This is a genomic window from Sphingobacterium sp. UBA1498, from assembly GCF_002325125.1.
Taxonomy (GTDB): domain Bacteria; phylum Bacteroidota; class Bacteroidia; order Sphingobacteriales; family Sphingobacteriaceae; genus Sphingobacterium.
This window is the reverse complement of sequence record NZ_DCRG01000005.1, coordinates 1-115,343: the sequence shown is the minus strand read 5'-3', so window position 1 is coordinate 115,343 and position 115,343 is coordinate 1. Positions and strand designations below refer to the sequence as shown.

The 115,343-nt window shown below is 43.5% G+C and carries 94 protein-coding genes and 1 pseudogene (1 of these 95 running past the window's edge); 76 read left to right on the top strand and 19 right to left on the bottom strand.

All coding sequences use genetic code 11. The annotated features are described in order from the left end of the window. Both B3139_RS05390 and B3139_RS05385 read left to right on the top strand, forming a co-directional pair. A protein-coding gene (locus B3139_RS05390) for a beta-L-arabinofuranosidase domain-containing protein (RefSeq protein WP_293880553.1) crosses the window boundary here: on the top strand, positions 1–1,168 show its 3' portion. The gene continues 866 nt to the left of window position 1, outside the view; only the last 1,168 of its 2,034 coding nucleotides appear in the window; its start codon lies beyond the left edge, outside the window; it ends in the stop codon at positions 1,166–1,168. Between the two features lie 149 nt (positions 1,169–1,317). After that, the gene (locus B3139_RS05385) at positions 1,318–2,676 is read left to right on the top strand and encodes a hypothetical protein (RefSeq protein ID WP_293880551.1); all 1,359 of its coding nucleotides are present in this window, start codon (positions 1,318–1,320) and stop codon (positions 2,674–2,676) included. Positions 2,677–2,738: 62 nt separating this feature from the next. Here the strand turns inward: B3139_RS05385 and B3139_RS05380 are convergent, their stop codons facing one another. Beyond that, entirely contained in the window at positions 2,739–3,707 is a 969-nt protein-coding gene (locus B3139_RS05380; protein ID WP_293880549.1) for a hypothetical protein, read from the bottom strand. 139 nt (positions 3,708–3,846) lie between these two features. On the opposite strand from B3139_RS05380, the gene B3139_RS05375 reads away from it, so the two are divergent. Beyond that, a complete protein-coding gene (locus tag B3139_RS05375) occupies positions 3,847–6,369 on the top strand; it encodes a TonB-dependent receptor plug domain-containing protein (protein WP_293880547.1) in 2,523 nt (840 codons plus the stop codon). Here B3139_RS05375 and B3139_RS05370 read toward each other — a convergent pair. Beyond that, a complete protein-coding gene (locus tag B3139_RS05370; protein WP_293880545.1) occupies positions 6,323–6,868 on the bottom strand; it encodes a hypothetical protein in 546 nt (181 codons plus the stop codon). The genes B3139_RS05375 and B3139_RS05370 overlap by 47 nt on opposite strands. 636 nt (positions 6,869–7,504) lie before the next feature. Here B3139_RS05370 and B3139_RS05365 point away from each other — a divergent pair. Both B3139_RS05365 and B3139_RS05360 read left to right on the top strand, forming a co-directional pair. Further along, positions 7,505–8,218: a LytTR family DNA-binding domain-containing protein gene (locus B3139_RS05365; RefSeq protein WP_349676336.1), complete on the top strand. Its 714-nt coding sequence runs from the start codon at positions 7,505–7,507 to the stop codon at positions 8,216–8,218. Positions 8,219–8,264: 46 nt separating this feature from the next. Next, positions 8,265–8,579 carry a MerR family transcriptional regulator gene (locus B3139_RS05360; protein WP_293880543.1) on the top strand — a complete coding sequence of 105 codons (315 nt, stop codon included), beginning with the start codon at positions 8,265–8,267 and terminating at the stop codon, positions 8,577–8,579. Positions 8,580–8,833: 254 nt separating this feature from the next. Here B3139_RS05360 and B3139_RS05355 read toward each other — a convergent pair whose 3' ends face one another. Continuing rightward, a complete protein-coding gene (locus B3139_RS05355) occupies positions 8,834–9,619 on the bottom strand; it encodes an AraC family transcriptional regulator (protein WP_293880541.1) in 786 nt (261 codons plus the stop codon). A 92-nt stretch (positions 9,620–9,711) separates the two neighbouring features. Here B3139_RS05355 and B3139_RS05350 point away from each other — a divergent pair, with 92 nt between their 5' ends. From B3139_RS05350 to B3139_RS05260, 19 genes are all read left to right on the top strand, one after another. After that, the gene (locus B3139_RS05350) at positions 9,712–11,205 is read left to right on the top strand and encodes a TolC family protein (protein ID WP_293880539.1); all 1,494 of its coding nucleotides are present in this window, start codon (positions 9,712–9,714) and stop codon (positions 11,203–11,205) included. 9 nt (positions 11,206–11,214) lie between these two features. Then, complete coding sequence (locus B3139_RS05345; protein WP_293880537.1) at positions 11,215–12,264, top strand: HlyD family secretion protein; 1,050 nt, start codon at positions 11,215–11,217, stop codon at positions 12,262–12,264. After that, positions 12,261–13,850, top strand: coding sequence for an MFS transporter (locus B3139_RS05340; protein ID WP_293880535.1), 1,590 nt, complete (start codon positions 12,261–12,263; stop codon positions 13,848–13,850). Before B3139_RS05345 ends, B3139_RS05340 begins: the two co-directional genes overlap by 4 nt. A gap of 103 nt (positions 13,851–13,953) precedes the next feature. Then, complete coding sequence (locus B3139_RS05335) at positions 13,954–14,826, top strand: helix-turn-helix domain-containing protein (protein ID WP_293880533.1); 873 nt, start codon at positions 13,954–13,956, stop codon at positions 14,824–14,826. Positions 14,827–15,010: 184 nt separating this feature from the next. After that, positions 15,011–18,202: a SusC/RagA family TonB-linked outer membrane protein gene (locus tag B3139_RS05330; RefSeq protein ID WP_293880531.1), complete on the top strand. Its 3,192-nt coding sequence runs from the start codon at positions 15,011–15,013 to the stop codon at positions 18,200–18,202. 21 nt (positions 18,203–18,223) lie between these two features. After that, entirely contained in the window at positions 18,224–19,996 is a 1,773-nt protein-coding gene (locus B3139_RS05325) for a RagB/SusD family nutrient uptake outer membrane protein (RefSeq protein WP_293880529.1), read from the top strand. A 20-nt stretch (positions 19,997–20,016) separates the two neighbouring features. Then, positions 20,017–21,168 (top strand): glycan-binding surface protein, encoded by a 1,152-nt coding sequence (locus B3139_RS05320; protein ID WP_293880527.1) that lies wholly within the window; start codon positions 20,017–20,019, stop codon positions 21,166–21,168. A gap of 8 nt (positions 21,169–21,176) precedes the next feature. Next, positions 21,177–22,163: a glycoside hydrolase family 5 protein gene (locus B3139_RS05315; RefSeq protein WP_293880525.1), complete on the top strand. Its 987-nt coding sequence runs from the start codon at positions 21,177–21,179 to the stop codon at positions 22,161–22,163. Then, positions 22,160–23,941, top strand: a complete 1,782-nt coding sequence (locus B3139_RS05310) for an acetylxylan esterase (protein ID WP_293880523.1) — start codon at positions 22,160–22,162, stop codon at positions 23,939–23,941. Before B3139_RS05315 ends, B3139_RS05310 begins: the two co-directional genes overlap by 4 nt. A 42-nt stretch (positions 23,942–23,983) precedes the next feature. Continuing rightward, positions 23,984–25,153: a glycosidase gene (locus B3139_RS05305; RefSeq protein ID WP_293880521.1), complete on the top strand. Its 1,170-nt coding sequence runs from the start codon at positions 23,984–23,986 to the stop codon at positions 25,151–25,153. A 30-nt stretch (positions 25,154–25,183) separates the two neighbouring features. After that, positions 25,184–26,578: an MFS transporter gene (locus B3139_RS05300; protein WP_293880519.1), complete on the top strand. Its 1,395-nt coding sequence runs from the start codon at positions 25,184–25,186 to the stop codon at positions 26,576–26,578. A 23-nt stretch (positions 26,579–26,601) separates the two neighbouring features. Continuing rightward, a complete protein-coding gene (locus B3139_RS05295; protein WP_293880517.1) occupies positions 26,602–27,768 on the top strand; it encodes an AGE family epimerase/isomerase in 1,167 nt (388 codons plus the stop codon). After that, complete coding sequence (locus B3139_RS05290) at positions 27,765–28,898, top strand: glycoside hydrolase family 26 protein (RefSeq protein WP_293880515.1); 1,134 nt, start codon at positions 27,765–27,767, stop codon at positions 28,896–28,898. The genes B3139_RS05295 and B3139_RS05290 overlap by 4 nt, the downstream gene beginning before the upstream one ends. 251 nt (positions 28,899–29,149) lie before the next feature. Next, positions 29,150–29,794 carry a DUF6266 family protein gene (locus B3139_RS05285; RefSeq protein ID WP_293880513.1) on the top strand — a complete coding sequence of 215 codons (645 nt, stop codon included), beginning with the start codon at positions 29,150–29,152 and terminating at the stop codon, positions 29,792–29,794. Positions 29,795–29,843: 49 nt separating this feature from the next. Then, positions 29,844–30,377: a DUF6266 family protein gene (locus tag B3139_RS05280; RefSeq protein ID WP_293880511.1), complete on the top strand. Its 534-nt coding sequence runs from the start codon at positions 29,844–29,846 to the stop codon at positions 30,375–30,377. After that, positions 30,374–30,778: a DUF5675 family protein gene (locus tag B3139_RS05275; RefSeq protein WP_293880509.1), complete on the top strand. Its 405-nt coding sequence runs from the start codon at positions 30,374–30,376 to the stop codon at positions 30,776–30,778. The genes B3139_RS05280 and B3139_RS05275 overlap by 4 nt, the downstream gene beginning before the upstream one ends. 280 nt (positions 30,779–31,058) lie before the next feature. Continuing rightward, positions 31,059–31,325 (top strand): hypothetical protein, encoded by a 267-nt coding sequence (locus tag B3139_RS05270; RefSeq protein ID WP_293880507.1) that lies wholly within the window; start codon positions 31,059–31,061, stop codon positions 31,323–31,325. Beyond that, on the top strand, positions 31,312–31,485 hold the full coding sequence (locus B3139_RS05265; protein WP_293880505.1) for a hypothetical protein: 174 nt from the start codon (positions 31,312–31,314) through the stop codon (positions 31,483–31,485). The genes B3139_RS05270 and B3139_RS05265 overlap by 14 nt, the downstream gene beginning before the upstream one ends. Positions 31,486–31,707: 222 nt before the next feature. After that, positions 31,708–32,574 (top strand): hypothetical protein, encoded by an 867-nt coding sequence (locus B3139_RS05260; protein ID WP_293880503.1) that lies wholly within the window; start codon positions 31,708–31,710, stop codon positions 32,572–32,574. 90 nt (positions 32,575–32,664) lie between these two features. Here the strand turns inward: B3139_RS05260 and B3139_RS05255 are convergent, their stop codons facing one another. From B3139_RS05255 to B3139_RS05235, 5 genes are all read right to left on the bottom strand, one after another. Then, the gene (locus tag B3139_RS05255; protein ID WP_293880501.1) at positions 32,665–33,183 is read right to left on the bottom strand and encodes a hypothetical protein; all 519 of its coding nucleotides are present in this window, start codon (positions 33,181–33,183) and stop codon (positions 32,665–32,667) included. A gap of 37 nt (positions 33,184–33,220) precedes the next feature. Then, positions 33,221–34,321 (bottom strand): S41 family peptidase, encoded by a 1,101-nt coding sequence (locus B3139_RS05250; RefSeq protein WP_293880499.1) that lies wholly within the window; start codon positions 34,319–34,321, stop codon positions 33,221–33,223. Positions 34,322–34,371: 50 nt separating this feature from the next. Continuing rightward, positions 34,372–36,729, bottom strand: a complete 2,358-nt coding sequence (locus B3139_RS05245) for an ABC transporter permease (protein WP_293880497.1) — start codon at positions 36,727–36,729, stop codon at positions 34,372–34,374. 282 nt (positions 36,730–37,011) lie between these two features. After that, positions 37,012–37,536 (bottom strand): hypothetical protein, encoded by a 525-nt coding sequence (locus B3139_RS05240; RefSeq protein WP_293880495.1) that lies wholly within the window; start codon positions 37,534–37,536, stop codon positions 37,012–37,014. A gap of 11 nt (positions 37,537–37,547) precedes the next feature. Beyond that, complete coding sequence (locus B3139_RS05235) at positions 37,548–38,705, bottom strand: zinc-dependent alcohol dehydrogenase (RefSeq protein ID WP_293880493.1); 1,158 nt, start codon at positions 38,703–38,705, stop codon at positions 37,548–37,550. Positions 38,706–39,036: 331 nt separating this feature from the next. Between B3139_RS05235 and B3139_RS05230 the strand changes: the two genes are divergently transcribed. The 29 genes from B3139_RS05230 (at position 39,037) to B3139_RS05090 (ending at position 73,772) form a co-directional block, all read left to right on the top strand. After that, positions 39,037–39,564, top strand: coding sequence for an RNA polymerase sigma-70 factor (locus B3139_RS05230; protein ID WP_293880491.1), 528 nt, complete (start codon positions 39,037–39,039; stop codon positions 39,562–39,564). Positions 39,565–39,608: 44 nt separating this feature from the next. Further along, positions 39,609–40,661: a FecR family protein gene (locus tag B3139_RS05225; protein WP_293880489.1), complete on the top strand. Its 1,053-nt coding sequence runs from the start codon at positions 39,609–39,611 to the stop codon at positions 40,659–40,661. Positions 40,662–40,700: 39 nt separating this feature from the next. After that, positions 40,701–43,946 (top strand): TonB-dependent receptor, encoded by a 3,246-nt coding sequence (locus B3139_RS05220; protein WP_293880487.1) that lies wholly within the window; start codon positions 40,701–40,703, stop codon positions 43,944–43,946. A gap of 26 nt (positions 43,947–43,972) precedes the next feature. Next, positions 43,973–45,337, top strand: a complete 1,365-nt coding sequence (locus B3139_RS05215; protein ID WP_293880485.1) for a RagB/SusD family nutrient uptake outer membrane protein — start codon at positions 43,973–43,975, stop codon at positions 45,335–45,337. Then, positions 45,330–47,249 (top strand): TlpA disulfide reductase family protein, encoded by a 1,920-nt coding sequence (locus B3139_RS05210; protein WP_293880483.1) that lies wholly within the window; start codon positions 45,330–45,332, stop codon positions 47,247–47,249. The genes B3139_RS05215 and B3139_RS05210 overlap by 8 nt, the downstream gene beginning before the upstream one ends. 382 nt (positions 47,250–47,631) lie before the next feature. Continuing rightward, a complete protein-coding gene (gene tssD / locus B3139_RS05205; RefSeq protein WP_120257239.1) occupies positions 47,632–48,027 on the top strand; it encodes a type VI secretion system tube protein TssD in 396 nt (131 codons plus the stop codon). Between the two features lie 82 nt (positions 48,028–48,109). Next, positions 48,110–48,505: a type VI secretion system tube protein TssD gene (tssD, locus tag B3139_RS05200; protein WP_209579760.1), complete on the top strand. Its 396-nt coding sequence runs from the start codon at positions 48,110–48,112 to the stop codon at positions 48,503–48,505. Between the two features lie 87 nt (positions 48,506–48,592). Then, positions 48,593–50,464: a type VI secretion system Vgr family protein gene (locus tag B3139_RS05195; RefSeq protein ID WP_293880476.1), complete on the top strand. Its 1,872-nt coding sequence runs from the start codon at positions 48,593–48,595 to the stop codon at positions 50,462–50,464. A 3-nt stretch (positions 50,465–50,467) separates the two neighbouring features. Next, positions 50,468–51,514 carry a DUF2931 family protein gene (locus B3139_RS05190; protein ID WP_293880474.1) on the top strand — a complete coding sequence of 349 codons (1,047 nt, stop codon included), beginning with the start codon at positions 50,468–50,470 and terminating at the stop codon, positions 51,512–51,514. A 5-nt stretch (positions 51,515–51,519) separates the two neighbouring features. Then, on the top strand, positions 51,520–52,854 hold the full coding sequence (locus tag B3139_RS05185) for a T6SS phospholipase effector Tle1-like catalytic domain-containing protein (protein ID WP_293880472.1): 1,335 nt from the start codon (positions 51,520–51,522) through the stop codon (positions 52,852–52,854). 41 nt (positions 52,855–52,895) lie between these two features. Then, positions 52,896–53,078 (top strand): hypothetical protein, encoded by a 183-nt coding sequence (locus tag B3139_RS05180; RefSeq protein WP_293880470.1) that lies wholly within the window; start codon positions 52,896–52,898, stop codon positions 53,076–53,078. Next, entirely contained in the window at positions 53,075–54,085 is a 1,011-nt protein-coding gene (locus B3139_RS05175; RefSeq protein WP_293880468.1) for a hypothetical protein, read from the top strand. Before B3139_RS05180 ends, B3139_RS05175 begins: the two co-directional genes overlap by 4 nt. A 2-nt stretch (positions 54,086–54,087) precedes the next feature. Further along, positions 54,088–54,558, top strand: coding sequence for a DUF4280 domain-containing protein (locus B3139_RS05170; protein ID WP_293880466.1), 471 nt, complete (start codon positions 54,088–54,090; stop codon positions 54,556–54,558). A 9-nt stretch (positions 54,559–54,567) separates the two neighbouring features. Further along, on the top strand, positions 54,568–57,549 hold the full coding sequence (locus B3139_RS05165; protein WP_293880464.1) for an OmpA family protein: 2,982 nt from the start codon (positions 54,568–54,570) through the stop codon (positions 57,547–57,549). A 64-nt stretch (positions 57,550–57,613) separates the two neighbouring features. Further along, positions 57,614–58,555: a hypothetical protein gene (locus B3139_RS05160; RefSeq protein WP_293880462.1), complete on the top strand. Its 942-nt coding sequence runs from the start codon at positions 57,614–57,616 to the stop codon at positions 58,553–58,555. A 51-nt stretch (positions 58,556–58,606) separates the two neighbouring features. After that, a complete protein-coding gene (locus tag B3139_RS05155) occupies positions 58,607–59,206 on the top strand; it encodes a hypothetical protein (RefSeq protein ID WP_293880460.1) in 600 nt (199 codons plus the stop codon). A gap of 5 nt (positions 59,207–59,211) precedes the next feature. After that, a complete protein-coding gene (locus tag B3139_RS05150; RefSeq protein WP_293880458.1) occupies positions 59,212–59,475 on the top strand; it encodes a hypothetical protein in 264 nt (87 codons plus the stop codon). 183 nt (positions 59,476–59,658) lie between these two features. Next, positions 59,659–60,687 (top strand): hypothetical protein, encoded by a 1,029-nt coding sequence (locus tag B3139_RS05145; protein ID WP_293880456.1) that lies wholly within the window; start codon positions 59,659–59,661, stop codon positions 60,685–60,687. A gap of 156 nt (positions 60,688–60,843) precedes the next feature. Then, positions 60,844–61,548, top strand: coding sequence for a hypothetical protein (locus tag B3139_RS05140; RefSeq protein ID WP_293880454.1), 705 nt, complete (start codon positions 60,844–60,846; stop codon positions 61,546–61,548). 121 nt (positions 61,549–61,669) lie between these two features. Beyond that, positions 61,670–62,077 (top strand): hypothetical protein, encoded by a 408-nt coding sequence (locus B3139_RS05135; RefSeq protein WP_293880452.1) that lies wholly within the window; start codon positions 61,670–61,672, stop codon positions 62,075–62,077. A gap of 479 nt (positions 62,078–62,556) precedes the next feature. Further along, the gene (locus B3139_RS05130; protein ID WP_293880450.1) at positions 62,557–63,084 is read left to right on the top strand and encodes a hypothetical protein; all 528 of its coding nucleotides are present in this window, start codon (positions 62,557–62,559) and stop codon (positions 63,082–63,084) included. Between the two features lie 3 nt (positions 63,085–63,087). After that, entirely contained in the window at positions 63,088–63,582 is a 495-nt protein-coding gene (tssO, locus tag B3139_RS05125; protein ID WP_293880448.1) for a type VI secretion system TssO, read from the top strand. A 45-nt stretch (positions 63,583–63,627) separates the two neighbouring features. Continuing rightward, positions 63,628–64,584 carry a PKD domain-containing protein gene (locus tag B3139_RS05120; RefSeq protein WP_293880446.1) on the top strand — a complete coding sequence of 319 codons (957 nt, stop codon included), beginning with the start codon at positions 63,628–63,630 and terminating at the stop codon, positions 64,582–64,584. A gap of 13 nt (positions 64,585–64,597) precedes the next feature. After that, on the top strand, positions 64,598–66,991 hold the full coding sequence (tssR, locus tag B3139_RS05115) for a type VI secretion system protein TssR domain-containing protein (protein ID WP_293880444.1): 2,394 nt from the start codon (positions 64,598–64,600) through the stop codon (positions 66,989–66,991). Further along, entirely contained in the window at positions 66,991–69,498 is a 2,508-nt protein-coding gene (locus B3139_RS05110) for an ATP-dependent Clp protease ATP-binding subunit (RefSeq protein WP_293880442.1), read from the top strand. The genes tssR and B3139_RS05110 overlap by 1 nt, the downstream gene beginning before the upstream one ends. A gap of 120 nt (positions 69,499–69,618) precedes the next feature. Then, on the top strand, positions 69,619–70,065 hold the full coding sequence (locus tag B3139_RS05105; protein ID WP_293880440.1) for a hypothetical protein: 447 nt from the start codon (positions 69,619–69,621) through the stop codon (positions 70,063–70,065). Between the two features lie 5 nt (positions 70,066–70,070). Then, entirely contained in the window at positions 70,071–71,456 is a 1,386-nt protein-coding gene (locus B3139_RS05100; protein ID WP_293880438.1) for a DUF5458 family protein, read from the top strand. A 10-nt stretch (positions 71,457–71,466) separates the two neighbouring features. Next, positions 71,467–71,898 carry a GPW/gp25 family protein gene (locus B3139_RS05095; RefSeq protein WP_293880436.1) on the top strand — a complete coding sequence of 144 codons (432 nt, stop codon included), beginning with the start codon at positions 71,467–71,469 and terminating at the stop codon, positions 71,896–71,898. 14 nt (positions 71,899–71,912) lie between these two features. Continuing rightward, a complete protein-coding gene (locus B3139_RS05090) occupies positions 71,913–73,772 on the top strand; it encodes a hypothetical protein (RefSeq protein WP_293880434.1) in 1,860 nt (619 codons plus the stop codon). An 81-nt stretch (positions 73,773–73,853) separates the two neighbouring features. Here the strand turns inward: B3139_RS05090 and B3139_RS05085 are convergent, their stop codons facing one another. Continuing rightward, positions 73,854–74,804: a hypothetical protein gene (locus tag B3139_RS05085; RefSeq protein ID WP_293880432.1), complete on the bottom strand. Its 951-nt coding sequence runs from the start codon at positions 74,802–74,804 to the stop codon at positions 73,854–73,856. A gap of 119 nt (positions 74,805–74,923) precedes the next feature. On the opposite strand from B3139_RS05085, the gene B3139_RS05080 reads away from it, so the two are divergent. From B3139_RS05080 to B3139_RS05060, 5 genes are all read left to right on the top strand, one after another. Then, positions 74,924–75,802, top strand: a complete 879-nt coding sequence (locus tag B3139_RS05080; RefSeq protein ID WP_293880431.1) for a TssN family type VI secretion system protein — start codon at positions 74,924–74,926, stop codon at positions 75,800–75,802. Between the two features lie 10 nt (positions 75,803–75,812). Continuing rightward, positions 75,813–76,958 (top strand): hypothetical protein, encoded by a 1,146-nt coding sequence (locus tag B3139_RS05075; protein WP_293880429.1) that lies wholly within the window; start codon positions 75,813–75,815, stop codon positions 76,956–76,958. A gap of 58 nt (positions 76,959–77,016) precedes the next feature. Continuing rightward, the gene (locus B3139_RS05070) at positions 77,017–77,589 is read left to right on the top strand and encodes an NAD(P)H-dependent oxidoreductase (protein ID WP_293880427.1); all 573 of its coding nucleotides are present in this window, start codon (positions 77,017–77,019) and stop codon (positions 77,587–77,589) included. 46 nt (positions 77,590–77,635) lie between these two features. Further along, positions 77,636–78,091, top strand: coding sequence for a DinB family protein (locus tag B3139_RS05065; protein WP_293880425.1), 456 nt, complete (start codon positions 77,636–77,638; stop codon positions 78,089–78,091). Between the two features lie 183 nt (positions 78,092–78,274). Next, positions 78,275–78,922 carry a hypothetical protein gene (locus tag B3139_RS05060; RefSeq protein ID WP_293880423.1) on the top strand — a complete coding sequence of 216 codons (648 nt, stop codon included), beginning with the start codon at positions 78,275–78,277 and terminating at the stop codon, positions 78,920–78,922. 33 nt (positions 78,923–78,955) lie between these two features. On the opposite strand, the gene B3139_RS05055 is transcribed toward B3139_RS05060, so the two are convergent. From B3139_RS05055 to B3139_RS05045, 3 genes are read right to left on the bottom strand one after another with little or no spacing between them, the layout of a single operon-like run. Further along, a complete protein-coding gene (locus tag B3139_RS05055) occupies positions 78,956–79,579 on the bottom strand; it encodes a response regulator transcription factor (protein WP_293880421.1) in 624 nt (207 codons plus the stop codon). Beyond that, the gene (locus tag B3139_RS05050) at positions 79,572–81,590 is read right to left on the bottom strand and encodes a sensor histidine kinase (RefSeq protein WP_293880419.1); all 2,019 of its coding nucleotides are present in this window, start codon (positions 81,588–81,590) and stop codon (positions 79,572–79,574) included. The genes B3139_RS05055 and B3139_RS05050 overlap by 8 nt, the downstream gene beginning before the upstream one ends. 56 nt (positions 81,591–81,646) lie before the next feature. Then, positions 81,647–82,618 (bottom strand): TolB family protein, encoded by a 972-nt coding sequence (locus B3139_RS05045; RefSeq protein ID WP_293880417.1) that lies wholly within the window; start codon positions 82,616–82,618, stop codon positions 81,647–81,649. Between the two features lie 423 nt (positions 82,619–83,041). Between B3139_RS05045 and B3139_RS05040 the strand changes: the two genes are divergently transcribed. The 6 genes from B3139_RS05040 (at position 83,042) to B3139_RS05015 (ending at position 91,711) form a co-directional block, all read left to right on the top strand. Beyond that, entirely contained in the window at positions 83,042–86,377 is a 3,336-nt protein-coding gene (locus B3139_RS05040) for a SusC/RagA family TonB-linked outer membrane protein (protein ID WP_293880415.1), read from the top strand. Positions 86,378–86,397: 20 nt separating this feature from the next. Continuing rightward, on the top strand, positions 86,398–88,416 hold the full coding sequence (locus B3139_RS05035; RefSeq protein ID WP_293880413.1) for a RagB/SusD family nutrient uptake outer membrane protein: 2,019 nt from the start codon (positions 86,398–86,400) through the stop codon (positions 88,414–88,416). A 108-nt stretch (positions 88,417–88,524) separates the two neighbouring features. Continuing rightward, positions 88,525–89,646: a glycoside hydrolase family 88/105 protein gene (locus tag B3139_RS05030; RefSeq protein WP_293880411.1), complete on the top strand. Its 1,122-nt coding sequence runs from the start codon at positions 88,525–88,527 to the stop codon at positions 89,644–89,646. 108 nt (positions 89,647–89,754) lie between these two features. Next, complete coding sequence (locus B3139_RS05025; RefSeq protein ID WP_209579826.1) at positions 89,755–90,384, top strand: histidine phosphatase family protein; 630 nt, start codon at positions 89,755–89,757, stop codon at positions 90,382–90,384. Next, complete coding sequence (locus B3139_RS05020) at positions 90,381–90,962, top strand: Crp/Fnr family transcriptional regulator (protein ID WP_293880409.1); 582 nt, start codon at positions 90,381–90,383, stop codon at positions 90,960–90,962. The genes B3139_RS05025 and B3139_RS05020 overlap by 4 nt, the downstream gene beginning before the upstream one ends. 68 nt (positions 90,963–91,030) lie before the next feature. After that, the gene (locus B3139_RS05015; protein ID WP_209579830.1) at positions 91,031–91,711 is read left to right on the top strand and encodes a type II CAAX prenyl endopeptidase Rce1 family protein; all 681 of its coding nucleotides are present in this window, start codon (positions 91,031–91,033) and stop codon (positions 91,709–91,711) included. Between the two features lie 55 nt (positions 91,712–91,766). Here the strand turns inward: B3139_RS05015 and B3139_RS05010 are convergent, their stop codons facing one another. Continuing rightward, positions 91,767–92,234: a DUF6265 family protein gene (locus tag B3139_RS05010; RefSeq protein WP_293880405.1), complete on the bottom strand. Its 468-nt coding sequence runs from the start codon at positions 92,232–92,234 to the stop codon at positions 91,767–91,769. Between the two features lie 225 nt (positions 92,235–92,459). Between B3139_RS05010 and B3139_RS05005 the strand changes: the two genes are divergently transcribed. Genes B3139_RS05005 through B3139_RS04995 form a run of 3 tightly spaced genes read left to right on the top strand, consistent with a single transcriptional unit; the run spans position 92,460 to position 95,047 of the window. Next, positions 92,460–93,461 carry a DUF1800 domain-containing protein gene (locus B3139_RS05005; protein ID WP_293880403.1) on the top strand — a complete coding sequence of 334 codons (1,002 nt, stop codon included), beginning with the start codon at positions 92,460–92,462 and terminating at the stop codon, positions 93,459–93,461. Between the two features lie 21 nt (positions 93,462–93,482). Then, on the top strand, positions 93,483–93,836 hold the full coding sequence (locus B3139_RS05000; RefSeq protein ID WP_293880401.1) for a hypothetical protein: 354 nt from the start codon (positions 93,483–93,485) through the stop codon (positions 93,834–93,836). A 17-nt stretch (positions 93,837–93,853) separates the two neighbouring features. Next, on the top strand, positions 93,854–95,047 hold the full coding sequence (locus B3139_RS04995) for a DUF1501 domain-containing protein (RefSeq protein WP_293880399.1): 1,194 nt from the start codon (positions 93,854–93,856) through the stop codon (positions 95,045–95,047). Positions 95,048–95,130: 83 nt separating this feature from the next. On the opposite strand, the gene B3139_RS04990 is transcribed toward B3139_RS04995, so the two are convergent. From B3139_RS04990 to msrA, 4 genes and pseudogenes are all read right to left on the bottom strand, one after another. Then, positions 95,131–95,964 (bottom strand): ferritin-like domain-containing protein, encoded by an 834-nt coding sequence (locus B3139_RS04990; RefSeq protein WP_293880397.1) that lies wholly within the window; start codon positions 95,962–95,964, stop codon positions 95,131–95,133. 21 nt (positions 95,965–95,985) lie between these two features. After that, positions 95,986–96,711, bottom strand: coding sequence for a ferritin-like domain-containing protein (locus tag B3139_RS04985; RefSeq protein ID WP_293880395.1), 726 nt, complete (start codon positions 96,709–96,711; stop codon positions 95,986–95,988). A gap of 163 nt (positions 96,712–96,874) precedes the next feature. Next, positions 96,875–97,378 carry a peptide-methionine (R)-S-oxide reductase MsrB gene (gene msrB, locus B3139_RS21460; RefSeq protein WP_349676338.1) on the bottom strand — a complete coding sequence of 168 codons (504 nt, stop codon included), beginning with the start codon at positions 97,376–97,378 and terminating at the stop codon, positions 96,875–96,877. 24 nt (positions 97,379–97,402) lie between these two features. Beyond that, positions 97,403–97,933, bottom strand: a pseudogene (gene msrA, locus B3139_RS21455) (peptide-methionine (S)-S-oxide reductase MsrA); the annotation flags it as partial. Positions 97,934–98,331: 398 nt separating this feature from the next. Between msrA and B3139_RS04975 the strand changes: the two are divergent. The 3 genes from B3139_RS04975 (at position 98,332) to B3139_RS04965 (ending at position 103,143) form a co-directional block, all read left to right on the top strand. Then, entirely contained in the window at positions 98,332–100,338 is a 2,007-nt protein-coding gene (locus B3139_RS04975; RefSeq protein WP_293880391.1) for a BCCT family transporter, read from the top strand. Positions 100,339–100,450: 112 nt separating this feature from the next. Further along, complete coding sequence (locus B3139_RS04970) at positions 100,451–101,023, top strand: hypothetical protein (protein WP_293880389.1); 573 nt, start codon at positions 100,451–100,453, stop codon at positions 101,021–101,023. Next, positions 101,020–103,143: a cation:proton antiporter gene (locus tag B3139_RS04965; protein ID WP_293880387.1), complete on the top strand. Its 2,124-nt coding sequence runs from the start codon at positions 101,020–101,022 to the stop codon at positions 103,141–103,143. The genes B3139_RS04970 and B3139_RS04965 overlap by 4 nt, the downstream gene beginning before the upstream one ends. Before the next feature lie 64 nt (positions 103,144–103,207). Here B3139_RS04965 and B3139_RS04960 read toward each other — a convergent pair whose 3' ends face one another. Beyond that, positions 103,208–104,527 carry a mechanosensitive ion channel family protein gene (locus B3139_RS04960; protein ID WP_293880386.1) on the bottom strand — a complete coding sequence of 440 codons (1,320 nt, stop codon included), beginning with the start codon at positions 104,525–104,527 and terminating at the stop codon, positions 103,208–103,210. A gap of 169 nt (positions 104,528–104,696) precedes the next feature. Between B3139_RS04960 and B3139_RS04955 the strand changes: the two genes are divergently transcribed. The 3 genes from B3139_RS04955 to B3139_RS04945 all read left to right on the top strand — a co-directional run bounded on the left by B3139_RS04955 (position 104,697) and on the right by B3139_RS04945 (position 110,778). Beyond that, positions 104,697–105,686 carry an NAD(P)H-dependent glycerol-3-phosphate dehydrogenase gene (locus tag B3139_RS04955; protein ID WP_293880385.1) on the top strand — a complete coding sequence of 330 codons (990 nt, stop codon included), beginning with the start codon at positions 104,697–104,699 and terminating at the stop codon, positions 105,684–105,686. Between the two features lies 1 nt (position 105,687). Beyond that, positions 105,688–107,934 (top strand): glucosylglycerol-phosphate synthase, encoded by a 2,247-nt coding sequence (ggpS, locus tag B3139_RS04950; protein ID WP_293880383.1) that lies wholly within the window; start codon positions 105,688–105,690, stop codon positions 107,932–107,934. A 714-nt stretch (positions 107,935–108,648) separates the two neighbouring features. Then, on the top strand, positions 108,649–110,778 hold the full coding sequence (locus B3139_RS04945) for a TonB-dependent siderophore receptor (protein ID WP_293880381.1): 2,130 nt from the start codon (positions 108,649–108,651) through the stop codon (positions 110,776–110,778). A 169-nt stretch (positions 110,779–110,947) separates the two neighbouring features. Here B3139_RS04945 and B3139_RS04940 read toward each other — a convergent pair whose 3' ends face one another. Next, positions 110,948–111,196: a hypothetical protein gene (locus B3139_RS04940; protein WP_293880379.1), complete on the bottom strand. Its 249-nt coding sequence runs from the start codon at positions 111,194–111,196 to the stop codon at positions 110,948–110,950. A gap of 279 nt (positions 111,197–111,475) precedes the next feature. Between B3139_RS04940 and B3139_RS04935 the strand changes: the two genes are divergently transcribed. From B3139_RS04935 to B3139_RS04925, 3 genes are all read left to right on the top strand, one after another. Next, positions 111,476–113,659 carry an ATP-binding protein gene (locus tag B3139_RS04935; protein ID WP_293880377.1) on the top strand — a complete coding sequence of 728 codons (2,184 nt, stop codon included), beginning with the start codon at positions 111,476–111,478 and terminating at the stop codon, positions 113,657–113,659. A gap of 125 nt (positions 113,660–113,784) precedes the next feature. Then, a complete protein-coding gene (locus tag B3139_RS04930) occupies positions 113,785–114,642 on the top strand; it encodes a helix-turn-helix domain-containing protein (RefSeq protein ID WP_293880375.1) in 858 nt (285 codons plus the stop codon). Positions 114,643–114,859: 217 nt separating this feature from the next. Next, positions 114,860–115,231: a response regulator gene (locus B3139_RS04925; protein WP_293880373.1), complete on the top strand. Its 372-nt coding sequence runs from the start codon at positions 114,860–114,862 to the stop codon at positions 115,229–115,231. Positions 115,232–115,343 lie beyond the last annotated feature (112 nt).

Here is a 115,343-nt window from a genome sequence, read left to right as displayed (position 1 = left end):
GGCCGATATTAGGAAGTACAATGGACTGCCGCAGGGTATGTTTGGAGGGGATGAGGGCTTACATGGTAACAATCCGACGCAGGGTTCCGAACTTTGTTCTGCTGTGGAGCTGATGTATTCGTTGGAAAAGATGTTGGAAATTACAGGTGACGTAGGATTTGCTGATCATATTGAACGGATTGCGTTCAATGCTCTCCCTTCACAGGTAAGTGATGATTTTATGGATAAACAGTATTTTCAGCAGGCCAATCAGGTCGCTGTTACCCGCCATACACGTAATTTTTACGAAGATGCGCATCATGAAGGAACTGACGTCTGCTATGGTACACTTTCAGGATATCCATGTTGTTTTTCGAATATGCACCAAGGATGGCCAAAGTTTACGCAAAACCTTTGGTATGCAACTGCCGATAAAGGTATCGCGGCATTGCTATTCTCTCCTTCTGAAGTGGTAGCCACCGTCGGTGACGGAAAATATGCCGTACATATTACGGAAGAAACCTACTATCCTGTTGATGACCTGATCAAATTTTCTGTGAATTTTCCAGATGAAAAAAATAGGGAAGTCGAGTTCCCATTCCATGTGCGTATACCTTCCTGGACTAACCAACCCATACTCAGTGTTAACGGCAAACAAATCGAAGTACACAAGTCCGGAGATATCGCTGTGATCAACAGAAAGTGGAAAAGTGGAGATAGGGTGGAGTTGAAACTCCCTATGGAAGTCGAAACCAGTCGATGGTTCGAAAATTCAATTGCAGTCGAACGTGGACCGCTGGTATATGGCCTGGAAATGGAGGAGAATTGGGTGAAAAAGGAATTTACAAATAATGATAAACCACAGTTTGGTGATCATTATTATGAAGTTACTTCGCCGACAAAGTGGAATTACGGTATCTTAGAATTTAAGAAAGAAAATATTAATGAGCATTTTGAAGTAATCATTGATACCAATAAACAGAAGTCAAAATTTTTCTGGAATAAGGAATATGCCCCCATCAAAATCAGGACAAAAGCCAAAGAAATCTTAAGTTGGAATTTGTATAATGAGATGGCAGGCCCATTACCATTTTCTGTAAGTAAGGGCGCGGGCAATGTTGAAGAAATAAGTTTAATTCCATACGGTTGTACAACGCTAAGAATATCAGAATTTCCTTTAGTTCGTTGAAGTGCCTTGTGAAGACGTGTTTTTACAGCCTGTGTCTGGTGGTTTTTCCAGTAGCAGTAAAAAAAGAGGCCCGCCCATTAAACCATATCGTGATGAAAAAGGTTACCAAATGGTATAATGGGGTATCAATACAAAAGGTAACGTAAATTATGTATGAACGCTTAAGGATTCTCGCTTCGCCACTTTTTATTCTTTTTCTGGTGCTGCTGCTCGTGAACGACTTCTATTTAAAAGGGGCATTTCACAATGTGCTGACAGGAAAGATCTCCGATTTTAGTGGGCTTTTTATATTCCCTATTTTCTGGTCGGCAATCTTTCCCAAACGGAAAGCCCTGATTTTTATAGCCACAGCAGTGCTATTTACCTTTTGGAAAAGTGAGTATTCGACGGGGCTCATCCAATGGATGAATCCTTATTTTGCTGTAGGACGGACAGTCGATCTTTCCGATCTCATGGCATTGCCCATGATCGGTTTGGCCTGGTTGTATACAAAGAGCGAATCCCGGACTGCCATCCCGCCCGCGTTCATGCTGCGCCTAAGTACTTACCTGATCGGTATGGTGGCTATGTTCGCTTTTTGTGCCACCACACAGCCGCGATATATTCAAGTTTTTGAGCAACCGCAGTATGTCTTACTAAAGCATCCGACACTCAAGAATTTTGAACCTTACTATGGCTTTCAATTTTATAAAAAAGATTCGCTGCTTGTTGTTAAAATAGATTATTTATATACCAACAGGCCTGCCCGGAGCGATGATTACAATAAAAATAAAAATATCCAACAGCTCGATCAGGACGTGTTAAGCATTATCGGGGACAGTGCAACGCGTATTCCTGTTGGAACAATCACCCAGCTCACCATCCAAACGGAGGAGGGCACGGATTCGTTGCGATTTAACGGCGGACGCCTCGATGGACCATTGCTAAGAACAAAAGGTAATACGCGGGTCATAGAAGGATTTTATAAAATGGGACTGGAAGATGCTACCTGGACACTCCGCGATAGTAGCAGTAACGATAGGGTGGTACAGACATTTGTCAACGGCGAGAAAACGCAGGTAAAGCAGTATAGCGGGGATAAACTCAAGTCCTCTTCGAAGGTAAACACACGTGCCGACACCATTTTTAATACCTATGTGCAATTGGCGATGCTGACTTTAGCGGTAGGTGCGATGTGCTTCCTGTTGTACAAGAATAAGCGCACAGCAATATCTAAAACCCTAAAGCTCAGTTTGCTCTGGAAACTGCTGATATGCTTTCTGTCCCCACTGGTGGTATGGCTATTTTACGTCGGCATCATGCTCTTGCTGATGAATTACGATGAGGATATTTTTGAAGCTATAGCAACAGCTATGTTTATTTTTATAGCGGTCTGCCCATTCATGTTTATCATTGTTTTTGCGATCAAACTGGCCAAGGAAATCGATGTGCTTTTGTACTGCCTCTTGTTTGCGCTTCTGCTCAGTATCTTTAAAACCTATACCATGCTCGAAGCGCTGTCGAGCTAAACAGCGAGAAATAGCATCCAAGTTACCGCAATGCTTCGGTTACGGTAACTTGGGTATAGCTATTATCCTGCAGACATGGCTAAGGTAAGTTTGGCGTTAAATGTGAGACCGGTAGTGGTCAGCGCCTTTACAGTGATCTGATAACTCCCCGCTTTTAAATTGTCGCTTTTTTTCACGGTAACAGCACCTGTTTGGGCATTGACGCTAAACAGCTTTTCGCTATCGTCAAAGGCAACGCCATCTTTCTGTATCGAAACCAGTTCAAACGTCGATTTATAGTTTTCGGGATACAATGTGGGTGCTGCAGAGACATAGCCATTGGACAGACCGATGTGGATCAGGCTAAAATCGATGGTCAGGTTGAGGTCGGGATAATACTGGCCGAACAAAAATTTAATTTGTGGAATCAGAATCACCCGAAAGGTTGTGGAGGCCACAGGAAAGCCATCTTTCCGCAATTCGGGGCTGAGCTCGTACGCCTTTTCAGCTTTCTTGGCCGGATCGCCTGCATTTTTTGATAATGTGACCTGCGTACCCGTTATCGAAGCGATATTGTCCTGCCCGCCGGCAGAAGACAGCTGAAAACTGGCACCTGTTGTTGGGATGCCTTGGGGATCGATTTCAAAAGCAGCAGATTCGTCGCCGTACAGCACATAGGCGTAGGGTAATTCGCTGCCAGTTTTTAGTCCTTTGATCGCAAGGGTTCCCGCCGTTATCTTCAATGAAAAGTCTTCTTTGGCCACCACGGTTCCATTGGACGCTTTGGCGATTACGGTGACTTTGTACGAGTCGGGGATGCGTGCGCTACCCGATTGAGCACCATTGGGATAGAGTAGGGCACTGTTGACCTGTATGCTGCCCTTTTCGCTATCATACTGAATAGCCTGCTGCATTTTTTCACGCAGCTTGCCGCCGTTGCCCAGATTAACTTCTGCTGTTTGCGAAAAGTCAAAGCTGACGTCTATCCCTGCAGGGAAAGAAGGGGCATTCGGTATGTTAATCTCCTGAGTTTCGCCGTAGCGAAGGCTCACCGCCGCAGGTAACGAAAGCGAGATGTCGGCGGGAGTGGATGCGGTTTCTTTTTTACAGGATGATGCCGTTCCGAGTAGCAGCATCAGCGCTGCTGCCAGCGCGAGTTTTGTGTTGATGTATTTCATGTGGTAAAAAATTTTGACGAAGGTAATCATTGAAAATTATTATTGCAACAATATTGCATTTGATGTTTTCTTTTTTATTTTTGCAACGCAAACAGGAACAGGTTACATCATGTCACACCATCAGAGACAACTTTTTTTAGCAGCGCTGGGGCTATTGGCTACCGCAAATACGGTGCAGGCGCAGCGCAGATCCGCAGTGGACACCTTACGGAACATTACACTCCCCACCGCCGAAGCCATCGGCATAGTGTCGGGAAATGAGCGAAAGACGAGGCTAGACCGCAATCAGTTGGAGCGTGTACAGGCGCAAACGCTCGGCGAAAAATTGAGTCATATATCGGGGGTTCAAAATGCTTCTTTTGGTCCCAATTCAGGTGTGCCCATGATCCGTAGCCTCAGTGGAAGCCGGGTTAGTGTGCTGTCCAATGGTTTATCCATCAATGATCTGTCGGGAATCAGCCCAAACCTCAACCCAAATTTCGATATGGACAATCTACGCGAAATAGAGGTTTACAAGGGGGCCACGAGCGTGCTCTTCGGCGGAAAAGCAATTGGCGGTGCAGTTAATGTCAAAGACAATACGATTCCGGCAGTGCGGGTGCAAGGTGGAATTTCCGCTCAGGCCAAGGCCGAGTTGGGCACCAATAGCGGCAATAGCCAGTCGCTTGCCTTTGATACCAATGTTGGAAAATATGGGGTAGTCCATATCGGTGGCATGCGGCTCGCGCACGGCAACCTCAAGATCCCGGGCAATACCAAGGCCCCGATTGCTTACGATCCGAAGATCGACCATTTGACGGCCGATATGGCGCAGGTCAATGTCGACCGCGAAACAATCCGCAACCTGACGCTGTATCCCTATCTGAGCCAGTTTGTGATCGATAATCTAAACGACCCCAGGTGGGGCTTGTCGGAGGCAGACCTGTATACCTTTGAAGATTATTCTTTTATCAACGGCGAAAAGGTGCCCAATCCCCGAAATAACAAATATGTCGCTGGGCAGGATCCCAATACGCCCCTGTATACGGAAGTCGTGCACGGCATTACAGATTATGCCCCGGTGCAGCGTGGTGTGATGCCCAATAGCCATGCCGCGAAACAGGCCATCAACGCCGGCGCCAGTTACATCAGGGACAACTTTCAGGTAGGCCTCGGACTTTATGCCCTCGAGAGTTATTACGGTATACCCGGTTTCGCGCAGCGCAATAAGCCGGTGCATAGCCATACCCCCACGACATGGACGCCGATCTATGAACCGATAAACACGCGCAGCTATGCCTATGCCTGGCAGTTGGAATCTGCTTATCAACCCAAAACGCGGCTGATACCCGAGGTCAAATTGCAGTATAGAGGTGAGCTATCGGATGATCGGGAGCTTCTGGGCAGGTATCGGGTCAATAAATTTGCCAGTGCCCGTCATGCGGTTCGATCGGAAATAACCCAACAGTTTAGCCGTTTTTGGTCTGCGGTGAGTGGAGTAGATTTTTCCATTGCCGCTATAGAAGGGGAAGGGGAGCGGCGTTATATACCCAACAATTTGAGTCGGGAAGGTGGGGTCTTTACCCTGCAGACCATAGCGTTCAAACCTGTCGCTGTCCATGTAGGCTATCGGCACGATTGGGTGGCCCGGCGTACCCTTTCCGATCCAACTTACCAGCGGAGCAGGGGCTTGGCCGGAGGGAATCTTTCCGACAGGGATTTTAAGTTAAACCATTTTTCGGGAGATATCAACTATTCAATTGCTGGCATGGGCTATGTACAGGCCACCTATACACATGCTGAGCGTGCACCCGGGGTAAATGAACTGTATGCCGGAAATGACCATTTTGCAATCTTAGTGGAAGAAAATGGTGACGATCGCCTCGCTAAAGAAAGCGCCAATGCCTACGAGCTGTCCGGTGGCATAAACTATGGCGGATTAAAATTGTCGGCGACGCATTACCGCAGTTTTTTTACCAACTATCTGTATCTGGCCCATACCGGCCTTTCTCGGGCTGGAGGCTTTTTGGTGAAGGAATGGCGCGCATCAGACACCGAGATTAGGGGATGGGAGCTTATGGGGAGCTATACTTATGCATGGTCGACCGACGGCCACGTGGCATTCAATGCGTTCGCTGATCTGGTCAAAAATAGAAATACCTCGGACGATAGCATGCGCAAGTGGGCGGAAGGAGACTTTATGCCCAACCTCCCCACCAGCAGGTATGGATGGGCTGTGGCGTTTCGCTATAAGAAGTTTGCCGGCAACGCTAATTTTGACCGCTACCTCAAACAACGTTATCTCGGTAAAAATATAAACCTAGAACCTGCTATGCCATCTTATTCCTTACTGGCGGCACAGCTGGGTTACCAGGTGCGTATAAAGCGATATGAAATGCGCTACTTTATTTCAGGCAATAATCTATTGAATGTGGAAGCACGTCCTCAAAATTCCATACTCAAATATCTAGCTCCCCTGCCGGGACGTAATATTTCCATCGGCGTGAAGCTTAGTACGCCCTATCCCGCATCATCCGCCGGAGCAGCTCCATACTGATGCCCATAAATTGAGCGAGCTCCTTCTGCGTAATGTATGCAAGGAGCTCAGGATAATGATTAAAAACAAAATCATATTTGTCCTGATTGTGCAGCGACAGCAGTTTGTGCCGATAGTCAAGATAGCCGAGCTGCTTATCCTTGAGGTGGGCGTACAGGTAAAAAACCTTTGGGTTGTATGCATTGATCGCTTCCAGTTGACGGAATGAGGTGCGAAATGTGTGGCAGTCGCTCAGCGCAACAAAGCGATAATTGTGCTTCTGATTAGGGATCATCAGCGATTCGCCGGCAAGGGCATAGCGTACCGGGCAGGTCTTTTCATATTTGCCAAAAATCCCCTCGGTAATCAGATACAGATCGCCCCAGTCGTTCACCAGGTGCTCGCCCTTAACGAATTTTTCCGCTTCCAAGAGTGACGATAGCTCGGGGATATCTTCTCGCCAATGGGGAAGGATATCCTTAAAAAAAAGGTCGAGCTGCGCATGTTTATTTCTCCTCATATGTAAGCATTTGGTCGTTTTGCCTGTCTAACATGGAGCAGCAATTTATCAAACTTATAACGAGATAGCAATTTTTGGGAAATATAGGTTTTCAATAGGGTTAAAAAGGGTATATACAGGGATAAGTAGGAATGATGCAATTGAACTTGTATGCAATAAACCTATTCGTCCCTATAAATTACTTTATTTCCCATTACTTCTATAGATAAAATGTAATGCACATATTTGTAGCGTTGACACGCAATGGTCCAAAGCAATGCCTAGTAAATGGGCACGAAAATAAGTTAAATGATAAATTTTTCGTTGCTAAAGAAAAGTGGATAATAGACGGCGAAAAGGGGACTTAAATGACCAAATAAGGGTGGTAAAATTTATTGTTAATCAGGTTGTTATCATGTAATGTCGCTGGCCATACGTTGTAGTATCGTTGCGGCTTAAATGTTAATTAATAATATCGGTAAAAAAATTGTTTTAAAATTATAACTTGACATGTTTATGTTTAATTATTATCTTAGCTTAAAATTTCAGTGATATGATGATCCTAGCAACAGTTTTAATACGAATGAAGACAACGAATGGAAGTGACCGACAGTTCACCCTATTTTAATGTTAAACTAACTTTTATAAACCCAGGTAATGGCAAAATACGATGTAATGATTATTGACGACGATCCCTACGATAACCGTATCGCAGCGAGCGCATTCCGACAAATCAATGAGGTCGGTGAAGTGCGGTGTTTTACAAAACCGATTGATGGTTTCAACAGCATCATGGACAATCCCCCGGATGTATTGCTTTTGGATGTGGAGATGCCCGAGATGTCGGGGATGGATCTGTACCAGACACTGCCGCAGGCAAAGAGACCGCCGGTTATTCTATGTACCCATTCAGATCAATATGCTTACAAGGCCATCAAAATCGCGGTGGCCGACTACCTCATCAAACCGGTGCGGTTTCCCGATCTCTTTGTCGCTTTCGAGCGCGCGCTCTATCAGAAAAATGTAAACATCAACATGCCTTTCCAGATTGAGCCCATCGGGAAATGGTTTACCTTCAAAAAGATGGATCGATTTGTACTGTTCACTGATATCCTGGCGGTATCGTCCAGTAAAAATTATGCAATCTTTCACCTGCGGCAGGCAGAGGACGATTTTAACTACCGCATCACGATGGACGAGGTGCAAACGATGCTACCAAAAAGTACTTTCGTGCGCGTACACCGCGGTTTTATTGTGAGTGTCAACTTTGCCAAGAAAGTTGTCAATCGTAAGATTTTATTCCCTGAACGTACCGATCTAGATATTAGCGTGAGTATGATGGGGCTGCTAAGATTACGCCAATACGCCTGATGGGTGTATGGGTTATACACTTTTTATAAACCTTAAATTAATAACAATGCCCAAAAAACAATACCTCCGGGGCTTACTATTAAGTCCAGGGCAGGCCTATGCCCAAAAATTAATCTTACTGGAACTCCTGGCCGTCAAGCGTCAGCTCGCAACATACCTCGACCTACAGGAGCAGCTGGAACAGGAAAATGTGCTGCTGCGAGATGCCGAATATGTCAAATCGCATGTCGGCATCTCCACCGAAACCCTCTATCGGCTGCAGCGCGATGGGCATATCTGCATTGCCAAGCGCGTACACAACAAACGCTACTACCGCGATGTGGATGTGGAGCGGCTGCGCCAACATTACCGCGGCCTGTAGTACGGTCTTCCCTACATTTTTACCTATTGAAATGGAGCTGATTGGAGCGCCGCCCCGCCTGGGGCGGCGTTTTTAGGCAATTGGCCACTTTCTCCCGACCTTTTCCCAACCAATTCCTGCCTTTACAGCAATTTTCATCGTACGGGCATCGGGTGCCCCTCGGCCCAAATTCGAACAAGACCCGAGGCGAACCCGATAAAATTCCGATCAATGCTGGGAGTTGGTAACATGTAAATAGGGAGTTAACAGTAGAATTAGCGCTTTTTTAGTCTAAATTCTGTCGGCCTCATATTGGTGAGTTGCTGAAAGTTGTTGCTAAATGCAGCGATATTTGAATAGCCAATGGCATAGGCAATCTGGGTCATGTTCAAATCGCTATCTTTGATCAGTTCCATGGCCCGAATAATCCGCAGCATTTTTAAATACTGAACAAAAGTGATATGCAGCTTGGTCTGGAATAATCGGGTCAGGCTGCGTACACTCATGCCCGATTGCTGCGCAATGGTATCCAGGCTGAGATCTTCATGTAACCGATTTCTAATGTTGTCCGTAATAGCATTGAGCCGTTGATCGTCTGTTGTCGGCAGTTGGATGGAGAATTTTTTGAGCTTTTCTTGTGATAGTACGCCTTTAAGTGTGGTCAAAAACTCAAATTCCCATGAGCCGGCACAGTAATCACCCTGCCATTTTTCGCTAAACAGGAGCATTTCTGCAAGCAGCTTACTCACCGGATAAATACCCAGCTCGTCATAAAAAGCACTCGATTTCTGTGCAGGAAAGTAAATATTGATAATGTACAGATCCTGCGTATTAAACATCAGGTTGTGCGGGTAGTGCGCTGGAATCCAGATATAATGATTGGAAGGAATATAGAAATCCTTTTCGTCGGTCTGCAGATAAGCAATGCCCCCATACACCATCAGCAACTGCGCCTTGTCGTGCTGGTGCGCAGGCAGGCGCTGTTCGGTCTGCTGTCGCATGACAAGGATGGAATCGGGATGTTGATCCACACGGTTGATTAATTCGCTAAGCCTATCCATGTGGCCAAATTTAGTAAATAATAGGCTAATTATATAAAAACTTGGTCTGCGGTGTTGGATAATTTTGCGGTGTTAATCTTCATAAAATCAACATGGAACAAAAAATCATAAAACCCGATAAACGAATATCGCCGCTTCCATCGGAAGAAACGGACAAATCGTATCGGTATTGGCTGGCTTGCGCCTATGCCAGTCCGCTGATGCCCCTATGCGATTTAACATTCGTTTTTGATGCAATGAAAAAGATGCTCAAAAACTGCTTAAAAGCCAAGCCTATTTTCGGCATACTGTTGCTGCTGGTTGCGCCCGCTATTTACGCGCAGCAGACCGAAAAAATCGAACCCTTAAGTTTGGAAGAAATGTGGACCGTGGCCGAGAAAAATAACCGGCAGCTCAAACTATCCGACCTCGATCTGCAGCAAAGTAAACTAGCAATTTTGGAAGCCAAAGACCGCCTGCTGCCCGAACTATCGGTGGGCGGCGATGTAAAACTCAATTCCAAATTTCTGATCTATGACGATGGATTGTTTGCTGCACCGCAGGATGTGCCTGTAAAAGGCTACGGCTATGGGGTGGGCTACAACCTGAATTTTAATCTGTACAACGGCGGGAAGGATAAAAGGAATATCGCCCTGAAAAAGGAAGAGACGACGCGAAAGCAGTATGAAGCAGAGCAGCAAAAGCATCACGTAAAATATGATGTCGCTGTTGCTTATTTCGATCTCTACAAGTTTTTGCATTTCTACGATTTTCTTGACGCAGAGATCCAAGCAGAGAAAAAGCAAAAGCGATTAATAGAAAGTCTGCACAACAACGGTACTGTGCTTAAGAGTGATGTGCTGAGAACCTCGGTGAAATTGTCGCAATTGGAACTCAATCTTTCCGATCTGACAAAAAAGATTGAAATCGCCAAACAACGGCTCAATATACTGATGGGGCGTGCAAACGACGCCGCATTGGCAATCACCCATACAGACAGTGCTGCATTAAATGTCTTTGAAGATGATCGCTACACCGCGTATGTAGACCTGGCGTTTAACCAATCCCCGGCATACAAAATAGCCCATAGTGACATCACATGGAGCGAACTGAACGTCAAGCAGATGAAAGCGATGGTATTGCCCAAAGTTTCTTTGTACGCGAACTATAATTACACCTATCCACAGATTTCCTTTTATCCGTATTCAAATGACCTGTGGGGATTTGGCCAGACAGGGATCAAAGTGCAGTACGCCATTGACAACCTGTTCAAAAGTAAACATGCAATCGCGCATGCCCAGGTGGTTAGTAGGGAGGCGCAAGAAAAAGCAGACATTCAAAAAGATGAAATCTATCTGCAGGTTAAAGATGCTTATTTGCAACAGCAGCAGGCTTTGGAGCGTGTCAAAACGGCCGAACAGCAAATCATCCAAACGACGGAAACCGTCCGTGTGATCAGGAGCAGTTATTTAAATCAGGAATCATTGCTGAGCGATCTTATGGAGGCTGAAAATGCGCTATTGGAAGCAAAATTTAACCGCACAACCGCACAGACAGACGTAAAAGTAAGCCATATCAGACTATTGGCTATTGTAGGAATTCTTTAATCAACGATCATGAACAAAAATAAAACAGACAAAATTGTGGTCAGCCTAACCCAAGGATTGGGCATTGCATTATTCGTAGGCATAATGGTTTGGGCAGCTACCTATTTTTTAAAGGGGTATCGCTATGAGCAGACCAACGATGCCCAGGTAGATGCTTATCTCTCGCCCATAAACGCCAAAGTGGGCGGATACATCAGCAGGATAGCGTATAAAGACAACCAGCTGGTTAAAAAAGGGGATACCCTTGTCGTCATTGAACTGGACGAGTACGGACTGAAAAAAGATGCTGCATCCGCAGAACTGCAGAGTTCACAGGCCAAGTTACCCATATTGGCCGCAAGCGAAGAGACGCAACGTAAAAGTATTGCGGTAATCAAAGCGCAATTGGCCGGCGCTAAAGCCAGATTGCAGCAGCAGCAGAGAGAATTTGGGCGCTATAAAAATCTACTGGCAGATGAATCGACCACACAGCAAAAATTTGACAATGTCACTACCGCTTTATCCATTGCACAAGCTGATTATGATCAGGCGAATGCAGCTTTGCAGGTAGCCGAATCCAAATTGACTGATTTTAGCGCACAGCAGCAGGCGATACAGGCAGAGATAAAAATCAAGCAAACCCTGCTACAAAGGCAGCAGCTCGATATTCGATATACAGTTATTACGGCACCTTTTGACGGGCAGATCGGTAAAAAGACGATTCAGGAAGGTCAACTGATACAGCCCGGGCAAACCTTGGCTTTTTTGGTGAACAAGGCTGAGGAAAAGTGGGTGATGGCCAATTTTAAGGAAACACAGATCGGCAAATTCACCATCGGACAAGCCGTAGCTATTGAGGTGGATGCCTTTCCGAATGAGCGCTTCAAGGGTACCATCGAGTCGCTTTCGCCAACAACGGGTTCACGCTACTCGCTGCTTCCACCGGATAACGCTACCGGCAATTTTGTGAAAATCACGCAACGTATTCCGGTTCGGATTAAATTAACCGATACGCCTGAAAAGTTAGGAAAACTTTCTGCCGGAATGAATGCCAATGTATATGTTTTAAAAGCGGAATGATGCAAGCACATAACCTACCGATTTTCAGATCCTGGGTAGCTGAGTGGGTGGCGCGATCCGTCATATTTGCCATTCTGATGACCTGTTTATTTAGTTTCGCTTTCTACGGCAGTCCGGTTGCGGCAATGGGATTTTACGGCATACAGCCCACCGATGTACAATATGGCATGGTCGTTATCTATGGTTCTACCGTAGCATTCCTGGCACTCGACTTCCGGATAGTCAAATATTTTGCGCCGAGAAAATATTTGCTGATTGCCTTGGCCATAAATGCATTATGTTCGGTGGTCTGCTTTCATTTTAAAGATTGGACCGTGTTTGTTATCTGCCAGTTTTTGCAGGGGATTACCTGCGCATTGATGTCGGGAATTGTGTTGCAGCTTATCTTTCCAAGATTGCATGCTGTGCGCGCCCGGGTAATTGCGTATAGTCTTCTTTACGGCTGCATACAAATTGCTGTGCCGTTCTATGCCATCTACAACAGTGTGATGCTGTATTTCTTTGATTTTAACTGGCTATTTTACGGATTTATTGTCCTGCTCATGATCCTGGCAGGGGTGGTGTTGTTAACCATGAACAGTAAAGCCCGGTTTAGCAAAAAGATTCCACTGTATCAGGTGGATTGGATCGGCTATCTGTTTTATGTATCCTTCATTCTGCTGTTGGGATACATCCTGGTCTATGGGCGCCAATTGGGATGGTTGGATAGTTCGCTCATTTTGATGCTTAGTATCGGTGATTTACTTATTCTTTCGCTCTTGATCGTCAGAGCATCAAAACTCAAAAGACCCTTGATCAATTTACAGATCTTTAAGGCCAAGAATTTTGTGTTGGGGATATTCCTACTTGTTACATTCTACCTGTTCAAAGGAAGCACTGGGCTTGCTTATGGCTACCTGGAGGTAATTTTAGGCAATGATCCATTGAGCACCATTCCGATATGGACAGCTGTCATTGTGGGGACCACGCTGAGTATGTTTATTACTTCCCGATTTGTGCTGATGGGGTATAATCTGATCCGTCTGATTGTTGTTGGATTTGGAATCATGGCGATTTATTATGCCTATATGATCCTATTTGTGTCGGTACAGGGAGAGACGGTCGATTTTATGCTCCCCCTATTGATCTATGGTGTAGCCACAGGGGTGTTATTTGTACCGATTGTTTCCTTTACCACTTCATCAGCACCGCCGAAAATTGCGATCAATGCCTCACTTGTTGGGATATTGGCCAGGTTTACAGGTTTTACCCTAAGCCTGGCATTAAACAACGAACTACAATTAGTTGCAAAATCTGGGGTTCGGGAGAAGGTGCGGGAGGCACTGACAGAAACCAACCCGCAATTGCCGCTAACGATATTGGATATTCAAAGTCAATATATGCATGCCGGCAGCGATATGTCTACCGCAAAAGCAGTAGCTACAGGCTATTTTAATCAACTGATAGGGCATCAAATATTGGCCCGTGCTACCCGCGATTATTACGATTGGATGCTAACGGGCGTACTGGTGGTCATTGTTATTTTGCTGCTTTTACCACGAATTCAACGTGTTGTGTTGCGGTTAACAAAAGGAAATGTGCCTTAAAGCGGCCTATAAAATCGCAACGGCACTGGCTATTTTTTTATTCGAAAAAATAAACGACATTTATAATTGACGACGATAACCTTATAGACTAACAAGTAGACCAATGATATTACGCGAAGTTACACCACTTTCTGATAAAGACTGTTTCATGGTATTTGCCCGAGAGAAGTCTCGTTTTGATTTTCCAATTCATGTCCATTCAGAATTTGAGCTCAATTTCATTGAAAATGCGGCTGGCGCACAACGTATCGTAGGAGATAGTATAGAGGAAATCGGAGACCTCGAACTTACACTGATCGCCAATGCCAACCTCGAGCACGGTTGGTTTGACCATAAATGTCAGTCCACACATATTTCCGAAATCACCATACAGTTTCAGCCGGATTTATTGGGTGAAACGCTACTCAACAAAAATCAATTCCGTTCCATCAAACAGTTGGTAGAAAAGGCAGTGTATGGTGTGACGTTCAGTCTGCAAACCATTCGAGCGGTACAGGAATCGATCAAAAAGCTCGCCTATGAAAAAGATGGCTTCCATTCTGTGGTACGTTTGTATGATATCCTGTTTATTTTATCACAAGATGTACACATGCGCGAACTCTGCAGTCGTTCTTTTCACAGCAGTATCGGGCAGCACGATAGCCGACGTGTTGAAAAAGTATTACGCTACCTCTCCAAAAATTATCAGCAGGAAGTGTCGCTAGGTGAAGCCGCCGATCTGATCGGGATGACCGCTGTTTCTTTAAGTAGATTTCTAAAACAACGGACCGGCAGAACTTTTGTCGATACCTTAAACGATATTCGGCTGGGCCACGCCAGCCGGATGCTGGTGGATACAACACACAGCATTGCCGAAATTGCATTATTGTCGGGTTTTAACAACCTATCCAATTTCAACCGCACCTTTATGAAAAAGAAAGGAGCAACCCCTACAGATTTCCGGACTAAATACCGCAATTCTAAATTCTATTGGTGAGCCGAATGTATACATACGGCTAAAAAAATATAGGTTATACACTACTTTAAAAAGTTGTAAATGCTGTTATTGGTTTAAATAGCATGAGAAGAAGATAAAAAAGTATTAGCCTTGAGTGCCCATTGTTGTTAGTTTTGGAAGTAGTTAAAGCAATTTAAATAACCAATTTTAAGGGAACTCAAAAATGATCAAAAAAATCTTTTATGCCTGTATGGTTGCTGGCCTTACTCCGATGCTTACTTTTGCCCAAAAACTGCAGCTATCGGGACAGGTAATAAACCAACAGACCAATTTACCGATAGCCGGAGCAACGGTGCGCAACGGTGCAGGAAAAACTGCGCTGACAGACGAAAAGGGCAATTACCAAATTGAGGTCAGTTTAGGAGACAATCTGTATATATCGTTTCTGGGTATGGAGACACGCACGGTAAAAGTCACCGCGCGGCAGTCAATCAAGGTATACCTAAATCCAAAATCTGATGTGTTGGACGAGGTGGTCGTTATTGGCTATGGAACGATAAAAAAGAGGGACATGTCGGGATCGGTTGGCCAGGTAAAAGCCGATGATATCCTGGCCGGAAACCCGGCGCCAAGTATCAATCAGGCACTACAAGGACGGATGGCGGGTGTCACAGTCAACCAGAACGATGGGGCTCCAGGTGCTGGTGTATCCATTACCATCCGGGGGACCAACTCCTTTACGACCAGTTCGCAGCCACTTTACATTGTGGATGGCATTCCTTTTGAAACAGGGTCTACACCAGCTAGCTCGGCCAATAGCAATAATATGCAGACTTCAAATGCATTAGCCGCCATTAACCCCAATGATATCGCATCGATTGAGGTGCTTAAAGATGCCTCAGCTACCGCCATCTATGGGTCTAGAGGCGCGAACGGCGTGGTGATCATCACCACCAAAAGAGGCGAAAATGGCGTCGACAAGGTCGAGTTTACGTCAAATTTAAGTGTTTCGAAGTTGGGCAAAAAGATCAAAATGCTCGATCCCTACACCTATGCCAACTACATCAACGAACAGGCCATCAATAGTAAGAAATATGAAGGGCTGAATTATTCCACACTTCCTTATGCTGGAATATGGTCTTATCCGCAACAGGGCAGCTTTGACCACGGTACGTATAATCCATCCCCTGAAGATTTTTTGTCACCGGGATTGCGCACAGACGAACATGGAAACACCTCTATGGTGGAAGGTGCCGACTGGCAGGACGAAATCTATCAAAATGGCTTGCAACAAGAATATAATTTGAGCCTTTCGGGTGGAAGTGATAAAGGATGGCATATGATATCGGGTAACTACCTCAATCAGCGGGGCATCATCAAACGGTCAGACTATAAGCGTATTGCGTTTCGCGCTAATGTGGGACGAAAGGTGCGCAGCTGGCTCGAACTCGGATCAAATATAAACTATACCAACGGTACAAATAACTTCGCAAAATCGAATGCCTACGATTACGGGATTATACGTTCGGCATTGCTATTCCCGGTAACGTACGGTCCCAACATGTCTACGATCGAGTCCGATCAGCTCAATTGGCTGGCCTCTAATCCTGGGGTGTATGTCAATACGGCAAAAGATCAGCTCAAATCAAATATGATATTCACCTCTTCTTATGCCAGTGTAAAGATTTTACCCAATTTGACTTTTCGCCAGAATTTTGGTTTTGGCTATACCAACAACAACCGCAATACCTATTATAACCGAAATACCCAGGAAGGGCGTACACCACGCAATGGAATGGGCGGGCAGAGCGATAACTGGTATCAAAATTTGACGGCCGAATCGATCTTAACCTACGATAAAACGTTCAAACAGGACCATAATCTAAACGCTGTCGCCGGTTTTACCTATGAACGGGCAGACTATGGCGGCAAATCCATGAGCGCCACCAATTTTCCGAACGATATTACAGGAGAATTTAATATGCAAACAGCATTGAATCCGGAGGCGCTCATCAGTAATCGTGGACAGACAGCAATGGTTTCATTATTGGGACGCGCAAATTATTCGTATAAGGGTAAGTATATCGCTACAGCTTCCATAAGACGGGATGGCTCCAGCCGCCTAACTGTAGGGCAGCAATTTTCAAACTTTCTGTCTGGAGCATTGGCATGGCGTATGTCCGACGAACAGTTTATAAAAGACCTGAATTTTTTCAATGACCTCAAATTGCGGGTAAGCTATGGGCAGACCGGTAATCAAGGCGTAAATGCGTATCAAACAAAAGCGGTGTTGGGAGTGGCCAATTACCCCATCAATGGAAGTCTCAACAGTGGTTTTGCTGAGGTGGACTGGCGCGGTGCGCTCAATCCCAACCTGAAGTGGGAAGTAACGGATCAATTTAATGCTGGGGTAGACATGGCTTTTTTAAATAACCGGATTCAATTAACAGTGGATGCTTACTACAAAAAGACAAACGGTCTGCTGCAGAATATTCCAATCGGCAGCGATGTTGGTTTTAAGAATATGTGGATAAATTCAACTGGCAATGTCACCAATAAAGGGCTCGAAATAACAGGTAAATTTGCAGCGATAAATCGTGATCACTTCAAATGGAATATTGATGCCAATATTTCCTTCAATCGCAATGAAGTACAGGGGTTAAATGCAGACGCCTTTTCAGACAGGCTGTGGTACAATGCAGACAACATCTTCTTGCAGCGCAATGGCTATCCGATCGGAACAATATTTGGCTATGTGGAAGACGGATTTTATGATAATGAGGCAGAGGTGCGAGCAGAAAAAGTGTATGCCAATGAAAGTAACGGTCTGGTAACGTCCAAAATTGGAGAAATCAAATACCGCGACCTGAATGGCGACGGCGAAATTACGACTGCAGACCGCACGGTCATTGGCAATGTCAATCCCGATTTTGTCTTTGGTGTGACCAATAACTTGAAATATAAGAATTTTACGCTGGGCTTCTTCGTGCAGGGATCTGTAGGGAACGATATTTTGAATGCCAATCTGATGGATATGAAAATGGGAAACATTGGCAATATTCCCCAAAAGCTATACGATAGCCGATGGACAGCTGAAAACCCACAGGATGCGCGCTGGCCAAAGGCGGTGGCGGGTTATACACGGACCATGTTGACCTCCAACAGGTACGTCGAAAATGGTTCTTACTTGCGCCTCAAAAATGTCAATGTCGGATACACGTTCAATAATCCTTTCAAAGGTCTCAACGCGCTTTATATCTATGCGAGTGCGACCAATCTCTTTACGATTACAAAATACAGCTGGTTTGATCCGGATGTGAACGCTTTCGCAGGCGACCCTTCACGAAAAGGGGTAGATATCTATTCGTATCCGACGAGTAGAAATTTTTCGCTGGGCTTAAAAGCTGATTTTTAATATTCCTAAACGCTGATGATTATGTTGACCAAAAAAAATAAAACCTATATAACGTATGCACTACTGGCCCTATTGGGATTGCCGGTTATCGGGGGCTGCGCAAAAATGATTGAGGAGAAAAAATTTGATTTTATCGAACCCGAAAGTATTCCTGATTCTGAAACAGGGGCGGATCAGTGGGTAGCGGGTACCTACAGCAAGCTCTTAGATGATATGTTTCGCTGGAACGTTTTCCCTCCGGCACTCGAGTTTGATTGTGACTACATGTCGGGACCCGATTGGTCGTTCGGCAATTTGGGCGCGGGCAATTTCCAGAATAATGATTATACCAAAATGACCTGGGAAGGACCCTATAATCTCATTCACCGCGCCAACCTGGCGATCGAAAATATTACCCCGATGAAGACGCTGTCGGAGCCGGTAAAAAACAATGCAATCGGACAATTGAATTTCCTAAAAGCATATGCCTATTTTCTGTTGGTACGTGCATTTGGAGAAGTGCCCATTCACACGATCACCGTCAACGCTGGTGGGGATATCAATCAGCCGCGTCAGCCAATACCGACTGTGTATGCACATATCATTGACCTGCTTACCCAGGCCGAGACCATGATGTACAAAAATACAGATGCCGGTTTTCAGCCAGGGAGAGCCTCTGCGGGCGCTGCAGCATCGTTATTGGCAAAGGTATATGTGACAATGGGATCGGGTGCCTTGGCGACAGGTAATGTAAATGTCCGGGGCGGAGTTCCCTTTACGATGAACGGAACTGAAAAAGTGTTTACCAGTCCGGCGACATTTACAGTGAGCAAGAAACAGCTCGCTGGGTATGCGAGTTTGAATGCACAAGAATATTTTACCAAAGCGCGTGATAAAGCCCTTGAAGTCATCAACGGAAAGTATGGTGCTTATGCATTATTGCCTTATGACCAGGTGTTTTTGAGAGCCAACCGCAACAGCAGCGAAAATATCTGGACGCTGCAGTCGGTGGCTGGCAATGCAAACTACGGAGTACAATTCTCTGCTGGCTATACCGGCACTTATAATGCCAAAGGCAACATTGAAACCGGACTATGGTGGGGAATGCGGGACCATTGGTATAAACTCTTTGAAAGCAAAGATTATCGGATTGTGCGCGGAGTGATGCATCGATGGATCAGACAGGGCGGCGATGCCAGCTGGGGCGGGGGCTCTTATTACCCCAACAATGAAGAATGGACCCGTAAAGCAAAGGGATATACCAATTCGAGCGGTACTTTTGTGCCCCCCGAGGCTCCGTTCAACGATGGCGCAAATTATAGAAGTGAAAAATCAGCAGACTTCCTAGCCTATTTAACAAAATATGCGGATGTAAGTGACAATAAAATAGAACGAACAGATGCCGCCTGGTATTTCTTACGTTTTGCCGATGTCCTGCTAATCTATGCCGAGGCAGCCAATGAGGTCGAAAACAGTGGAGCAGCACGCGCCGCAGCGTTGGCCAAACTGAATCAGGTGCGCGAACGTAGTAATGCCACGCCACATCGCCTCACCGGAGATGGCAACATCGATAATCAGGTTGCATTCCGATCGGCAGTATTGGAAGAGCGTGCGATGGAACTTGCCCTCGAGGGAGACCGCCGGTGGGATTTGATTCGATGGGGCATTTATCTCGACGTCATGAACAGGATCGGCGGGGTAGATGAAGTTGGCGTACTAAAAAGCAGAACGGATAAACACTTGTTGTACCCGATCCCAAATACAGCGGTAGGGGTCAATACGAATATTACAACCAATAACCCAGGATGGAATTAATCCACTAGTCTTAGTAAATTATGAAAATAAATAAATCTACATATTTTAGCTTATCGTTGTTGGCACTGCTGACAGCGGGAGCTTCTTGTCAGAAAGATATTGTGAAATACGACGATAACTACGACAATCAGCTCACTTCAAACGGGGCACCTTCGGTACAGAAGATTTCTACGGCAGCGGATCTCCAAACGGCCATTACAGCTGGCGAACTGACCCAGATGATTGTCTTGCAGGGAGATAATCTGGCGCAGGTAAAATCAATCCGCTTTAACGATGTGGAAGTCGACTTAAAAACAATCTATGCCGTCCGCTCGCGCATCACATTGGCAGTACCCCGGGCCGTACCAGCGGTTGTCACGAATAAAATTACGGTAGTAACAGAAAAGGGATCAACCGAATTCCCCTTCGAGGTTAAGATTCCCAACGTCGTAATTGATGGCTTTTTTAATGAATTTGCCAGCCCGGGAGATACCACTATTGTGTTGGGTAAATATATGGATCTCTACAAATTGAATGAGACGGATGGGGAGTTTATGTTTAATAGCACGAGTATCAAACCAGTTAGGGCCACCAGTGATTCGCTGTATTTCGTTGTGCCGGCAGGCGCACCGGAAGGGGCTGTGATGACGCTGTCCAGCGATTTGATGGAAACACCCAAAAGTATTCGTTACCGCGACAGGGGACTTCAAATTGTCGATATGAATAGTTTATCGGACTTCATAACAGATGGCACCGCTACGGGTGATCCCAAACCGTTACCTGGTTTTGCCAAATTTATACGTTTCCATCAAAGCTCAGGCGCATGGTCCTGGAATCAATTCTTTTGGTCGGGTTTTGATATGCAGGATGCGCAGATAGTTGCCAATCCCAAAGATTATGAAGTACATTTTGAAATCAATACAAAAACGACGGCTCCAATTAGCGTGGGTAATTTTATTATGGATGGCGGACGCAGCCAAATGCGGTGGAATTTAGCAGCAAACGGCTCTTTCAATACCTATGGAAAATGGAAAACGGTACGGCATCCGCTGATCGAATTTTTTAAAGATGATGGCCAGCCAAATGGATCGTATTTGCAAATGGGCTGGAACAACTTTGTCTTTGTTTTTCAGCCAACTGCTGAAACTAACGACGACTTTAGTATCGTTAATATTCGTATTGTTAAAAAATAGGAGGCCGGTTGAAAAGATATGTTTACCCCATGCTGCTGGTAACTATGTTGCTGGCACTGGCTTGCCGATCGGCATGGAACAGTCCACAAGCAGATGATAAAACAGTCGTTGCCCAACACGGTCAGCTCCGGGTGTCGGGTACAGCACTACTCGATGCACACGGCGATACCCTGGCGCTCCATGGCGTAAGCTTGGGCTGGCACAACTGGTGGCCCCGCTTTTATCAGGCGCAGACCATTGACTGGCTTCAAAGAGACTGGAATATACAGGTTGTCCGCGCGGCTATTGGTGTAGAGCCTGATCAGGCGTACTTACAAAATCCCGAGGCAGCGCTGAAGCATCTATATACCGTGATCGATGCAGCAATAGCCGCGGGCATATACGTCATTATTGATTGGCATGCACATCAGCTACATCCGCAAGAGGCCAAGGCCTTCTTTCGCACCGTAGCGCAAAAATATGGAAGTTATCCAAATGTCATTTATGAAATATTTAACGAACCCACGGAGACAAGCTGGGACGAAATCCAAGCCTATGCAAAGGAAGTAATACCTGTTATTCGGGCCATAGATCCAGACAATATCATTTTGGTGGGCTGCCCAAACTGGGATCAGGATATCCATCTTGTCGCCGATAACCCCATCCAAGGATTTACTAACCTGATGTATACGGTACACTTCTATGCAGGTACACATCAGCAGTTTCTTCGCGACCGTGCCGACTATGCGCTGGCCAAAGGTATTCCAATTTTTGTGTCGGAATGTGCGGGGATGAATGCCGACGGTAACGGACCGATAGACCAAGAGGAATGGGCAATCTGGAGGGAATGGATGCATCGCCATAAACTCAGCTGGATAGCCTGGTCTATCGCGGACAAAAATGAAAGCTGCTCCATGATTGCGGATGAACAGGTGCCAGCATATGGCTGGTCGGAAAGCCAGCTCAAACCCTGGGGAAAAATGGTGCGACAAGATTTAAAAAGAAACAATAAATGAGCAACGTTGTAAAAACTGCACTGCTAATGCTGCTGTATGGTACGGCAGCATTAAAAGGTCACGCGCAGCAGCAGGCTAAGAATAGTATGGCCCATAATGTTGGTGCCAATTGGAAGTTTCATGCAGGTGAAGGCAAGGACAGCAGCTGGAACGCAAAAAACTATCGGGATCAACATTGGGCAAGCGTGGTTTCTGATAAACCGCTCAAAGAGCAGGGGCAACTGTTACAACTGGGTTTTGGCTGGTACCGCAAGCAACTGGTCTTTCCGGCGCCGATGCAGCAAAAAATTGCCGAGGCAGAAGGCGTGCAAATCGACCTCGGTCAATTTGCAGCCTGTGAAGAAGTGTATGTCAATGGAATATTAGTCGGTAAAACGGGGGAGTTTCCGCCTAATTTTGCCGGCTACTTTGATCAGCAACGTCGGTATTTTGTTCCCCTGGAAGCACTTGATCTTACCGGTGACAATGTGATTGCCATCAAATTTTTTGATGGGTGGAGCCCCAATGGCGGCTTCTTGAATGCAGCTGTAATGACGGTAGAGCCCGCTTCAACAGTCGATAAACTTAAGCTGAAAGTTAACGTACAGGATGACGATTATATTTTTCTGGGTGAGGATAGTATCGCCATAGCACCGACCATAGAAAACAAAGGTAAAAAATCACTGCGTGCAACCGTCAGGATTGTAGTGACCACGGATGCGTATAAACCGGTCAAATCGCAAGAGTTGAAGATCGATATTCCCGCACATGCGACAGCTACCATGGGTACCTTTGGGTTAAAAAATGCCGAGCCGGGATTTTACCGCTACAAGGTGTCTGTGGAGATGGATGGGGGCCAAAAGCTGGAAGAGCAGGTGAACGTAGGTTATGAGCCCGAAAAGATTGCTTCGCCGAACGATGAAGCAGCAGATTTTGATACATTCTGGAAGGCCAATAAAGCGCAGCTCGCTAGCGTACAGCCAGATTATCAACTGATGCTGATTCCAGAGCAGTCCAAGCTCGATTATGAGATGTACCACGTATCCATGCGCTCGCTGGATAATGAACTGATCATGGGCTACTACGCTAAACCTAAAAAAGCAGGAAAGCACCCCGTCATTGTGGAGTATATGGGCTATGGGTCAAAACCCTATTTTCCGAATCAAAGCTGGGATGGGTTTGCCTATTTTGTACTTTCCATCCGCGGACAGGCATTGAATGAGAAGTCCAATCATTTCGGTACCTGGTTTACCTACGGGATAGACAATAAAAATACGTATTACTATCGCGGGGCATTTATGGATGTGCTGCGTGCGCTGGATTTTGTCAGCTCAAGGGATGAAATCGATGGGGAGCGTATTGCTGTGCGCGGATCAAGTCAGGGAGGCGCATTGTCGGTCGTAGCCGCATCGCTGGATACTCGTGTAAAGGCATTGGCCATTGGTATTCCTTTTTTATCCGATTTTCAGGATTATTTCAAAATCGCACCCTGGCCAAAATCGGATGTGGATCATTACCGGGCACAACATCCGGAGGTAAGCTGGAAAAAGGTGTACCAGACGCTTTCCTATTTCGATATTAAAAATCTGGCCAGCCGAATCCGTGTACCATTGGTCATGGGCATTGGCGTGCAGGACAACGTTTGTCCGCCACACATCAATTTTGCCGCTTACAATCAGGTGAAAAGTGAAAAATCATGGATGGCTTTTCCGCAGCATGGACATAGCACCGGGAATGCATTTTACGAGGCTGGATTGGACCTGTTTAGACGCACCCTCCAAGTTGGAAAAGAAAGATAAATCAAACATACAGAAGAACTTACTTTATATTTAATTCGAATCATGAGTACATTATTTGAACAACGTCTTAAAGACGTTGAAGCAGATTACTTTGCCCTATTGGAAAGAAAAAACTACCCAGTGAAGGACAGCAACGGCATTTATCAACGCTATCAGAATCCGGTCATTACGGCGGCGCATACACCGCTGTTCTGGCGATACGACTTAAACGAACAGCGCAATCCATTTTTGATGGAACGATTTGGTATCAATGGAACCTTTAATGCCGGTGCGATCAAATGGAACGATAAATACCTGTTGGTCGTACGGGTCGAAGGAAATGACCGCAAGTCTTTCTTTGCCATAGCAGAAAGCCCAAATGGAATCGACAATTTTAAGTTCTGGGATTTTCCGGTCGATCTTCCCGAGACGGACAATCCTGATACCAATGTCTACGACATGCGTTTGACGCTGCACGAAGACGGCTGGATTTATGGTATTTTCTGTTCGGAACGGAAAGATCCGGCAGCACCTTCCGGCGATTTATCTTCGGCCGTGGCGGCAGCGGGAATTGTACGGACAAAAGATCTAAAGCACTGGCAAAGGCTACCCGATTTGATCGCCAAGAGCCAGCAGCGCAATGTGGTGCTGCACCCCGAATTTGTCGACGGAAAATATGCCTTATATACCCGCCCTCAGGATGGGTTTATCGATACTGGAAGTGGTGGTGGAATCGGATGGGCACTGGTGGATACGATGGAGAATGCGATTGTAAGCGAAGAAAAAATTATAAATCATCGGTATTATCACACCATCAAGGAGTTAAAAAATGGCGAAGGGCCCGCACCCATAAAAACGCCGAAAGGCTGGTTGCACCTCGCGCATGGCGTCCGCGCATGTGCTGCTGGTCTTCGCTATGTCCTGTATGTTTATCTGACAGATCTCGCTGCTCCGGACAAACTCATTGCTGAACCTGCCGGCCATCTGATGGCACCAATGGGCGAGGAACGCGTCGGTGATGTTTCAAATGTACTTTTTAGCAATGGCTGGATAGCCGATGACGATGGAACAGTTTATCTTTATTATGCCTCTAGTGATACCCGCATGCACGTGGCCGTATCTTCAATCGAAAAACTAGTGGATTATTGCTTGTCTACAACAGCGGATGGCATGCGGTCAAAAACATCTGTCGAGACGCTGGTAAAGATTATTTCGAAAAACTTAAACCAATAAAATGTTTAAATTTATCGCAAAACGAGAATAATGAGTAAAACGGAACATATTACATTAAAGGAAAAAATCGGTTATGGGCTAGGGGATGCCGCTTCGTCCATGTTCTGGAAATTGTTTAGCATGTACCTGATGTTTTTCTATACCGATATCTTCGGGATGGAAGCAAAAGTGGTGGGCACCATGTTTCTGGTTACACGTGTCTGGGATTCTTTGTTTGACCCTGTTATTGGTGTGCTGGCAGATCGTACGCAGTCTAAATGGGGAAAATTCAGACCCTACCTGCTGTATGTAGCGGTACCCTTTGGCGTCATTGGGGTGTTTACGTTCTACACGCCAGCACTGGCGGAAAGCGGCAAGCTGCTGTATGCATATGTGACATATTCGATCATGATGATGGTCTATTCAGCCATCAATGTACCTTATGCTTCTTTGTTAGGGGTAATGAGTGCGTCGCCCAAAACCAGAAGTGTATTGGCCACTTTCCGAATGACTTTTGCCTATCTCGGAAGTTTCGTGACGCTATTGCTCTTCAATCCAATGGTCAATTTTTTTAGTGGCTACAACACGCACATAGAAGCGCAGCAGCAGGGATGGGTGATGGCTGCAGCGGTTATTGCGCTCTGCGCCGTCGTTCTATTTCTGCTCTGCTTTGCTTGGACGCGTGAACGGGTTCAGCCGGTAACGGATACCAAAAGTAGTCTCAAGCAGGATATCAAAGATTTATTGAACAACAGTCCCTGGTGGATTTTATTGGGAGCAGGAGTTTCAACATTGGTATTCAATTCGGTTCGCGATGGGGCAGCACTTTATTATTTCAAGTATTATGTCCACGAAGCGCATTATGGTAAAATTGTGTTGCTGAATATTCCCTTTGTGTTGAGTGGCCTTTACCTGGCATTGGGTCAGATCGCCAATATCATAGGCGTAGTTTTGGCGGCTCCATTGAGCAATAAAATCGGGAAGAAAAATACATTTATGTTAGCTATGCTCGTGGCAACAGGAGGTAGTATCGTATTCTATTGGCTCGATGAGAGCCAGATTTGGGGAATTTTTGGCCTGCAGATCGTGATCAGTAGCTGCGCTGGAACAGTGTTTCCATTACTGTGGTCTATGTATGCCGACTGTGCGGATTATTCGGAGTTGAAGACAGGCAATAGGGCAACAGGTCTAATCTTTAGTTCGTCGTCGATGAGCCAAAAATTGGGCTGGGCGCTCGGGACAGCAGTAACCGGCTGGTTGCTTGGCTATTTTGGCTTTCAGGCCAACCAGCTGCAGTCGGAGGAGACGCTGAGTGGAATAAAAATGTTTTTGAGCCTATTTCCAGCCATAGGAACAGTATTGTCCATTGTGTTTATCAGTCTTTATCCGCTGACAGAGAAAAGGATGCAAGGGATTGCTGCACAGCTTGCAGCGCGTCGCACGTGATCCAAAGAGAAAAGTTCGAAACAATGAGAGGTTTTAAAGAAGAAATTGAAAATAATATCCTTCCCTATTGGATGGACAAAATGGTGGACTCGGAGAATGGTGGCTTTTTTGGCCGCATTGACGGGAACAATGTATTGCATAGGTATGCCAACAAAGGAGTGGTGATGCATGCGAGAATCCTGTGGACATTTTCCGCTGCTTACCGTGTTCTACGGCGCGATGCCTACCGGCAGATTGCAGAAAGAGCGTACTGCTATCTTAGGGACTACTTTCTGGATAAACAGTATGGTGGCGTGTATTGGGAACTTGATTTCCGAGGGCATCCAGTGAACCGTAAAAAACAAACTTACGCCCAGGGATTTGCACTCTATGCGTTTTCCGAATATTACCGTGCAACGGGCTATCCGGAGGCACTGGACTATGCAAAAAAACAATTTTATCAGATCGAACGCTGCAAAGATGATGAATTAGGCGGGTACAGGGAAGCTTTTACTGAAGACTGGCAACCCATTGCCGATATGCGTCTCAGCGCGAAAGATGAAAACGAAGCAAAGACCATGAATACGCACCTGCATATTTTGGAACCTTATACCAACCTACTCCGTGTATGGATGGATGAAGACCTGATGAAGGCACAGGCTGATTTGATAACCTTATTCCTGGAAAGGATATATAGCGAAGCTACGGGACATCTCCAGCTCTTTTTTGATGAAACATGGCAGGTAAAAGGCGAAGCGCAATCATTTGGACACGATATTGAAGCGGTTTGGCTATTGTTGGAAGCAGCCAAGGTTCTCGGTGATCCGGATCTGCTGGAGAAAGTGAAAGCTGTGGTTATCCATATCGGTCGTGCGGCAGTGGAGGGTATTTTGCCAGATAATAGCTTAGCTTATGAAAGAAATAACGGACATTGGGACCGTGAGCGCCACTGGTGGGTACAGGCGGAAGCTGTAGTCGGTTTTTCATATTTAGGACGGCTATTGGATGACTTGTCCTACACCGAAAAAGCGAAAAATATATGGTCCTATATCAAGTCAAATTTAATCGATAAGGAGAGGGGCGAATGGTATTGGAGTAGGCTTGAAAATGCAAAGGTAAATGATAAAGAAGATAAAGCTGGGTTCTGGAAGTGCCCTTACCACAATGGGCGCATGTGTTTGGAAATGATCGAAAATTTTAGAATGATATGATGAAAAGAAAAGTTACTTTCTACTTGATCCTGTTCGCAATGCTCTTCAATAATCTTTTGGCGCAATCCAATGGACCTATTGATCGTATGGCCACAAGTGAAACCGTAGCGTTGTACAACTACTTAAAAGCAGTTCAATCAAAAGGAAAAGTCCTTCTGGGCCAACAGGATGCACTTTGTTATGGCCGATATTGGAGGGGAGACTCCAACCGGAGTGATATAAAAGAAATAACAGGCAGTCACCCAGCACTGCTGGGGCTCGATTTTCAACAACTCACACATGAGGATAAGGGCTATCGGGAAAGTGAAACCAAAAGGCTTGTAAAGGTGGTGAAGGATATGTATCGAAGAGGAGGGATTATTACCTTTTCATGGCACATGTCAAATCCTGTAAACGGTGGATCCTACGAATGGAAAAGTAATCCGCAGCTTGCCGTGAGCCAAATTTTGCCAGGGGGCACTTCGAATGCTGTTTATCAATCTTATCTTGATCGGATAGCTGATTTCTTGGCGCAGTGTAAGGGGCCGAATGGAGAAGCTATTCCGATTATTTTCAGACCTTTTCATGAGTTTGATGGCGATTGGTTTTGGTGGGGAAAGGGGCATGCTACTAAGGAAGAATTTGTTCAGTTATGGCGCTATACCGTTCACTATCTGCGAGAAGAGCTGGGCGTTCACCAATTGCTCTATGCGTTTTCCCCCGACTGTAAGTTTTACACCCGGGCGGAATATCTTACCCAATTTCCAGGTGATGAATATGTGGATATTCTAGGCATGGACAATTATTGGGATTTTCGACCTGATGGTGCCAATGATCCAGCAGCAGCCGGAATGAAGATGGAAATTGTTTCGGCTTTAGCAGTGGAAAAAGGTAAGATTGCGGCATTGACCGAAACGGGTCTCGAACGGATTACCGATCCAAACTGGTTTACTACGATTTTGCAACCCATCTTAACGAAATGGCCAATGGCATACTGTATGCTCTGGCGGAATGCAGACGATATTGCGACCCATTATTATGTACCTACCAAAGATCATCCGGCAGCAGGAGATTTCAACAAATTTTGTCAATCAGAACATATCCTTCTTCTAAACAACAGCAGAACATTTTACCATGCAGTACTAAAATGACATAGACTATCCTGCTTACCCGCACCATGCGCTTCATTTTGATTGCCGGATTCCTCCGGCACAATACATTTCTAGTGTGCAGCCAGTTGTGCAGCCGATTGTGCAGCCAGTCTATGATCAGTCAAAAATACGAAGCCTATCGGTCAGTGTTCGGTCATTCATTTTTATGGTATTTGTTATTGATTTAAAGTGTTTTATGTTTGTTATGTCAATCAGAAATACCGGTATGAAAAAAGGGTTGACGATAACACATGGGAACTATTGTACATGGAGCAAATGGAGGCTTTAAGGGTAAAGCCGGCTCAGTAATCGGAAGTAGCTGGAAGAGTATCAACTACATTAAAGGGCTTTACAAAAAAAGAACGAAGCCCGCATCGGAAGCACAGATGATGCAGCAGGAAAAATTCAAAACGCTGATGCGTTTCCTACTGCCCATCAACTTCTTTTTAAAAATTGGCTTCGGCCTTAAAAACACAGAAAAATTGACACCGATCAATGCGGCATTTCAATTTAATCTGAACAGGGCCATTACGGGCGTTTATCCAAACTATGCGCTCGACTATGGCAACATCAGCATTGCAGACGGGGGCCTGTACGGTGGTGGAACGGTAGCAGTTGCCTACGATTCGGGCGAATTGACCTACAGCTGGTCCACGGGCGGTAGCGACGTTTTCGAAACCTTTGGTGACGATCTCGTCTATGTGCTCGCTTACCACCCCGAAAAGGATGAGTTTATCTCTTCCACCAAGCCAAGTACGCGGGAGACGGGGGTGGTATCCTTTATGGTGCCTGACCATCTCACGACTGGTTCGGTACACACCTGGTTATTTTTGTCCAACCGTTCAAAAACGAAGGTGTCTAAAAGCGTATATCTAGGCGAGCTACAGTTGATCTAATGTTAACGGGCTGAGTCGATCTGGCTCAGCCTTTTTATCTCTTTTTATTATGGTAAAAAAAGCGCCGACTCCTGCGCAGCTGCGCGTTCGGGAAACATTTAAAATTGCGTGTGCCTTTTTGGCTCCGCTCAATGGATTGATCAAAAAAGGCTTTGCTGAACAGGCCAAGCGAAAAAGGTCGCTTCCATTCGGGCAGGCCTTGAGTCACACGTTGCGTATCGCAATCAGGCATGAGGCCGAAGGGCCTGTGGTAGACCCAGCACTGGTTCTTTTGAGCGACGGTTCCATTGCACCAGCAAATATGCCTATACTAACACGCGAAAAAGATCGCATAATAGTCACGTATACAGTTCCTAGCGATAACCTATATCCATTGGACGATCAGATTATCCTTTGTGCTTATCAGGTTGAAAAGGGATATGCTTTTATAAACGAAAAGGTCTGGAGACGATACGATGGGCAGGTCATCTTGCTCCTCCCTGCAGGCTTCGAAGCCGACAGTTTTCACGTTTACTTGCTGTTCTGCGACAGAAAAGGTAAAAAGTATTCACGGTCACGTTATCTAGGGTACTCCACGAAATGAAAAACAAACATGTCCTGCTGCTCCAACGGAAATATGGCGCACAGGGAACCAACGGTACCATCACCTATCAGGGCGAGGTGATCTGCCATACGATTGAGCTGCCCGACCGAAATAACATTCCACGGATCAGTTGCATCCCCATAGGCCAGTACAAACTCGAAAAGCGGCGCTACCCCAAGCATGGGGAACAGATTGGCATTCCAATCGTGCTCGGACGGGAAGCTATTCTGATCCATGCCGCTAACAATGCATGGAAAGAATTGCAGGGCTGCATCGCGCCTGTGACGACTTTAACTGGTGAAGGCCGAGGAGATTATAGTGGAAAAGCTTTAGCAAAGCTTAAAGCGTTGGTGTATAGCCTGTGGGATCAAGGTGATGAAGTGTATTTGAATATTCGGTAGAAATTTGGAGGACATGAATTTGCGCTGCATTCTTTCTTTTGTGTCATCTTTTTAGTTCTCTGGCTATATGAATCAAACTCGCTGTGCTCAGACAGTGATTCATATGTACGCCAGATCCCGTCAGATCTTGACAGTCAGAACGCTATATTTTCTATTCCTTTACCTGCTGATTTATCGAAGTTGGTATTGGTGGATTGGTAGTTGTAATGCCATGCTTTCAATTCTTTGTCCTCCTATAGTGCTCGAATAAATAAGGGAATGATTTTAAAAAGCTGTAAGTATGAAAAAAATCTTAAACAAAATAGGACTGGTGCTGCAGGTGGTTCTTGCGGCGCCTGTTAAATTGCCTGCAAAGGCTGGAAATATATTGAAATATATTGCGTTAGGTCTGGGTATTGTGAAGACCGTCATGGAGGAGGATAAGGATGCGGATGACGGACGGAATAAATCGAGTGGCACATTTCAGGGCGCTCCAAGGCCCCCGGCTGACGAATCGAAACACGCCATGTTACCCAAAGAAAGGAGTGGAGCGGATGAGGTGGAATGATATGCGCATCTCAGCACTCGGTGGAACGATCTGTTCCATCTGGGCCAGTATTTCGCTGGGCGACGTGCTGCAGACGGCATTGACGGCTGCGGTAGGCACACTGGTCAGTTTTGTGACGAGCCGATTGATCGGCCGATGGACTGACAGGCAGCGAAAATAAAAAGCTCTATTTTGGAAGACTAAAGCGCATTCGAAAGGTGCGCTTTAGCTACAAATAGCAAACCTGGGTAAACGTGTTTATGCCTTGCAAAGTGTCTTTGAACGATATACAGTGGGTAATTAAAGGAAATAGAAAATTGTTGTGCTTTTTATTTAATTAATTAAATATTTTGTATATTTGCGTGTTTACAACCACATAATTTATCTCTTTAACTCGTTTACAATGTTCAACTATTTAAGTTTACTTGCTTTTTCCCTTCTGCTCATGGCCAGCTGTTCTGATAAATACAACGAATTGGATACGGACGAAGAAATTCCCAAAGAATCGTTAACAATGATGCCACTGCGCCTCGAAACGGATGTTAAAACAGCCAATATATTTAATATGGTGGTCTTTACCATGAAAGACAGCACCATTGATGAGCTAAAAGAATGGATTGGCCTTCCGGTTAAGTATAGTGAACTTGATTCTCTTTTTTGGGAAGTAGAGGGAAGTCCCAGTCGAGTCAATCTTTTAGCGAAGGGCACAGGTTCGCTTTCTTTGAAATCAGCATGGGGACACTACTTTTATTTGCCCGGTACCTATAAAACTTATCTGTCAGGTTATAAAGACAACAAGAGGGTTGTAAAGGATTCTACCTATATCAAGATAAATGCGAATGCAGATTTCTTGAATGTGGACTGGAACAGAATAGACAATATCAATCAAAATACAGGCTATACAACCAATGGTACACTAGGCTATCAATTTCGCATTCTGAATAGAAAATCAGGAAATACGGTTTATTCAGGACTGACAGTTGCTTTTGATTCGATCGATTATAGACAAAACATAATTAATCTGGGAAAGAAAGAAAGGGATGCGCTGTCTGCATATATGACAAAATTATATGGAAATGCGAATTTTGAAGGCGATAAAGAGCTGTTGAATGAACAGTTTAAGCAACTTTTTAAGGCCGATGTGGCAAAAGATGAGGTGCTCAAAATCTGGAAAACCCCCAAGTCAAATATTGCATTATTGCACCTTAAAAACGATGAAGATGAGGCTTTTAGCTATTGGGTGCATGCCGAGCCCGCAGCACAGAAATAGCAATTTGATGAAGTTTAGGGCCCTGTAACCATCGCAGGTACAGTGTTTCATACGACCTGCTAGGGTTACACAGGGCTTGCTTAAAAGGCTTTAAAAATACTGAAATGGGTATAGCGTATAAAGACCGGGTTGAATGGAATTGATTCGCTCTTCAAAATCCGTCTGAGCACTTTCCTCGATTTCATCATCGTTTTGGTTTAGGAGCTCTTCGAGATCGCGATACAAAAGAGCCATTTGAAGGAAGTTGAAAAAAGATATTTTCAGATCTTGAAAATATATAGTGCTCGAATATTCACCGCCATCATGATTGTAAAATAGAATATTTCCTTCTTCCTTATGGATAAACCATTCGTCTCCCTGTCCTGTTCTCCCGATTTTCCACAGCGCTGCGGCAATATCTGAATTGATTTCTGATAAATAACGATTTTCTTTTAGGGCTTCTTCGTAACCAAAAATTTCAAGATCAGCTGTGAGCCCGATTCCTTCATAGTGAGCTAAAAAGTCAAGATAGATGGCATCTGAAATTGCTAACTTATCCAGTCGCATAAGCGACCTTTCTTTCCGTTCCAAGCTATCAAAAATTTCGTTTTCTGTGCGTAACTTAAACATGTCGAATACACATTATTTTTTTAAATTGCTCATCCGTTTAAAATTTGCCATTAAGATGATCGCTCACAAAATTTATCCATTCGTTGGCATCGATGGTCTTATCAATAAATACGTCGGGCTGTAATCCAATGTCGTCTACAGGGAATTCTGGAATACGGAAACTTTTAGATAAGCCATAGTACAGTTCAATATCCCCACAGGGTGATGTCACAATATTGACATTAGAGATATCGAGCATTCCTTTGGTTGTTCGACCATACAATTTTACCTTTTTACTTTGCATGGCGGACAATAAAAACTGCTCCGTTGTGCTCCCGTTATTTTCATTGATGAGGATCCCGATGTTTTTGGGATAAGGGTAGGCCGTATCCTGCTTGGTGATGTTAACTTTTTTATCGAACAAATCAATATACTCGCCTTTATGTGCCGCCAACTTCTCGTAGTATTTTTTGAATGTCTGCTTCGATTCTTCATCAAAATCTGGGTTTTGGCTCAGCTCCAGCATACGTTGATTGTTTAAGTCGGTCGAATAAAACAAGGCACCTACTGTTCTTATTGGTTGCGTGTACAGCAACGGAATCAAGCTGCTATAGCTCGCATCGCTTCCCCCTGGATTATTTCTAACGTCAATAATAAAATTTTCTGTCGATAAGATGATCTTCCGGTTGGCTAATATCACGCTGTCGATCGCATCCTTTTCGGTTATTTCAAAATCTGGAACCCGAATGTAAGCAGTGCTTTCATTGATTTTTTCGAAAAATGGCTTTTTGGCGTTCAATGGATTTTGGACCTTTTCAATAGGCTGCTCGCTTTGTTTTTTAGCCTGATTATTAACTTCCGTTGTTTTTCCAACATAATTTACGCCAATATGTCCATTACGAAAGAAACGGACCCACTGATTGAGCAGTCGGGCACATTCCTGATTGTTGGACAATTTTTTAACTTTTTCAAGATACAGGGCATTGTGTATAGCATAGGCATCCAGTCCCTTTTTGCTAATGATGTATTGAAAGCCAGCATCATTCTCTTCAAACGTTTTTTTTACCCACAAAAAATTGGATTCACAATTGCAGTTTTGAGCAAAGTTCAAAATCGGCAAACTTAAGAGTATCCATAAAAATAGCACGCTTCTTTTCATTGTTTTAGCAGAAATATTAATAATTGTTCGTCACACAAATATAAATGATTTTACTCGTCTCTCAAACTGACAACCGGATTGATGAGGGCTGCTTTGATCGCGTGATAACTGATGGTGAGCAATGCTATTAGCAGCGCGCCCATTCCTGCAGTAACAAATATGTCCCAGGTGATAGCAATGCGATACGTGTATTCGCTGAGGAGGTGATCGGCAATATAATAGGCGATCGGAAAGGCTACCAAGCAGGACAGAACAACCAGCAGTACAAAATCCTGCGACAGCATCCGCATGATCTTAAAAATTGAAGCCCCCAGTACTTTATGGATGCCGATCTCTTTCGTTCTGTTCTCTGCCATGTAAGCTGTCAGCCCATATAAACCGAGACAGGAAATAAAAATGGTCAACAGTGCGAAAAGGCTGGAAAGTGTGCCCAACTGTTGAAAGTCTTTGAATTTTTCTGCATAATTGCGGTCTACAAAAGAGTATTCAAAGGGATAGTCGGGATTATAAGCTTTAAAGATCTTCTCCATAGCCGTAAGTGCCTCGGAAGTGCTTACATGATCGTTTAGGCGTATGTTGGTGACCTGAGTGCCTGAGAAAGCGCCCTGAATGACGAGTGGAGAAATGGCGCTGAAAGGCGATTCTTGAATAAAATCTTTCACGACGCCTACAATATGCCATTTTCTGCCATCAACAACCGTTTTGCCGATCGGATCGTCGAAATTAAATACTTTAGCCGCCGATTCGTTAATAATCATTGCCCCAGAGTCGGTTGGAAATTGAGTTAGGTCAAAATCCCTCCCTGCAACGAGTTCGAGCTCGGCGGTCTTGACCAAATTTTCATCGGCTCCCATTCGGGCAAAAATAGTGTTGTCGTCTTTGGGCTTACCATCCCATTCCATGTAGTTGAAACTCATCGTTTTCGTCAGTGGTGCGGATGTCCTTGAAACCTGCTTGGCAATACCGGATGACAGCAATTCATTTTTTATCAGTAAGCTATTTTTGCGGATGTCTCCTTGATCGATAATACTGACCAGGCTTTCCTTGTTATAGCCGATTGCTCTATTTTGAGCATATTTTATTTGGCGCTGAATTGATAACGTTGTGACGATCAGTATGATTGCAATACAGAATTGGGAAACAACAAGGATTTTGCGCGGGTTGAATGTCTGTTGAATATGGAGGTATTTACCTTTGAGTACTTTTGTTGGGAGGAAGGAAGACAAATAAAATGCGGGATAGCTTCCTGAAAGAATTCCGGAAACGAAAATAAAACCTGCAAAAGCGGCCCAGAAAAGAAGATCGTCAAAAGGAATAACGAGTTCTCTCGAAACCAATTCATTAAAATAGGGAAGTGTGATTAGCGTAATCAATAGCGATAATAGGCCCGAAATAAAGGAAATCACCATTGATTCTGTAAGGAACTGTCCGATCAGCAGTTTCTTACTTGCACCCACAACTTTTCGGACACCTACTTCCTTCGCCCTTTTTTCGCTCTGCGCCGTGCTCAGATTCATGAAATTAATGCTGGCAATAAGAAGGATCAAAAAGGCAATAGCAATGAAAGAGCGGACCATGATAATGCGTGGTGAAGTCGGCTTTCCTTGCGCTGTAAATTTGCTATACAGCCACTGGTCGCCAATGGGTTGAATAAAATTGGCAACTTTGGTGTCTGTGTGCTTTCTTAAATAATATTGTATAGTTTTTTGGAATTGATCGATATTGACGTTTTGATGTAACTTGATGTACGTCTGTATAGAATTATTTCCCCAATAATCATCCGAATAACCTATTTTTTCCATTAATGTCCAAGGCACCAGATAGGTGCTTCCTTTCATAAACGAATGATCTGGAATGTCTTCGATAATTGCAGACACCGTTGACACTTGCGTGCTGTCCAATCGGATCGTCTGATTGATAGGGTTTGAATGCCCAAATAATCGTTCCGCCAAAGATTTTGTCAAGACAATCTGATTGGGGTTTTTTAATGCCTCCTGTGGATTGCCCGCAATCACTTTATAATCAAATATGTTTAGGAAGGTACTATCTACGAAGACACCGGGTTCTTTTGCAAGCTTTATATCCTGACAGGTTAATAAAAATCCGGTCCCCTTATCCACGCGTGTAATGGTATGTATTGCTGGAAAGTCAGTTTTTAAAGCCCGAGCCATCGGTTTAGGGGTATAAAAATGCTCCACGGCTTCATCTTCCCACACATCGTTCATCCCGACAGCATAGATCTGATCGTTGTCGGTATAAAATCGGTCAAAGCTAAATTCGCTCTTTACCCATAGCATGATCAGCAGGGCAGCTGTCATTCCTGAAGCTAGTCCGATACTATTTATTGCGGTAAAACCACTATTCTTTGAAAGATGGCGAAAGGCAATTTTGAGATAATTTGAAAGCATAATAACGTGTTGTGCATTTATGCTAACCAATTTATTTGCCAATAATAGAAAATGCTGTAAATGAGGTGTTCATATTGGTTTTGAATAGAGGGCTTGTTCGGACGCGAACGGTATTTGTTCGAAAACGGACAGTTCGAATACAAATCTCAGGGCGGTACGAGCAGTAGGGTAGCTAGGAGATTGCACAATTATTGATTAAAAAGCTAAATGGATGTGAAAAGTGTATTCGTTAAACTTTAAAAACGCCGAATAAACGGTGAGGGGTTTATTCGGCGCATCATATTACTTTTTTTCCCTTTTCGAACAAAGCTGAAAAGCTACTAATCCAATCAATAGCCCAGCGACAACAGTTTTCCCTATGAAAGCTTTTTTATTATACTTCCATTCGGCACCTAGTCCAAGTTCTTTGGCGATATTGGGAAGATGGCCTTTCGCGATGTCTTCAACAACACCTTCCAGCATATCGACACGGTCTGCCAGTACCAGCGGGAGCCAGCGGCCGTAGCTGGATTCGCTATATTTAAAGGCAATCCGTCGAATGGCGCCACTCAGTCCTTTGGGCGGATTGCCCGTTCCGTAAACTGCTGTTAGGTTGGGGCGTTCAACAGAATGCAGTATCTCAACCGTTTCTTCCTGCAATGGGGGGCGCTGCCACGAATAGCCCTGATGTTCTTGGTTGTTTCGTTTTTTGATGGGATAGGTGGGGTCGTTTTTGGGGTCAAAATCGATTCCCCAGCCCTTGATATGCCCATATTCCGATTGTCTATCGTTGATAAAATCTTCGGGTGTAGTTTGATCTGTTATCATAGTAAAATATCTTAAATCGAAGCCGATGGTGGAATTAACACAGTTTTGATACAATGATCCAATTTGGAAGAGAAGAGGTGATATGCATCACCGACTTCTTCGAGCGGAACCCGATGTGTAATCAGCTCTTTGGGATTGATAACGCCATCCTTTACATGTTGGATCAATTTGGGCAGCAGCCGCTTCACCGAAGCTTGATTAGCCCGTATGGTGATTCCTTTATTTAACACATTACCAATAGGCACCAAACTATTTGTAGGGCCATAGACGCCTACAATAGACACAATACCCCCTTTTTTTACGCTATTAATCGCCCAATGTAATGCCGTGGTCGATCCACCCTGTAACATTAAGTATCGTCCCAAAAGACTATTCATGGTGTTACCTGCCGCCTCACAGCCTACCGCATCGATGCACACATCAGCGCCGAGTGAATCGGTGACCGTTTTGATAAAAACGACGGGATCGCCGATGGAGCGGAAATTGACTGCCTCACACTGGGCGTAGCGTTCGGCAAATTCGAGCCGATAGTCGACATGGTCGATTATAATCACGCGGGCAGCCCCGAACAGCCAGGAGCACTTGGCAGCCATAATACCAATTGGACCGGCACCAAAGACCACCACCGTATCTCCGGGTTGAATTCCCGCCATTTCGGCCGCCTGATAACCTGTCGGTACAACATCGGTCAGCAAAACCGCATCGTCGGGATCCATCCAGTCGGGAATGACGACCGGACCAACATCTGCGTAGGGCACCCGAACATATTCGGCTTGCCCACCGGCATAACCACCCGCAGTATGGGAATAGCCAAAGATACCGCCTACCGCAGTCGCTTCAGGATTGGATTCATGGCAGTTACCATACAGCTCCTGCCGACAGAAGGCACATTTACCACAGGCAATATTGAAAGGCACCATCACCCGGTCGCCAACGTGTAAATTTTCTATTCCAGCGCCTACCTCAACCACTTCACCGATAAACTCGTGTCCAAAGGTAGAACCCACCCGGGTGTCTGGTACAAGACCATGGTAAAGATGCAAGTCAGACCCGCAGATACAGGAGCGCAATACCCGTACGATGGCATCCTGCGGATGGAGGATCTCTGGCATGGGGGCATTTTTATCGGCACGTACGCGATAGGGCCCCCGGTAATTCATTGCAAGCATAATATTCAATTAATTAATGATCGTAAAAACAGCGCCCGTCCAAAGACACTTACTAAGGGAAGGAATGTGGTGATCCATTCGTTTGCCTATTTTACCGATAGGGGACTTATACGTAGACAACGTATTTAGGACATCTCTGCCTATTAACAAGAGATGCTAACCCATTTAATGACCGATTGTATGGTTAAATGGTGGTGCAGCGGTCACCGCTCCAATAAAGCAATGTTGAAATTGCATTATTTTACAGGTTTTATTAGAAATCCATCATCAATTGACTTTGCTAAAAATAAAGCCTAATTTTGACTTATCAACTATAGCTAAACCATCGAGAATGAACGTAACGCATGTCAGACAATTGTTTACCCAACTTTATGAGGAAAATTGGGGCAAGCTGTATGTGCATGTTTTCCGCATGTTGGACGACCAAGACGAGGCCCGTGATATTGTGCAGGAAATTTTTACCAATCTCTGGGATCGCATGGAGCATCTGGAAATCGTGCACTCGTATCAGGCTTATCTTTATCGCTCTGCACGTAACCTGGTCATTAACCGCATTGCCAGCCAGGATGTGGGTCGGAAATATGAGACTTACCTCGAGCACGCAGCCCCAACATTTGAAGTGATGCCCGACGATCTGTTGCGGGAAAAAGAATTAGCGGAGCAAATTGATCAAGCGATTGAAAAGCTGCCCCGCAAAATGGCTTTGATCTTCAAAAAAAGTCGATTCGAGCAGCGGAGTTATCGGGAGATCGCCGCAGAACTTGAGATCTCTGAGCAGACAGTCAAAAAGCAGATTTACAATGCGTTGACGGTTTTGAGAAAAAAAATACGAACTATTTTCATTTTTTTCTACCACTAAACGCGCACTATCCTGTCTTCTAAACGGTAAACAGGATAGCACCTATGAAACAACGCATATCAAAACAATTACTGCAAAAGTACCAGCAGGGCACGTGCAGCACTGAAGAAAATGCACTTGTCGAAAGTTGGTACAATCAGCTCAGCCGGCAAAATAATGCAAAAGACATTCCCGAACTGGATCTGGCTGCCGAAGACCAGTTTTTCCAACAGCATATTTTTGGTCCCGAATGGCGGGCTAAACGCCATAAAAAAGCCTATTTAAAGGTTGCGGCCAGTATGGTGTTTTTCTTGATGGCCGGTGCGGCGATATACTTCTTTTCCCCACGGCAGCAAGCTCCGAAGCCATTGCCCTTTAGTATTGGTCAATTTCAGGCCGATCTTTTGATCGGAAATGAGGTGGTGAGCCTGAGTAAGGAAAAGCCGTTTAGCCCCGAGTGGCTCGATCGGCATAAGGATAGCAACGTGGCGCTTCAAACCAAAAGGGGACAGGAATTTAAAATGGAACTTCCGGATGGTACGCTGGTGTGGTTAAATGCCGACAGCAAGCTCAAAATTGAACCGGGGTATAATGAACATAAACGTTCGGTATTTCTGGAAGGTGAGGCTTATTTTAAGGTGGCCAAAAATAAAGCGAAACCTTTTATTGTGCACGTGGGGAACACCCGTATCGAAGCACTGGGGACAGCTTTCAACGTGAAGTTGTATCCAAAGGACAACGCACTTTTAACGACCCAGCTTGACGAAGGGAAAATACGGGTCAGCAATGCTGGCCTGGACGAGATTCTGCTGCCCGGACAGCGGATCCAGCTGAATGTGCTGAATGGAGCCTTCCAGCGGCTGGCGGAAAACAGCCAGCCCGATATAGCCAACTGGAAAGACGGGTACTTTGAATTTGACCAGACACCGTTGCCTGAGATTTTAGCGGATCTGGCGCGTTGGTACAATTTCACCTATAGCCTGTCGCCTGCCTATAAAAATAAAGTCCTTAGTGGAAAAATCAGCAAAAAAGAATCCTTTGAAGAAGTGCTGAAGATTTTACGCTTCGCCGGTATCAATTATACCATTGAGAAAAACGAACTCTTGCTTATTCCCTAACTAAAATCGTAACAAACGAATTTTCAATCTAAATACCTTATGAAAAAGTCCGTAAAAACCCTGCTATTGATGCTGATGCATGTGAATGGCTATGCTTTGACCCAGCAGGCAGACAAGTCAATTGACCATGTCCGATTTAAACAGCTCGTCAAATCCATCGAGCAACGCAGTGATTATCGCTTTGTGTATGATCCCAATGAGATCAATCCGGATCTACCAGTAGATGTCAATTTAAACAACGCCAATATTCCTGAACTCCTCAGGCAGGCGTTCTCAGCTAAAGGCATACGCTACCAAATTGTCAAAAATACCATTGTACTCCAGGGGAAGGAGGCTGCAAAGGCGGTCCAGATGACCATTTCCGGTCGGGTCAGCAATGGATCCGGTGCAGCGCTTGAAGGGGTTAGTGTACGCGTTAAAAATAAGGTAGCTAGTACGATGACCGATGCTAACGGTGGTTTTAGTTTAAATGGCCTGCAGCAGGATGATATACTACTTTTGAGTTATGTGGGCTACCGCAGCAAGGAAGTCACGGTTCTGGCTAAGGGTATCATCGACATCAGTCTCGAGGTAGATCCCGGTAACCTGGATGAGGTAGTGGTAATCGGTTACGGGACGTCTTCGATACGCAAAAATACGGGTTCGGTATCTAGCGTCACGAGCAGGGAGATCGAAACACAACCGGTACTAGACCCCTTGGCGGCCTTGCAGGGGCGCGTTGCCGGACTCAATATCGCCTCCAATTCGGGCTTGCCGGGCAGCTCCTTTCAGGTGCAGCTGCGTGGCGTCAACTCTTTGACTAATGGCAGCAGTCCGCTTTACATTATCGACGGAATCCCATTTTCGGACGAAAGCATGAACCAGTTTACCGCAGCCAATGGCAACCAAAGTCCGCTCAGCCTGATCAATCCAAGGGATATTGAACGCATCGATGTGCTGAAGGATGCAGATGCAACAGCCATTTATGGCTCCCGCGGTGGTAATGGAGTGATCCTGATCACAACGAAAAAGGGAAATAAGAGCGGTCTTAAAATAGACTTTAATGCCAATGTGGGCTCCGGTAAAGCCATTCGAAACCTGAAGATGCTCAATACCGAGCAATATTTGGAAATCCGGAAAGAAGGCTTTAAAAACGATAACTTGAAAGCGACAGCAGATAATGCACCGGATCTGCTCACTTGGGATCAGTCCGCCTACAGCGACTGGCAAAAGGAGTTTTATGGTGCATCTTCTCCTTTCTCGACCTATCAGCTGTCATTTTCCGGAGGTAACGAAAATACCCAATACCTGGCCAGTGCCAATTTCAATCGTCAGGGGGATCCCTTGCCGGGCAATAAGAATTATCAGCGCGGTGGTGCGCTGTTGAACTTGTCTACGCAGTCCAAAGATCAGCGATTTAAGCTCAACAGCAGTTTCAACCTTAACCTGGACCGTAATAATACCGTACCGACCGATATTGCGCAGTTTTATAACCTGGCGCCCAACTATCCTTTATATGATGAAAAGGGCGGCTATTATTGGTTCCAACAGAGTTTACAGAATCCCGCCGCCTATATGGAGCGCTCGAGTGTTTCGAAATCAAAATCCCTTTTGGCCAACTTTTCTGCCGAATATGCGATCTTACCCGAACTGGTCGCAAAAGTCAATGTGGGCTACAACCTCAAAAGCATGGACCAGACACGCCTGCTGCCCAATGCGGGATTTAATCCATTGACGAGCACGGGTTCAATGGCCTCTTACGGGAATTCGGATTATCAGTCCTATATCATTGAACCGCAATTAAACTACAGCAAAACCTTTGGTAAACATGATTTTAAACTACTTTTGGGGGGAACCTGGCAGCAAAGGGTCAGCGAAGGGAAATATTTCGATGGCAGCAGTTACCCGAGTGATTCGCAGCTAAACAATATCGGCGCTGCAGGTATCCTTGTGAACCGCAACAATCAGTATGCCGATTACCGTTACCAGTCTGCATTTGGCCGGATCAATTATGCCTATGCCGACAAATATCTGTTGAATTTCAGCTACCGAAGGGATGGCTCTTCCCGCTTTGGGCCCAACAATAAGTACGGTAATTTTGGGTCGATCGGGGCAGCCTGGGTGTTCAGCAGCGAAGAATTTCTCCAGGATCAGTCTATCTTGAGCTTCGGAAAGTTACGTGCCAGCTGGGGAGTGACGGGCAATGACCAGATCGGCGATTACCAGTACCTCGATACCTGGGGAACGGGCTTCGCCTACCAGGGCATCACGGGGCTTTATCCAACCCGGGTGTTTAATCCCAATTTTGGATGGGAAGAAATTAAAAAGAAAGAACTGGGTCTCGACTTGGGTTTCATCAGAGATCGTATATTCCTTACGGCCAATTATTACAACAATAGATCGGATAATCAGCTGATCAATATCGTGCTCGCACCGCAGACCGGCTATAATTCTTATTTTGGTAATACACCCGCACTGATTGAAAATAAGGGCTTTGAGTTAGAGCTGAGCAGCGTGAATATCCAGAAGGAAAAGTTCAGCTGGAAAACCAATTTCAATATCACTTTCCCTTCCAATACCCTGCTAAAATATCCCGGCTTGGAGAGCAGCAGCGATGCACGACGATACGTCATTGGCGAGTCTACGCGTATCGTCCGTGGATTTGAGTTTACAGGGGTCGATCCGCAAACCGGGGTCGCCCAATTCCGGGATGTGGATGGTGACGGGAAAATTACGGATTTCAACGATTATGTGACGCTGGGATCCCTGCTGCCAAGGTACTATGGTGGTATGGGCAATAATCTGACTTATGGCGATGTGAGCCTTGGATTTCTATTTCAATTTGTCAAGCAGGAAGGGCCGTCCATTGGTTATGGGCCTCAGGCAACAACCATTGGCGGATTGGGCAACCTGGATGAATATGTGTTAAACCGTTGGCAGCAGCCCGGAGATGTGACGGATGTACCACGCGCCACAGCCAACAGCGCCAACGAAGCCAATCTGGCTTACCGAAATTACTACCGCTATTCATCGGCAGTATGGGACGATGCGTCGTTCATCCGCTTAAAAAATGTATCGCTCAGTTACGATATCTCCAAATGGGCAAAGAAGATCAATATGAGCCGCGCTGTGGTACAGTTCAATGCACAGAACCTCTTTACCTGGACAAGCTTCAGAGGTATGGATCCCGAGATGCCTGGTTTTGACCGCGCTTATGTTTCGGATGTCAATCCCTTTGGTTCGGTACGGAACAGCGCCACGCCATCCATGCGCACGTATACATTTGCGGTTCAGCTCACTTTTTAATGATCATAAAACTAAAGACTTATCCTATGAACAAATATCTCATCTACAGCCTTTTTGCGACACCACTGCTTAACATCTCCTGCAATAAATTTCTGGCCGTGGACCCACCCAAGACGGAAGTGGCGGCAGCGTCGGCTTTCAGTGACGAAAAGACGGCCACAGCAACCGTGGGCGGACTCTATACCAGTATGAACAACTACAATAACCAGTTTGCCAGTGGACTGATGACCATTGCACTGTCCAGCCTGGCCGACGATTATAACTCAGCCTTTACAAGCTACGATGAATACAAATACAATAAACTAAGTCCGGCCACGTCTTATCTCGACCGACTTTGGTCGCAACCTTATAGCTATATCAATCACAGCAATAAGATTATAGAAGGTGTCGAAGCGTCGGCACTCAGCAGCTCCGTGAAAGCGCAGTTATCGGCAGAGGCCCGTTTTACGCGCGTGTTCAATTACTTTTACCTGAGCAACCTCTTCAATAAAGTGCCCCTCATCACCGATACGAAGGATCTGGAAGCCAACAACCGAAAAGGTCCGGCCTCCAGGGAAGAGCTCTATGCTTTCATGGTGGATGATCTACAGAAAGCTGCTGTTGATATTGCGGATGCCTATCAGGGCAATGAGCGTACCCGCCCTAATAGAAAAGCAGTTGACGCGCTATTGGCCAGGGTCTATCTGTATCATGGCGACTGGGCCAATGCCGAAGCGATGGCCGACCAAGTCATTGCTGATAATCGGTATGAACTGTCGCGGGACCTCAATACGGTTTTTTTGAAAACGAGCAAAGAAGCGATCTGGCAACTGCAGACGGTAAATCTTTCCACTGCCGGGGTCAACACCTGGGAAGGCTTCAGCATCGTTCCGGCAGTAGCTACAGCAAGGAGTTACTATCAGGTGTATGATGCCACGGTAGCGGCCTATGAGGAGAACGATTTACGTAAAGCGATGTGGTTAAAACCTTATGTGGTCAATAATAAGACGCTTTATATGCCGTATAAGTATAAGGTGCGCACAGGCGCACCTGTGACCGAATACAATACCGTGCTGCGCCTTGCCGAGCAGTATCTGATCCGTGCCGAAGCGCGGCTAAACCAGAATAAGTTGCCGGCGGCATTACAGGATATCAATCAAATCCGCGAGCGTGCAGGCCTTGCTGCATTGCCACAAACCCTGGACAAAGCGGGCATCGCCCTGGCACTTGAAAAAGAGCGTCAGCTGGAACTGCTCGGCGAATGGGGACACCGTTGGTTTGACCTGGTGCGAACAAACAGGGCCCTGCCTGTACTTTCGAAGGTCAAAACAGACTTTACTGAAAGCGATACCAAAATACCGATCGCCAGTGCTATTCTAATCACCAATGCTAACCTCCAACAGAATGATTAGACTATATAAACATGCTTTGTGGCTTATTTTACTGCAGGCAACCATCGTCGCGCAGGCACAGGTGACGGTTCTTCCGCAGCAAGCAGCAGCTGGAGATACGGTGACGATAAGCTTTGACCCCAGTCAATCTGCAGCAATTAAGAATGCCGGACCATTTTTCGTGGACTTCAACTATTCCAATTTTTATGAATTTCCGAGCCGTTTGCCGATGCAAAGGGAAAGCGGTAAGTGGCGGGTACGCTTTAAACTGCCGCCCTACGCCAACTTTTCCTGTTTTACCATCGCCGACAAAGAAAAGAAATTTGTACAGCGGCCAAGCGATAGCAGTCAATATGAGATCTATATTTACAAGGATGGTCGGTTGATTTCCGGTAATTACCTGGGTAAATCGTATAGCGTACCGGTCCAAGATAAGACGTCGGATCATATTCTTGCTACACAGGAATATTACCTCAATAAGGAGCTGAGCTTATATCCCGACAATTATGAGGCAAAGCTCCGCCTGATTGTGCTACATATGAAAAACGCTAGTGCCGACCAACAGGCGCAGCTGTTAAAAAAAGGCTTGGCAGTGGTGGAACAAAAATTTAGAAGCAATCCGCTCTTTGAAGGGAACCTCAACAAGGTGACCATGGGTTATCTGATACTCGGCCAAAATCAAAAAGTAGATTCGATCCGCCAGGTGGTGATCGACGAGTTTCCCAACAAGAAGATCGGCATAGCCTATCGGCTCAATAAATTGTTTCGCGAGCAGGATTCCACGGCAGTGGTTGCCAAGATCGGGCAGCTTCTTTCCCGCAAGACGGCCGAAAACGAGGCGGCTTATGGTAGCGCGTACGAGTATCTTTTTAGCTACTATGTACAGCATGCCGACAGCGTACAAGCCAAGAAATACCTGCCCCTGATCACCCGATGGGAACAAGATCCCTACAAATGGCGCGCTTACAACCAGTACGTACAACTGCTATTGGATCATAAGCTGATGCTCCAAGATGCCGCCAAACTCAATTTGTATCTACTCGACAGTGTTGCGGCCTATCCGGTAAGTTTAATACGCTATTTCCCCGAAACGGGCTATCTGGTGGCCCATGATCCGGCCAGGGCGGATAAGATTGCTGCCGTAAAAGCAGAAATTATGGCCAATCAGGGACTTATCCTTGCGCAGTTAAACCAGCCCGAAGCGGCCCGTGACTGGTTTACTAAAAGTATCCCTACACTCAAATCGGCGGCATTGCTCCGCGCAGTGGCCATGCAGTATCAGCAGTGGAATGATCCAAACAGTGCAATACCCGCATTGGAGGCAGCCTATCGTTATGCTCCTTTTGATGCGGCGACGCGTCAGCTTCTCGACAAAGCGATCATTAAAAACGGAACGGACAATGCTGCCGAACGGCAGGCTTATTTTAGCAAGCTTGACAAGCAATGGAAACAAGCATATTACAAGGAGTTTCAGAAAATCATCGGCAGTACGCCATTTCCAGAGGATATCAGCATTGTCGATATGGAAAAGAAACCGTTGCTCAAAACGGAACTGAAGGGCAAGATTGTCATCATTGATTTTTGGGCAACCTGGTGCAAGCCCTGCATCGCCTCATTTCCCTATTTGCATCAGGTATACAAAAAATATGCGGATGATCCGCAGGTGAAGTTCGTTGTCCTCAATTCGGGCAGTGGAAACAGCTGGGACGATGCGTACAAATGGGCAAAGGCCAATCCCGAATTTGACTTTACATTTTATTACAATCAGGATAAAAAGCTCAGTAGCAAGCTGGATATCACATCGATTCCGACAACATTGATCCTGGACAAAAAGGGGAACATCCGCTTTCGGAAAGTGGGATTTGAAGGTGAAAAGCTACTGCAGAGCTTGGATGCCATGATCGAATACCTCAAAGAATTGGAGGATAAATAGAATAAGCCAATCAACCGAATTATTAGGCTGTACGCAGAACTTTTCAATGCATTAAGACCACGCTGCACGGAATGTAGAAGCCGCCAGAAGGATAGCAACTTTTGGCGGTTTTTTTTTAGCGATCTATTTGGGTGTCAGTTTTCAAAGTACATTATCTACTGTGTATTGCTTTTGTTACACTTTGTTTGTTTTGTGTGTAAAAAATAATTTCAGTATTTATACGTTTTTTTTGCTTTTAAAACACTGTTGACGGGATTGTTTTGCGGTATTTAACAATTTATTAATTCGAAACTTTTTCAATTGGTATTTAGTTTGATGTAAATTAGAGACATACGGTCATGGAGAGACCGCAACATTTATTTTAAACTTAAAACCAAAAGTTATGGCTTTCAAAGCAAGACTTCAGTTTTCAGGCAACGAATATGACGTGCTGAATGCTGACTACTCCTTCACCCGCGACGTCGATTCAAAGGGACGTCCTTCATCTTCAGTTTATGGTGGTACAATCAATGTCGAAGTAGAATCTACAGAAGATACTTCCGTCATCGAAGCTATGGTCAACAACCAATACAAGCCTATTGCAGGTACATTGCTGATCAAAAAACCAGACGAAGATGCCAAAATGAAAGAAATCAGATTTGAAGATGGTTACATTATTCGCTACGAGGAAGGAATCAACATAGTAGGATCGCATGCAATGACCTACAAATTTGTGATTTCTGCGCGCTCCATCAGCATTGGTGAAGCGACAAGCGAACAAGACTGGCCAAAAGCGTAACCCTTACAAACATCCGTAGGTGTATTGATAAGGCAAGCTTAGGTAAGTAAAATTAAATTTTAAACCATTAAAAATTACGATTATGTCATTTAAAACAAGATTAACATTAGGAAGTAAAGAATACGATGTGATCCAGTGCAGGTTTTCCCTGCACCGTGATGTGGACTCTAAAGGACGTCCGTCATCGTCTGTATATGGCGGTACAATTACGGTTGAGGTCGAATCGACCGAAGATACCTCGGTCATTGAAGCGATGGTAAACAATCAGTATAAAACTGTAAACGGCAAGATCACGTTTAAAAAGAGTGAGGAAGATGCGACTATGAAAGAACTCAAATTTCAGGACGCCTATATCATCCAATACAACGAAGGAATTTCGGTCACCAACGATAAACCCATGACACTATCCCTGGTACTGTCATCGCGGGTGCTGGAAATGCAAAATGCATCACTGGAAAATGATTGGCCTAAAGCTTAAAAAGCTGCAATAGACCATGAAATTTGGAAAGACGGTCTATCGCAAGAAAGACCGTCTTTTTTTGTAAACTCTATGAACAGCTAATTTATGTATTTTGATAAGCCAAAATTATTGATTGAGATGCATATTGACGGAAAGGAAGTGTCGCATTTCCTTTCGTTCAATATTCGTCAGCGTTTTAATGCCCACCACGAGTTTGAACTCCGAATAGAGCACGGTAAGCTCGGTATTCCGGGATTGATTAATTTACAGGATAGCCGCGCTTATGTAGGGCGTACACTGGCGATTTCTTTTGGCTATGCGCAGGGAAACATGCAAAATTTTTCGGGCATCATTACCGAAGTCTCCTTGACGCAAAACCATGGTTACCAAGGGGTGTTGCAAATTAAAGGCTACAGTCCTACCATATTGATCGATCGTGGCAAAGACCTGGGGTCTTATTATGGGAAATCGCTCGGCGATATTGTCAAGCTGGCAACCCAGGATGTCGTACAGAACGATCTACATATGCATGTTAACCCGAGCCGATCTGAACCGATTGATTACCTGATCCAATACCGTGAAAGCGATTTTGAATTTCTCAACCGCCTATCTGCAGAGTACCTCGAATGGTTTTACTACGATGGTGAGCGCCTTCATTTTGGCAAACCATCGGACTTACCCACTGGAAAGGTGACCTATGGACGTGAGGTGAGCCGGCTTGATTATGGTATACAAATCCGCCCTGTAAACCACCGCCGCTTTAGCTATTTGCCGCAGCATGACCAGTTGTTGGAAAGTACGAGCAACGTCAAATCGGATGGTCATCCGGATCAGGTTTTTGCCATGCAGCGGGCTTCCGAAACCTTTAGTAAAGTGTTTAGTCAACCCCTGGACATCCGTGTGGATACACAAGGTGAACTGCAGCGTATCGTGCAACATCAGGAAGAGGCCAATGTAGGGCAGCTGCTCCAGGTGTCGTGCGACAGTGATTCACCGGCTATCCGTCTTGGTGCGCAGATAGAAATTGAGACAAGCCTGCGTCAGGACCTGAGCTTTGTAACCGATACCCTCGGTAAATTCCTGATTACCGAAGTGGAACACCACTTTGATGATGTGGGCCGCTATACCAATCGGTTTAATGGCATTTTAGCGAGTACAGAACGTATACCGGTGCGCGAATATATACGGCCACAGCCAGATATGCAGATGGCAGATGTCGTGGACAACAACGACCCCAGTGGTCAGGGAAGGATACGGGTGCGTTTCAAGTGGCAGTGTGCCAATAATGACGAAACAGAATGGTTGCGCATCATCACCCCAAATGCAGGTACGGGTGACCGGGGTGTCAATAGGGGGTTCCTTTCGATACCCGAAATTGGTGATCACGTCATCGTGGCTTTTGAAGAGGGCAGCGTAGCGCGGCCCGTGGTAATGGGGAGCTTATACAACCAGAGCACGGCCGATAGTACACCGCAGATTCAGAACCACCTTAAGAGCATCACTACGCGATCGGGTCATCTGATCGAGTTTGACGATAGCCAGTCTACACAGGGTATTAAGATAACGGATATTAAAGGAAATATTGTTCATATCGATAGCCAGGGTAGCAATGTAACGATCACCGCACTGGAAAATATGACGTTGAACTGTAAGAATATGCAGATTAACGTCACTGAAAATATGGATGTGCAGGTAGGTAATGACCAAAGTACGGCTGTTGGCAACAATCAGACCGTATCTGTGTCTAAAGATATCGCAACTACTGCAGGCAATAACTATTCGCTCACCGCTACCGGAGATATTAGTGAAGATTCGGACAATCGCACAGAAATTGCCAGCAAAGATTTTAATCGACAATCCGAAACATCAAACGAGCTGGCATCGGAAATGACGATCTTTAGCAATAAGGAAAACATGACCTTGCAGAGCGGAAAAACAATTGAGATAAACAGTGTCGAGAAATCTAAACTTTTTTAGCACATGCGTAAAAGGAACGACATAGATAAGATCTTTTTACTCCTGTCCATGCTGATGAGTATGATTTCGAGTTGTCAGGAATCAAAAATGAGTGAAAAAAAATACATATGGAGTGGGGCTCTTGTCGCGCCCAAAGAATACCCGGTGGAAATATATGATGGGGCTTTGATTAGTGAAGATTATACCTATCGTTTTGGTCCGATCTATGGAATTATACAGCAAGGCTGGAGCGTACAGTCTAAGGGGATGGGATCGCCGGATGAGCCCGTAGCGCTTCCGGACGAACTGCAGATGACCTGGTATGCTATTCAGGAGGAAAAATTCTATACTGGAAAATGGAAGCTGGATAAACAGCAGCTTACCACCATCTGGGAAGAAGGAGCGATAGACGTCCGCACACAAAAAAAAGATGATTTTAAAACTTTGATTGTTGGCCTTGCTCCAGAAGGGAGACTGGCTCTTTGGGCGGACGGGCAGCGGCAGGTATTGTTAGCCATGTTTCAGGCACATGACACCACCATAACACAGGAAACGGCACATGAGGATTTCGAACACTTCTTCAGGAAGGAATATCGCGACGCAGCCTATAAACCTCAAAAATTATATGGTGATGAACTGTATGCCACTTTGGAAGGCCAGGGTTGGCCAAAGCCACAGCTGTATATGGAATATAATAAAAAATATGCATGGAAATTTGCTGTAGACGGCATTAAAATAGGCCCTAAAGATTATTTTTTTTATCAGTGCTTCAACGGCGAGCGGGATATGCCTTTGAATACAGACAGTGCCAATACGAATCTGCCGAAAGCGATTCCGGAGCATGTATATGTAAAATGGGCAGATGGGGATAAAAAGTATGGGGTTGCTGACGTAAAATTTAAGTATGAGATTGTCAAAAAAGCATTTGAGGAATTTGAGCCGACGGAAAAGATCGACTTGCTCTTTGAAATAGATCCTTCGGCCAATGTGCTGAATACCTATTTGCGCTCATCTTCCAAAAAGATAAAAATTGTGGGCTACGAACCGGCTTTGGTCCGGGTCGATAATTAGATCGTATGGCAAACGTTGAATTTAAGGAATATAATCCACCGCCAAGGAATACGCCTAAGCAATACAGCGTGACGATTGATATATTTTTTGACGGCACAAAAAATAACAAGAACAATACCGATGCGCGCCGGACGGGGCATAGTTCCTTCGCCAAATATGGAAAGTCAGACGATGAGTCCAGCTACCAGAATGACTGGTCTAATGTAGCGCGGCTTTGGGAGAATTGTACCAATGCCAACCGGCTCTACATTGAGGGAATAGGAACCACCGACCGCCAAAAGGATTCGACTATGGGCTATGCGTTTGGTTCGGGTTTTACGGGTATCCGTTTTAAGGTGCGTAAAGGATGTGAACAGTCCGCTGATATTATCAAAAGAGTGTTCGAAGAAAATGCGGGTAAAGTGCTTCGGCAGATTATTTTTAATGTGTACGGCTTTAGCCGCGGTGCGGCGGCAGCCCGCAATTTTGTCTACGAGATCGGCAAGGCAGCCTATAAGGGCCGAAAGGTAGAGGCCGAGGGAATAACGGCTTATTACGACGGTGATAATATGCCTGCCCGCGAGGAAATGCCTGCAGGAGGGCACCTTGGCTATGCCTTGAAGCTTAAAGGGATTAATTTAAACCCTGCTCATGTGATTGTTAATTTCCTCGGCATTTTTGATACCGTTGCTTCCTATTCTGAACTTCCGATACCGCGCTTTTCTAACGATATCGCAGAACTCAATCTCAATACGCTTGGAAAGGCACAACATGTGGTGCATTTTACGGCCCGCGATGAGATGCGGGAGAACTTCTCGCTTACGCGTACGCCGAAAGGAATTGAAAAGGATCTGCCAGGAGTGCACTCCGATATCGGTGGAAGCTACCTCAGTGGGCCAGAAATCAAACAGGAAATTGAGACGGCCATGTTAAGAGGTACATTGGAGCGACTGCGCGATAGATTGATTGCCGACGGTTGGTATAAGCCCGGTGAATTGACTATTACCGATGGCTGGTACTGGGCATTGCGGGGTGAGAAACGTATGGTTCACAAAGAATATAGCTTTATACCGCTACATTTTATGGGACAGTTTGGTAAAGACAACAATGCCGCGTTGGACCGCGGCAAAATGGAGGCTAAATATTCGATCAGCGGACATGCGGTACTGCAGAGCACAAAGTCCAAATTGAGTGCTTATGTCTTTAACGGCGCAGCTTATCCGTACGGTGGCAAACAGTTAACAAGTGCTAATTTGAATGAACTAAAAGCGCTACGTTATGGTTATTTCCATCGATCGGCGCGTAGAGAAGGTATCGGAATGGATCCAAATAACAACTGGCAACGGGTGGAGTTAAAATAGAAACGTTATATCATTTTTTGAAATCCGGGAGAGGAGGTAATATGGCAATTTTAAAACAAGCAACGAATATTAAAATAAATGTGCAAGCAAAATATAACTTACAGGTTACTGGGAAGGTACAGAAGCTTGCTGATAAGCTCAATGCGGAAGCGCGTGAAGGAAATTTGATATTGGCGAGTAATAAAAGGGTGCATGGTCGTGGAAACAAGGAGGGCGAAATATGACAAAGAGATTCAGTTTGTTGGTTGATGATGATTCCCAGGGCGTTGGTTACCAATCGCCTTTGCTGGAAGCTAATAATGAGCAGAACAGTATTCCAATATTGAAGCAAATCAAATTCCAGCAACTGAACCTACAATGGCCGATCAATAGTTGGCGAAAATATGGCGTGCAAATAGATTTCTCGGAGGGAGATGAAAAAAACGAAATTAAATTTGAAACGGTAATTACGCGTTTGGATGACCATTCTACGGGCGATCGTGTTGTTGAGATCAACCGTTCTGAGGATATATGGATCAATGAGAAGGAACCCGATTTGGTGATGGACAAATTGGCACACGAAACCGGAAAGGTGATTTACCCACTTCAGCTAAGGGTGAACGCTCTTGGGGAAGCGATAGCTATAGAAAATCACCCAGCGATAGTTAAACGCTGGACAGAGACGAAAAAGAATCTATCGAGTTATTTTGAAGGTGAATTTTTTGACAAATATATTTTCAAAACTGAAGCTGTCTTATTCGATCTCGACCGTTTTACTTTTGCTGTGCTCTATCGGGACTGGTTTATGCAAAGCTATTTTCTTCCGATTTTTAAAAACTATGGCGAAGATAAAACGCGGCGGGATTATTTGAAATTTCCGTTGCCTGCAAGTTTCGCAAATCCGGGATTTTTTACCCAACAGACTATTGTCGGACACACAACCGATCAAGGAGCAATTGAGTTAATCCACCAGGGCGAGCTAAAAGAAGACGAAGGTTTAACAATTCAGAAATATAAAGGTAATTATGAAGCACTAATCAGATTGAACCCTTTTCACAATCATATAGTGGCTTACAAAGGGCAGTGGAACATTAGAGAGCATGATAAAGATATAGCTGTAGGAATAAAATATTTTGAATTGGACAATCCAGCTCTTTTTTCAAAAAATAATTGGACTATAGCAAATCAATCTCAGGCTGCAGAACCTGAAAAAGAAAGACAAGGGAGTTTTTTAAAGAAATTATTTGATTAACTATGGCAGAAAAACATGTAGTCGTACAGGGTGCCGAATGTATGTGTAAATTCGGTACCAGCCCTGATAAATTAAAAGTATTGAAGAATTCCAAGGAATTTGTAAACGATAAAAATGCCACAAAAAAGAGTATCGCGAGTACGGTAGATCTAGGTGCCACGTTTGAAAAGAATATGTTTGGATCTTGTTCCAAGCTGAATAACAAACCTTGCAATGCAGTGGTATCCGAATGGTCCAATTATTACCAAGATATTATTTTAAAAAATGGAGGAAAGATACTTTTGGAAGATTCCAAAGGGGCTTGCCCTATAGGTGGAAAAGACTGTATATCTATTGTGCAACATGGACAGAAGGCTGAACCGTCTGATGAGAACAAAAAAAATGCAAACGAGAATGTACAGAGCCAGTTAAATCCAATGGAGATACCTGATGAGCTTTCTACAACAAGTCAAGAAGAGGTTATTGATGCTTAATTCGTATTTATGGCAAAGAAAGGTGTAAAGAGAATTGATGTACTCCCCGGAACTCCGCTAATAAGCAAGAACAGTTCGGTCATTGTGATACCCGCCGCTACAGCTATCAAGTTTCAGGTAGCAGAATGGTTTCCGGGAACATCTGAAGCCGAAAAAAAAGGTGAAGTATTCTGGATCAGGCAATCGGAAAATAGAGGTGTGGATTATTTTAAGCAAAAGAAAAAATTCAACGACTATAGTTTATCAATTCCAAAGAGCTTGGCGGGGGGTACGCGGTTTTATTTGGAAGCGAGTTTAACCGGCTTTAAAGATAAGGAAATTACTGGGGTATTTGTTCGCGCTTACGCGCCCTATCGCGTGGTGAAATCCTATTGGAAGGAAAACACACCGAGCAACAATCTACAGATTCATAATGGCAATCCCACACAATTCAACCGTCCGCTACTGCTCAATCTTGTTATGGAAGGTGTCAATGATTATGAATGTATCGTGGAGATTTATAATTGTGAGGCAAACCTGTTTTCAGCCACCGATGATCAGCTCGTAGGTACCTACACACGAACTGTAAAAAATGGCGAGTTAAATCTGGAGATTGCTGCTTCGGAAACCATGCGATGGAAAACAAAAATGGGATTTAAGAAACCCAAAGAACGCTTTTACATTATGATCAGGGTTAAAGGGCAGAAGGGATATATTAAAGATACCACACCTAAAGAAGATATACGGCATGCAGTACATCTGTATATTCTCAACCAGGTCGGCGTTTGGCTAGAACCCGTGATGCCAAAGACCAATAAAGTTGTCACAGTAAATGAGAATGAAGCCAAGCCGCAGAAGAATGACCACTGTAAATTTCAGACAATCAGTGTTCATGATCGCGAAAAGGTGACGATTTTATTTAACGAGAAAGACCCGAAGACTTTCGCTGTAGCGGAAAAGAATTATCGCTTTTCATTTGATCTTTTTTACGGCACGGATCAGTATGAAGTGCCGCAGGAATCAAAAGCTATATTGAATAATATTGTAAAATTCTTAAAAAATAATCCCCAGATATCCGCGAAGGTTGAGTCCTTTGCAGATATACGTAATACCCATGAATATAATCAAAACTTAACCGATAAGCGTGCTAACCGCATCTTGAGCTACCTGTATACCAATGGAGTAAGCAATCGTTTGACAGTAGGTTCGTATGGTGAATCAAAAGCCAAACAGTTCCAGTATTTGACGAATGAAGACCGCCCGATACATAAAATTAACCGTAAGACGGCGATTTCCTTTGATCTGAAAAATCTCAAACGTATTTTTTATAATACTATTCTCCCTAATATGGAGCAGCAGACCGATCTGTCTATTTATATAAAAGGCTTCGATACGGCGGGATGCTTATTTAAGGGCGATAAAAAGCATGATAAGAATAAAGCCAAATACCTTGAATTAGTCAACGTCAATCAAAGCCGCGAAGCGGTTAAGGATATCAGTATTTTAGGTGAAAAGCTGAATATAAAAGTGTTTTCGTTTGAAGCAGGTATGTTTCCTACTCAGATCGCATTGACTCCAAATCGGTATGAATTACGCATCAATTCCTGTGCTTATTTTCCAGACAAATCGCAGACTACTGTTGTCGTAAATGCATTTACGGACGCGGTATGGATTATACACGCAGTATATGATTATACCGGGAAATATCCTTTGAACTGCCGCGGGACTGCAGTGGATACGCCGATTGTTCGCGGTGTAGCGGGGTTGATGGAAAAGGCACAGCCGTATATCGATCTCTATCTTAAGGTGCTGGCGTATTTTCCAATGATGGGACCCCTGCATGGTGAACTTTTGAAATTGGTGATCGAGTACTTTAAGTCCGAGGCTGAGATGTACGGTTTAGGCTATGGAAAAAAATGGAACTTTAGCGGAGGTAAATTTGGGAAAGAAGAAAGCTATGCGCAAGGTAATCAGGATCTGGTTGAAAAAGGGATATTGACGCTCACCATTTTGGTTATGATTGTCGAAATAATTATAGCGGTATTGACAATGGGAGAATCTGCAGCGACAAAACTTCCAAAGCTTAAAAAATTGGCTAAGGGAATTAAGAAGGTGCAAGATGCCGGAAAGAAAGTCACCGACCTCGGATTTGATTTTATATTTCCGAAAGTTGCATTTACCTATGGCTCATACCTCGAAAAAGTGAACAAAATTGTTCATTTTGTCACACAATTTAATATCAAAGCAGACCCTGTGATCGGAATAAAGTTTGCTAAGAAATTGGAATTAAAAGATTTATTGGCAAACTCCTTTATACAAAATGATAAAGATCTAGCCGATTCTTTAGAAAAAGAAAAAATAAATCGCGATGATTTGTTAAAAGATAATTTGAAAAAAACTGCTCGAAATAAATTAGCTGGTAAACTAACGGATGGTATAGGTGAAGGATTTCAGACATTATTAGATGAAGCAGGTGTAGACGCTAAAATCAGTATTTTCTTTTCAGGAGAAATTAAACAGGAATACCAGCTAAAAGTGTCCGCACCTGCTAGCTACGAGCAATATGATGGCAAGGTCGAGGTGAAAAATCAGCTCGTTTCTGGTTTTAATAACAGTGCCGGTAAGTCGATCGGTGAATCTTCCATTAAAATGAAAGGCGAATTAGAAGCAAAAGGTAGAGTTTACTTGGTCGGCTGCGTACCTATAGATCCTTTTTCTGCCCAGCGTTATTTTGGGAATTTCGCTACCCGTATCGATGCTTTTCTTTCTGCAAGTATGGAATCTCATTTTAATCATACACGCACTTGGAGTGCAGGCGATCGCGAGGGGCTTTATTACCAAGATACGATTTATTTTTCGGGTATTAAAGGCAGTGTGCAGTTGGGTGTGGATTCCAATCGTGGAGATGATGACACATGGGATGTTGCCAATAAAAAGGCTAATCTCATCAATACTGAATTTAATTTGTTTGGTGAACACACATTTAAAATGCCAAAAATTCAATTTTTATAACATGAAGAACTTGTTTATATTAATCCTCCTTGTGACTTTGTCATGCCAAAATACAGTTAATAATATGATTACAGCACCCATAACCGAATCCAATCCAACGGTGATTACGGCTGATAATGCCTTGTCCGTAAAAGAAAAATTGATTAAACATTTTCCGAAAGAACCTTTATACTATGTCTACATGGATCATGAGCAGTGTTTTTTCGAGATATTGGTCAATGATATTCCGGCATTTCGTTATTTTCAGGATGGTGGGATTATGTCTCCTGTGATTTTAAACAATTATATCGCTAAATCGGGCAAGCAGAAAATCACTTATCGCCTTTACCCACAGACGTCACGCGAAAATGGGGAAGGATTTGAGACTTTAACACCTTATACCCGATTTAATTTAACACTTTATTCTCGGGATAACGCAGATACCCTGACGAGTTTTGATAAACGGATGAAAATATTGGAACAGCCCAATCTAAAAAAGGAAGACGGCAAAACTTTTATTGGAGCAGGTTTACCATTTTACGAATACACCTTAGAATTTGATGCCAACGTACCGTACGAACAATCGCCATCGCTCGAAACAGCTGTTGACTTAAAATCTATGGATAAAGAACTATTGGAAAAGAAGACAGTGGAGGCCTACCGCTATTTGGGAAAATTAATAAGCGATAAAAACAAGGATCAGTACTTTTCACTGGTGTTCAATAGTGATATGCGGCAATTACAATCAGAGTACTATACATCCGAGCATTTGAAAGAAAATGGTAATGATGATTTATTTTATTTTAATACTCCATCTTTTAAGATCGAGCCATTAGCGGATTATGCGATGAAAATCTATGGAAATGGAAAGCTTGTATGTTTGGAGCATACTTCAATGGATACAAGACTTCAGGGAAGGTCTTCCATCTGGGGAAAATATAATGCGGAAGAGGGTGGGGTACGTGTGCGCTTTCTGCGGATATTACTTTACCTACCGAAAGGAAAAGATACATTTGAAATTTGGTAAAGAAAATAGGTAGGCATAATGGTTATGATAATGAATCACAATAATGCAACTATGAAAATAAATTTATTAATGCTATTATGTGTTATTGGTGTTACATCATGTAATTCTCAAAACAGAAATGATTTATTGTCCATGCATTTTGATCAACCTATAACTGTATTGATCGGCGAACATAAATTAGAACAGTTTCAAGATCCGAATTATGGGATTTATACCTATAAAACAGATCAATTGGATGGTTTTAAAATTGCAGACATAGATCTTTCAACCTATAAATATCCAAATGGGCCAGTAGCAGATTTTAATAGAATACAAATATATGTAGACAGTCGGACGTCCAAGAAATACTTAGGCTTCAGGTATACAACAGTAAGACAGGATGAGATTCAGGAATTGATTGCCTCTCTTAAAAAAAATTATCCTGAATTTGAACAAAGAAAAGATTCTGCAGGTGACGTTTATCTGTGGGACTTAAAGTCACTGAATGCCTGGTTGTTTTACTATCCGAATCATTCTGTTGATGGTAATGGTAAAGATTTCCTGAATTCAAATTTCTTTTATGTGAAGAAAGGGACTCGTCTGGACGACTCAAAAGACAGTTCAATCCCTACGATTTGGCAACAGATAGATGGCTTATATCCTAAAGATTAGAAGGTATGCAAAAATCATATTACAACTTGGATTTTGGAGCGACGATGTGCGAATTTCAAAATAAGGTAAATAATTTTGCGGTTTTTATGTTGAATATTGAAGGTATTGTTGTATCTGAAATACCGCTAAATGGTGGGAGATTTGGAAGCGGAGAACAGCAGCTTGAAATAAGGGCGTTACCATTAGATGGTGAGCAAACGCTCCATCCACAGGCGAATTTTCATTATCAGGTAAAGGCTGTTGACGTCAATACCGGAAATTGGAATTGATTCAATCAAAGCTGATATTGAAGCTGGATTTAAGATGATGGAACTGGATCAAAATTGTATCTCCGCCATGGTTTTGGAAAATAAAAAAACATAGGAAGAACTTATCATTGACCTCTGGCTCTGTGAAAATACGAATAAAACGTTGAGTATTTTTTAGTCGTCAATTTTTGGTAGTTTAAAATTATGGGTAAAAATTATTATAGCACTAATTTCAGTTTTTCTATGTTGCTTACCATCATGCTGGAAATATCTTGTGTCGGTACTGGTGAGAAAATTGCCCGCCCACCAATTACAGAATCAAATCCGACGACTGTTTCGGTGGGTAATGCCCTGTCCGTCAAAGAAAAGATGATCAAGCATTTTCCGATACAGCCTTTATACTACATTTACATCGATCACGAGCAGTGTTTTTTCGAAATCCTTGTGAATGATATCCCAGCATTTCAATATTTTCAGGATGGTGGTATTATGTCGCCCATAACTTTGAATAATTATATAGCTAAATCCGGAAAACAGAAAATAACTTATCGTCTCTACCCGCAGACGGAACGTGAACATGGCGAAGGGTTTCAACAATTGACACCGTTTACCCGATTTAATTTGACACTTTTCTCGAGAGATAATAGGGATACAGTTGCTGGTTTTGATCACCAAGTTCAGTTGATAGACCATGCTAATTTAAAAAAAGAAGATGGTAAAACCTTTATAGGAGCAGGTTTACCATACTATGAGTATACAGTTACTTTCGATGCTTCAGTACCGTATGAAGTCCCTGCGCTAGCTAACGCAACGGATTTAAGCAAATTACCGAAAGATGTGCTTGAAGAGAAAACACTTGAAGCTTATAACTATTTTAGGGATTTGATAGCAAATAAAAATAAAGATGTCTATAGTGCACTAGTTTTTAATAGTGATGTGAGGCAGATTGTAAGCTTATATCAGGATGAAAATGATGTCCGTGAAGGTGGGAATGAAGATATGTTTTATTTTGACAACCCTACTTTTAAAGTCGAGCCTATAAAGGATTTTACCTTAAAACTTTATGGAGATGGGAAGCTCGTTTGCCTGGAGCATAGTTCATTGGACTTACGCCTCCGGGGTGGTTCTGCGATTTGGGGTAAGTATAAAGGAGATACAGGTGGTACCTTTGCGCGTTTTTTAAGCCTGTATTTATACATCCCTAAAGGAAAAGACTCCTTTGAAATTTGGTAAAGAAAAATAGGTAGACGTAATGGATATGTTAAGGGAAGGATTAAAATTAGGTGATGTAATCTTTTCGACCTATAAATATCTAAAAATTTTCGACTGCAGAGTCTTTAATCACGGTGCTAAAAAAGGATAATTGATGGAAAATTATAATAATAAACGATGAAACAACTAAAGTTTATAGGTGCATTATTTCTCGTGTTAGTGCTAACGTTATCGTGTAAACCTTCGAGCAACCAATCGAAAGGAGTTCTAGACACCACGAATAAAACTAACGTTAGTATACCCGAAAGAACAGATTTGAAAGTAGTAGATCTAATTGATATAAAATTGTTAGAGCCGTTTGAAGATATTAAAAATTCAGATGGATCCACGCTGAAATCAAATGGGAAGAAATATGAAACCATGAGTGGGTTACAAGCGGTTGGGTACAATGCAAATGCTGTTTTCACATTCGATAATGTAATTTTGAGTTCGTCAGAACATCCAACTGAAATAATTTTTCATTTTGAAAAAGGCTCTGCTGTCTTGAAATTCGTTGAAGTCAAAATTAGTGATGAAAAGATTGGGAAATCTTTATTGGTAGCATTAAATCGTAGTTTCGGAAAACCAAGTTTTGAACAGAATACAGACAAGGACAATGGAATGGGGGTTGACGAAAATGGAAACGCAATCTCTAGCGCTAATTATCCCAAGCAAAACTTTATGGTTTGGGAAAAGAGCGACAATAAAAAAAGTTATTTTGTTTTACAGCACAGCGACGGTGGAGCGAAAGTGACGGAACTGACTATTTTAGATCCAGATGAAAAATTTGCAAAACAATTTATAAGTGTGCGATCCTTTGATTGGTATAATAACCATTATTAATGCAAATATAGCGATAGCAAATGCTAAACTAATTTGATTTTACGAATACACTTTAGAATTTGATGCCAACGTACCCTACGAACAATCGCCATCGCTAGAAACAGCTGTTGACTTAAAATTTATGGATAAAGAACTATTAGAAAAGAAGACAGTGGAGGCCTACCGCTATTTGGGAAAATTAATAAGCGATAAGAACAAAGATCAGTACTTTTCACTGGTGTTCAATAGTGATATGCGGCAATTACAGTCAGCGTACTATACATCCGAGCATTTGAAAGAAAATGGTAATGATGATTTATTCTATTTTAATACTCCATCTTTTAAGATTGAGCCATTAGCGGATTATGCGATGAAAATCTATGGAAATGGAAAGCTGGTATGTTTGGAGCATACCTCAATGGATACAAGACTTCAGGGAAGGTCTTCCATCTGGGGAAAATATAATGCCGAAGAGGGTGGGGTACGTGTGCGCTTTCTGCGGATACTACTTTATCTACCGAAAGGAAAAGATACATTTGAAATTTGGTAAAGAAAATAGGTAGGCGTAACCCTTTTAAAACACTTTACTAAAGAGGCAATGAAAACTAGTAAGGCAGTTAATACGTTATCTAATTAATATAAACTTAATATTGAATTAAGAGGAATTGCCTGTCAAAGAGTTATAAACATAGCTGATAGCAAATGTAAAATCTTATTATAAATAGATTGTTGAAAATGAGTGTTTTATTGCGTATTTTTTCCATTAGCTCATATAGAATGCGTACAGCGACACGCTTGTGAAACGGAAAGTAAACCCTAGTGCTGTAACGATAATCCGATTAAACCCAATAGTTTAAAGATTTGTGGCCTGTTTTTTGCTTTTTATGATCGTGGGTAATTTAACTATCGTGCTAGTTTGAATACCCCAATGGAAAGGATGGTCTTGTCATTAAGATTATCTTATCCTCGTGTAGTTTTATTAATTATCCAAATTGTGAAGTAATGTGATTTTAGAATAAATTGTGATCCATGAAGCCTATAAACCAAAAAGAGATAAATGCGGCATACCGCAAATTTATCATTTCATTCACCTTCCTACTGCTGATAGCATTATCCAGCTTATTCCTCTATTTAAAAGCTTCTGAAAAAGAATATGTGATCTTAAAAGAGCAATATGAAGAAGTGGAAAATTTAATGAACGCCCGCACGGATATCAATAGACAATTTGCGCAGATCAATCAATATTTCAGAGATATTGGTCAAGGTGATGCCGATATGTCTGCCGTAGCACGAAAGCGGGTGCTCCAAAATGAAATTGCAAAAGGATCGGGACATATCGGAAGAGTCATCGATGGCCTGAAAGTGGATAGCAGCAGAGCAAGCCTAAAGCTTTATCGCAGATTGAATAAAGATATCCTATTGGTATCGCGCCTACAGGATTCTTTATTTTCCACTAAAAACGTCATTGAAAGCAAACGAATGCAGCTTCAAAGTTGTATTACCATGAATAATCAGATTAACAAAGTTGTAAACCAAGGTTCTATAGTAGGAAGATAAAGTATGATTAAACTAAGCTTAGTCGAACGACGTGAACATTTTTTGCTGCTGGTGGCCGCGTTTGTATTGGCAATGACATTATTGGGGTACGTTTTATTTTACAGCGACGGTCCGCGATTTGCCATCTCTAAAGAAGATCTTGCCCTCCGTATACGTGACGATCAAAAGTTTGAGGAATCAGCTAATTTGGCTTTAAAATATGTTGATAGCGCTTCGGCACAGATCAAAAGATTTGATCCGACCGTACAGGCCGTTTTTATTGAAAATGATATTAAAAAGACCTTCTCGGACATTAATGCTTTGTACGCACAAAATAGCTTCGACAGTCGATATAGTATTTTTGCACAAGGGGCATTGTTTTACGAGAATTATTACGTCGACAGGCGGGAGTTGAAAGGTAATCTCAATGATATCGAGCGCATTTCCAAAAATCTCGACGACTGCATTGTGAACCGGAAACAATTGCAGCAAACGATCAATATGATGAATTCACGCTAATTGCAAATTTTGAAAGTCATTTTTTAATTAATCAATTGTAACTAAATGGATAGGAATTTTATTGAAGAGGGCGACGAAAGGAATGTCTCAAAAAGCAACCCTCGTATTTACTTGTTTATCATTATCTTTTTGGTCGTCGCTCTTTTAGCAGGGTTGATTTATTTCTTCAAGGTCTATACGCGATCGGAAGAGAAGATTAGCGCCAAAATTAATAAAACTGAAATCTACCTAAATGAAGATCTGATTTATGCCGACAACACCAATGGCGCTAAAAAATGGCTCTGGGAATTTGGAAACGGCGATAAGTCGACAAAGCAGCAAGGTACTTACCGCTTTAATAAGGTTGGGTCTTATGTGGTCAGACTTACCGTGAATGAGAATTTGCGTGAACAGTTTTTCGTTTCGGTAAAAGACAGTGTGGTGCATTCGATTGCACAGGATACCACATTGTTTATCAGTGGTTCTACAAACGGTATCGTGCTCGAAGAGATCCGTTTGGAAGCAAATGGCCCTGGTGAAATATTCGAATGGTGGTTTGGTGAAACCGGAAAGGTGGATGCAATCGGTAAATCGGCTTTGTATACCTATACGAAACCTGGTGTTTATCAGGTGCGGCTGCGCTCGGATAAAAGTTCGAAATTTGCTACACACAACATCCGTATTGTTGACCCAGCAGCAGACATTAATCAGCTGGTGACCCCGGGCAAAGGAGCGCAGGATGCTCTTAACGATCTAAAAGAAAAAATTCAGGATATCGCCAATGGAGCCGATTTTAATTCAAAATATAGTTACATCTTATCGAAATACCTCTGTGGGGACGAAAAAGTGAAAGTGAATGTCGAAATGGATGGGCAGAAAAAGCAGATGGATATTTACGCGTATCTGATGGGACTCACTTTTTCAAAAGGGGTTACTATCAATGAAGTCACAGTGGAAAGCGCTTCGACGCCAAACGCTACAAAAGAATGTCCTACTTTAATTAAAGTTAAACAATCAAAATAAAGCCAAGCGTTGTATGAAAATAGTTAACTCTTTTCGGTTTTGTACCTTATGCCTGGGCCTGCTGTGGGGTGCCCTTAGCGCAAATGACCTCCTCGCGCAGTCTGCGACCTCATTTGGCGGATCTGTGGTCGGACTGCCTATTCCGTACCTTGAGCCTAATGCTTCGACATCGACCAAAGAATCTTTCGATAAATCTAATCTCCCTTGGATTGTTTTTTCGGATAGAAACGACAATCATACCAGCACTTCGCCGGGTGGTACGCTCATGATGGAAAAACTTTCTTTTATGCAGCCATTTTATGTGTCTGAAGAGAAGGATGGTTATGTTAAACTGCTGCGGTTTAGCGATAATATGGTACGCGGGCTTAAGCTGAAAGATAAAAAACGTGTGGAAAGTGTGGGTTGGATAGCAAAGGATAAGTTATTGCTTTGGCAGCGTTCTTTTGTCGATGTAGCAACCCGATTTCCCAATAAAGCACTCACCATTATCAATGACGTAGAGCCTTTACTGAATGGACAGTATTATTTCGATAAAAAAGATTCTATTTTTGTTTTTGACGGACCTGATCTTAAAAATGGGAAATCTAAAGTTGCCCTTCATAATTACGTGTATATCTTCAAGAAATCTGATGACGGCAAGCAGTTTTTAATTGGGTCGGCGGATCAGTTTGTTCCCCGCGAGGCAGCAAAATATATCAAAGGCTGGGTGTCAGCATCGGTCGTACAAAATTGGGGTCATCGCCTGTATTTTGCGCCCTACACATTCGAATCACCGCAGGCCGATACCGTGGTGGCAAAGATCAATAAGAATCGTATCGATGGATTTGAGCCTTATAAGGTGGACCCATTGATAGATACTGCGAATATCACCATGCTCGGTTTGCCTGTGCGCACCGTTGATGATTCGGGCATTGCTACACATTACGCGGTTGATGTGTTCAATAAATCGAATAACAAGGTGCTTACCATTAATGGGGCTGAACTGACTTATCCTGGATTAATCAATCTGATCAAAAACAGGTCGAAAGTCAATATTATTTTTGTAATCGATGGCGGAAATGCCATGCGTAACCATTTTGCCAGTCTTACCAATACCATTCTAGGGTTTGAAAATAGTGTCGAACAGGTCTTTAACAAGCAGAATGTAAAATATGGAAGTGTGGTGTTCCGCAACCCATCGTCATGCGGTGGAAGAAGCGCCTCGTTGGAGCTGACCGATGATTTTCGTAAGCTGGTGGGATTTTTACGTGACCAATCCAAAATAACCAGCGAATGTGATCGTGGAAATGCGGAGCAGCCCCTTTTTGATGGGATCGCACAGGCCACCAACTTGGTTAAGGATGTGGCGCAGCAAACAAATCTTTTCGTGATTGTTGGTGCTACCGGCAATTTAGGGGGCGCAAACAACAGTCAACTGTCTTCAATAGCACGCCGTGTAGCCGATGTAGAGGGTCGAATGGTGATCTTACAAGCTTACAATAGCACACCAACAACATTTAACGATTTTATTGTTCAATCTCGAAAGCTGGTCTCCAGTGAAGCCTATTATGCGGCTGAAAGGCGAAAATTTCAATTGGTACGTGGAGAAGCTTTCGGTAATCAGTCTTATGATTTTAACTTGACAGATTCGATTTCCTACTACCTTGATTTTCCGAAAAATAGCCTTATTCAGGGTGGTGTGGTGTTCCCAACAAGGGGTTCGGCATTAAATAATAAAAGTTTCAATGTAGCATTCTATCGTTTTATGGACGAAACCCGGCAGGATATACGCTCGCATATCCATAGCTTAGATAGTGCTTTTAGACTGACTGGTATTGAAAATGCGAATGTTAATCCGACCGTGGCCAAATTATTAGGAGGAAAATTCAATAGGGATGTCGGTGAAGGGATGCCGCACAATGCATTCAAATTTGCGTCTACCCTGAAATTCAGTCCGGATTTACAATATCAGCTTACCAAAGGGCTCGATTTTGATTTGATCCTGAACGCAGGCGAGTTCAACGAATTCAGCAGTATGCTGTCGGTTATGAGTGGAGATAACTTAGTGAAGGATGACAATTCTTTCCGTAAAAAACTATATGATAACTATATCGACGAATATAAGAAAAAATGGCCGATGTATTCTGCCCGTGATGTAGACAAATGGACATTAGGAAAGTACTTCTCCGTCATGTTGGGTATTCCATTGCTCCACAATACATTTACCGACATGAAAGTGGAAGCATTAAAAAATAAGAAAGAGATGTCGCTACCGTCATTCGAAGAGTACATCGTCTATTTACAGAAGGTGATGGCCATGACGCGCACTTATGCTCAAAATCAAGGTAAATTCTTCTCCAACGGCGAGCAATATTACCGGGTACGTGGCAGCTTTTTTAATATGAACACCATTCAAACGGCAAATTAATGACGATTAGTAATTTTAGTGAATCTGTAAAATTGGCAATTCATATTGCACAGGCCTTGGCGGAAGAATACCATCAAAACCAGTTCGGCCCAGCGCATCTGTTAAAAGCTTTAATGCACAAAGATGTCGGCTTGAGACAATTTGTACAATCGATTGACAAAGACGACCAATACATCTCCGAATGGGCCGAAGTGCGTATGGATGAACTGGAGCGATCCAGCAACGTGCCACCTGCCGAGGAAATCAGAGGGAATGAAGCTGTGGTGCGGCTGCTGGACGAAGCCGACCTGGTACGCATTAAACTGGGACTCGATCTTATCACACCCATATGTGTATTGACTGCCATATCAAAAGCGGGTATTGCTTTTGACGTCAATCAGTTGAAATCTTTTCCGATCAAAGAAAAGGAGATCTATGATCTTTATATTGATCAAAATCAGCTGTCACAGGCGGTATCGGGTGCTGCTGAAAGCAGTAGCACCCAGAGCGGCGAGCCAAGCGGCTTGCATAATGCCTTGCATCAGTACTGTATTGATCGTCTGCAGCTCGTGCGTGAAGGAAAATCCGATCCGATAGTAGGTCGCGATCGGGAGATTCGCATGATGCTCGAAATCCTCTGCCGCCGCAACAAACCCAACGTAATTATTGCTGGCGAAGCAGGCGTGGGTAAAACAGCGCTTGTGGACGGCTTTGCCATCGATATCGTGAGTGGACATGTGCCTGAACAGCTCAAGGCAGCACAACTTTTTGAGCTTGACCTCGGAGCTCTCATCGCAGGGGCAAGTTACAAAGGTGAGATAGAAGACCGGCTGAAGAAAATTATCGCAGAAATTAAGCGATTCGATAAGGCGATCTTATTTATTGATGAAATACATACGCTTTTGGATAGCAAGGGGCCCATCGGTTCTGGCGCGGGAAATTTGCTGAAACCTGAATTGGCCCGTGGTGAGATTACCGTAATCGGTGCCACCACGCTAGAAGAGTATCGAAAGATTATTGAGCCTGAACAGGCCTTCAGTAGACGTTTTGAATTGCTGCAAATTGCCGAGCCAACGGAAGAGAAAGCTATTAAAATGCTTGAAAAGGTATTGGATAGGTATGAACAGCACCATGAATTGAAGGTAGACAGCGCCGCACTTCCCGTAACAGTGTCGCTGGCAAAAAGATACTTAAAGGATCGCCATCTGCCTGATTCGGCATTCGATCTTATGGACCGTAGTATGGCGGCACTAAAGCTTGCGCAAAGTGGTTCGCTCAGCATCCTTGAGCAGATAGACGACGAATTTCAGCATCTCAGAGCTGAACTGCAACAGAAGAGCGAGCGGGAGCAGTTTGATGCATATAAGTGGCTTACTGAAGCGCTGTTTAATAGGTTGAGCCCCATTCTCTTGGGAATGTTAAATGAAGAGGAACGTTATGAAGACCTGGAATCTGCTCAACACTATGCTGACTTTCTTGTACACATCATACCACAGTTGAAAATGCATGCGGAACAGTTGTCCGATACGCTCACCAAGCAGGATGTTGTTGCGGTGATGGCGCATAAAACTGGAATTCCGATGGGAAAACTACAGGCCGGAGAAAAAGAAAAGCTGCTGCAGATTGAAAGTTACCTACAGAAGCGTGTCGTAGGGCAGGATCAGGCTATCAAAGCAGTGTCGGAGGCCATACTGGAGTCGAGAAGTGGTTTGAATAAAAAAGGCCAGCCCATTGGCTCTTTCTTCCTTTTGGGACCTACAGGTACCGGGAAAACAGAACTTGCAAAATCCATAGCCGAGTTTCTATTCAATGATGAGAAAGCAATGATCCGCTTTGATATGTCGGAATTTAAGGAGGAACATAGTGCGGCATTGCTCTATGGAGCTCCGCCGGGTTATGTAGGGTATGAGGAAGGTGGACTGCTGGTCAACAAAATCAGACAGCAACCTTATTCGGTTTTGCTTTTTGACGAAATCGAAAAAGCACATCCTTCGGTATTTGATACATTCTTACAGATACTGGACGAAGGCATGATGCACGACCGCTTAGGAAAAGCTGGTGATTTTAGCAATTCCCTGATTTTATTTACTTCTAACATTGGGAGTGAGTGGATTGCTGGACAAATCGATGCGGGTAAGGGCTTCCCAACGCATAATCAGTTGATGGAAATCATGACCGCCCATTTTAGGCCTGAGTTTTTGGCGCGTATTGCTGAAATTGTGCCTTTCGCGCCAATATCTAAAGATAATGTCGTTAAAATCTTTGATATTCAACTCCAACAGCTCATTCAGCTGCTCGACAAGCAGGGGGTTGATCTGCTCGTAACTGCCGAAGCCAAGCAAGCTATTGCGATGAAGGGCTTTACGCCCAAATACGGTGCAAGGCAGCTGGCCGCAGGTATTCGCAATGAACTGCGGCGTCCGATTTCAAAAATGCTTATTGCAGGCGAGTTGAATAAATGGGACATACTGACGGTCGGCTGGGATGCAAGTCAGGAAATTCTCACATGGGAAATAAAACAGAAATAGCTGTATGTTGTTTTAATACAGTGTACTAACGCGTTGGCTGGCGGTATTCTGTTGATATTTTAGTATATTGTAATTAGAATAGGACAAATTAATTAGAGTATAAACTTAATTTTTAGATATATGTTTGAGTACGAAATTGGTGGAAACGAAAGGAAAGTTGAGACTTCGGAATCCATTGTGGACATCTCGTTCAATAAAACGATGTTTATTCAGAAATTGACCGATAATGAACCTTTGCGTCCAGAGAAAGTAGAAGGACTAAAGAAAGTGGAGGATGTATTTGCGCATTTCAAGCCAAGTGTGGGCGTATCCTTTGAAGATGAAGACGGTAGCAGCGTTCATGAACAGCTGAAATTTCAAAATCTGGGGGATTTTTCAGCAAAGAATCTAACGATGCAAAGTGATTTTTTGTCTAATCTAAGTGTTCAAAAAGATCTTTCTGCAAGTGTGATTAAACAGCTGAAATCGAATAAAACTTTGAAATCTGCCATTGAGAATGCCGAAACAAAGGCTGCATTTATCAATGTGCTGAAAAATTTTATCGCTGAATTAGAAGCTAATAAATAGGACCTATGGCAAATACACAAGAAGAAAAGGCGGCACAAGCGGGTAGCGCTGCCGGATATAAAGAGGTAAAGGATCGTGCAGCTACCGAAAGCTTGCAAGAAAGTTTGGATAAGCTGGTGCGTGTGGGGGGCTTTGATCTATTGGAAGCATCGGTGGATGGTATCCAAAATTTAAATCCGGAACGTAAAGCACGCAAGCAGATTTTTTTGAGCGATGACCAAAAAAAGAAGGAACGTGAACAACTTAAGAAGAAGATGGAACTTTGGGTAGATCTGTTGGAAAATTCGGATTCCGTTGCTTCTATGGTGGATAAAAGCGCTGAAAAGCTGAAGGTAGCCGAAGAGACATTGAACCGCAATTTGGGAACGGCTTTGGAAGCAACCCGTGAGCTGGAGCAGGCTTATCGCTCTGTCCACTTGTTCTATAAGAACACAGAAGCTGATAAAGTGGACAATGTGGTCCTCATGAATGCCAGTATGGACCAGCTGACAGACCTGGACAACCCGCGTTTTATCGAATATGTGTCTGAAGAGTTTAAACAGAATTATGATAGGCTCGACCTGCGCGACAACTATTCGCTATTGGTGTTGCCAGGCTATCTAGGATCCAACAAGGTATTGGATCGATGGGCGAAAATTGCCAATGCGAATAAAGCGATGCTCGTCACCGATTTTGCGGATCTCGAACAGCCGGATGATGTGATTGACCTCTTCACATCTGGTAATTACACCAGCGCGGAAGCGTATAAATCCAACGTCATCATGACGACCAACTGGTTGATTGGACGGGAGAAAAATACCACTGTAGGCGAGGAGGAAGATCTGACTGTACCGGGCTCTGCTGCGCTGGCGGGAAAAATGTATTATACATTGATGTCGCAGGTAACCGCAGGAAAGAAACACGGTACAATCAATGAGGTTGATGGCGTAAAGTTTGACCTTAAGAAAAGTGAAATTTCGCATCTCGAACGTATTGGATTGGTTCCAATGGTGAATGAATATGGAAAGGTGATGGCATTCTCCGCCAAAACGTTATTTAATGGTGATAATATTGGCTTGCAGACTTACTCTGTGGTGCGTGTATTTGATTATGTGACCAAAGTCCTCTTTGATTTTCTGAACCGCAGAGCGTTTGAAAATTGGACGACCAAGACGGAAAAAGATTTGCGTGCGCAGATTGTAAAATTTTTGGACAGTATTCAAGGACCAGATAGATTGATTGAGCGCTTCAAAATCATGCGATTTGAACGTGATGATCAGCAAAAAGATAAAATTCATCTTGATATCCATATTACTCCATTCTTTCCTGCCAAAAGTTTTATGGTCAAATTGGATGGCTACAAGGGGGAAGATGAAAGCACAACATGGGCTAGTGAGTACAATCAGCAATAAATGAGTTTATATGGAATTTTACCTGGATAAACCTTTACAGTTAAACCTCCCAGTGGAGAATCAGCGGTTGAAAGAGTCTGATCTGGGTAAATCCATTTCAAACTATTTGGAGCTGATCATATTTACCCGAAAGGGAGAGCACCGCTTTAACGCCGATTTTGGATGTGCCATTTGGGACCTGGATTTTGAATTGATCGTCAGCGAGAGTCTATGGGAAGAAAAGTTTAGAAAATCACTGCTCGATTGCATTACGCGTTATGAGTGGCGCATCGCACAGGTGGCGGTCAAGGTCAATATTTCTGAAGTGGAAACATTCTTTCCAAAGCGGAAGGTAGCGGAGATCAAAAAGAAAGTAATGATTTATGTGGAGGGTAAGATGGTGGAGACTGGGGAGCGCTATGCATTCAGTACTTCGTTATTTTTAAGTCCTTTAGCTAAGTAGTGAGCAAAGAGCAGATGAACGATATTTTTTACTCCAGTAAGGAAGAGATTCGCAATAGGATCATTAAGAAGGCCCAGGAGCTTTGGGGAATCCAAAAGGTATTTGACTTTGATCCGGTGGTCCTTTTATTGATGGAAGTGCTGAGCAGTGAGATCTTTCAGGTGTCGAATGATGTGCGCGATTTTGAGAATCGGATTTTTGATAAGATCGGTCGTCTCTTGGCACCGGACTATCTGGTAGCGCCACTACCAGCTCATGCGATCTTGCTGTACCAACCTAGTGAAGCTGAGGCGCGTATAAGCCCTTACCTGCATATGAACATGAAGAAAAAAATTTCTTCTGTAGGCGCTTCAAAAGAGGAAAAAATGGTGGAAATGAATTTTTCCAGTTTGGAAGAAGTGCATCTATTTCATGGAAAGATCCGTTATATGGCTACCCCTATGCACCTGTTTGAAATACAGCCCAATGTAAAACGTTCATTAGGAAAATCGCTGCACATCAATACTGGGCATTCCATCTTTCTGGGTATAAAATGTTTGGAGTACGACCGTAGGAAAGCCTTTGCGGGTTTAAATTTCTATTTCGACTGGGGCAATTATCAGGTCAACCGGGAGATCTACAAAGTGCTAAACCTTGGAAAATGGCACCTGAATGGAATTCCCATAAAACACCATCAAAATAGATTTTTAAAACGGTCGGATCGCTTAGTGGATGAACTGTTTGACCGAAAAAATTACCTCTTTAACTTAAGTCAGGACATAGAGGGCTATTATCAGCAGCATTTTCTGACCTTGGACGATGAGCCGGATGCGGCTTGTTTTGGGAAAACTAGTTCGCTACCGGAGGAAATTGTAGCGCATTTTGAACAGCAGATGACGGATCACCTCGAGCAGGATCTGGATTGGATTCGTATTGACATGCCGACTTCCATGCCGGTGCAGCTGCTTGATGAACTCCATGTACAAATAAATGCATTTCCCGTTGTCAATAAGCGCTTGGTCGAAGGTAAGCATCGGGTGAAAGCCCTTAAAAACATTGTTGGTATCGAAACCGCACAGCTTGAACAACTACTGACGGTGGAAGAGGTATTGGATCAGGAGGGGGAAAAATATAGTGAAGTGCCTTACAACAGATCTGGTGTACACGCCGAAGCAGGGTTTTACACCGTGCGGCAGGGTGGAGTCGAAAGGCTTGATAATCGCACTGCCAAAGATTTGCTGGATTACCTGTTTGAACTGATACGGGATGAAAAAGCTGCTTTTGCATCTTATAATGCTGATTTCTTGAATGCTATATTGCGTGAGTTGGACAAAAACTTAGCAATGATACAGCAGAAGGGAAAGGCCCTGCATCTCCGGCAGAATGATTTCAAGCAATACATTGTGATGAATCCAAAAAATGATGGCGACCTTCTTTTTACAAAGATGTGGATGACCCAAGCGGAGCTAGCGAACGGCATTGCTGTCGGTACGCCTTTGCAGATCCAGTTGGGTGCGGTAAAAAATTATGAACAGCTTGTGTTTCTTACCACAAGTAGAGGCGGACGTTCGCGTCTCAACCGAAGGGATAGTTTGCAAGCTTTTAAATACAATGTGACCACCGGAGATCGCATCGTTAGTAAGAATGATATTATCAATTTCATTAAACTGGAACTCGGACAGGTGGTTAAACGTATTGAAATTAAGTCTGGAGTAATGATGGATGCCGATCCAAGAAAAGGGTTTCAGAAAACTACTGATATCTACGTGGAGCCTGATGGAAGCTTTGATCTGGAAGACTCCGAGTGGAATGAGTTATTGGAACAGGTGATGAGTAAGCTACAGGTGCGCAGCAGCATGGAGGTGCACTATCGTCTGCTACTGAAGACGCTATAAGTTGTTGTATAGCAAGTAGGCTGGCCCGTCGCGTAGGCTACAATGAAGTAGACTACAGTTATGTCGACTACAGTATATTGACTACAGGTATGAGGTGTGTCCCAATACAGTGTGGTTGTTGCCCTGCTCATCGCTTAAATAGCTATGTTTCACCTCTGGAAGGAGGTCATAGCGCAATTGTCGGTTTAAATGAGCCGGGAAAAGGTTGTCCAGCACCAGATGAATGATATATTCGTCTTTGGCGTTGGGCAGATAGTTCTTTAAAAGTTGGGGATAAGACGGCCCTATTGTGATGTTAAGATAGCTCTCATTGCGCTCAAAGTTCATCGTGGTCAAACTGTCGACTCCGAGCTGGCAATAGCCCAATGTACTGGGTGGAAGCCCGATTTCTTGCCAGTCGATTTTGCGGTCATGTGTTGCACGATGGATTTCAATGGGCATGTTGAGCAGGTTGCGCAACAGCTGTTGAGCATAAGCCATATCGTTTTTATGATTGTGGATTTCAGGGATAAAATGCATCCAGATCACACGCTGGCGCGGGCTCAGGCGGTGTAGTTCGGGAAAATTGGAGAGTAGTAGGTTGCTCATATCCTGATACGTTGTCTGCATATCAAGACGGCTTTCATATTGATCCAGTTGCGTCCGTAAATAGAACAGTTCGTTTTCGAATGGAGCGAAGAACTGACGGGCATTTTGCTCCTGGCGACGCTTGTTTCGAACATCCTGGATCATCACATCTTCGTCAAGAATTTCACTGCCAGCATGTAGGGTATGAAAGAGGCCTTCGGGAAGCATATCATAAAAGCCTTCACGGTTCATATGGATGCGTACAAATTCTTCATTGCTCGTCTCGGAGATATAAGGGCTGACAGATTGAATTTCTGTGGAGAATGGGCGACGGCTTGAACCGTCACAGGTAAAGATAATATGATCTGGATCTACGCCGTGCTGAATAAGATCAGCCGCCTTTTGGCTGGCCTTGATATCTGATGTCATGCTATTGCTGGTGAATAAACCGTCCTTTTTTTTCATAGAAATCATTTTTCCTTGAACATATAAGCCCAATAGATTGTTTTAACCCAGTAGATTGTTTTCAAGCTGACCGGGGATTTTAATTATAAATTGTTTATTTAAAGATAGTATATTAGTTTGTGAATACTGCAACAGCTGAAATGGAAGTACAAACAGTTTTTTTGAGGTACATACTTGCGCCTTTATTAGTATTTATTTCGACAATTGTATTGTCGGTCTGGAATAAGAAGAATTCTCTTCTTAGCAATAAGAAGTTAATTATTTCGATCCTTCTAGGAGGACTAGCGCTGGCATTGCCCGGTTTTTTCGGGTTTTTGGGCTTTGGCTATATGCCCTGGGGCTATTTTATGACCATGATGTACGCGTTGGGACTAGGGGTGCTTTGGGTGTATCTGCTGAGTAAATGGGATCTCAACACGTTGGAGAACAAAAAGGTATTTGTGTTTTTCGTCATGCTGGTCATGCTGTTGCTGGGGATATATATATATAAACTGTTTTTCGATTGGATGAGCCCATTCCGATTGGGCTGGTGGGCAGCCACCAGTATTTCCATTTTTATGGTTCCTATGTTCTTTTGGTGGACCTACATCGCGCTTTTATCTATCCCTATGGAAATACATCGGGTATGGGAATACCCCCGGTTTCCCGAAGAAATCAGTCTGGATCATCTGGATTTTGATAAACTACTGGTATTAGAACTGGAACTCTATAAGGACAGCAAAGATGTGGAGCCGTTGCGCGTGAAGGTTAAAGCGCCAGAAAAAATGAACTTCGGACTGTGGTTCCAAAAATTTATTGAAGATTATAATGCCAAATTTCCAAGCGCCCCGGTTCGCTTCGTGGACGATCAGGGAGAATACCAGCGCTGGATATTTGTTGTGAAGAGGTCTATCTTTAGAAGAAATGTATATATAGACCCCAATGCAGACATTTCAGGCAATCAGATTACAGAAAAAATGACTATTCACGCCAAGCGTGTTTCAGAAACTATAGGATAACATTAAGCTTATGCAAAAACCATTAAATTACGAAGGTATCAATTGGGTGGATGGGATGAAACTCTCCAGTGGTGATTTTGTTCATACGGATCTCTATACCCAAGATCTCGTCCGCGACGGCATATCAGTGGGGCTCCATCATGCGAATTTTGGATTGTTGCCAGCCTTTGCGGGGTATGATCGTTCTTTTGATATTTCGCTGCTGAAAAAAAATACAAATTATCTGGAGGTTGAAGTTCGGTTTTGCAATGCGGTCACCAGTGATGGGAACCGAATCAATATTGCCTATCAGCAAGGTGCGGTAGAGGCGAATTTTAGTGCCTTTATGGATGTGTCGAAAATTGCTGTCGGCGAGCATTATGTAGTTTTATATGTACATTCATTTAGAAAATCGGCTTTTGGCGAACCTAATCCGGAGGAATCACCCCTTCGTTACCCGTTTGTAAAAAAAGAATATACGATCGACATTGTGACGAAGTCCGCAGTACAGCAACGGCAGGTGAGTGGTTCTTTTCTGCCTATCGGCAAGCTTGTAAACGACGGACAGGAAACTTTATTGCTTTCGCAATACATTATGCCTTGCGTTTATATCGAAAGCCATCCGCAATTGATGGATTTTCACAACCGCTTTTACCGAGCATTGAATGAGTTTCAGTCAGCCGCATATCGCATCATGGATAAAACAGTGAATAAGCCTAAGATCACCGAGCTGGGGCTTAATATCCGCTTTATTACTGAACGTATCTTAGCGTATATGGCCACTTCATTTTTTGAATACCGATCTATCCTTCCGCAAAAGGCACCCATTTATCTTTTAAAATATTTTTCGGATTTTGCACATGTATTTTTTAATGCTGTACGGCTGATCGAATCTGCTGAACGGGAGGAAATGCTAAAATATTTTTATGAGTGGAAAGATGTGACACCCGGAAATTTTGAGGAACGTTTATCAAACCTTATTGAATTGCGTTACGATCATCTGGAAATTGCAGAAGCGATGGAATGCGTGGCTGATTTTATGCAGGTAATGGTTTCGTTATGGGGTAAATTGGCGACGTTGGAATATATTGGTCAACGACGGGAAAATATAGTCGTTGCTGAGCAAAAGGTTGTGCAGGAGGTACAGACGAAGCGAACCTGGTCTTTGCTGGATTAGTAGATTTATTGGGTGAGATCGGTTTGCGTTTCATTTTTTTTGCTTATGTTAGCAAAAGATGAAGAACGTTTTATTAATCAATGGGGATCTTTTTAAAACAGCGTCTACTGACTTCCTGATGGATGCTTACCGAACAGGTGTAATGCAGGCGGATGGCATTGTACATGATCTGCGGATCGCAGATCTACTTTTTAATTACAATATTCAACTTCCTTCGTTGCATTCGACATCTTTGGAAGCCGATCTGCAGTTTGCTTTGCGTCGTCTTCATTGGGCCAAACATATCGTATTGTTCTGTCCCGTTTACCGTTCATATATCCCCTCCAAGATCAAAGGCTTTTTTGATCGCCTGTTCTTGCCCTATCAAAGCAGTCTGGATGTTAACCGCATTGATAACAATTTCTATGGTAAATCTGCCCGAATAGTAAGTATATTGGATCAAGATCTCTTTGCTGAATATAACCTTTACAAAAAGACAAACTTTATGAGCGTGAAGAAGGATGTCTTCGAACGCTGTCATATTTCGCCTGTGCGAACATCCGCCATGGGCGAACTGCATCAGCTGAACAACTCATACAGTTCAAAATGGGCAGATAAACTCGCACGGTTTGGCCGGATTGATCTCGTATAAATGTGCTATAAACATCTTTTAAGTGTACTACAAATAGCTTTACAACATGGAATCACTCTTTAATGCCTGGAAAACCAGCCGTATGGCATACCTCAAATTTTTTGAGCACTATTCCCTAGAAGAGCTCAACCGCATTCCTACTGGCTTTGGCAACAACCTGATCTGGAATATCGGTCATATCATTGCCACACAGCATAAATTAATTTATATCGGATCGGATGTAAAAGGGCATATTCCAGAAGAAGTTTTCCTGAAGTACCAGTCGGGTACAAAACCCACAGTACCGGTATCCCAACAGGAAGCGGATCTGCTTAAAAGTTTGCTTGTTGAACAGATTGAGCCGACTATCCTGGATTTTAACAACAAAGTATTTCTCCATTACAACGCCCGTACCACGGGGACGGGCTTCCATGTCACTTCAATATACGATGCCTTCGAATGGAATAATTTTCATGAAGGGCTCCACCTGGGCTATATGATGAGCATTAAGAAGTTTATCTAACGAAGTCCCCAATTTTAGAACGCTTTGCAGGCCAACTTGCATATTGATGTGCCAGTATTCATGATTTAATTTTCATGGTTTTCGTGGATTGTCTTCAAATGGACTAACGATTAGTTTTGTAATAGAGCTGAGTAATGCAGCGAATTTTTCTTCGCAAATCAGCTTACAACGAACGAAAGTTTTATGAAATATTTAGATATGAAATACAGCACAAAAGCGTTAGTCCTCCCGCTATTGTTTACAACGATAGCCTGTGGTAAATCCCAAGATTCTGGTTCGTATCAGCAGACGTTCAATGAACGCATGAATAGACAGGCCTATCTGGGCAGTACCGAGTCGACCATGTATTTACATGGATACGATCGTTTAGCGCCGGTAAAGGGAAAAGGGTCTTTCAGCATCGATAAAATAAAAGGTGATAGCTCCACCTTGGTACTTGTCATGGAACTGTCTGGCCAAGAGGGATTTTCTTTTGCTATTCCAGGGAAGCAAACCGGGCGCTCGTGGCGGTTTACCGCCGAATCGGGCGAGTTATCCGTTGCCGACAACGGAGAAGTCAATGGATCGCTGACCGCCAGTGCTAAGGAGATCATGTGGAAGGGACGACTTTTTGACGACAAGATGATGCTGGACGTCAAAATTAAATATCTTAAATCCGGTGGCGGTGTACCTGCAGAATCTATCTTAAATACACATTTTGAGCTTCTTAGATCGGGCGGCCAACAGGGGGGCAATGGGCAACAGGGCTGCACCATTGTATGGGAATCACGGCCGGTATTCAATGTCTATGAAGGCGGTGTAAACCTGATTTATGTGCCGGTGTGCCACTGATGGTTGCACTGTCTAACGACAGCGCGTTGCTTATTAGATAAACTTCATTTCAGTAGCCTTGTGGATCAAGGAAGCCGAATTGCTGACGGAAAATTTTTGTAGCAGATTTCGACGGTGACTTTCGACAGTCAGTGGGCTGATAAACATCAATTCCCCAATTTTGGGCGTGGTATAACCTTGCGCCATCCATTTGAGTACCTCGCGCTCTCTTTCTGTAATCTTTGGAACAGAATCTTGCTGATTCCCTTTTAATATGAAGTTCATTTCTCGGCTGAGCACCTGTTCGCCCTGATGAACGGAATGTATACCTTGAATTAAGTCTTCGGCAGATACATTTTTGAGAAGATAACCCAAGGCGCCCGCCTGAAGCATACGAAGGGCGATGCTGCCTTCATTTAGGTTGCTGATTGCAATAACCTGTGTGTTAGGAAAATCCTTTTTTATGATTGCAGTGGCATCGATACCATTCATGCCGGGCATGTTGATGTCGACCAAAACAATATCGACAGATTGGGTTTGAAGAAAAGCTAAAGCATCAGACGACGAGGTAAATGTGCCCAGTAAAACGATGTCTGCGCTGTTCTTTAAAATAAATTCAAATCCATTCAGTACGAGTGGATGATCGTCTACGATAATAACTGAAATAATCTTATCCATGTATATTAAGTTGAATATGGAATGATGCGCCGTTTCCTACTGCTGCATCAATCTCTAATTGTCCATTTAAGATGTCGACCCGGTTGCGAATGTTGGAAATACCAATCCCTTCCTTGGTCATTGTTGCATGCTGGGGATCAAAACCCTTGCCGTTGTCCTCTACGTTCATGTGGAATTTATCCGCCACCTGACTACATTGTACCCACACCTGCGAAGCTCCGCTATGCTTTATGGCATTGGTCAGTAATTCCTGCAGAATCCGGTACGCCGCGATCAGAAAATCTTGCCGGTAGTGTTCTCGTAGATTTGAAGCCTGAAAATCGACCTGAAGGTCGGGATGTGACATAGCATTGCAAAGATCCCTGAGGGCGACTTCCAGACCCATGTATAGCAAAGACTCTGGCATCATATTGCGTGCTATCCGCCGGAGTTCGTCAACGGAATGATCCAGTTGTTCAATGATTACATGGAGATCCGTCGTTTTTGCAGCTTCTTGCTGAGGATTGGCATTTGCCGCAACCGCCGAAAGTTTTAGTTTGGTACTCGCCAATATTCCGCCCAATCCGTCGTGCAGATCCCGTGCGATGCGGCTTCGCTCTCTTTCCTGTCCCTGTAACATCGCATTATAAAGATTCAATTTTTCTTGTTGCTTACGATTTTTAATTTCCTCCTCTAAGAGCATCTCTTTGTGGGTGGCTAACTTTTTCTTGTTGAGGAAGGCGGTGTACCAGGTGAAAGATAAAAAGGATAAAATAAGCATAGCGAAAGCAAGAACACCGACCCACATGCGCGTCTTTTGAAGGGCGAGCTGATGCCCTTGGTTCTCTGTTTTTATACGCAATAGTTCCTTTTCTTTTTCTGCCGTCTGATATATTTTTTCCAGTTCCATGATTCGCGCATTGCCCTTATCCCGATAGAGGGTATCGGATAGTTTTTTGTGCGCTTCGTACCAGTGGGTAGCTTCTCGCCATCGTCCCAATTTAACGGCTGTGGTCGCGAGGTTATCATACACCATTTGCTTGTTTCTGAGGGACTCTTTGTTTTGTACATAAGGAAGTACGGCCAACAGCTTGTCCAGGGCAGCCTGATATTGTCCCGCTTCTTTTAACGCAGTGAATTGATCAAAAATAATGGATGCCGTCATATCCTTATTTTGCTGTCTTTTAGCATCAGCAAGACCATGCTCAAAATGGATGTTAGCCTTGGACATGTTCTTTTTTGCTGCCCAATAGCTTCCTGTAACAGTGTGGTAAATGGGTATATAGGATGAATTGGGAATACGGAGGCTTATTTTCTCAGCCTTATCGAGCCGTTTTTTTGCTTCTATACCATCCTGCCGAAACAACGCATTGCGGGCAGCATTGACGTATAATGTCAAAAGCTGTTCATCGGAATCTTTTCTCCCCTGTAGCAGATGAAAAGCCTTCTCATAGTATTGTTCGGACTTGCCATATGCCTGGAGGTTCATCAACACCATGGCAACATTCTGGTAATTATTGCCCAGCAGGATAGTATCCTGGAGCTGTTCCGCTATCGGTATCACTTTATTGAGCAGCACATGTACATATTCATCCGACTTTCCCTCGCGCTGAAGTAATGCGCCATAACTTCCCCAAAGCCTTGCACGGTGCTTTTGGGCGGAGACATTATTTTTCTGATCGATCTTTTTAAGCTGATCTTCGGCCTGTAAGTAAAGCTGTTTTGCCTGTAAAGGTGCTGAGTCAAAGTAGACTGCAGCGCGGTAGAAATAAGATAAGCCCCTATAGTAGGTGGATTTTCGCATGGGCCCTAATACCTGTTCGGCTTCTGCGATATACTTGAGCGCTTGGGTACTATCGTAATCGCACCAAAAAAAGCTCAATTCATACAGGGCTTGGGCCTTGCTCGCCTGATCGTCCACACGCAGTAGTTGTTGATAAAGGCTATCGCTATACTGCTCAAGTTGATTCTTTTGCTGGCCAAGGGCATTGAAGCGGGGTAGTGCACAGAGCACTGCGATAAATAGTAACATTTTATGCATGCACGGGAAACAGAATATTGATTTCTCAAAATACAAAATAATTCTTATTACCGCCAAATCATCTGTCCATCAGCGCTTTCAATTCTGTCTTTTCCTTTCCAAATGACAGGAAGGACTTCGGAAGCACTATTGATTTCTAAACCAACATCATGTTGCTTACCATCATTCGGAATAATTTGCAGATCCCATAGGTATCCAAGTGTTCCCGTAGACCGATAGTTGGTGCCAATCAATAGGTGTTTTCCATCGGGTGAGAATTCTGGCATCGACTCTTTAAAATTGCTTGAAGTGACCTGCTTTAGGTTATTTCCGTCTACATCCATGGTGTAGATATGATTACCGATGTTGAGTGCAAATTGGGTTCCCGCCTGGTTGACCGTCAGCTTGCCCCAGTCCTGATAGTTCATTTCCTTCACCAAGGCTCCCGAGTTATAAGGGGGAGCGATCTTTATAATATACTTTCCATGTGTCAAGACAATGTTATTTCCTGGTAGCCATACCCGGGATTCGTTGAAACCCAGCCGTTCACCATTGATATCTACAATACGTGCGACAAATTCGCCGTTTCGCTTTAAAATGGTCACCCCGTCCTGAAAGTCATTTGACGTAACCATGATCAAGCTGTTGTCGGGGGACAAGTAGCCTTTGCAGTAGGTGTTGCCAGCAGGACTGTTATAAATAAATTCTTCAACGATGTTGCCACTGTTCATATCACTGATCGTAAACTTCACATCGTATTGGCCGAATGTGCTGGCATTTACTGCGGTTAGTTTCCATTTTCCATCGCGCGAAATATCAAAATTATTGAGCTTTGAATCATCTGGTATAAAAGATCCGCCGATGCCATCGGGTAAGCTCATCTTCAGCACCCCTTCAGTCGCCCAATCGTAATAAATCGTTCCCTTCAATGCAGCGGGGTAAGTGCTCGATCCGCTACCATTGTCTACACTATCCTTTGAGCAAGAGCTGACAATCAATAAAGTAAATAGCTGTGCGGCTATGCAAAATAACTTTTTCATTGTTCTTTTCTTTTGGTATAATCCAAAATTACACGCTTGATGATTTTAAATCAATCCACGAAAACTAGGGTTTTATTTAAAATACACGTCAACTTGTTTTGTGCTGGCGCAGCATCATCGATTTGTAGAAATCACTTTGTCATACTAAAAATACGAAAACGTTATAGTTAAAGAACGAAAACGTTGTAGTTAAATATTGATAACTTCAAAGTCAGATGTTTTTGCACACATTGCTAACGGTGGGGAGTATAGCTCCAAGCACGTTTTTGATTGAAATGTCTGTTATTGAGACAAAGTCGCAATTTTTTGATACAATATCGTCCTGTTTTTCTAATTCCTAATCTTCACTTTTACAATTAAGATTCCTTGAATAAAGGGAGCCAATTATAAAATTACTGAATCATCTAAAGTGAGTATTTCTTTATGGGAAACAATTGTAAACTAAAACAAAATCCATTTTATGGTTTTGCCACTAGCAAATGGATACCCTGTTCCTGCCTGTGGTGTCTTGTTGCTTTCACGAGTCCTGCTGCGATACTAAGGGCGAATGTCCCGGTTTTAAAGACCTTGGACGGGGCTATCCAAAATCGTGAGATTACAGGTAAAATAACAGATGATACCGGCCAGCCGCTAGCTGCCGTGACCGTCAACGTGGCTGGTAGCAACGTAAGTACTGCCTCAAAGGCGGATGGAACCTATACCATTACCATACCTGTCGGAAGCAAAAAGTTAGTTTTTACGCGGTTGGGATACAAGAGCCAGGAAATTGACCTAACAGCAACCAAGGTCGTCAATGTGGAGCTGACATCTACCACGGGCGAGCTGGATGAAGTTGTGGTGGTGGGGTATGGTACCATGCGCAAAAAAGACCTGACGGGCTCGGTTACACAAATCCATCCGGATCGCATCGCCAATGAAAACCCAAAAACCGTACAGGATATTCTGCGTGGCTCGGCAGGACTGAATATTGGCTATGACGCCTCGGCAAAAGGGGGCGGCTCCATTGAGGTAAGGGGTAAGCGGTCGGTATACGATAGCAACAGCGGTCACAACAACCCTTTGCTGGTGCTTGATGGTATGATTTTCTATGGTGAACTTTCTGAAATCAATCCGGATGACATTGAGCAGATTGATGTCCTGAAGGATGCTTCCGCTGCAGCTATCTACGGCTCAAAAGCGGCTAGTGGCGTAATTATCATCAGCACGAAAAAAGGGAAGCAGGGCAAACCGACCATCAATATGACGATGAATGCCGGTGCAACACAGTTGAGCGAATACCGCAAAAGATTCAGTCCCGATGCTTACTTGCAGCACCGTGAAGACTGGTATACCAAAAATACCTACGGCATTAACCCCACAACGGGCTTATACGAGGCTTATCAGACGCGGGATGCTAACGGTAACCTCACGGTGCCTTATGGCTTTTATCTCAATCCGGGACAGCTACCGGGCTCGTTGTCGCTCGATGCTTGGCGCGCACAGTCGACCAATGAAAGTGGCGAGTCTGACCGGAGCATCTGGGGCCGCCGTTTGGGTCTGCAAGGGAATGCCCTGCAGAACTTTCTGGATGGAAAAACGGTCGACTGGGCCGATCATACCTTTCGTACTGGTCTTAATCAGGATTATAATGCTAGCATCAGCGGAGCGAGCGATAGGGTAAACTATTACCTGTCTATGGGCTACCTCAAAAATGAGGGCGCTGTCGTGAGCGATACCTACAAGGCTGTGCGGGCCAATATGAAAATCAATGCAAAGGTGACCAACTGGCTGGAGCTGGGGGCAAACGTAAATTTCCAGGACCGTTCGGACGGAAATATTGATATCGATATGGATCAAATCCTGCGCAACAGCCCGTACGCAGATTACGCTGATGCCAACGGCAATCCGCTGCAATATCCGCTCAGCGAACAGTTCAGCCAGCGGGGGTACAATTATGATTTTCAGAAGAAATACCTTGAGCTGGACAAAGGGTATTCGGTGGTTAACTCCATTTTCAATGCGAAAATTAAACTGCCCTTTAATATTACGTATTCATTTAATGCGTCGCCACGCTTGCAGTATTTCCATGACCGTTACTTTATGTCGGCCGAACTACCCGGATCCAATCCGGCCGATCGAGGTGCAAACCGCGAACAAACCAAACGGTTCGACTGGTCGCTCAATAACACCATCAGCTGGGAACAGACCTTTGCGGATAGGCATCGCCTGATGGTAACTTTGGTGCAGGAAGCAGAAGAACAGCAGTCCTGGAAAGATCGCATTGAGGCACGCAATATCTTACCGTCGGATGCCCTCGGCTTTCACAATACCAAAAATGGCTCGAAAGAAAACAGCAGCTTTGATAGCTACGATACCCATCAGACAGCAGATGCCTTATTGGCCCGTTTATTTTATGCCTACGATGACCGCTATATGCTCACGACGTCTATCCGACGGGATGGTTATTCGGCTTTCGGTACTTCCAACCCCTATGCAACTTTTCCTTCCGTGGCCTTAGCCTGGAACTTTACCAAAGAAAAATTCTTTAAATGGGGCGATGTAATGGATTATGGTAAGTTGCGCGTTTCCTATGGTAAAAATGGAAACAGGCAACTGGCCGATCCGAATCTGGCGTTGGCCAACCTGTATTCGGGTAGTGGCAAAATGCATGGTTACCTCAACTCGGCCGGTGAGCTGGTCCAATACCGCTACCTGATGGTGGATCGGCTGGCCAATCCAAACCTGCAGTGGGAAAAGACCACAGCATGGAATTTTGGTCTGGACTTCGGATTTTTTAAAAATCGCATCTCAGGAACACTGGAGTATTATCTGATGCAAACCCACGACATGATCATGGAGCAGAAGTTGCCCAATTTTACCGGATTTGGAAGTATCACCACCAACTTGGGGCAGGTGGACAACAAAGGAATTGAACTGACCTTAAACACCGTCAACCTGAAGAAAGAAAAACTACAATGGTCTACCAGCTTCAATTTCGCCTATAATAAAAATCAGATCGTACATCTTTATAAAAACTACCAAGATGTGCTGGATGCCAATGGAAATGTGGTCGGCCGTAAGGAAATGGATGAGATTTCGAACAATTGGTTTATCGGACAGCCTATTGGTGCCATCTGGAATTATCACGTGACGGGGATCTGGCAGGCCAATGAAGTGGCAGAGGCTGCTCAATATGGGCAGGCTCCTGGTGATCCGAAAGTAGCCAATGTGTATACCGCAGATGATGTTGTGAACGGCGATGTAACAAAACCTGTATATAATAATAATGACAAGGTTTTTTTAGGGCAGACGGATCCCCGTTTCCGTTGGTCGATGCGCAATGAGTTTATCCTATGGAACGACCTTAGTTTTTCGTTTAATATCTATTCGGCCATGGGACACAAAAGTTTGTCGGGCAATTACCTGAATAACGATGATGATGGCGGCCGTATGGCCTATGGGCTGGCTAATCTGCCCGCAAAGGAATACTGGACGCCGGACAATCCCACCGATCGCTATGGCCGTATCGAGGCCAAGGGACCGATCGGTGCCGAGGGTGCAGCGCGGCTATACGACCGCTCGTTTATCCGGCTCGACAACATCTCGGTAGGCTATACGCTGCCAAGAAATCTGACCTCCAGATACAACCTCAACCGGGTGAAGCTGTATGGTACGGTGCGCAATGTGGCGACCTGGGCAAAGGACTGGGAATACGGCGATCCAGAGACGGAATCCTGGGCCTCAAGGGTATTTACCTTCGGTGTTAATTTATCTTTATAACCTGATTAATTGTGATGTACATGAACGATATACGAAACAAATCCAGATCCGCAGGCAGAGGCATCGCCTTTTTGCTTGCCAGTACGCTAGCGATAAGCAGCTGCTCGAAGGAATTTCTGCAGCCCGATCCGCTGTCAATTTATTTACCAAACGAAACTTTTAATACCGAGTCTGGTTTACTTTCTGCAATGGCTATCTGCGACCGCCATCTAAAGGGGTATTGGGCCACAGATCATAACGAGATGCTGACCCTGGGTACAGAATACATCTTTTCTGAACTGATGGTGGCCAGCAATACCGACAAACGCAGCATGATGGCGGATGTGGCCAATATGCTGACGCCGACCAGTGACAACTCCAGCTTACAGAATCTCGACCGATCCAACAGCCTATGGTATCTGTGGCAGGAAACGTATAAAGGGATCAGTTATGCCAATACCATTATCAAGTACGTGGATCAGGTTCAGACCCTGAGCGAGCAAGATCGGAATGCTTACAAAGGACGGGCTTATTTCCATAGGGCTTTCCGCTATATGGCATTGGTGTTTGAGTACGGAGATGTCCCCTTAGTAACGACAATCATCGATGTGCCCAAACAGAATTACCGAAGTACCAAGCGCGATGCCATTTTGCAGATGATGACCAAGGACATGGAATTTGCCGTCCAATGGGTACCGGATCAGAAAAATATGAGCCTGATCGGTATGATCAACAAAGGGGCCTGCCGTATGTTGCTGGCAAAATGTTATCTGGCCATAGGGGAGTACCAAAAGGCCAAAGAGCAAACCGATATCCTGATTGACCAGTCGGGCTATGCTTTGATGACTGAAAGCTTCGGTACATTTAACGATGGCGGGGAAGCGCAGACCTGGCCTATTACGCGTAATGTGATCTGGGATATGCACCGCCCCGAAAATAAACTGATCGCCAGCAACCGTGAGGTAATCATGGGGATGCCCAACCGTGGTGCCGATGCGGAGTCTTTTGTAAAAATGCTCACCATGCGGATCTTATATCCCTTTGTATTCGACTCGCGGATACAAACGACAGACGGGAAACAGGCTTTGTTGAACATCAAACGTAACAGCGGGGATTACAATGCTAAATATGATTACATGCGGGCCTTTGGTCGCGGTATAGGAACTTTTCGCCCCACTTCTTTCCAGTCCCAGGGGGTATGGGCTGTCAATGGAAAGCAAGATGAGGGCGACCTGCGCCACAGTTCCAAAGTGGGAAACTGGGTGCGCATGGCAGATTACAAGGTCAACAATAAGGCATCCAAAGATTTTGGTAAACCACTTTTACTCAACGATCCAGCTACAGGCAAACTCCTTTGTAGCGATACCATCCGTCGCTGGTACGATGTGCCACATTATAAATTTTTTCTGGACGACCCGGTAAGTGAGGCCAATATCAGCGGTTCAGACGGTTCACGGGGGGCTACCAACGGTAGCATCGCAGACTGGTACCTCTATCGCCTGGCTGAAGCTTATCTCTTGCGCGCCGAAGCAAAATATTATATCAGTCCGTCTGATGGGACAATTAAAGACGACTTAAATGCCATTCGTAAACGGGCAAAATGTACCGAGCTCTATGATGGGGCCGTTACCATTGGAGATATCATGAATGAAAGGGCTCGCGAGCTCTACTGGGAGGAATGGCGTAATGTGGAATTGAAACGGGTATCGCTTTGCCTGGCACGTAGTGGTAAACCGGATGAATGGGGAAATGTATACCATCTGGATAATTTTGATAAGCAAAGTGGTACAGATGCCATCGGGGGTAGCTACTGGTATCAACGCATTGTGCATTATAGCTTATACAACAAAGGCATCATTCATGTCAATGCAACAGGGCTAAGTGATATCAATTATACCATGGATAAGAAGAATATGTATTGGCCAATACCCAATGTAGCTATTACCTCAAATATTAAAGGCCAGTTAAAGCAAAACTATGGCTACGATGGTTATAATCCGGCTACCCCAGTATGGGATCAATGGGAGGATGCTGTTGCGGATGAGTCTAAAGTGGAATAGCCCCCAAGAGGTCCCGAGCCCTTGCGCATGCGCGCAATAAGTTCGGGATTCTTTAATACCATATTTGATAATTTAAAATCAGTTTATAAGTACATAAAACTAATTCATATGATAAAGAAGACCCTTTTGTTTTTATTGATACTTCCAGTTCAACTGTTAATCGCACAGTCGAATCTGGTAAATTTTCCGGCCGAGGCAGACCCAATGGAGGTAGGACATCGCATCGCGCATCGTTTTACTGCGGGCAAACATATGCTACATGCGGGTAAATGGATCAGCTATCCGGAGACCTTTTATTGGACGGGTGCAATTAACTATGCGCGTGTAACAAATGATGCAAAGCTGATGCAGGCAATGAAAGATCGATTTTCCAAACTCGTATCCAGCGAGCCGCAGTTGCTGCCACCGAAAAACCACGTAGACTTAAATATGTTTGGAAGTCTACCTTTGCGTCTTTACCAACTGACCAAGGAGGAAAGTTACCTCAACTTGGGCTTGCCCTACGCGGATACGCAATGGCAGGTACCAGAAAATGCGGGGCAGGAGGCTAAAAACTGGGCGCAGCAAGGATACTCCTGGCAGACCCGGATGTGGATTGACGATATGTACATGATTACCATTGTACAGACGGCTGCATTTAAAGCAACTGGTGAATCAAAATATCTCGACCGCGCGGCTAAAGAGATGGTGCTTTATTTAGATAAATTACAACGCCCCAACGGATTGTTTTACCATGCACCTGATGTTCCTTACTATTGGGGTCGTGGTAATGGCTGGATGGCCGCGGGTATGACCGAATTACTGCGCATGCTTCCGAAAGATCATGCTGACCGGCCCCGTATTTTGAAGGGCTATCTTACCATGATGGAGAGTTTGAAAAAAGAGCAGCGCAAAAGTGGCATGTGGAATCAGCTGATTGATGAAGCCGACTGTTGGGCAGAAACTTCGGGCTCGGCAATGTTTGCTTATGCGATCATAACCGGGGTAAAGCACGGCTGGTTAAATGAAAAGCAATATGGTCCCGTTGCTCGAAGAGCTTGGCTCGCGCTTGCAAAATATGTTGACGGGCAAGGAGCGGTATCGGAAATCTGTGTGGGTACCAATAAAAAGAACGATAAGCAGTATTATTACGATCGTCCTCGACATACAGGCGATTATCATGGACAGGCTGCCTACATGTGGTGTATCAATGCGCTATTGGAAACCAGCGACAATTTGTCGTTATACTAAAGTTTCGGTATTTTTGAACCACACGCTATCCATTGTGGACAGCATGCAGTGTAAGCTGACGGCAACCAAGTTGCCGTCAGCTTTTCTTAATTGCCTGCTTATATACGTATGTCTCAAAAGAAAAATATCATTACGATACAACATCCGGAATCCGTGCATCATACAAACGGCATGATTGGCTCTTGGAACGATTGGCCATTAACGGAAAAAGGGATACAACAAGCGGAAAATATCGCTGCTAATTTAAAGTCGGAGTTTCGGGATACGAAGTTTTCCGTGTATACATCACCGCTTAGCAGAACAACCCAGACCGCTGAGATCATTGGAAAACAGTTTAATGTCGTTCCCCAAGGGGCAACTGCACTAAAAGAACGTTACCTTGGACGAGCGGTGGGGCAATCGGTTCAATGGCTTAAAGACAATATCGAGGCGGAAGAACGATCAATCTACGACAAATGTTTTAGTGATGCAGAATCCAGATTTGACGTCTGGCAAAGGATGATTCCCTTTTATGAAACAGTAATGTCTGGTAACAAAGAGAATATCATCCTTGTTTCGCACGGCGATAGCTTAAGTATCTTCAATGTCATGTGGCTTGGATTGCCGGTGGAAAGCCTTCAAACAATGGATCTATACGGAGTCAGTGGTGGCGTTTCTTTTTTGTACCAAACAGAAATGGGAAAGAGAATCATTAGGCGGATGAGCGACACTTCGTATTATAAAAGCAAAGCAATATGAAGACTCCATCTCCTGAAAACATCAAAGCAGTATTTGATACGTATTATCCCGTCGACATTAAATTTTGGGTTGAATTTGCAAAAGTGGTAGAATGTCGGAGTTTTGCAAAAAACGAAATCGTGAAGGCATACGATAAGACCGAAAAGTTTATCAACATTCTCGTTTCAGGTTCGGTAGGACATTTTGTGCCTTATCAGCATAAAGATATATGTATCAATTTATATTACGAAAACCAGCTATTCAGCGACTACCTCTCTTTCGTATCACAGCGGCCGACTGTCATCAAAACGGAATGCCTCGAAGATACAGAACTTTGGTCGGTAAGCCATCAGAATTTACAGGAGCTTTATGGAAAGTCCGACCGATCGCTCCTTATCGGTAAGGCCATTTCGGATATCATGTTTACGGCTAAACAGTCTGAGCAGATCAATCTGCTTACTTTGCCACCTACCGAAAGATACCTGAAACTGATAAAAGAGCGACCATATATCTTTCAGCGTACACCGCTTAAAATTATCGCCTCCTATCTGGGTATAGCACCGGAGAGCCTGAGCAGAATAAGAAAAAAGATTTCTTAACTTTCGTCAAGTGTTTTTTGTTTTAATGCAGTTATTTTTAGGCATTGCAAAAAAGCTATACAAATAGGATGAAAAGAAAAATCAATTATTGGGCCGTTATTGTTTATTATATTATTGCCATCGCATGCCGCTATTTGACCAACAAAACTGAATTACTACATTCCATCGACAATCCGTATTTAAAATCCATTCTTACAGGAATGGGGCCTGCGCTTGGAGCTGGGCTTGTGTTTGTGGCTTTCAAGATAAAACCTATACTCTCCCTCAAAGGAAACTATAAGAGTCTCCTTTATCCGATTACATTATATTGGGTATTTCCGGTAGCTTTGATCAGCACGGTGTCTTATTTTTCAAAAGGTACTATTCCATATCTGACTGTTTTTACTGTCCTGATCTACGGTCTGCTGGAAGAAATTGGATGGCGGGGCTTTCTCTATCAGGAATTCAAAGCATTGAAGCCTATCTACAACATATTGCTGCTGTCATTACTTTGGTTTTTATGGCATCTCAATTTTGATTTTACGCCGGTTCAGTTCTCGTTTTTCGCCATTTTGGTGTTGGGAAGTTGGGGGATAGGTAAAGTCGCCGATGCAACGGGTTCACTGGTTGCTGTTAGTGCATTTCATTCCCTCAATAATTTCTTTCCCGGTATCAACGCTAAAAGCGGCGCAATTTTGGGTGTACTACTACTTGTTTGGGTGATTGCCTTGGTGCTCCGAAAAAAGATGAAACTGGCGGCATCAGTGTAGAAAGCCAACTGACATGTTTCAGTTGGCTTTGCTCGTCAAAGGATTGGACTGCCCTCTATTTGGAAATCTTGCTAAACTCGAAAGGAATCTGGAGGCTATCGCCTGCTACATTCGCTTTCAATTGCTCACCGTCGCGCCAGTAAGAAATCTTTTTTGGAAAGGGAAGCGAATCATTATTGCATTCGAACAGGCCATCTTTCATCATGGTCATTGTAAATGCGATAAAATCTTTCTCTTCAGGTACTTTAACCCTTAAATTCCAGTTGCCGTCAGATTTCAGCAAGCGCATGGTTTCCTGATGAATGGTGTCCATGTTTTGCAATGTAAATGCAAAGCCTGCATATTCAGAATCATTCATTTTCTTCCAATATTCAAAGGTCTTTTTATCTTTGGCTTCGTTGGTGCGCTGCCATTCTCCTACGAGCCAATCGAAATTTTCGGACGGCTCCTTTTGACTTCCCACACATTGTATGAAAATTGTAAGAAACCATAATGATACCCATACCTTGGTTAATTTTAGCATATGATATTCGGTTTTTAAAGGTTTTGTCAACTAGTCGATTGTAAAATATGTATGAAACGGTAAGGTGAATTAGCGTATGCCCATATCTCATTAAATTTAATAAAAAATTAGAAGTTTTGAAAGTGATTGATAGTTAAACTGTTAATTTAACTTAATGTTTGTTAAATCTTTGCAGCTTTATGCTAACATGTATAAATAATTCGTTATTTAGGTATAAATGGAAGCATGATGATTTCTGATTTTATAAAAAATAAGCATCTGGCCAATCGAGCGGGATTTGGGATGAGTCTTCAGCAGATTACAGATTTTGAACAGCAATCTCCCACCGCAATATGGAAGCTATATGCGCATGCGCATCCATTCCATCCGATCAGTTTCAGTTCGGAGCAGAGGGAAGTTGATTATACAGCACTATCTCAATTGAATGCTTCTGATAAAAAGCTGGTACAGCAGCTCAACCGCAAGCGTAATATTGAAATCAATCTTAATTTTCTGGAAGCAATGGTGCATGGTGAGGACCAGCTCAGGGAGAAAATGGCTTTTTTTTGGCATGGACATTTTGCCAGCAGGGTCATTAATGCCAATTTTAGTGCGCACATCCTCAATGAAATCAGAAAGCATGCCCTAGGGAATTTTCGGGACCTGCTATTTGCGGTTTCTAAAGCGCCAGCCATGCTCAACTTCCTGAATAACCAGCAGAATAAAAAGGGGCATCCGAACGAAAACTTCGCGCGGGAAGTGATGGAGCTCTTCACAATGGGAAGAGGTAATTATTCTGAATTGGATGTCAGAGAGGCTGCGCGCGCCTTTACAGGTTGGTCCTACGATAAGGATGGTCAGTTTCTGGAGCGCAGAAAATTTCATGATACCGGCAGTAAAACATTTTTGGGGAAGACGGGAAATTTTGATGGAAACGATATTTTGGATAGTATATTGGAGCAGCCTGCTACAGCCCGGTTTATTACCCGAAAGCTATATCGTTTTTTGGTCAACGAACAGGTGGATGAGGAAATTGTCTCTTTACTGAGCCGTGATTTCTATCATTCGGGTTATGATATCAAACAGCTGGTCAACAGCATATTTACAGCAGACTGGTTTTACGATTCCAAGCATATCGGCAACAAAGTAAAGTCGCCTATAGAACTTATGGCTGGTATTATGCGCATTTTACCCATGGAAATCGCGTACCCAGAAAACCTTATTGTCTATCAGAAATTATTGGGGTAGATGCTTTTGTATCCGCCGAACGTGTCGGGTTGGCCTTCGGAAAAAGCATGGATAGACAGCTCTACCTTGTTGCTCCGCATGCAGCTACCGCAGATATGGAGCGGACTGCGCCCGCTCGACCTTAATGTCCAGAATGACGACGACCTCGACATGGGGCTGAAACAGTCAAGGGCGCTGGCAAAAGCCTATAAAAATCCAAAAATTTCCATTGACTGGTCCACTGTAGAAGATAGTTTTGGGGAGAGAGACCCTTTTCGTATTTTGTTGCAGCGGCAGATATCCTTTGAAAAAGCATTACGGGATGAATATGACCGTGAAAACAGTCGAATGGCGATTATTGAAGCCATGAGTATTCCCGAATATCAGCTTTGTTAACTGTTAGAACGAATACTATGATCCTTAAACGACGGCAATTTCTCAAAGCGGGGTCACTCGCGTCGGCATCGCTACTGTTGCCTAATTTCTTAAAAGCCCTATCTTCGTCCAGTGCGCTGGAAAGTCGGCATAAGGTACTGGTGATAGTGCAGCTCAGCGGGGGCAACGACGGGCTTAACACGATAATTCCGACCCGTAACGATATTTACTTTCGGGAACGACAGACGATTGCCATCAATGATGCGCTGCGGCTCACGGATGAAGCGGGTATTCATCCAGCTTTGCCATTTTTTAAAACGCTTTTTGATCGTGGCGAACTGGCGGTGCTTAACAATGTCGGTTATCCCGATCCAAACAAATCGCATTTTCGTAGCATGGATATCTGGCATAGTGCGAGCCGAAGTGATGAATACTTGGATAGCGGCTGGATAGGACGCTATCTTGATCAGGTCTGTTACGACTGCGACCATCCTACGCAAGCTTTGGAGGTGAACGATATGCTTAGCCTCGCGCTCAAAGGAAGGCAACAAAAAGCGTTTGCGTTTAAAGACCCCAAAAAGCTTTATCAGACCAGTCGTGAAGCGTATTTTAAAAAGCTGTATCAGGAACATCAGCATCAACATGAAGACGAAACAGTTGCTTACCTGTACCAGACACTGGGGGAAACCCTCAACAATGCCGATTATATCTTTGAACAGAGTAAAGCTAGGAAAACTGCAGCGACGTACCCAGACTCGGTGCTTGGGAAGGACCTGAAGACGGTGTCTTCGTTGATTAAATCGGATATCAATACGCAGGTTTATTATTTGCAGATCGGTAGTTTTGATACGCATATCAATCAAAATCAACGGCAGGAGAGCCTATTCCGCACGATCAACGATGCAGTAGAAGCTTTTGTAGAGGATTTAAAGAAAAATGGACTTTTCCGGCATGTTATGCTCATGACCTTTTCGGAATTTGGCCGGAGGGTGGCACAGAACGCGAGCAATGGTACCGATCACGGTACAGCCAATCAGCTCTTCTTTCTCTCGGGCGGATTAAAAAAGCAAGGATTACTGAATGATTTGCCGGATCTTACCCAACTGAATGAGGGTGATCTCCAGTATACCGAGGATTTCAGAAAGGTGTATGCTACGTTACTTAAAAGCTGGCTTAATGCCGATTCTGACAAAATATTAGGCTGGAAAAATGGGATTTATGATTTTATATGAAACATACTTTTTATAGGTATATTATAAAAAACCCTGATCTGAATAGCAGACCAGGGCTGTTTTTACAGGTAGCTTGACTTCTATTAAGCTTTGATAAATAAACCTGCAATGTTAAGTACAGCTTCTGCAGATAATGGTTCATCAAAAGATTGTGTAGCCGCATTTGTGGAGATCTTTCCCATGGAACTGGTGAGTGCCGTAATATCAACACCTGCCTGTTTTACATTATCTTCACCAGCGTATACAGCGTCGACCACGGTACCGATACCAGAATCATTTGCACCAGTGATCCAAGGTTTTTGATTTGCAGCAGCGCCCCCGCGTGCACGACGCATCTGACGGATATGCGATGCATGCCTAGCTTCAACCGAATGAATCTGCAGTGCTGCAGTAAGGACAACCCGATTGCCAACTAAGATGCCTGCTTGGCCTTTGTAAGCCCGTACACCTGTATCTTCAAACGCCTGTGCAACCGCCAAAAATGTGTCATAATCGCTAAAGACATTTCCAAAAGTGCCACCGGCTGTAAAATCAAATGTTGGCTTCGATACAGCCTTACTACCCAATACCTGTTTCAAAAAGTTGACATGGGCGACTTCATGATCCCGTATGGTCGTAATAGCGCCAAGTGGTTTACCCGAAGGAATAAGTCCAGATTTAGCAACCCCCATTGTATAATATTCGGCCTCCAAATATTCGAGCGTGAGTGCATAATTAAGGACGCCATTGACATCCGTAGGAGCGGTTGCACCGTACGCTTTTTTGAAAAGTTCACTGACAAAAAAGGGCAGCGCTGCCAAGGTTACTTTTTTACTCATGGAAGCTAGATTTTTAATAGCCTCGCGACGTGGGCTGATACGATCGCTGAACTCAGGATCTACAGCATTTATTTGGTCAAAAACATTTAAAAGATTCATGATAATCCGTATTTAGGTGAATTAATAAGTGGGTAGATCCGATACATCAATTTTAGATTTGATAAAGGGTGCGGCGGCGCTCAGGACGACACTGGGACTTTTAGCAACATCGAGTCCATTGGAATCAACAACTTCCTGGTTGGCGAAGCTGCCATTATCGATCATATCCCTTACCCAAGCGGCATGCCGCGCTTCTACCGAAACAATCTTTCCGGCCAACAGCAGGTAATTAGGGTCTTTGATAAGCCATCCAGCACCATTGTATGCAGATACGCCGAGATCTTCAAATGTTTTGGCGGTTGCCAGGACATTTTCCCGACTGCTAAAATTAATACCTGAAAGATTTAATTCGAGGCTGGAGATTGCTTTGGTACCCAGCGCAACTTTAAAAAATTCACGATGTGCAATCTCGTGATCACGGATATCCGTAAAGAAGGCCTTTTCCATATCGGTCATGCCTGAGTAGGGATTATTGACCAATTGAATGTAAAAAGCAGCTTCGAGTTGCTCGAGGGCATAGGCATAATTGAGGATAGCGATATCGCCACTACCAAAATATAGTCCTTTTCCGCCGTTATCCATGTTATCATCGTGGTCTTTTTTACAGCTAGACAAACCGAGGATGGCCAGCGATGCTGCACTGGCACCTGCAAACTTTAAAAAATCTCTTCTGCGGAGATCCTTTTGGTCTATTTCACCATTGGGAGTCAATAGCGAATCGTTGTGGGGAGTTGTTATCTTTTCCATAACAAAAGTCTTTTAGTTTATAATATTTTTCTGTACTTATCATCATTTACGACTTTTTGGAAAGCTTGGATTTCTAAATCCTAATTTTTTTTTTATTTTTTTCAAAAAAAAAACTGATGCAGACTTGCACCAGTTTTTTAAAGAAGCGTTGGAGTGATTCGTTTTACTTCTTGACCAGTAGAGGCAGATATTTTTCATAGCCTTTGGCTTTCATCTCTTCTTTGGGCACAAATTGGAGCGATGCACTATTAATGCAATAACGTAAACCGCCTTTGTCCGCCGGACCATCATCAAAAACATGTCCCAAATGAGCATCTCCGGTTTTGCTGCGTACCTCTGTGCGGCGCATACCGTGGGAGTTATCAGATAATTCTTCGACTAAGTCGGGATTGATCGGTTTGGAAAAGCTGGGCCACCCACAACCTGATTCAAATTTATCTGTCGAAACAAATAGCGGTTCACCTGTGGTAATATCCACGTAAATGCCATCTCTAAATTCATCATTGTATGCGTTGTCAAAGGCCCGTTCAGTGGCCTGATTCTGCGTTACATCATATTGCAGTGGTGTAAGTTCCTTTTTGAGCGTGCTTCTATCTTTTTTATGGTAACTTTTCGGAGCAGTAACATCTGTGGGAGCAGGGTTAGCTTTGCGCGCTAGATCAAACATCTCTGGAACGATATGGCAGTAGCCACCCGGGTTTTTGTCTAGATATTTTTGATGGTACGCTTCCGCATCGTAGTAATTCTGTAAGGGCTCGAGTTCAACAACTATTTTTGCCGGATATTTCTTGTCCAGTTCGGATAGGCTTTCCTTAATAACAGGAATAACTGCGTTATCGGTATAGAAAATACCGGTACGGTATTGTGTTCCGATATCGTTCCCTTGTTTATTGAGGGACGTGGGATCTATTGTCTTTAAAAACAGATCTACGAGAAGCTTAAGCTCAACTATTTGTGGATCATAGGTGACTTTGACCGTTTCAGCAAAGCCTGTTTTTCCGGTGGAAACCTGCTCATAGCTGGGATTTTTAAAATTACCATTGGCATAGCCTACTTCCGTGCCCGTAACGCCGCGCACCTGTTTGAAAAAATGCTCGGTACCCCAAAAGCATCCGCCGGCAAAATAAATAACCTGATCATGCTTGGGTCTATGGTCGGCCGATTGTTTCTCAATCGGTTTGGATGGATCCGATTTCTGTGAAAACCCAAATTTGCTAAGCATAAATAAGCCTAACCCTAGTAATAGTAATAAAAATGCTTTTTTCATAGCGATTGTCCGTTCTTGTTTTCTAATATACGATGTAAAGACACGAATTGGTTTTAATCAATTTGAAAATTTAAAATCTTGACTCCGTTATCTTACGATAGGTTTCACTATGAATTTCCATAAAGTATTAAGGAAAAGTTTTCAAAATGGAATCCTTTTTTACCTACAGAAGACAATCTACTATTTTTTTTGGCGAACAACTACAGTTGATTAAGATGGTTTACAAACAATTTCGCCAGTTAGTTGTTAAAACTACAATCTATTTCCGAAGTGCAATATCGTTAAGCGCACTAATTCGTAACATAAAATCTTAATTGGTTGTAAGACCGCAGTATAAACAAAACTTAATTCTTGTGAGCTTGTCAAAATCGACGTTTAATAGAGGAATTGTCATTCCAAGTCTGATCTTCATTGTAGGCGTTTGTCTATTGTCGGCGTTTTTTCCGACTTTGGCTGTCCGTATGCTAGATACGGTCAAACAATTTATCTTTGTTAACCTCAATTGGGTTTACGTATGGGCCGTTACGCTCTTTGTTATTTTCCTCCTCTACCTGATGTTTAGTAAATTTGGTAATATCAAGTTGGGAAGTAACGACAGTAAGCCCGAGTATACATTCTTTTCCTGGATATCCATGTTATTTGCTGCCGGTATGGGAATTGGCTTGATGTATTTCAGCGTTGCTGAGCCGATGCAGCATTTTTCAACGGACGCATTTGCTGGACATCACAATATTAATCGGGTTCAAACTGCTCAGCTGTATACATTTTTTCATTGGGGTATTCATGCTTGGGCGATCTATGGCGTTGTTGGACTCTCTTTATCGTATTTCGCTTATCGTTATCGACTACCGCTTTCGCTAAGAAGTTGTTTCTATCCCTTGTTGAAAAACAAGATTAATGGAAAATGGGGTAATGCCGTTGATGTATTTGCCCTCTGCAGTACGTTTTTTGGTATTACGACGACGCTCGGTTTTGGGGTCGTGCAGGTCAATGCAGGCTTGCAAACTTTAGGACTTGTCTCGGGAAATAATTTCGCTTATCAAATTTTGATTGTCGGCGTGTTGACTTTACTATCCATCTTATCGGCAACTTCAGGGGTGGATAAGGGAGTAAAGCTGTTGAGTAAAATTAATATAATCACCGTTGTCGTCCTGCTGTTGTTTGTACTTTTCTTAGGACCAACGGTTTACCTTATTGGAAGTTTTACGGAAGGAATCGGTAATTATGTGAACAATTTCTTTAGTTTGACTTTCGATACGCATGTGTATGACGAAGCTACGCTGCCGTGGTTCTACAATTGGACAATTCTTTACTGGGCCTGGTGGATATCATGGTCGCCTTATGTAGGATTATTCATTGCTAAGATATCCAAAGGGCGAACCATTCGCGAATTTATTGCGGCCGTACTTATTATTCCCACCATATTTAATTTTGTATGGATGTCTGTTTTTGGTAACAGTGCAATGTGGTTTGATCTGCATTTTGCCAAAGGTGCACTGAGTGCCTTGGCTGATAATCCTGATGCCTTGATGTTTAGGTTTTTGGACTACTTACCGTTCTCCGAGATAGTCAGCTACATGGTCATTTTGATTATCATTATCTTTTTTGTGACTTCAGCCGATTCTGGGATCTTTGTGATGAATAGCATTTCTACTAAGAATGCGGAGAAGTCACCGAAATGGCAAATGGTTTTTTGGGGTGCTTTGTTGGCTATCTTAGCACTTATGTTGTTAAATACGGGTGGACTGCAGGCATTGCAAACCATGACACTAATCACAGCTTTGCCTTTTTCGCTGATTATGTTGCTTTTTTGCGTCAGTTTGGTCAAAGCATTGACCATTGATCGAAGTTATTATGAACGTGATTTTTCGGTCAGTACGGTTCCCTGGTCGGGCGAATTTTGGAAAGATCGCCTCCAACAGATTGTCTCATTCAAAAGTCGTGAATCTGTTGAAGAGTTTATGAAGAACACCGTGATGTTAGCGTTTGAGGATTTGCAGGCGGAATTCAAGCATAATCATATAGAAGCAAATATTCGCGAGTTTGAGCAACCCAAGCGGATACAAATTGAAATCCGGCATGACGTAATCAACAATTTTATCTATGGTGTAAAAAGCCAGGTCAAAGTGGTTTCTGATTATGTGGTTGAAGAAGAGAATCTTCCAGACTTCGACGATAATAAAACGTATTTTCCCAAATCTTATTTTGGGGATGCACGTGAGGGTTATGACGTTCAGTACTTTACGAAAAACGAATTAATCAGCGATGTATTGAAGCACTACGACCGTTTTCTGGAAATTATCTCGGAAGAGAAAAATGAAATTTTTATCAGTAGCAATGCCAATGAAAACCTCCGATGATGTTTAACGAAAGAAATCTTGTCTATTTAAAAAATAGTGGTTTTATAAGGATTTAGGGTGTTTTTAGCTCGCAAGACTACTTGACATTTATAAATATTAAAAAGTAATTAGATTGAAAAAGATACTGTATTTAACATTGTTTTCTCTTCTCATCATATCATGCGATTCGAAGGGAAGGGCAGATTTACAAAATCGTGAAGAACAGCTTGTCAAGAAAGAACACGAATTTGCGCAGAAAGAGTCCGAATACGACGCATTGTTAGCTATGCGAGATAGTCTGCAAGCGGCAGAATCCAAGCAGCTTAAGCCCGACACCATCGTTCAGCGTTGGCCAGATTCGATCGCTGGACAATGGAGCAGTAGATTGGTCTGCCGTTCGTCGAACTGCAACAATTATGTAATTGGTGACCAAAGGAACGAGCAATGGCAATTTGTGGCTGATGCTACAGGTATTTATGTAAAGACCTATACCAAAAATAAAACGATGCGACTCTTCAAAGGTTCTTTATCGGATAATCGGATTAGCTTGGTCCAAGTACAAGACAGTATGGACGAAAGTAGGGCGAGGGTGCAAATGAACCTTGATATGATTGGTTCTAAGATCATGCGCGGAACACAGACGGTCGGCACGAAAGGCGATTGCCAAGCAAACTTTTCTATTGAACTTACACCCACTGAAAAATGATCCTAGCCAGTATTCACCACATTACTTTTCCGGTTGAAGACCCTTTACTTAAGTTCTTTATCGAGTTGCTCATTATATTGCTGGTGCCTCTGCTACTCAATAAAATAAAAGTTCCACATCTGCTAGGTTTACTGGTCGCAGGTGCGATCGTCGGGCCCTATGGCTTCAACATGCTCTCTCGAGACAGCAGTGTCGTGGTGACGGGAACGACAGGGCTGCTTTACATAATGTTTCTAGCTGGTCTAGAAATCGATATGGGTGACTTTAAGAAAAATAAATGGAAAAGTATCACGTTCTCAATCTATACTTTTTTGGCGCCCTTTATACTCGGATTTATCGGGGGATATTATGTATTACATTTTTCGCTATCAACGTCGATTCTATTTGCCAGTTTATTCTCGTCGCATACACTGATCGTTTACCCATTGGTCAGTGGCTTGGGCATAACAAAAAATCTTGCCGTCAATATTACGGTTGGAGGGACAATGATTACAGATGTACTTTCGCTTTTGGTATTGGCAGTTATTGTCGGCCTTTCTCAGGGCGATGTGAGCACTGCCTTTTGGATTCGTTTAAGTGTTGCTATGGTTGCTTTTGCGCTGGTTGTTCTGTTAGTGTTCCCGATTATAGCGCGCTGGTTTTTTAAAAATGTATCGGACAAGATCTCGCAATATATATTTGTAGTAGTAATGATCTATCTGGCTTCGATTTTGGCGGAGCTGGCCGGTATTGAATCCATTATTGGTGCTTTTTTTGCTGGACTGGCACTGAATCGCCTGATTCCACTTACTTCCTCTTTGATGAATCGGATCGAATTTGTTGGAAACGCTATATTTATTCCATTCTTTCTGATCAGCGTGGGAATGCTAATTGACTTTTCGGCTTTTTTTAAAAGCTGGGAAACCCTGGGTGTGGCAGCGATCATGCTGGTGGCCTCTATTGGTGGTAAGTATATAGCTGCCCTGCTGACGCAAAAGACCTTCTGCCTTAGCAGGGAAGAGGGGATGCTTATATTTGGGATGAGCTCGGCTTCTGCCGCCGCCACATTGGCTGCGGTTATGGTTGGTTATAATATTATCCTTGGGCAAACGACAGACGGTGAACCTATTCGTTTGCTCAACGAGCATGTGCTGAACGGGAGTATTTTGCTGATTCTAATTTCTTGTACCATTTCATCCTTTGTGTCGATGTCCAGTGCGCAGCGAATTGCGGAGGCAGATCGGGAAGATACCATAGCAGGGGATAAGCTGCCCGATGCTCATATCCTATTGCCGATCAATACGGAACAGATGACTGAAAAGATGGTCAATTTGGGACTGCTGATTCGTACAAAATCAAAAGACGACCAGCTTTTTGCTTTAAATATCATCAGTGAGGATAAAAATGAGTCTTCTGTAAAAAATGCAGAAAGGATCCTTGAATCTGCAGTGAAGCTGGGAGCAGCGGCTGATGTCCAGGTACAGGCCATTACCCGGCATGACAACGGAGTAGTTGACGGAATAAATAATGTGATCAAAGAAAAATCCATTTCGGATCTTATCATCGGCCTGGATAAAGATAAGGGCTTTTCAACGTCTTTTATGTATAATCTGTACAACGGCTACTTAAAAAATGAGCATGTCAATTTGATTTTGTACCGTGCCGTTCAACCGATTTCAACTGTAAAAGAGTATGTTGTGCTTATCCCGCCATTGGCATACCGGGAATCCGGCTTTTTTGAAGCGCTATCAAAAATATGGAATATTGCCCGCAATTCGAGCGCCCCACTTATATTCTACAGTACAGCTGATATCATCGAAATTCTCCATCGGATTATCAAAAAGTCTGCTGTGGAAGCTTCATTTGTTAACATATCCGACTGGAAAGAAGTGGATCAGGTTATCGGCGGACTAACATCTGATCAGGGGTTAATCGTGCTAATGGCCGACCGTAACCGTTTTTCGTATAGATCGCCTATTCATACCATTACCCAATACCTCAACGAAAATCAGATCGAAAACAATTATCTGCTGATTTATCCCTTTACTGAAAATAACAGTGATGTGTCAGAAAAGCGCGCGATTAGCAATCACCAGGATTTTGCGGAGATCGGTAAACTGATACAACGGGTATTTCGATAAACCATTTAATGATAAATGCCTAGTGGTTTTCATATGAAAACCACTAGGCACTCTTAGTTGGTTATTACAAACTAGATTCAGCACGTTCTTTTTTCGATACAAGCAAACGCAAATCGTCTGCCGCTGGCAATTCAAAGATTTGCAAGTGAAAGTGTTTGATTGCTGCGAGCAGATGGTCAAAAATATCGGCCATCGTATCTTCAAAATATACCCATTGTGTTCCCTTGGTAAACATATATAACTCTAATGGTATGCCATATTCTGTCGGAGCCAGCTGACGTACCAGTAATGTCAATTCCTGGTGGATATTAGGGTTATTTTTTGCGTATGCGAGGACATAAGCCCGAAATAAACCAATATTGGTCATTCTTCGCCCATTAACTGGCGAAGAATTGTCTGTATTCCACGTCTTATTGTACGCGGCAATCTCGCGTTCGCGCTGATCAATATACGGTGATAATATGCGGATATTTTTCAAGGCTGTTATTTCCTCCTCGCTAAGATACCTTACTGATGACATTTTAATATTCAGTGCACGTTTTATACGACGACCGCCAGTCTCCTGCATTCCGCGATAATTTTTGAATGAATCGCTGAGAAGCGTATAGGTCGGTATAGTGACAATGGTTTTGTCCCAGTTCTGTATTTTGACATTATTAAGATTAATTTGTAGCACATCGCCGTCTACACCATACTTGGGCATTTCAATCCAGTCGCCTACACGTACGGAGTCATTGGCCGACACTTGAATACTGGCTACAAATCCCAAAATTGTGTCCTTGAATACCAACATCAGAATTGCGGACGCTGCGCCCAGCGACACGAGAAAGGACCATGGTGAATTTCCTGTTAGCAGTGAAACAGCCAGTGTCCCGATCACAAAAATTAAAAAGATCTGCACCACCTGTAGGTAACTGTCGATGGGCTTATCTTTAAAACCATTTGAAGTGCGGAAGATATCACGGCAGGTTTTCAGCAAGCTATTTACAAGATGATAGATAGTCAGCAAAACCACTAAATCAAGAAATTTGGCCAAAGCAGCCGTTAAGACTGGAAAGCCCAGGAAAATTATTGGTAATAGCTGGCGTGCCAGCAGAACGAGAACAGTGCGACTTAGGCAGACATGTACCTTATTGCTCAAAAGGTAATCATCCCATTTGGTTGAGGTTCGAAGGGCAATTTTATTTAGCGCTGTATAAAATACGCGACGCATGATATAGTCGAGCACGTAGAGGAGTAACGCTGCGGTCAAAAGGAGCCCAGCTGCGGTTGCTATGTGGGCCTGTTGTTCGTGTAAGCCTAATTTTGAGAAGATATCGAAAATGTACTGATAGATTGAATTTGATGATTGTTCACTGAGATTTAGCATATTTAAATTTTTCATATGAACAGACAAATTTAAGAAAAAATATTAGCACGTGTTTTTCAGGGTGTAAATACTCCTTTGGATGTTATTTTTTGCTTATTGATTAATTTTTTGCTAATTTTGTGAATTAATAGATAACCCGATAGCAAGAGATCGCTGCTTTTGCATCTTTAAGACCCCCAATAATTTGAATGAGATTAGTGTGATTGGTGGTGGGAGTTGGGCCACGGCCCTGGTTAAAATTTTGACAGAAAATAGCATCCATGTGAACTGGTATATGCGGCGTTCCGAACAGGTACGCTCGATCAATGAAGATGCTGTCAACCCCGACTACCTATCTTTTTTAAAACTTGATAATACAAAAATTTATGCATCTGATCAGCTGGATATGATCGTGGCGCGTTCGAAAGTAATCTTATTTGTCGTTCCAAGTGCGCACCTGGATCATGTTTGCGAAGCAATCCCCAAAAAGGACATGAGCGGCAAATTTGTGATGACCGCAATAAAAGGAACCGTTGGGCCGGATAATTTGCTTCCCAGTGCTTTCATTGCCAGGTATTTTGAGCTAACCGACTTACAGCAGGCAATTATCGCGGGCCCTTGCCACGCGGAAGAAATTGCTAGAAGCAAAAAAACCTATATAACCTTATGTGGATCAAATGAAAGCTTTATTCAAAAGATTTCGAAAGGATTTGCATCAGCTTATATGCAGGTACACTATAGCGCTGATATGATCGGAGTGGAATACGCGGCCATTTATAAAAATGTGGTTGGTATTGTCTGCGGTATGGCTGAAGGATTGCACTATGGCGACAACTTTATGGCGGTGTTGGTAGCAAATGCAATCGACGAACTTGGATTGTTGCTGCAAGCTGTTGGTCTACCCAATTCTCGGCTAGGCAACTCGACCTATTTGGGTGATTTATTGGTGACGGGATACTCCAGGCATAGCCGCAACCGGAAGTTTGGTCATTATCTCGGTCAGGGATTTTCGGTTTTTGAGGCCCGTGGGCTGATGGGAATGGTTGCCGAAGGTTATTATGCGACAAAGGGGATAATGAATACCGTATCAAGTCTCGGACTCAATATGCCCCTGTTGCAGACTGCCTACCGGGTGTTGTATAACCATATGACAGCAAAAGATGAATTTAAACTTTTAGAAAGGAATATAAGATAATATGATATTAGCAACAGATTTAGATGGAACTTTTTTGGGGGGTAAAATGGAAGATCGCCTCAGATTATATCGATTGATAAAGGCGAGTGCGAATATGCAGCTGGTTTTTGTGACAGGGAGGGGGCTGGAGTCTGTATTGCCTTTGCTGAGCGATCCACTTATTCCTGTGCCAGACTTTATTATAGCTGACGTGGGGGCTACAGTGGTAAACGGCCACAGCCTCGAAGCGATTGAACCCTTGCAGAGCGAAATTGAGGAAAAATGGCCGCAGACTTATGCGATCCGTTCAGCGCTGGATGAGATTCCGCAATTGCGTTATCAACATGTACCACAACAGCGGCGCAGCTCTTTTTATTATGAACCTGAGGTAGACCTCAATCTAGTGAAGCAAGTGGCCGACAGGTATGAGTGTGATATGATTACTTCGGCCGATCAGTATCTAGACCTGCTTCCGAAAGGTGTAAACAAAGGTACAACGCTTAAAAAGCTGATTGAATTTTTGGATGTCGAGGCGGACGATGTAATGGTGGCTGGGGATACCCTCAATGATCTGGCCTTGTTTGAGATCGGTTTTCGTGGTGTTGCCGTAGGAAAGTCGGAGGACGGTCTGCTTCAAGCTGTTGATCAAATGGAGACAGCTTACGCCGCCGAGGCCGCCGGAGCGGGGGGTATATTAGAGTATATGAGTAAATATCGCCCTTTCCAGCAACTCATCCGTACTGAACAAAAAATAGCACCTCAAAAAAGCAGGACTAAAAAATCCGATCAGCTGGTGATGGTGTATCATCGATTGCCTTTTGAAAAGGAATCGATCAATGGGAAGACAGTGCGGGTGGCTCCGAAAAGTCCAAACGGAATTATTCCTTCACTATTGGGCTTATTTGAAAAGGGGCGTTCAGGTCTTTGGATCGGTGAGGAAGTTTTGCAGCCGGATGGACAGCCGGTTCCTAATCAGTTGGTAGATGAAAGCAGGTATCCCAACCTGGTGGCATCCACCATATCGCTATTAAAAGAAGACATAGATAAATTCTATCGCGTGTTCTCAAAAGAGGCCTTTTGGCCAACTATTTTTTCCTTTGTGGACCGTGCAAAGTTTAACCACGAAGATTGGGATCACTACTTGATGATTAACAAGCACTTTGCCGAGCGTATAGCAAGAGAAGCCGACGATGGGCCCCTCGTATGGATCCATGAGTATAACCTGTGGATGGTACCATCGTTTTTAAAGGCCATGCGACCCGATCTGAAAATTGGTTTCTTTCATCATACCGCCTTTCCGGCAGCTGATATTTTTAATATCATTCCTTGGCGCAAAGAAATTATCGGAAGTCTGCTGCTTTGCGATTTTATCAGTTTTCATATCCCACGTTATGTAGAAAATTTTGTGGATGTGATCCGTAGCCATACCCCTTTTAAAGTGATCAAAAAGGTGAATGTTGCCAATCAATTTCTCACTTATAGCTGCGCTCTCGGAGTAGATCAGATGACGAAGGTCATTGAAGTGGACGGCAGACAGATCAGGTTGGGAGCTCAACCGGTCGGCGTAAACAAGCATCATATCGAACAGATTTTGATGGATGACCAGGTGAGGCTGGAGATTAATACGCTCAAAAGAAACAAAGACGAATCAGGAGTAACGCGTATTATATCTATAGAGCGCTTAGATTATGTAAAAGGCCCGTTGGAGAAAATTCAGGCTTTTGGAGAGTTCTTAGCAGAATACCCCGAATTTAGGGGTAAGATTGAACTGGTGAATGTGTGTACACCGCCATCGCAGGGCATGACAATCTACGATGAAATCCGCGATCAGGTAAATCAGGCGGTGGGTGAGATCAATGGGAAATATGCTACGATGAACTGGACTCCGATACAATATTTTTATAGAGCGCTTCCTTTTGAGGAGGTCATCAAGCATTATGCGTTAAGCGATATTGCCTGGATCACACCTTTGCGCGACGGCCTCAACCTTGTGGCAAAGGAATACATTGCCACCCATGGATTACTGGACACTCCAGGAACACTTGTACTTTCTGAATTCGCAGGAGCATCGGTGGAACTGCCCTATGCTATTTTGACAAACCCCTATGACCGCAAGAGCATGAAAGATGCCTTGTTGAAAGCTTTGGTGATGGAACCGGGCGAGGCTCATGTGCGGGCGCGTCGGCTGTATGAGCATATTGAGCATTACGATATCCACTATTGGGGGAAGGATTTTGTAAAGGAACTCGAAAAATCTGTTAGGTATTGATGGGCGCTCGCTTTAGGCAATTGATATCCTATGGATCATATCATGTGTATAGTGATGCCGTTGTCTTATTTGTACGGATTAGGAGGGTCAAATTTGATAAAAATTTGGCCCTTTTCACTGAAGAATGGCTATATTTGCGGCTATAATAATGGTTGCGAGAATTTTTAAATCGATTACAATAATCCTGCTGCTGCTATGCGTCATCCTGATGAGTTTTAGCAAGATTTTTATTGTGCTAAGCTTTTATGCGAATCGTACCGAAATTGCCAGTACCTATTGTATCAATAAAGGTAAGCCATCCTTACACTGTGATGGTAAATGCTTTCTTATGCGTATGTTGAAAAAGGAAGCGCAACGGGAGAAAGATGTTCACGAATATTTCTCAAAAACGCCGGTTTTTTTCTGTCACCATTATTTTCCTACAATTTTGCCAAAAATGTTTACCCCAAAGTCTGAGCGCTCTGTTGGCAAGGCGCGGTCGACCTTGTTTATTAAGTTTGATTTCTTTCATAAAATACTCAGACCACCCATCTCTTTATTAGCTTAATTCTACCAGATTATCCCATTTTTTTGAGATAAAATCTATAATTCTTTATGACGACTTTCGGTTTGTCCGGAATCCGCTATACTGTATTCTAGTTTTAATCCACATTTATTATTGGTCCACTTTAACTTATAATGCTTTTGAAAACGATATATTTAGCGTACGCATTCATGTTTACGCTTTTAATAACCATTTGTAGCAGCACTGCAAGGGCGCAATACAAAGATTCACTATTGCCCAAACAGCTTGACTCTGTTTATATCAACGCACGGTTCAGCGCCAAAGATAAAGCCAGCTTCCAGTCTGCCCGCATGAATATCCCTGACTACGAAAATCCACAGGTAACTGCGAGCGTGGGTAAACGTCTAACTAAAAATAGAAACTACACAACCCAGTCGGCGATGCTATCAAATGCGGCGGGTGTAACACCAAGCTGGGCCGGAGTAGCGCCTTACTTTACTGTTCGTGGATTTCGGACGCGGAGCAATTTTAGAAATGGCTTGAATGCTTATTTACAGTATAGTGATGAAAATAGCAATATCCAGCAAATTGATGTGATAAAGGGACCGAGCGGTACTTTGTTTGGAGGAACAAACATGGCTTTTGGCGGACTGATCAATGTACTGACGTATGTACCCGTTGATAGTAGCTTTATGAATTTTTCGCTGGCTACAGGCAACAATGCTTTGCAGCGCATCGGTATCGACCTAAATACGCATTTAGATGCAACCCATAAGTCGCTGTTCAGAATGTTTGGTACCTATACGTCGCGAAAGAGTTTTCAGGATGCAGGAATAAACAAAAGTATTTTTCTCGCTCCGAGTTTTAGTTATCAGTTAAGTCCGGATCTTAAGGTGAGGTTAGAGGCAGAATTCTTGCGAAGAAATACGACAAATAGTCCTTTATTTACGCCAGCAAATCCGCTCGTCGGTGGAAGCTTGATCAATGTTGAGCATTCCAACGGCCTGAATTTGGACTACTTTAAATCTTACACCGACAACACTTTGCTATGGCAAACGTCTTCACTGAATTTTTACGCAAAGATAAGTTACGCTATTTCGCCGGATTGGCAGTCTGAAACAAACTTTGCAAGTACAAACAGTACATCGAGCGGCGATTATCAAACAAATTTATTGGTCAAAAATAATACTGCCGTAGCGAGGAGGGTATTGCACTATGATGAGGAGGGTATGCGTAATTATCAGGTGCAACAAAACTTTATCGGTCATTTTAATATAGGGGGGCTGGAAAATAAATTGCTGGTCGGTCTTGACTACCACCGCTATAGCTATGCTGCAAATTATAAAAATGCCGGTTATGTAGATACGATATTCATGGCCAATCCTTTGGCCGGAGCAAATTCATTGCATGCAGACCTGATCCGTAATCTTGTGCTTTCTAAACAGCCCAGCAATTCCGTTGCTCCGCAAAACAGTTATTCGGCTTATATCTCAGATGTTATCCATCCAACCGATGCATTGACATTGATGCTCAGTGCGCGGTATGATAGACTGATCAATTTGGGGACGAAAGATTTGCTGACAGGCACGACTACTGCGGATTATAAACAATCAACCATTACCCCAAAGATAGGGTTCACTTATCAGCTTCTTCCAAAAGTGGCGACATTTTTTGGGAATTATATGAGCGGCTTTCAAAATCTCGCGCCAACGAGTACAAATGGTGTTTTGTATAATTTCAAACCGCAATACGGTAGTCAGCTAGAATCTGGCGTCAAAATAGCGGTTCCTGGTAATGCACTTGACTTGACATTGAGTTATTATGCCATCAACGTACGCAACACGGTGATGACAGATCCTAATGATGCCACTAAGTATACACAGGGGGGGCGACAATATAGCCGCGGTCTGGAGCTTGATATACAGGCAGAACCCTTACCCAATCTCTTTATACATGCAGGTGGCGCGCACAACATAAGCAAAATAACGGTTGCTGACGCCGCGGTAGAGGGTTTGAGACCGGTGAATGCTGGGCCCAAATGGTCTTCCACTTGGTATGTGAGTTATGAACGGCTTGTCGCTAAAGAAAGTAAGTGGAATGTGGGATTCGGGGGTAACTATGTGGGGCGAGATCTAATCATCAACAGCCAAAGTGCGGGGAGTTTTTATACCGATGCCTATATCCTTTGCAATGGTAACATTGGTTATGCATACCGCCAACTTAAATGTAATCTGACTGCCGATAATCTATTTGATACTCGGTATTATTATGGTGGAAGAGGCTTTATCACCCCAGGTAACCTGCGCCAGTGTATCTTGTCGATGTCACTGCACTTTTAACGGCCAAATCTAAAGGCAATGCTGCAATTATTTATAGCATTGATGTTAATTTCTAACCCAGTCAATCACCCAAGCGATTGACTGGGTTAGAAATGAATAGTTTTATGTAGTGCCTTAGCTATCGACGCTTAAAATGATACGTTAAAAATTATAAATAGATTAAATGCTATTAGTTATTCAGCTGTAATTTCCCAATAAACGGGCGGCTGTCAACTGTCATTATCGCTTCTTTAATAGAATAGCATAACTGGTAGTTTTCGCTCAGTATTTTTTTGCTTGATTCTATCTTGTCTTTTTCCACCTTATCAAAAATCCATGTTGGGTTTAATGGATCTGAATTAAATTTGGTTATCAATACGGTAAATCCTTCTTTCTGAGCACTGATTAGCGTGTCTTTTGTTATATCTACTATCTTCATAGTGAGACAATATACAAAAAAAAATATGAAAGTCCTTTTATCCCGAGCAATAAACTATGCCAACACCTTTGTTACAACTTAAGGTAACGATGCCTGATGTAGTTCGCTTTTGGGTTTAAATTGCGTAGATGCCGATGAAGATTTCTGCATGGTTTTGTGAGGTAAATAGGATAGTTTAACATTCTAATAATTTTTATTAATTTAGCATCATATGATAGCATTGATGGAGAATAGCACTATTGATTTTACCATATTTTTATTTAATGAAATAGTAGGTGTATGCGTGAAGTTAATTGTCATGATGAAAAGATTCATCTTTGTGGTAATATTCAGTCTTTTGGCTATCTATTTATCTTCGAGGATGATAAGTGTGTCGGTGTAAGTGAAAATTGTGCAGTGATTATGGGGGCAGCATGTCCTACGGTGTTAGGTATGACCCTTGAAGCTGTTCTGGATCATGTCGCTCCGTCGTTTGGGCTTCGTGGAGATAAAATTGAACAGGCAGTTTCCCAAAGTCTATTTGCCAGATTTGTCGAGCGTCTGACGATTCATCAGCAAGATTATTTTCTCAGTTTATATCGGTATGACGGAAAAATATATCTTGAGATTGAAGACTGTAATCCCCAAGCCGTAAAGACAACCAAATTATACTATTACGCGAAGCATCTGGAAGATCAACGTGAAGGTAAATCTTGCTGGCAGGCACTGACGGAACTGATAAAGGATATCATCCACTTTGATAGGGTGATGATTTATCGTTTTATGGAGGATAATAGCGGTCAGGTGATTGCGGAAAGCAGGAGCGAGGAATTAGAATCGCTGTTAAACTATCGGTATCCGGAGTTTGATATCCCAGCACAGGCTCGGGAACTTTACCGTATCTTCCATGCGCGGCACACGGCTGATGTGGATGAGCGAGCAATTCCAATCCTGGGCAAGGCTGCAGAAAATTTTGATCTGACACGTTGTAGCTTAAGGGCGCTTTCACCCATGCATTTGCAATACCTTAAAAATGCCGGCGTAAAGGCCAGTGCCAGCTTTAGTATCATTGTCGATGATGAACTCTGGGGACTCGTTGCCTGTCAGCATCGGGAGCCTATGCATGTGGATCTCTCGCAGCGCCATTTATGTACATTGCTCACTCAATATGCCGTAAACCGTTACCTTGCAGATTTCCAGAAAGAGCAAGTTCGTATGCATAAAAGCCTGTCTCAGCTGGAGCATAGTTTAAAAAGTGATTTGTTGATTAAACGTGACTTGTATGATGTTTTGGAGAATTATGCAACGCGGATCATGGAGGTCATGAATGGGCAGGGGCTCATCATTAAACGTGATCGTGCGACCATGACTGTCGGTGAGGTGCCTGACAAAAAGATCCTTAAAAAGATCGATGAAGAGATTGGAACTAACGAGTTTTTCGTCACTAATAGATTTAAGTGTACTGGCTTTGGTGACGATGTGGAGGTTTTTCCCGGTGTCTTGCGTATTAGTATTTTGCCTATAACGAATTGGTACTTATATATTTTTAGGAAGGAGCGTTTGGTTGAAGAAGTATGGGCAGGGAAACCAGAAAAAGTGATGCAGATTGACGTAGAAAAAAAGATCGCGTTTCCTTCGCCACGCACTTCGTTTGAAGCCTGGAAGAAGATTACAAAAGGGAAAGCCGAAAAATGGCTTCCGTCAGAACTTGCATTTATTGAAAACATTACGCATATCATTCAGCAGTCGATTGCGCAGCGCGGGGGAGAAATTGACAAACTTAACAAGGAACTGGTGCGCTCTAATAATGCTCTTGATACATTTGGGTACACGTTGACCCACGATCTTAAAAATCCATTGACTACCATTCAGCTAACGGCTCAGATGTTGCTGTATAAAAAGGATGTCTCTCGGGAGTTTCTCGAAAAGTCAATGAAAAATATCTTGGAAGGAACGCAACTCATGAATGATATGATGGACAAAGTTTACCAAATGTCTAAGGTAAACCATGTTGACTTTGTCTTTGAGCCGATCAATCCGCGGTCAAAGATTCTTAATATCGTTGAGAATTGCAAGCAGCAATATCAGGTAACCCATTTGGAATTTAAAATGGGAGAAACATTACCGATTATGGGGGAGAGAACCTTGATATATCAATTGTTTCTGAATCTTATCGGTAATGCAATAAAATATAGCAGTAAGAAGGAAAATCCAAAAGTCACTGTCAATAGCGTTAGAGAGGGTGATACCGTTCGTTATGATGTAAAAGATAATGGAATTGGTATAGATCTGAAGGAGAGTGAAAGAATTTTTGAAATTTTTGGGCGTATGTCAAATACAGAAGGTTATGAAGGTTCGGGCATTGGTCTATCCATTGTGAAGCAAATTGCTAATAAGCTCAATGCAACATTACATGTGGAAAGTGAACTTGGCATCGGTACTACTTTTTCAGTCACCTTCAATGATGTTGCTGTAGCTATATAGTGACGATGGATGAGATGATATTTTGAAAAAACGGAAACAATCGCTATTATGTATGGGTTCATAAGGATAATGAGACTTTTTTAGCATCATTACCTTGATAATTTATACCCATTACATAATTATATATGCTGAGTGCCGACAAGATGAGTGAACTGCAATATGCTTTTAAATTAAATCATACCTATTATTTTGACGATTTCGATCATGATGATGAATTTCTAAATGCTGCTCAAAAACTGATTGAAGATAAATGCTTCATAATCGTTTATGGAGCATTTAACGATGGAGATGAAGAGTACAACAAATTATTATTCTTCAATCAGTATTATTTTCCGGCCTCCGAAATAAAAGGGTATTTGAAAAAAGGCGCTTATTTTGCCTTTCGATCGGATCTTTTTAAAGGCTACAGCCTGCGGAACAGATTAAAGGATCTTGGATTTCTGGAATACTCAATGCAGGAATCATTGGTTTTAAAAGACAACGATCACCATCTTATTGCTAAACTCTTCAACCTATTGGTTGAAGAGACCAAAATGCCACAAAGTGAAATTCATTCGACAATAATCGCGTCCTATCTGAATCTATTGTTATACCATATGCAAAGGCTTTACCAACGCTTCATGGAAGATAAATCGGATGAAATTAATGCATTGCAGTGTCAACTCTTAAAGGAGCTGGATACATTTTTCGACCAGGAGCGACGTTGTATGTTAGCGCCACCGACCGCGACATCATTATCGAAAAAACTAAATTGTACAGCACGATTTCTTAATGACATCTCGCTAAAAGTATCGGGAAAGACAGCACAGTATCATATTGAAAATTTTATAGTTGCCGTTGCCAAGCAGCTATTGGCCGAAACGGATCTTTCTGTTGCGGAAATAGCGGAAAGAATGAAGTTTGAGCATCCGCAGTCGCTAACGCGATTGTTCAAAAGAAAAACACAAATTACCCCGCTCGATTTTCGGATTTCCATTATTTGATTAAACAACGCTATCACCAGCGTCGGACGTGGGTGATAGCAATATTTAATAAATAAAGCAGTTGTTTATCCCATAAATTGACTACCTTGTCGAAATCTCAAAGAAAGATGATATAAAAGGTTTGGTAACCAATTATCTGCCCAGCTTAGGTCTATTTTTTTAATTCTCTCCAAGACCATATTTTTCAATCATTGCGGTGTTTATAAACAATCAAAAAATGAAAAAGAAAATTGTTATTTGTGACGATGACGCGCTCATCCTTAACGTATTGGAGCTGGCTTTAAAAAATGAACGAAGCAATGTCTATCTTGTTTCAAAGAGCAGGGAACTTGTGGCCATGGTTGACGAAGTATACCCTGATATTTTAATATTGGATATTGATATGCCTTGGATAGCTGGTGACGATATTGTACGCGAGCTCAGAAATTCGGAGAAACACGCCGATCTTCCGGTAATCTTGATGTCTGCGAAGTCGCACGGCAAACAGATTGCTTTAGAATGTGGGGCCGACGCCTTTTTGTCCAAACCATTTGAATTGGACGATCTATTCTTATTGGTCGATAAATTGAGTCGACCATCATATCGCTGATATACTATTTGTATTCAATTAAGAAGAGGCTGTCTCAAAATGACAGTCTCTTTTTTTTGCATTATCTAAGGCTTATAATTTGTTTTAATTATTTGATTTTCATATATTTATA

Coding starts and splice junctions, on each gene's coding strand:
- B3139_RS05385 (WP_293880551.1), top strand. CDS start 1,318: ATGTATGAACGCTTAAGGATTCTCGCTTCGCCACTTTTTATTCTTTTT.
- B3139_RS05370 (WP_293880545.1), bottom strand. CDS start 6,868: ATGAGGAGAAATAAACATGCGCAGCTCGACCTTTTTTTTAAGGATATC.
- B3139_RS05365 (WP_349676336.1), top strand. CDS start 7,505: ATGGCAAAATACGATGTAATGATTATTGACGACGATCCCTACGATAAC.
- B3139_RS05360 (WP_293880543.1), top strand. CDS start 8,265: ATGCCCAAAAAACAATACCTCCGGGGCTTACTATTAAGTCCAGGGCAG.
- B3139_RS05355 (WP_293880541.1), bottom strand. CDS start 9,619: ATGGATAGGCTTAGCGAATTAATCAACCGTGTGGATCAACATCCCGAT.
- B3139_RS05350 (WP_293880539.1), top strand. CDS start 9,712: ATGGAACAAAAAATCATAAAACCCGATAAACGAATATCGCCGCTTCCA.
- B3139_RS05345 (WP_293880537.1), top strand. CDS start 11,215: ATGAACAAAAATAAAACAGACAAAATTGTGGTCAGCCTAACCCAAGGA.
- B3139_RS05340 (WP_293880535.1), top strand. CDS start 12,261: ATGATGCAAGCACATAACCTACCGATTTTCAGATCCTGGGTAGCTGAG.
- B3139_RS05335 (WP_293880533.1), top strand. CDS start 13,954: ATGATATTACGCGAAGTTACACCACTTTCTGATAAAGACTGTTTCATG.
- B3139_RS05330 (WP_293880531.1), top strand. CDS start 15,011: ATGATCAAAAAAATCTTTTATGCCTGTATGGTTGCTGGCCTTACTCCG.
- B3139_RS05325 (WP_293880529.1), top strand. CDS start 18,224: ATGTTGACCAAAAAAAATAAAACCTATATAACGTATGCACTACTGGCC.
- B3139_RS05320 (WP_293880527.1), top strand. CDS start 20,017: ATGAAAATAAATAAATCTACATATTTTAGCTTATCGTTGTTGGCACTG.
- B3139_RS05310 (WP_293880523.1), top strand. CDS start 22,160: ATGAGCAACGTTGTAAAAACTGCACTGCTAATGCTGCTGTATGGTACG.
- B3139_RS05305 (WP_293880521.1), top strand. CDS start 23,984: ATGAGTACATTATTTGAACAACGTCTTAAAGACGTTGAAGCAGATTAC.
- B3139_RS05300 (WP_293880519.1), top strand. CDS start 25,184: ATGAGTAAAACGGAACATATTACATTAAAGGAAAAAATCGGTTATGGG.
- B3139_RS05295 (WP_293880517.1), top strand. CDS start 26,602: ATGAGAGGTTTTAAAGAAGAAATTGAAAATAATATCCTTCCCTATTGG.
- B3139_RS05290 (WP_293880515.1), top strand. CDS start 27,765: ATGATGAAAAGAAAAGTTACTTTCTACTTGATCCTGTTCGCAATGCTC.
- B3139_RS05285 (WP_293880513.1), top strand. CDS start 29,150: ATGGGAACTATTGTACATGGAGCAAATGGAGGCTTTAAGGGTAAAGCC.
- B3139_RS05280 (WP_293880511.1), top strand. CDS start 29,844: ATGGTAAAAAAAGCGCCGACTCCTGCGCAGCTGCGCGTTCGGGAAACA.
- B3139_RS05275 (WP_293880509.1), top strand. CDS start 30,374: ATGAAAAACAAACATGTCCTGCTGCTCCAACGGAAATATGGCGCACAG.
- B3139_RS05270 (WP_293880507.1), top strand. CDS start 31,059: ATGAAAAAAATCTTAAACAAAATAGGACTGGTGCTGCAGGTGGTTCTT.
- B3139_RS05265 (WP_293880505.1), top strand. CDS start 31,312: ATGAGGTGGAATGATATGCGCATCTCAGCACTCGGTGGAACGATCTGT.
- B3139_RS05260 (WP_293880503.1), top strand. CDS start 31,708: ATGTTCAACTATTTAAGTTTACTTGCTTTTTCCCTTCTGCTCATGGCC.
- B3139_RS05255 (WP_293880501.1), bottom strand. CDS start 33,183: ATGTTTAAGTTACGCACAGAAAACGAAATTTTTGATAGCTTGGAACGG.
- B3139_RS05250 (WP_293880499.1), bottom strand. CDS start 34,321: ATGAAAAGAAGCGTGCTATTTTTATGGATACTCTTAAGTTTGCCGATT.
- B3139_RS05245 (WP_293880497.1), bottom strand. CDS start 36,729: ATGCTTTCAAATTATCTCAAAATTGCCTTTCGCCATCTTTCAAAGAAT.
- B3139_RS05240 (WP_293880495.1), bottom strand. CDS start 37,536: ATGATAACAGATCAAACTACACCCGAAGATTTTATCAACGATAGACAA.
- B3139_RS05235 (WP_293880493.1), bottom strand. CDS start 38,705: ATGCTTGCAATGAATTACCGGGGGCCCTATCGCGTACGTGCCGATAAA.
- B3139_RS05230 (WP_293880491.1), top strand. CDS start 39,037: ATGAACGTAACGCATGTCAGACAATTGTTTACCCAACTTTATGAGGAA.
- B3139_RS05225 (WP_293880489.1), top strand. CDS start 39,609: ATGAAACAACGCATATCAAAACAATTACTGCAAAAGTACCAGCAGGGC.
- B3139_RS05220 (WP_293880487.1), top strand. CDS start 40,701: ATGAAAAAGTCCGTAAAAACCCTGCTATTGATGCTGATGCATGTGAAT.
- B3139_RS05215 (WP_293880485.1), top strand. CDS start 43,973: ATGAACAAATATCTCATCTACAGCCTTTTTGCGACACCACTGCTTAAC.
- B3139_RS05210 (WP_293880483.1), top strand. CDS start 45,330: ATGATTAGACTATATAAACATGCTTTGTGGCTTATTTTACTGCAGGCA.
- tssD (WP_120257239.1), top strand. CDS start 47,632: ATGGCTTTCAAAGCAAGACTTCAGTTTTCAGGCAACGAATATGACGTG.
- tssD (WP_209579760.1), top strand. CDS start 48,110: ATGTCATTTAAAACAAGATTAACATTAGGAAGTAAAGAATACGATGTG.
- B3139_RS05195 (WP_293880476.1), top strand. CDS start 48,593: ATGTATTTTGATAAGCCAAAATTATTGATTGAGATGCATATTGACGGA.
- B3139_RS05190 (WP_293880474.1), top strand. CDS start 50,468: ATGCGTAAAAGGAACGACATAGATAAGATCTTTTTACTCCTGTCCATG.
- B3139_RS05185 (WP_293880472.1), top strand. CDS start 51,520: ATGGCAAACGTTGAATTTAAGGAATATAATCCACCGCCAAGGAATACG.
- B3139_RS05180 (WP_293880470.1), top strand. CDS start 52,896: ATGGCAATTTTAAAACAAGCAACGAATATTAAAATAAATGTGCAAGCA.
- B3139_RS05175 (WP_293880468.1), top strand. CDS start 53,075: ATGACAAAGAGATTCAGTTTGTTGGTTGATGATGATTCCCAGGGCGTT.
- B3139_RS05170 (WP_293880466.1), top strand. CDS start 54,088: ATGGCAGAAAAACATGTAGTCGTACAGGGTGCCGAATGTATGTGTAAA.
- B3139_RS05165 (WP_293880464.1), top strand. CDS start 54,568: ATGGCAAAGAAAGGTGTAAAGAGAATTGATGTACTCCCCGGAACTCCG.
- B3139_RS05160 (WP_293880462.1), top strand. CDS start 57,614: ATGATTACAGCACCCATAACCGAATCCAATCCAACGGTGATTACGGCT.
- B3139_RS05155 (WP_293880460.1), top strand. CDS start 58,607: ATGAAAATAAATTTATTAATGCTATTATGTGTTATTGGTGTTACATCA.
- B3139_RS05150 (WP_293880458.1), top strand. CDS start 59,212: ATGCAAAAATCATATTACAACTTGGATTTTGGAGCGACGATGTGCGAA.
- B3139_RS05145 (WP_293880456.1), top strand. CDS start 59,659: ATGGGTAAAAATTATTATAGCACTAATTTCAGTTTTTCTATGTTGCTT.
- B3139_RS05140 (WP_293880454.1), top strand. CDS start 60,844: ATGAAACAACTAAAGTTTATAGGTGCATTATTTCTCGTGTTAGTGCTA.
- B3139_RS05135 (WP_293880452.1), top strand. CDS start 61,670: ATGGATAAAGAACTATTAGAAAAGAAGACAGTGGAGGCCTACCGCTAT.
- B3139_RS05130 (WP_293880450.1), top strand. CDS start 62,557: ATGAAGCCTATAAACCAAAAAGAGATAAATGCGGCATACCGCAAATTT.
- tssO (WP_293880448.1), top strand. CDS start 63,088: ATGATTAAACTAAGCTTAGTCGAACGACGTGAACATTTTTTGCTGCTG.
- B3139_RS05120 (WP_293880446.1), top strand. CDS start 63,628: ATGGATAGGAATTTTATTGAAGAGGGCGACGAAAGGAATGTCTCAAAA.
- tssR (WP_293880444.1), top strand. CDS start 64,598: ATGAAAATAGTTAACTCTTTTCGGTTTTGTACCTTATGCCTGGGCCTG.
- B3139_RS05110 (WP_293880442.1), top strand. CDS start 66,991: ATGACGATTAGTAATTTTAGTGAATCTGTAAAATTGGCAATTCATATT.
- B3139_RS05105 (WP_293880440.1), top strand. CDS start 69,619: ATGTTTGAGTACGAAATTGGTGGAAACGAAAGGAAAGTTGAGACTTCG.
- B3139_RS05100 (WP_293880438.1), top strand. CDS start 70,071: ATGGCAAATACACAAGAAGAAAAGGCGGCACAAGCGGGTAGCGCTGCC.
- B3139_RS05095 (WP_293880436.1), top strand. CDS start 71,467: ATGGAATTTTACCTGGATAAACCTTTACAGTTAAACCTCCCAGTGGAG.
- B3139_RS05090 (WP_293880434.1), top strand. CDS start 71,913: ATGAACGATATTTTTTACTCCAGTAAGGAAGAGATTCGCAATAGGATC.
- B3139_RS05085 (WP_293880432.1), bottom strand. CDS start 74,804: ATGAAAAAAAAGGACGGTTTATTCACCAGCAATAGCATGACATCAGAT.
- B3139_RS05075 (WP_293880429.1), top strand. CDS start 75,813: ATGCAAAAACCATTAAATTACGAAGGTATCAATTGGGTGGATGGGATG.
- B3139_RS05070 (WP_293880427.1), top strand. CDS start 77,017: ATGAAGAACGTTTTATTAATCAATGGGGATCTTTTTAAAACAGCGTCT.
- B3139_RS05065 (WP_293880425.1), top strand. CDS start 77,636: ATGGAATCACTCTTTAATGCCTGGAAAACCAGCCGTATGGCATACCTC.
- B3139_RS05060 (WP_293880423.1), top strand. CDS start 78,275: ATGAAATATTTAGATATGAAATACAGCACAAAAGCGTTAGTCCTCCCG.
- B3139_RS05055 (WP_293880421.1), bottom strand. CDS start 79,579: ATGGATAAGATTATTTCAGTTATTATCGTAGACGATCATCCACTCGTA.
- B3139_RS05050 (WP_293880419.1), bottom strand. CDS start 81,590: ATGTTACTATTTATCGCAGTGCTCTGTGCACTACCCCGCTTCAATGCC.
- B3139_RS05045 (WP_293880417.1), bottom strand. CDS start 82,618: ATGAAAAAGTTATTTTGCATAGCCGCACAGCTATTTACTTTATTGATT.
- B3139_RS05040 (WP_293880415.1), top strand. CDS start 83,042: ATGGGAAACAATTGTAAACTAAAACAAAATCCATTTTATGGTTTTGCC.
- B3139_RS05035 (WP_293880413.1), top strand. CDS start 86,398: ATGAACGATATACGAAACAAATCCAGATCCGCAGGCAGAGGCATCGCC.
- B3139_RS05030 (WP_293880411.1), top strand. CDS start 88,525: ATGATAAAGAAGACCCTTTTGTTTTTATTGATACTTCCAGTTCAACTG.
- B3139_RS05025 (WP_209579826.1), top strand. CDS start 89,755: ATGTCTCAAAAGAAAAATATCATTACGATACAACATCCGGAATCCGTG.
- B3139_RS05020 (WP_293880409.1), top strand. CDS start 90,381: ATGAAGACTCCATCTCCTGAAAACATCAAAGCAGTATTTGATACGTAT.
- B3139_RS05015 (WP_209579830.1), top strand. CDS start 91,031: ATGAAAAGAAAAATCAATTATTGGGCCGTTATTGTTTATTATATTATT.
- B3139_RS05010 (WP_293880405.1), bottom strand. CDS start 92,234: ATGCTAAAATTAACCAAGGTATGGGTATCATTATGGTTTCTTACAATT.
- B3139_RS05005 (WP_293880403.1), top strand. CDS start 92,460: ATGATGATTTCTGATTTTATAAAAAATAAGCATCTGGCCAATCGAGCG.
- B3139_RS04995 (WP_293880399.1), top strand. CDS start 93,854: ATGATCCTTAAACGACGGCAATTTCTCAAAGCGGGGTCACTCGCGTCG.
- B3139_RS04990 (WP_293880397.1), bottom strand. CDS start 95,964: ATGAATCTTTTAAATGTTTTTGACCAAATAAATGCTGTAGATCCTGAG.
- B3139_RS04985 (WP_293880395.1), bottom strand. CDS start 96,711: ATGGAAAAGATAACAACTCCCCACAACGATTCGCTATTGACTCCCAAT.
- msrB (WP_349676338.1), bottom strand. CDS start 97,378: ATGTTTGATCTAGCGCGCAAAGCTAACCCTGCTCCCACAGATGTTACT.
- B3139_RS04965 (WP_293880387.1), top strand. CDS start 101,020: ATGATCCTAGCCAGTATTCACCACATTACTTTTCCGGTTGAAGACCCT.
- B3139_RS04960 (WP_293880386.1), bottom strand. CDS start 104,527: ATGAAAAATTTAAATATGCTAAATCTCAGTGAACAATCATCAAATTCA.
- ggpS (WP_293880383.1), top strand. CDS start 105,688: ATGATATTAGCAACAGATTTAGATGGAACTTTTTTGGGGGGTAAAATG.
- B3139_RS04945 (WP_293880381.1), top strand. CDS start 108,649: ATGTTTACGCTTTTAATAACCATTTGTAGCAGCACTGCAAGGGCGCAA.
- B3139_RS04940 (WP_293880379.1), bottom strand. CDS start 111,196: ATGAAGATAGTAGATATAACAAAAGACACGCTAATCAGTGCTCAGAAA.
- B3139_RS04935 (WP_293880377.1), top strand. CDS start 111,476: ATGCGTGAAGTTAATTGTCATGATGAAAAGATTCATCTTTGTGGTAAT.
- B3139_RS04930 (WP_293880375.1), top strand. CDS start 113,785: ATGCTGAGTGCCGACAAGATGAGTGAACTGCAATATGCTTTTAAATTA.
- B3139_RS04925 (WP_293880373.1), top strand. CDS start 114,860: ATGAAAAAGAAAATTGTTATTTGTGACGATGACGCGCTCATCCTTAAC.